The following is a 115,343-nucleotide window of genomic DNA, read 5'->3' on the forward strand; positions in this document are numbered from 1 at the left end:
CCCAACACGCCGCGGCCACAGGTGACGAGCGGTGGCGGGCGGTGCTGCATCGGATGGGGGAGATCACCGCTGACCTGACCGGTCGATTCGGTGGTGTCGTGGTGAAGAGCACCGGTGACGGACACCTCGCCACATTCGACGGTCCGACACAGGCGATCCGCTGCGCCGAGGCGCTGCGCGATCAGACCGAAACCATGGGCATCGAGATCCGCGCGGGCATCCACACCGGCGAATGCGAGCTGCTGGACGGCGATATCGGGGGAATCGCCGTCCACATCGCGGCGCGCATCCTCGGGTTGGCCGACGCGGGGGAGATTCTGGTGTCGAGCACCGTCCGCGATCTGGTCGTGGGCTCGGGAACCGGCTTCGAGGATCGCGGCGACGTCGAGCTGCGTGGGGTGCCGGGCATCTGGCGGCTCCTGGCGGTCGATCGACACGGTGCGCGGGCCGGAACGCCCGAAGCGGAGCTGTCCTCGGTGCCGACGCCTGGTCCGAGGCCCACAATGCGCCGATCGGATCAGGCCATGGCGGTGATGGCACGGCGGATGCCTCGGATCGTGCGGGGGATCGCCCGGGTCACCCCGGGCACCCGCGTCACGGGACCGCCGGTCAGGCGTTGATCAGATCGAGCGTGCCGAGGTCGCGGATGGCCTGGCAACCGCGCTGCGCCATCACCACCATCATGTCGTCCCCGCGCTCGGTGGAGCTGGCGAAGGCGGTGCCGAGCACGGTGATCAGCGGCGCCTGCAGCATGCCCAGACGGTAATCCTGCCAACAGGTTTCGCGATCATAGCCGGTGACCCCGTGTGACAGCAGCCGGTCGTGGTAGGCCGTGACCAGATCGGCTTCGGTGGCGGCCCGGACGGTGGGGTCCAGGCTGGTCGCGGTGAAATACGACAGGTCTCGCGCCGGAAGGCCCGACCCGAGCGTCTGCCAGTCCACCACGGTGATCCGGGTGCGGTCGGGGTCGAACAGCATGTTGTCCAGGCGGTAGTCGCCGTGCAGGACGGCGAACCGGTCCGGTTCGGCCAGCAGCCACGGGGTGACGACCGACATCGCCGCGCGCATGGTGTCCTGGTCCTCGGTGCTCAGTCGTGCGCCGATTTTGTCCAGAGTGATGTCGGCGGCCATCTTGGCGACGTCTCCGAATCCCTTGGCGGAGTCGGGTTCCGGCTTGGGCATGGCGATACCGGGGAAGTTCGCCCATTGCGGGTCGGCCCAGGTCGGCCCGTGCAGATCCGCGAGTGCCCGGACTGCCAGGGTGGCCTCGGCCGGGGTGCACCCGGCGATCTGATCACCTTGCTCGGCCGGTGCCATATCGGCCAGGAGCAACACGAAATCGGCTCCCTCGCCGGCGATTTCGCAGTGGTGACACTGCGGGACCGGGATCCGCACGTGGCGGGCCACATTGGTGTAGAAGGCGTGCTCGGAGCGGTATCCGATGGTGACGCGGTCACGCACGGTGTCGTCCTGCGACGGCAGCTTGACCGCGAAAGTGCCCGGGAGGGCGGCGTCGTCGCGGTAGGTGACGGTGACCCGGTAGGTGGCACCGGTCTGGCCCGTGCCGATCGGTGCGGTCCGCACCGAATCCACCTCGATACCCAGGATTTGCGACAGCCATCCGGCGGTCACCTCGGCGGGCTTGCCCGGAATGGACCTGGGGATCGACCCGGCCGCGGTCACTGCACTGTTCCGTAGATCGAGCCCATCCACATCGCCTCTGCGCCCTCCAGTAGTTGTTGTCGCGACAGCGGCCCACCCAGGATGAACCGTTCCAGCAGTCGATCGTTGAACTCCATCAGCAGGCTCGCGAGTACCACCGGGTCGGCGCCCTCGGGGGCGCGGCCCGCGGCGCGCTCGGCACCGATCACCGTCGAGACGGTGGGGACGAAGGACTCCCGCGCGCCGTCCCACAGGTCGCGGACGGCGCCGCTGGATCCACGCGCCTCCAACATGGCCTGCACCAGATAGCGGTGATCCTCGGCGGTCCGCAGGACGGCCTCGATGGTGTCGTGGACACGGTCGCGGGGTGGCCGGGTGGTGTCGGCCAGGATGTTGTTGGCGGCGAACAACGCGTCGTACATGGGCTCGACCAGAGCTGCGACCGCCGCCGCCTTGTTCTCGAAGTAGAAGTAGAACGCCGAACGGCCCACGCCGGCCTGCCGCGCCACCTCGGCGATGTTCAGCGCGTCAAACCCGGTCTTCTGCAGGTGCTCGTTGAGCGCCGCCAAGATCGCGGTGCGCCGCTGGTCACTGCGCTGCGGTTGGCGTCGGTCTATCGGGGACCGTGCGGGTGCGCCCTGTGGTGCCGTCGGCATGCTGGCCGGCCCTCCCATTTTCAACGGGTGTGACGCCGGACACTATCGGTCATTTTGACAGCAGTCAATGAAACTCGACGCGAGTCAGTCGGTGGGTTCAGCCGGGGTAGTGGCGCGGAGTGAACACCCGGTCCTCGGTGGAGTCTCCGGCGGCCGAACCGGTGTACCACTGCGTCTGCGACGAGCCGATGATCAGCATGGTGCGCATGTCCACCTGGGCCGGATCCAGATCGGCCAGTCGCACTACGGTCACCCGCTCGCCGGGGCCGGGCTGCGCACCGGAGACGGCACGCGCCACGACCACCGGGGTGCTCGGATCGCGGTACTCCAACAGCAGTTCGCGCATGGCGCCGACCTGCCAGGTCCTGGTCTTGGAGGCCGGGTTGTAGATCGCCATCGCCAGGTCGGCCTTGGCCGCGGCAGTGAGACGCTGCGCGATCACGTCCCACGGCTTGAGCCGGTCGGACAGGGAGATCACCGCGTAGTCGTGGCCCAGCGGGGCACCCACGCGGCTGGCGACCGCCTGCGCCGCCGTCATCGCCGGAATCACCCGGACCTCGACGCCGGGCCACTGTTTGGCCTCTTCGAGCACTGCCGTGGCCATCGCGAACACCCCCGGATCACCGGAGGAAACGACCGCAACCGTCCGGCCCTCCTGGGCCAGCTTGCAGGCCAGCTGCGCGCGAGCGGGCTCGTCGGTGTTGTCGCTCGGGTGATGGTGCTGCCCGGCGCGGGCGCCGACGCGGTCGAGGTACGGGCCGTAGCCGATCAGGTCCGTGGCGGCGGAGAGCTCGCGGCGGCTCTGCGGGGTCATCCAGTCCGAGTCACCCGGCCCGAGGCCGACGACCACCACGCTGCCCTGCGGTGCGGTGGACCGGGACCGGCCGGGAACCATAGCCAGCGAGAAGTACGGCACCTTGACGTCGGCGCCGCCTTCGCTGCCCACCTCGCGGGCCGGGGACACCTGCTGCCGGTCGGTGCTGGCCCGCTCGACGTAATACGCCTCATCGAGCCGTCCGGTCGCTTCCAGGGCTTCACGCACCCGGCTGTAGGACCGGCCCAGCTTGAGTACGACGGCGGCGTCGGTATCGGCCAGGCGTCGCTCCAGCTCTGCGGTGGGCAGCGTGCCGGGCAGGATCGTCAGCACGTCGTCGCCCTGCACCAGCGGCGTGCCCGTGGCGGCCGAGGCCGCGCTCACCGAGGTGACGCCGGGAACGATGACGGCTTCGAACCGCTCGGTGAGCCGGGTGTGCATGTGCATGTAGGAGCTGTAGAACAGCGGATCGCCCTCGGCGAGCAGGGCCACATCGCGGCCCGCCTCCAGGTGGGCGGCGATCCGCTCGGCGGCGGCGGCATAGAAGTCTTCCATCGCGCCGACGTATCCGCCGGGATGCGTGGTGGTTTCCGTGGTGACGGGATAGACCAGGTGTTCCTCGAGCTGGCCGTCGCGCAGGTACGGCTCGGCGATGCCCCGGGCGATGCTGTGACCGTGCTTGGCGCTGTGATAGGCCACCACGTCCGCCGCACCGATCAGCCGGGCCGCCTTGACCGTCACGAGCTCGGGGTCGCCCGGGCCCAGCCCGACGCCATAAAGAGTCCCGCGGGTTCCACGTTCTGTCGCCGTTGTACTCACTCGTGCTCACTCGCAATCGAATTGACGGCGGCCGCGGCCATGGCGCTGCCACCGCGCCGGCCGGTCACCACCAGATAGGACATGCCACGCGGACGCTCGATCAGCTCCTGCTTGGACTGCGCCGACCCGACGAAACCGACAGGTCCGCCCAGCACCGCCGCCGGGACGGGCGCGCCCTCGTCGATCAGTTCCAGCAGCCGGAACAGCGCCGTCGGCGCGTTGCCGATCGCCACCACCGCGCCGCCGAGGCGGTCGGCCCACAGGTCGACGGCGGCCGCCGAGCGGGTGAATCCCAACTTCGCCGCCACCTCCGGGGCGCGGGGATCGGCCACCAGCGAGACGACCTCGTTGTCGGCGGGCAGCCGCGATCGGGTGATCCCGGCCGCGACCATCGATGAATCGCACAGCACCGGGGCGCCGGCGGCGAGCGCGGCATGCGCCCTGGTCACGACGTCGTCGGTGTAGGACACATGATCGGCGACATCCACCTGGCCACAGGTGTGGATCAGCCGGACGACCACCCGCGACACATCGTCGGGGAAGCGCGACAGGTTCGCCTCGGCGCGGATCGTCGCGAATGACTGCCGGTAGATCTCGGCGGCGTCACGGATGTAGTCGAGCACGCGCATACCCTACGGGGGCGCGATACGCAGCCGGTATCCGTCCTCGGTGGCGATCAGGACCTCGGCGGTGGGTGGGCTGCCGCAGGCCCGCTCGCAGCCCACGAAATGCCGGTGGATCTCTCGCCGGGGACCGGCGGAGTCGGCCTGGGCGGGCGCGTTGACCGCGTCGGCGGCATCGGCACGCACATCGGTGGCGGACTTGGCGCACCCGGGGCTGCCGGTGCAGGCGCTGACCCGCAGCCACGGCGAGTTCTCGTCGAACACCAGCCCCAGCGGTGCCAGCACGCGCAGGGACGCGTCCGCGACGCCCTCGGTGACGTCGCCCACCAGCACCGAACGCCACGGGGTGATCACCAGCGGAGCCTCGATCGCGGCGAGGAAGTGGGCGGTCCGGGCCTGCAGTACCCCCAGCGGCACGGCCGCTCCCAGCGCCACCCGTTTGTCGCGCTGCTCGATCCAGCCGACCGGCGGCGTCACCGTCGGTGGCCAGGTGGCGCCGGGCGGGGCGTCGGCGGTCAGGCCGTCCAACAGTGCCGAATGGTCATCGAGTTCGGTTATCCGCCAGGCTTTTCCGCGGATGTCGACGAAACGTCTGGCCACCGTGATCAGGGTGGCGACCGCTTCACCGGTGTCCAGGCGCACCCCGGTGTCGCGCCCGGCCAGCAGCAGCGCGCAGGTGCCGTCATCACGGGCATGCACACCGGCATCGGCGTCGATACCGGATACGTCGCCGCGCCCGTCGTCCAGGCTGAACCAGAACCTGCCGGGCAACCCGGCCAGGGCCGGGTCGGCCTGGATGGCGCGGTCGAGGTCGGTCACAAGGGGGCGGATATCGATGACGCCGCCGGAGCGTCCGGACAACGGCGAGGCCACGATGTTGCGGGCCCGCTCATGTGTCGGTGACGGCAGCAGGCCGGCGCCGGCCAGTGCCGCGGCGGCCGCGTCGGTGTCGCTCACCGCGCGGATCTGGATGTTGCCGCGGGAGGTCAGTTCCATTGCTGGAGAGCCGAACTGCTCGGCCACCTCGGCCAGTGCCGTCAATTGGGCCGCGGCGACCATCCCGCCGGGAAGCCGAATCCGCACCAGGGCACCGTCGGCGGCCTGGTGCACCGTCAGTGCACCTGGGCAGGCGTCCTGGTCGCGGGTCCGGGTCATGTCGCCCGCCATCTTACTTTCAGGGATTGTTGTGACATCGGTCACAGGTTCGGAAACCTGTTCGGTCGCTTACAGATCGGCGATTTTCGCGGCGTCGGAACGTACCGTTTATGAGGATTCCCGGGACCACCGGTACCGGGAAGTTGAAACACTTGACCAAGGCTCTGATGAAAGGAGCGATCCATGCTTGCATTTGGTGCATTCGCCGCATTCGTCCTGGTGCTCGTCGTGGCCGCAGGCTCGCCGTACCGGCAGTCGTGGCACGACCGCTTCGGCGAGACCCAGCCCTGACCGTTGCCGATCGCGCCGCACCGGCTGCCCCGACGAGGTAGCCGGTGCGGTACGAATGGGGGGTGTCCCACCCCTCTGAAGTGCCAGCGGTGACCCCTGCCACTGATGCCGCCGCTCCCACCGTCCTGTTGCTGTCGACCTCGGACACCGACCTGATCACTGCCCGCTCCAGCGGGGCCCGGTATCGCTGGGCCAACCCGTCGCGGCTGGTCACCGGTGAACTCGAGGAGCTTCTCGACGGCGCCGACATCGCGGTGATCCGCATTCTCGGCGGCTACCGGGCCTGGCAGGACGGCATCGACGCCGTGGTGGCCAGTGGCCTGCCGACGGTCGTGGTCAGCGGTGAGCAGGCACCCGACGCCGAATTGATGGGACATTCGACCGCCCCCCAGGGTGCGGCCCTGCAAACCCACATCTACCTCGCTCAGGGCGGTCTGGCGAACCTGGCGAACCTCCACTCGTTCCTGTCCGACACCCTGCTGATGACCGGCTTCGGCTTCGCGGCCCCGGTGACCACCCCGAGCTGGGGGGTCCTGGAGCGCGCCGGCGCCGCCGAGAATGAGGGTCCGACCGAGCCGGCACATGGACGGCCCGCCGTCGCCGTGCTCTACTACCGCGCCCAGCAGCTGGCAGGAAACACCGGCTACGTCGAGGCGCTGTGCGACGCCATCGAGCAGGCCGGCGGCCGCGCGTTGCCCGTGTTCTGCGCGTCTCTGCGTACTGCCGAACCCGAACTCCTCGAGCTGCTCGGCACCGCAGATGCGCTCGTGACCACGGTGCTCGCGGCCGGAGGCGCCACCCCGGCAGCGGTCGGCGCCGGAGGTAACGACGATTCGTGGAACGTCGCTCACCTTGCCGCGCTGGACATTCCGATCCTGCAGGGACTGTGCCTGACCAGTTCGAGATCGGACTGGTCCACCAATGACGACGGCATGTCGCCGCTGGACGTCGCCACCCAGGTCGCCGTTCCCGAGTTCGACGGCCGCATCATCACGGTGCCGTTCTCATTCAAGGAGATCGACTCCGAAGGGCTGATCTCGTATGTGGCCGATCCCGAGCGCTGCGCGCGGGTGGCCGGTCTGGCCGTCCGCCATGCCCGGTTGCGCGCCATTCCGGCTGCGGAAAAGCGTGTGGCCGTGGTGTTTTCGGCCTATCCCACCAAGCATGCCCGCATCGGCAATGCTGTCGGCCTGGACACCCCGGCCAGCGCGGTCGCACTGTTGCGCACCATGCGCGATGCCGGCTACGACATCGGTGAGGCCGCCGCGCCCGGTGATCTCGCCACCATCGTCGACTCAGGCGATGGGGACGCACTGATCCACTCTCTGATCGAACGCGGCGGGCAGGACCCGGACTGGCTCACCGACGAGTCGCTGGCCGCCAATCCGATTCGGGTCCCGGCCAAGGACTACCGGGCCTGGTTCGCCACCCTGCCCGCCGAACTGGCCGATGCCGTCGTCGAGCACTGGGGCCCGCCGCCGGGTGAGCTCTTCGTCGACCGCAGCCGCGATCCCGAGGGCGAGATCGTCATCGCGGCCATCCAGGCCGGCAATGTGGTGCTGATCGTTCAGCCACCCCGCGGCTTCGGGGAGAACCCGGTGGCGATCTACCACGACCCCGACCTGCCGCCCAGCCACCACTACCTGGCGGCCTACCGCTGGCTCGACTCTTCGTTCCCCGGTTCGTTCGGTGCCCACGCCGTGGTGCACCTGGGCAAGCACGGCAACCTGGAATGGCTGCCCGGCAAGACGCTCGGCATGAGCGCGTCATGTGGCACCGACGCCGCCCTCGGCGATCTGCCGCTCATCTATCCGTTCCTGGTCAACGATCCGGGGGAGGGCACCCAGGCCAAGCGCCGGGCGCACGCCACCCTGGTCGATCACCTCATCCCGCCGATGGCGCGCGCCGAAACCTACGGCGACATCGCCAAACTCGAGCAGCTGCTCGACGAGCACGCCAATGTCTCGGCGCTGGACCCCGGCAAGCTGCCTGCCATCCGGCAGCAGATCTGGACATTGATGCGCGCCGCCAAGATGGACCACGATCTGGGCCTGGAGGATCGCCCGGACGAGGATTCCTTCGACGACATGCTGCTGCACGTCGACGGCTGGCTGTGCGAGATCAAGGATGTCCAGATCCGCGACGGCCTGCATGTGTTGGGCCAGAAGCCGGCCGGCACAGGCGAACTCGACCTGGTGCTGGCTATCCTGCGGGCCCGGCAGCTGTTCGGCGGTGAGCAGACCGTGCCCGGGCTGCGTCAGGCGCTCGGCCTCACCGAGGACGGCAGTGACGACCGCGCGGCCGTCGACGCCGCCGAGGCCGGCGCCCGCGAGCTGGTGGCCGCGCTGCAGGAATCCGGTTGGGACGCATCTGCGGTGGAGAAGATCACCGACAACCCCGAGGTGGCTCGCATCCTGCGGTTCGCCGCCACCGAGGTGGTGCCCCGGCTGGCGGGCACCTCAGCCGAGATCGACCAGGTGCTGCGCGCCCTGGCCGGAGGCTTCATCGCCTCGGGACCGTCCGGATCACCGCTGCGCGGCCTGGTCAACGTGCTGCCCACCGGGCGCAACTTCTACTCGGTGGACCCCAAGGCGGTTCCGTCCCGGCTGGCCTGGGAAACCGGTGTGGCGATGGCCGATTCGCTGCTGGACCGCTACCGCACCGATTACGGCCGCTGGCCGCAGTCGGTGGGTCTGTCGGTGTGGGGCACCTCGGCCATGCGCACCGCCGGTGACGACATCGCCGAAGTGCTGGCCCTGCTGGGAGTGCGGCCGGTGTGGGATGACGCCTCGCGCCGGGTGGTGAACCTGGAACCGATCGACCTCGCCGAACTCGGCCGGCCGCGAATCGACGTCACGGTGCGCATCTCCGGGTTCTTCCGTGATGCCTTCCCGCACGTGGTCACCATGCTCGACGATGCGGTGGCATTGGTGGCCGGCCTCGATGAGTCGGCCGAGGACAACTATGTGCGAGCTCACTCCCAGGCCGACCTGGCCGAACACGGCGATCAAAGACGCGCCACCACTAGGATTTTCGGCTCCAAGCCGGGAACCTACGGAGCGGGTCTGCTGCAGCTGATCGACAGCCGCAACTGGCGCGACGACGCCGACCTGGCCGAGGTGTACACCGCATGGGGCGGATTCGCCTACGGCCGCGGACTTGACGGTGCGCCCGCTGCCGATGACATGAACCGGGCCTACCGGCGAATCGCGGTGGCGGCCAAGAACACCGACACCCGCGAACACGACATCGCTGACTCCGACGACTATTTCCAGTACCACGGCGGCATGGTCGCCACCGTGCGGGCGTTGACCGGGCAGGCCCCGGCCGCCTACATCGGTGACAACACCCGCCCCGACGCGGTGCGTACCCGCACTCTGTCGGAGGAGACCAATCGCGTCTTCCGGGCCCGGGTGGTCAACCCGCGCTGGATCAGCGCGATGCGCAGGCATGGCTACAAGGGCGCATTCGAGATGGCGGCCACCGTCGACTATCTGTTCGGCTACGACGCCACCGCACACGTGATGGCCGACTGGATGTACGAACGGCTCTCGGCCGAGTACGTGCTCGACGACGAGAACCGCAAGTTCATGTCCGAATCCAACCCGTGGGCGCTGCACGGGATGGCAGAGCGGCTGCTGGAGGCCGCGGGCCGCGGTATGTGGGCCGAGCCCGAGCAGGCCACCCTCGACGGGCTCCGGCAGGTGCTGCTGGAAACCGAAGGTGAGCTGGAAGGGTAGTCAAACAGTAGATTTGACCCATGGCTCTCACCTTCGCCGATGTCGCCAAGGCCAACTACGTTCTGCTGACCACGTTCACCAAGGACGGCAGGCCCAAGCCGACCGCGATCTGGGCTGCTCCGTCACCCGACGGGCTGGTGGTGATCACCCAGGAGTCGTCCTGGAAGGTCAAGCGGATCCGCAACACACCACGGGTCACGGTGGCGGCGTGTGACGTGCGCGGCAATCCGAAGAGCGAGGCGGTCGAGGCCGTCGCCGAGATCCTGCCCAAGTCGGCCAACGGTGCCACCTACGACGCGATCGGCAAGCGCTACGGCCTGCTGGGCAAGACGTTCAACGTGTTCTCCAAGCTGCGCGGCGGAATGCAGAACAATGTTTCGCTCCTGATCAAACCGGTGAATTGAGTCCCATGGCACCTACCTTCGAGGACGTTTACCGCGAGAAGTACCTGCTGCTGACCACCTTCACCAAGGACGGCAAGCCCAAGCCGACCGCGGTCTGGGGAGTACCCGACGGTGACAAGCTGCTCATCATCACCGACGACGGATCGTGGAAGACCAAGCGCATCAACAACACCCCAAGGGTCACCGTCCAGAAATGCGGTGTGCTCGGGGCTCCGAAGGGTGATCCGGTGGAGGCGGTGGCCCGCAACCTGCCGAAGTCCGAAACCCGGCGGGTGTTCAGCGCCATCATCAAGCGGTACTGGAACCACGTCTGGTACTTCGTGCCGCGGGCCCTGCTGCGTGGCGGCATCGACAAGGTGCACAGCGCCATCGAGGTGCGTGCAGTCGACGCCCCGGCAGCCGGTCAGGAACCGAACCGCCCGCCCAACCGTTGACCCAGCATGGCTAAACGGCTGTTTCTGATCTATCTCCTCGTAGAGATGGCGGTGATGGTCGCCCTGGTGGCGACCATCGGGTTCGGCTACACCGTGCTGTTGCTGTTGGCCTCGTTCGTGATCGGGCTGGCACTGGCGGGTTCGCAGCTCAACCGGCACATCCGCCGGTTGCGCACGGGCCTGTCCGGTGGCCTGGCCAACCCGCAGAGCGCGGTCTCCGACAGCGTGCTGGTGGCGCTGGGCACCGTACTGGTGGTGATTCCCGGATTGGCCAGCTCGATCGCCGGCGCGCTGTTGTTGCTGCCGCCCACGCGGGCGGCGGCCCGGCCGGTGCTCACGGGGCTGGTCGCCCGTCGGATGCCGCTCATCGTCGCGGCGCCAGCCGGTTTCGGTGCACCCACCGGTACCGCTGGTTATCGACACGGGGCAGGCGACTACATTGACGGCGAAGTAATCGACGTCAACGACGTCGATCCGTACCGCCTGCCTCCCAAGGCCTAACAGCCAGTCGAAACAGCTTGACGACACTTCTGATCAACGGGCGCATCCACAGCCCCAGCTACCCCGACGCGACCGCATTCGCCGTGCGCGACGGCGTAGTGGCGTGGCTGGGTACCGACGACGTCGGCCGGTCGCAGTTTCCCGAAGCCGAGATCGTCGACCTCGACGGCGGCTTCGTCGCCCCCGCATTCGTCGACAGCCACGTCCACCTGACCGCCACCGGGCTCAATCTGGACGGCCTGGACCTCCGCGGGGCCACCTCGCTGCGGCACTGTCTGCGCCTGGTGGACGAGTACGCGCGCCGGCATCCGGACGGCCCGGTGTGGGGACACGGCTGGGACGAATCGGGCTGGCCGGAACGCAGCGGCCCGAGCACCGGGGACCTCGACGCGGTGCTGGGGGATCGGCCCGCCTATCTGGCCCGGGTGGACGTGCATTCGGCCTCCGCAACCACCGCACTGCGCCGGTCGGTGCCCGGGCTGGCCGAGGCCGCGGGGTTCGACCCGCAGCGCCCGCTGAGCGCTGAGGCGCATCACCTCGTGCGCGCGGCCGCGCGTGAGCAACTGACCCCGCAGCAACGGCACGCCGCCCGCGTCGCGGCACTCGATCACGCCGCCGGGATGGGCATCGCCGCGGTCCATGAGTGCGCGGGCCCGCAGATCGGCGGTCTGCTCGACTGGCAGGAGCTGCGCGCTCTGGAGCACGGCGTGGAGGTCGTCGGTTACTGGGGTGAGCCGGCCCGCGACGCCGAGCATGCCCGACACCTGATCGCCGAGACCGGGGCCCGGGGGCTGGCCGGAGACCTGTTCGTCGACGGTGCCCTCGGCTCGCACACCGCGTGGCTGCACGCGCCGTACCACGACGCACCCGACACCTGCGGCAACTGCTACCTCGACGTCGAGGCCATCACCAGGCACGTTCAGGCCTGCACCGAGGCCGGAATCCCGGCCGGGTTCCATGTGATCGGCGACGCCGCCGTCGCCGCCGTCGTCGAGGGCTTCGCCACTGTGGCCCAGCGACTGAGCGGCCCGGCTGTGGCCCGGTGCGGCCACCGTCTGGAACATCTGGAGATGGTCGACACCGCGCAGGCCGCCCAACTGGGGGCGTGGGGTGTGATGGCCAGCATGCAGCCCAACTTCGACGCCCTCTGGGGCGGGGAGGACGGCATGTATGCCCAGCGTCTCGGGCTTGATCGAGTTCACGGGCTCAACCCGTTCGCGCTGTTAGCATCCGAAGGCGTGCCCCTCGCCTTCGGCTCCGACACCCCGGTCACCAGCATGAACCCCTGGCAAACCGTGCGTGCCGCGGTGTCGCATCAGAGTGCGGGCAGTGCCATTTCGGCTCGTGCCGCGTTCGCTGCGGCCACCCGCGGCGGCTGGCGCGCCGGTGGGGTGCGCGACGGCGTCACCGGAACGCTCACTCCTGGGGCCCCGGCCAGCTACGCGGTGTGGGAGGCCGACGACCTGGAGGTCAGCGCGCCGGCCAACGCCGTCCAGCGATGGTCCACCGACCCGCGCTCACGGGTGCCCGCGCTGCCGCGGCTGGCCGCTGATGCGGAGCTGCCGCGTTGTCGTCAGACCGTTCACCGGGGTGTCGTCATCCATGGGCAGTGACCGTCCCAGAGACAAATCGGGCCGCCCGCGGCCGGTGCGCGCAGATCGTTTCGGCCGCCTGCGGCCGGCACCGAACGAGACCACCGAAGTGATCCCCGCCATCGTGGAAGACGAGCTCGCTGAACTCGACGCACTCGACGATGAGGCCTTCGAGGAACTGGATGAGGACGTCACCGGCGATCCTGTTGCCGACATCGATCCCGACGAGGAACCCGAGGAGCGTGGGTATCGCCTGACCGCGGCGGGCACACCCGACCGCTGGTCTGTGGTGGCGGTCAGGGCGTCGCGGTTCGGCCGGGCTGTCGCTGCGCGGTGGGCGCAGTTGAGCGCGTCGGTCGGCGGCGGGCTCGCGTTGTGCCTGAGCTATCCACCGACCGGCTGGTGGTGGGCGGCGTTCGTCGGGTTGGCGTTGATCGGCTGGGTGCTGACGCTGCGCTCCACCACCCGTGCCGGCGGCTTCGGCTACGGATTCCTGTTCGGTCTGGCGTTCTATATTCCGTTGCTGCCGTGGATCAGCGGTCTGGTCGGGGCGGTGCCGTGGCTGGCCCTGGCCGCCATGGAAGCACTGTTCTGCGGGCTCTTCGGCCTCGCAGCGGTCGTGGTCGGGCGATTGCCCGGGTGGCCGCTGTGGTTCGCCGCGCTGTGGACCACCCAGGAATGGCTGAAATCCACTGTCCCCTTCGGCGGATTCCCTTGGGGTGTCCTCGGATTCGGCCAGACCAACGGACCGCTACTGGCCCTTGCGCGGTGGGGTGGCGCTCCGCTGGTGTCGCTCGCGGTGGCACTGGTCGGCTTCAGCGCCACACTGCTGACCCTGGAGATCGTTCAGTGGTGGCATCACGGACACAAGCCGGGCTTCCCTGCACCCGCGGTCATGCTGCCGGGCCTGAGCATCACGGTGGTGCTGCTGTCCACCGCGGTGCTGTGGCCACAGGTCCGTCATTCCGGCACCGGCGCGGGCGACGAACAGACCGTCACCGTGGCCGCCGTGCAGGGCAATGTGCCCAGGCTCGGTCTGGAGTTCAACGCCCAGCGCCGCGCGGTGCTCGACAACCACGTGAAAGAGACGCAGCGCCTGGCCGACGATGTGCGTGCCGGCCGGGCCCCGCAGCCCATGTTCGTGGTCTGGCCCGAGAACGCCTCCGACATCGATCCGTTGGCCAACGCCGACGCCGCCGCACAGATCACCGCGGCGGCCGACGCCATCGGGGCACCGATCCTGGTGGGAACCGTCACCAAGGCCGACGGTTACACCGCGGACAATCCGGTGGCCACCAACACCGTGATCGTCTGGGATCCCGAACACGGGCCGGGGGAGCGACACGACAAGAAGATCGTGCAGCCGTTCGGCGAGTACCTGCCGTGGCGCGGATTCTTCAAGCACCTGTCGTCGTACGCGGACCGGGCCGGCTACTTCGTGCCGGGCGAGGGCAACGGGGTCGTGCATGCGGCCGGCGTGCCGATCGGGGTGACCACCTGCTGGGAGGTCATCTTCGACCGGGCCGCGCGGGAATCGGTGCTCAGCGGCGCCCAGGTGCTGACGGTGCCCACCAACAACGCGACCTTCGACGAGAACATGAGCGCACAGCAGTTGGCGTTCGGCAAACTGCGGGCCGTCGAGCACGACCGTTACCTCGTGGTCGCCGGGACCACCGGCATCAGCGCGGTGATCGCCCCGGACGGGCGTGAGCTGGCCCGCACCGACTTCTTCCAGCCCGCCTATCTGGACAGTCAGATCAGGTTGAAGTCAGACCTGACACCGGCCACCCAATGGGGGCCGGCCCTGCAGGTGGCGCTGGTCACGCTTGGTATTGGGGCACTGGTTGCCGCAATAATGCACAATGGAGGGTTCGTGCAAAGAATGTTGAGGCGTCGCACCGGCGAAGGCCCGCGACGATGAAGGAGCCACATGACAGTCCCTGGTGACGGAGCGCAGCGGCAGGGGGAATCCAGCCCTCGCCAGGACGGTGAACGCCCGAGTCAGCGCACCCTGGTGATCATTCCGACCTACAACGAGCGGGAGAACCTGCCGCTGATCGTCGGGCGTGTCCACCACGCCAGCCCCGAGGTGCACATCCTGGTGGTCGACGACGGCAGCCCCGACGGCACCGGCCAGTTGGCCGATGAACTGGCCCTGGCCGACCCGGACCGGGTGCACGTGATGCACCGGACCAGCAAAGCGGGCCTCGGCGCCGCCTATCTGGCCGGCTTCGCCTGGGGCCTGGGCCGCGGGTACTCGGTTCTGGTCGAGATGGACGCCGACGGCAGTCACGCACCGGAGGAGCTGAACCGGCTCCTCGATGCGGTCGACGCCGGGGCGGATCTGGCCATCGGTTCGCGGTACGTCTCCGGCGGCACGGTGCGCAACTGGCCGGTGCGCCGCCTGGTGCTGTCGAAGACCGCCAACACCTACTCCCGGCTCCTGCTGGGCGTCGGCATCCACGACATCACCGCCGGGTACCGCGCCTACCGGCGCGAGGTGCTGGAGAAGATCGACCTGTCCGCGGTCGATTCCAAGGGTTACTGCTTCCAGATCGACCTGACCTGGCGTGCGATCAACAACGGGTTCAAGGTCGTCGAGGTGCCCATCACGTTCACCGAACGTGAACTCGGCGTCTCCAAGATGAGTGGTTCCAACATCCGCGAGGCGATGTTCAAGGTCGCGGAGTGGGGCATCCGTGGGCGCCTGGACCGCGCCCGGGGTGTGGTGCGCTAGCGCTCCGGACACAAAAAACCGCGATATGCCCACGAAGGGCATATCGCGGTTTTTTTGCGCGGTTCAGCTGCCGCGACGCTTGGTCTTGATCAGGTCGAGGCGCTCCTTGAGCAGTTCCTCGAGCTCCTCGACGGAACGACGCTCCAGCAGCATGTCCCAGTGGGTACGCGGCGGCTTGACCTTCTTGGGCTCCGGCACGTCACCCTCGATCAGGGTGCCCTCGAGCCCGTTACGGCACAGCCAGGTGCCGGGGATCTCGGCGTCGTCGGCGAACGGGACGTCGAACTCTTCCCCGTTGTCGGTGCGGTACCGGGCCACCTGACGCGGCGCCAGGTCATGGTTGCGGTCGGTCTCGTAGCTCACGGCTCCGAGGCGACTGCCTCTCAGGACACGATCAGCCATCGTCAACACTCCTTATTTGGCGTTTTAGTCCGGATGTATCAACGCTGCACGGCGTTGCCAAGTTCCCGACTCGACCATTGATGATACGCGGGTCGAGGCGTCGGGCAGTCTACAGTCGTGACCCATGGCGATCGGTAACCACAGACGCGACCGTCCGCAGCCGTGTCGGTGGTGCGGACGTGAGGTCGCCGATGCGCAGATGGGTCGCCGTCGCCAGTATTGCAGGCAGTCCTGCCGGCAGCGGGCCTACGAACAACGCGCCATGGTGAAAGGTACGTCGCTGGCCCCGGATTCGGTGGTGCTCACCGCCGACGAGGCGGCCCAGCTGTCCGATCGGGTGTACCAGGTCAGGTGTGCGGCCGAGGATGTGGCCATCGCGGTCGACGAGGGTGCCGGGACGGACGAACTGCGGCAGTTGTGTGAGGCCCTGATGGAGGCGGCCAAGGCGGCCGACGGCTGGCGCTAGTCGGGCGGGCAGCTGAGCTGACGGCCGATGCCCACCGGCGGCGGAACCGGCTTCAGGCAGCCCAGCGGTTCGACGCCGGAGGAGTTCAGCAGCACCGCGGACTGGTGCGCATAGTTGACGCACACCAAAGAGGTGTCATCGGCCCGGCACCGGTAGTCACCGAACGCCAGTGACTTGCCCTCGGTGAGTTCGGCACCGTCGCCGTAGCCGAATCGACCCGGATCTCCGTGCAGCGAGCCGATATCCACGGTTTCCCCGGTGAAATCCACCCAGCCGGGAATCCACTGGCCCTCGACGTCGGCGGGCTTGGACGGCAGATCGTCGGCCTTGATCAGGCAGGCCAGCTGCCCCTCGACGTTCTTGTCGGTGGCACAGCGGGCGGTGCCCGAGGGTGCGACGAACGCGACATCGTCGCCCAGGCTCGTGGATTGGCCGTCGCGCGTGGCGGTGTGGAAGCCGGACGGATCGACCGGGGTGCCCGCCTCGACCCACTTGATCACGCGGTTCATCGGGGTCCCCGCGGCCGGTGCCGTGGTGGGCAGCGGCGAGGTCGTCGTCGTGGTGGGCGTGGTGGTCTTGGTGTGTGGGGCGCCGGCCGGCATCGACATCCGGGGCTGCGAGTTCGGCTGCGACTCGTGTCCCCCTCCCGATGAGCAGGCCGCCACGAGGGCCGCCGAAAGCACAGCAGCCCCAACAGTCACAACGGTGCGCATACCCGCAAGGCTAGCGGTCGCGTGTCACGCCCACCGCGTGTCCGCCTACACCGGTGTAGTTCGATACGGTCGGTTCATGCACGAGCGGACTGTCCGGGCAAAGATCAGTACCGGCATCGTCGAGGGGTTCACTCGCGACGGCGTACATCGTTGGCGCTCCATCCCTTACGCCAAGCCGCCGGTGGGCCGGCTGCGTCTTCGGGCACCCGAGCCGGCCGAGCCGTGGCCCGGCGTGCGCTACTGCCACGGGTTCGGTTACTGCGCGCCCCAGCAAAATCGCTACACGCTCGTCGGCCTGGGCAAGCATCAGCCGATGAGCGAGGACTGCCTGACGCTCAACGTGGTGGCGCCGGAGAAACCACCGCGCACGCGAGGCGCGGAGAAGGATGACGCCGATGGTCCGCTGCCGGTGATGTTCTTCGTGCACGGCGGCGGCTACATCATGGGCAGCTCGGCCACGCCCATCTACGACGGTGCCGCGCTGGCCCGCCGCGGCTGTGTGTTCGTCTCGGTCAACTACCGGCTCGGCATGCTCGGGTGTGTCGAGCTGTCGTCGCTGTCGACACCGGAGCATCCGATCGAGGACAACCTGTTCCTGCGCGATCTGGTGTTGGCGCTGCGGTGGGTACGCGACAACATAGCGGTGTTCGGCGGGGACCCCGACAACGTGACGATCTTCGGCGAGAGTGCGGGTGCGCACGCGGTCGCGACCCTGCTCGCGGTGCCCGACGCCGAAGGGCTGTTCGCCCGGGTGATCTCGGAGAGCCCGGCCAGCGGGATGGTCAGCTCGGCGGAGGCCGCCGCGCGTATCGCAGGTCAGCTCGCCGAATTGGTCGGTCCCGGTGGGGGATCGGCGGCTGCCGCGCTGATGTCTGCTCGCCCGGCGGAGCTGGGCCGGGCGCTGGAAAAGCTCATCATGCGCGGGCAGACGGATATGCCGGGCGCGTTTCCGGTCGGTCCGACTTTCGGCACCGACTACCTGCCCGTCGATCCGGTGACGGCGATGGCCGAGGGCAGCGCGCACCGGGTGCCGTTGATCGTCGGCAACAACGCCGACGAGGGCAGGCTGTTCACCCGCTTCATGCCGCTGTTGCCGACCAATGAGCCGATGATCGAAAAGTTGTTCGCCCGTACCGATCCGGAGGAACGTCGCCGGATTGTGGCGGCGTACCCGGACTATCCGAGCAGTGCGGCCTGCGTGCGGCTGGGCGGCGATTTCGCGTTCGCTTCGGCCACCTGGCAGATCGCCGAGGCGCACAGCCGGCACGCGCCCACCTATGTGTACCGCTACGACTACGCGCCGCGCACCCTGCACTGGGCGGGACTGGGGGCGACGCACGCGATGGAACTGCTCGCGGTATTCGACACCTACCACACGAGTTACGGCGCGCTGCTGACGGCCGTGGGCGATCGCGCGTCGGCCCGGCGGGTCAGCCGGGACGTGCAGCGGCGATGGCGTGAGTTCAGCCGGACCGGTGAGCCGGGCGCGGGCTGGCCGGCCTATGACAGCGACGACCGCGCGGTGTTCGTGTTCGACCGCCGGCCCCGCGTCGAATACGACCCCCGGGCGGTGCGGCGCCAGGCCTGGGAAGGGTTCACGCTCGCCGAGCACTGAGTCGCCGGAGTACGGCTGATTCACTCTGAGCGATTTGCTGCACGGAATCCTCCGGTGTGGTTGCGTATTTGGTGTGGACTATCCCTTGGATCCGCTGTCCGCCGACGAGTTTCGCGCGGTGGCAGCGATATTGCGTGAGCACGGGGTCGGGGAGGGCTGGCGGGTCGCCTCGGTGGAACTCGTCGAACCGTCCAAGGCCGAGTTGGCCGCCTTCGATGGCGGCGGCGCGACACCGGCCCGCCGCGCGGCCGTCATCTGCCTGGACCGGTCGGCGAACGCCACCTACAAGGGCGTGGTGTCGCTGACCGACGACCGGGTCGAGAACTTCGACCACATGCCGGGCGTCCAGGCCAACTTCACCGTCGACGAGTTCATCGAATGCGACGAGGTGCTGCGCAGGCATCCTGACGTGATCGCCGCACTCGCCAAACGCGGTATCACCGATCTGGACAACGTGTTCATGGACACCTGGACCTACGGTGACGCGGTCGCGCCGCCCGAGTACCGCGACCGTCGGATCGGCTGGTCGGACACCTGGTACAAGCACGCCCCCGGTGCCAATCCCTACGCCCACCCGGTCAGTGGTCTGCACTGCGTGATCGACATCAACACCATGGAGGTGCTGCGCGTCGAGGATGACGGCAGTTCCGAAAAGCCCGATGTGATGGGCGAATACGTACCGCACCACATCCCCGAGCGGATCCGGTCTGCCTCGCGCCGCGAGCCGCTGAAGCCGCTGAACATCACCCAGCCCGATGGTCCGTCGTTCACGTTGGACGGCAACCTGCTGCAGTGGCAGAACTGGTCGTTGCGGGTCGGTTTCAACCACCGTGAGGGGATGACGCTGCACACCGTGCGGTACCGCGACGGCGAGGTGGATCGTTCGGTGGCCCACCGGATGTCGTTCGCCGAGATGGTGGTGCCGTATCGGGACTCCTCGGTCGACCACTACCGGCGGACCGCGTTCGACATCGGCGAGTGGGGCCTGGGATTCATGACCACCTCGCTGGAACTCGGCTGCGACTGCCTCGGTGAGATCCGCTATCTGGACGCGGTTCTGCACGACAGCACGGGCGAGCCGTACACCATCACGAACGCGATCTGCATCCACGAGGAAGACAACGCCGTGCTGTGGAAGCACGTCGACCACGACGCCGGTGCCGAGGTGCGCCGGATGCGCAGGCTCACACTGTCATTCCATGTCACCGTCGCCAACTACGAGTACCTGGTCTACTGGCGGCTGTACCAGGACGGCAACATCGAGTGCGAGGTCCGCGCCACCGGGATCATGGTCACCACGCCCGTTCCGGCGGGGCAGCCGCATCCCAACGGCACCCTGGTCGACGAGCGCACCTATGCGCCGTTCCACCAGCATTTCCTGATCGCCCGGTTGGACCTGGACGTCGACGGCCCCGACAACACGGTCTACATGACGGAGTCGTACGCCGAACCGATCAGTCCCGACAATCCGTACGGTCTGTCGCTGGTGGTGCGCAATCAGGCGCTGCGCACCGAGCAGGAGGGCAAACAGGACGTCAGCTTCGCCACTCAGCGGGCGTGGAAGGTGGTCAACACCAACGTCGTCAACGGCCTCGGCACGCACCCGTCCTACAAGCTGGTGCCCACCGGGGCGATCCCCGCGATGTTCGATCCCTCGTCACCGGTGGCGCAGCGCGCCAACGTCATCACCCACACGCTGTGGGTGACTCCGAACCGGCCGGACGAACGCTGGCCCGCGGGGGAGTTCGTCAACCAGTCGGTGGCCGATACCGGGCTGGGTGAATGGACGAAGGCCGACCGGTCGATCGACAACACCGACGTGGTGCTCTGGTACGTCTTCGGCATCCACCACATCACCCGTCCGGAGGACTGGCCCGTGATGCCGGTGGACGTGGTGTCGTTCTGGCTCAAGCCTTTCGGGTTCTTCGACCGCAACCCGGCGTTGGACGTGGCACCCACCCCGCCGGACGCCTGCGCCCACGGCCATGCCAAGGCGGCACATCATTAGTTGACACCTGTCATATGTGACGCGGAACACTGCTAGGTTGCCTGTGTGCAACCGACTCAGACAGCCGTACTCGACCGCCCCGAAGACCTGACCTGCGACTGGCTGACCGCCGCACTCGGCGCCGGACAGGTCGATGGGTTCAGTTTCGAGCGGATCGGAACGGGCCAGATGAGCGAGTGCTATCGCGTATCGCTGAGCTATGCCGCAGAGGAGGGCGGGCCGGCCTCGGTCGTGCTGAAGGTCGCCGCGACCGACCCCAGCAGTCGCCAGACCGGACTGGCGCTCGGGCTCTACGAACGCGAGGTGCGGTTCTATACCGACATCGCGCCCGCCCTGGTGCCCGGGCCCGTGGCGCCGTGCTACCACGCCGCGATCGACACTCAGACCGGTGCGTTCGACCTGTTGCTCGGCGATGCCGTCCCCGCCCTGGTGGGCGACGAGATCCGCGGCGCCACAGCCGAACAGGCCTCTGCGGCGCTCACCGAGCTGGGCCGCATGCACGGGTCGAAGCCCGGCGCCGAGGCGCTGAACCAGGCTGAATGGCTCAACCGTGAGGCGCCGGTCAACCAGGGGTTGATCGCCGGCCTGTATGCGGCCTTCGTCGACCGGTACGCGGGCCTGATCACGCCCGAGCAGCGCCACGTGTGCGAGCGGCTCGTCGAGAGTTTCGACGCCTACCTGGCAGCCGAAGGAGCGTCCGAGCGGCCTCAGGGTCTGGTACACGGTGACTACCGGCTCGACAACATGCTGTTCGGCGACTCCGGTGCCGACCGGGCCCTGACCGTGGTCGACTGGCAGACCGTCACCAAGGGGCCTGCGTTCACCGACGTCGCGTATTTCATCGGCTGCGCCCTGCCCGTCGAGCAGCGCCGCGCGCACTACGACGAGTTACTGACGGCGTATCACCGGGCGCTCGGACCGGACTCCGCGCTGACGCTCGATCAGGTGCGCGACGGTGTGCGCCGGCAGAGCTTCTTCGGCGTGATGATGGCCATCATCTCCTCGATGCTGGTGGAGCGCACCGAACGCGGTGACCAGATGTTCATGACGATGCTCGACCGGCACTGCAGCCATGTGCTGGACACCGAGGCCCTGGATATCCTTGCGCCACCGGCGATCCCGGAACCGCTGGTCCCCACGGACGAGGATGAGTTTGCGCATCCGCCGACCGGCGAGGAATTGTGGAACGAGAGCTGGTATCTCGACTTCGCCGATGCTGACGCGGGTTTCGGCGGTTGGGTCCGCCTGGGGCTGGTACCCAACCAGGACACCGCGTGGGTGAATGTGCTGTTCTGCGGTCCGGGGATGCCGACCGTGGCGCTCAACGACTTTCACGCCGCACCGGCCGAACCGGCACTGATCACGGGTGAGGGTGTCGAGCTGAGCCTGCAGCCGGGCGAGCCGCTCAAGACCTACCGGGTCACCGCAGCGGGTACCGGGCAGGCCCATGACGATCCGGCCGCGCTGCTGCGTGGTGAAACGGGCCGGCCGGTTCCGGTGACCATGGACCTGACCTGGACCACGGTGGGAACCCCGTACCAGTACCGGATCACGCCGCGCTACGAGATTCCGTGCACGGTCTCGGGCACGGTGACCGTCGGGGAGCAGACCTTCGACGTCAACGCCGTCGCGGGCCAGCGTGACCATTCGTGGGGCGTGCGCGATTGGTGGTCGATGAACTGGGTGTGGAGTGCGATCCATCTCGACGACGGCACCCATCTGCACGGCGTGGACATCCGGATCCCCGGGATGCCGCCGATCGGGATCGGCTATTCGCAGCGCGCGGGTGAGCCGCTCGTCGAATTGCAGTCGGTGACAGCGCAATACGCGCTCGGTGCCGATGATCTGCCGGTGTCGACGACGCTGAACCTGCAACCCGGCGACATCGAGGTCACCGTCGACATCCAGGGCCACGCGCCGGTGCTGCTGGTGGCTCCGGGAGACGACGGTGCCGGCCGGGTCAGTCAGTTCCCCCGCGCCTGGGCCAAGGTGCGCACCGCCGACGGACGCAGCGGGATCGGCTGGCTGGAGTGGAACCGCAACGTCAGCTCACCCGAAAACGCTTGAGCCGCGCAGTCGCTCCGGAGATCAACTCCACGCGGCTGCGCGGCACACCCAGATGCTGGGCAAGCAGCTTGGTGACGGCGTCGTTGGCCTTGCCGTCGACGGCACGTTCCTGAACGTAGATGGTGAGCGCGCCGTCGTCAGCGACCTCGACCAGCGGGCCTTTGCGGCTGCCGGGCTTGACGCGGACGACGACGGTTTCGCTCACACCGTCATTTTCTACCGCGCGACGATCACCGATGAGCCGTGGCCGAACAGGCCCTGGTTGGCGGTCACGCCGACCTTGGCGCCCTCGACCTGCCGGCCGATGGCCTGGCCCTTGAGCTGCCAGGTCAGCTCGCACACCTGCGCGATGGCCTGCGCCGGGATCGCCTCGCCGAAGCACGCCAGGCCGCCGGACGGGTTGACCGGGACACGGCCACCGATGGTCGTCGCGCCGGAACGCAGCAGCTGCTCACCCTCACCCTTGGCGCACAGGCCCAGGTGCTCGTACCAGTCCAGCTCGAGTGCGGTGGACAGGTCGTAGACCTCTGCCAGGCTGACGTCCTCGGGGCCGATCCCGGCCTCGGCGTATGCGGCGTCGAGGATCTGATCCTTGAACACGCGCTCCGGTGCCGGCACCACGGCGGTGGAATCCGTTGCGATGTCCGGCAATTCGGGCAGGTGCTGCGGGTATTGCGGGGTCACCGTCGAGATCGCGCGCACCGACGGGACGCCCTCCAGGGAGCCCAGGTGTTTCTCGGCGAACGATTTGCTCGCCACGATCAGCGCGGCGGCACCATCGGAGGTGGCGCAGATGTCGAGCTGGCGCAGTGGGTCGGACACCACCGGGCTGGCCAGCACGTCCTCGATCGAGGATTCCTTGTGGTAGCGGGCATTCGGGTTCTGCAGGCCGTGGCGGGAGTTCTTCACCTTGACCTGGGCGAAGTCCTCGGAGGTGGCCCCGTAGAGGTCCATCCGGCGCCGGGCCAGCAGGGCGAAGTACACCGGGTTCATCGCGCCGAGCAGGTGGAAGCGCTGCCAGTCCGGATCGTTCTTGCGCTCGCCGCCGACGGGCGCGAAGGCGCCCTTGGGTGTGGTGTCGGCGCCGATCACCAACGCGACATCGCAGAACCCGGCCAGGATCTGAGCGCGGGCGCTCTGCAGTGCCTGCGAGCCCGACGCGCAGGCCGCGTAGCTCGACGACACCGGCACACCGTTCCAGCCCAGCTTCTGGGCGAAGGTCGATCCGGCGATGAAGCCCGGGTAGCCGTTGCGGATGGTGTCGGCCCCGGCGACCAGCTGGATCTGGCGCCAGTCCAGGCCGGCCTCGGCCAGCGCGGCGCGGGCGGCGACGACGCCGTACTCGGTGAAGTCGCGGCCCCACTTGCCCCACGGGTGCATGCCCGCGCCGAGGATGTACAGCGGTTCGGGAGTGCTCACGGGATCCTCCAGGCGTGGGTGGTGCGCTCGATGCCCTCGTCGTCGGTGTAGAGCGTCATGGTGGTCAGCTCCATCTCCATGCCGACCTTGAGGTCGGCGGCGAGGGTGCCTTCGACGACCTTGCCGAGCACGATCAGACCTTCGTCGGCCAACTCCACCGCGGCGATCGCGAAGGGTTCGAACGGGTCGGTCTTCGGATACGGTGCGGGCGGGAGATACCGGTTCTCGGTGTAGCTCCACACCTTCCCGCGGCGGGACAGCGGAACCAGGTCAAGGGTGTCGCTGTCGCAGGCCGGGTTGGGGCAGTTGTTCTCGCGCGGCGGGAACACGAAAGTGGCGCACTGAGTGCACTTGCCGCCGATCAGGTGAGTGGCACCGGCGTCGTCGGTGGCGAACCACCCTTCGATCGCGGGTTGCGAAGATGCTGCTGGCACGCGGCCAGCCTAAACGATCAAGACCGCAGAACTGAAACGTGTTGCAGTTTTGCCCCGCGAACCAAGATAATGGCTTGAAGAGTACGAAACTGTTTCGTACTCTTCAAACATGGTTCGAGGTATGGAGCGTGAGCAGGCCGTGCTGGCCGCGACGGCCGAGCTGCTGGTGGAACGGGGATACCAGGCACTGACGACCGACGCGGTGGCCGCCCGGGCCGGCGCCAGCAAGGCCACCATCTACCGCCGGTGGCCGAACAAGGCCCAGCTTGTCCGCGCGACCCTGGACGCCGCGGATGTCGCACGCAATGCGTCGGTACCCGACACCGGGGAGCTGCGCAGTGATCTGTTCGCCGTGATGGACGCCGTCGCGGCGAACGTGGCCGACCCGTTGACCCGGGTCACCGCGGAACTCGCAACCCTCATGCGCCACGACGCGCAGCTGGCCGAGGCCATCCGCGAACATCTCGCCAAAGAGGAGCTCTCGCCGTTCCACGATGCGCTGCAGCGGGCCATCGCCCGCGGCGATATCGCCGCAGACACCCATGTCGAACTCATCCATGACGTGGCCGAGGCGATGATCCTCCGCCAGGTCCACCTCGACCTACCGGTCGACGCGGCGTTCAGCGCGCGGCTGATCGACGACGTCCTGTTGGTCCTGCTCGGAGGTGCCCGCGGATGACTGTCGTGATCGCGGGCGCCGGGCCCACCGGACTGACCCTGGCCATCGAGCTGGCCCGGCGCGGCGTGCCCTGCCGGGTGCTGGACAAAGCCGCGGCGTTGTTCCCCGGCTCCCGCGGCAAAGGGCTGCAGCCGCGCACCCTGGAGGTCTTCGACGACCTCGGCGTGATCGGCGCCGTGCTGGCCGCCGGGGAATCCTTTCCGCCCATGCGGCTCTACCGCGGCGAGGACGTGGTCTGGGAGAAGCCGATCTACGACCTGCTGGGGCTGCCCGAGCTGGAACCCACCCCGGCGGTGCCGTACCCGTACACGTGGCTGATCCCGCAGTGGCGCACCGACCAGATCCTGGCGGCGCGATTTGCCGAACTCGGCGGCACCATCGAGTTCGACACCGAGGTAACGGGTTTCACGCAGGGCGACGACGGTGTCACGGTGCATACCCGGCGAGGATCGATCCACGCCGACTACCTGGTCGGCGCCGACGGTGGCCGCAGCGCCGTCCGCAAGGCGTCCGGGGTCGACTTCCTCGGCGGTGCGCTCACCGAGGAACAGATCATCGTCGGCGACGTGCGGGCCCGCGGCCTCGACGGCCGGTGCTGTCACCTCCTGACCCGGGACGGCGACCAGTCCACACGGTTCTCGCTGTGGAACCTGCCGGATAGTGAGCACTACCAACTGGTGGTGACGATGGCGCCCGGCGTCGAAGTTCCCGCGCTGACCCTCGAGGGCATGCAGGAAGTGCTGCAGCACCGGTCGGGCCGCCGGGACGTGACACTCTCGGATCTGCGGTGGATCTCGCTGTACCGGGTGAATCTGCTGATGGCGCAAAACTTCCGGATGGGCCGGGTGTTCCTGGCCGGAGACGCCGCCCACGTCCATTCGCCCGCCGGAGGGCAAGGCGTCAACACCGGGGTGCAGGATGCCTACAACCTCGGCTGGAAACTGGCCGCTGTGTCGGCCGGAGCGCCTGACGCCCTGTTGGACAGCTATGAGGCGGAGCGTCTGCCCGTCGCCGCCGAGGTGCTGCACCTCAGCGGCCTGTTGCACCGCCAGGGGTTCGGTGCGACGGGGCCTGCGCCCGCGGCCATCCACCAGTTGGACATCAACTACCGGGGAAGCCCGCTCGCCGTCGACACCGATCCGACCGGTGCGCTACGGGCCGGCGACCGGGCACCCGACGGACTGCTGCCAGACGGCCGCAGACTGTTCGACGTGTTCCGCGGCCCCCACTGGACTGTGCTGCAATTCGGTGCCGAGCCAGTCGATTTCGGGATCCCGCAGGTGCGACTCGCCCCCGGCGACGGCTACGACGTATCTGTCGGCTCCTACGTCCTGGTCCGGCCCGACGGTTATGTCGGCGCGATCAGCACCCGGCCCGAAGTCATCCGCGACCAACTGCGGCAAGCGGGGGAGGAGGCCCCAGCCGCTACGTCAAGTGCCGGAGCAACTCGTCGCGGGACCACGGTGTCAGGCGAAACCGGCCGTCCCGGATGACCGCGACGGCCACGTCGTTCACATCGAGCCCGGAATGATCGGTGGAGGAGAAGCGGTACTCGCCTTCAGGCGTGAGACATGTCAGTGAATCCATCGCTTGCCGGACCGCTTGAGGAGCGTCGTCGCCGGCCGCGTCGACGGCTGCCGCAATCAGCTTCGCGGCGGTGTATCCATCCACCGCGAATTGAGACGGCGGTACACCGTGCCGACGCTCGAAGGGTTCGGTCAGCGCGGCGATGGCGCTCCGGGTCGCTGAAGGTGGCAGGTCTGCTTCCACGGCTACCAGGGACGTCGCGACGATGATGCCGTCGGCGCCCGGGCCGACCTCGTCCACGAACGTGGGACTCGCGGCGCCGAGTCCCACGACCATCGGAATGTTCAGACCGGCTGACCTGAATGCCAATGCCAACCCGGTCGCCGGTGGCCCGGTGACCCACGCCATCAAGGCTTGCGCGCCGCTCGCGGCGGCCTCAGCCACTGCGGGTCCGAAATCCTCGGTGTCGACCTTGACCGAAACGACCGTGACCGCCTCGATTCCGAACTGGCTCAGCATGGTTTCCTGCGTCGTCCACGCCTCACGGTTGAACACGCTGTCGGAATCGAGGGCCACCGCAATTCTGGTCAAGCCGCGATGGCGGAAGTATCTGAGCAGCTGCGCGGCGACCACACGCCCCGTCGGCGGCGTCATGAACACGTACGGACGGACGGGATCGACCTGGGTGTGCGCGGCTCCCGTCGACACGTACACAACTCGGCGTTCATCGGTATGCGACAGGACCGCCAGACTTGCGTTGGAGAATGATGTTCCGACGACGGCAACGACGCCCCGGTCGGCCATCCGGTGGTAGGCGGCCACCGCACCCTGGGGGAGACTCTCGTCGTCCTCGACCGCCAGCTCCACCGGGCGTCCGAGCACACCACCCGCGTCGTTGAGCTGCTGTACGGCGAGCTCTGCGCCGTCCCGGTTCTCCAGGCCCATGTAATTAGAGCCGGTCAGCGATGTCACCTGGCCGATCACGATCGGGCTTGGCGACGGCACGAGGGAAGGTTAGCGCGACCACCGCGACGTCGACGGGCTACCCGCCGGCGGCGCCCAGCAGGATGCGGACCAGATCACTGTGGTTGTCGCGCATGAGGTTGTGTGCCCCGTCGAGCACGTGTGTGCGCCAGGCGGGGTCGGTGCGAACCCGCTCGAAGGTCGCGGTGAAGGGCGATTCACCCTCCCACTTGGTGGCGTAGACATAGTCGAGCCGGAAGCGGGACAGGTCGTCGCGCAGCCGGATCGGCTGCATCAACGACGCGAGTGGATGCGCCGTGGCGCGGTCGTCGAAGAACGGCAGTGGCGGTACGCCGTAGCCCGTGGCATCGACGCCGGCGTACCACGTGTGTTGTCCGTCGTCGGTCAGAGTCCACACCGAGTCGCCGTCTCGCGGCACGAACGCGTCCAGGTACACCAGCGAATCGACCTGCAGTGGAATGCGATCCGCGACGGCGGTGATCACCATGCCGCCGTAGCTGTGCCCGGCCAGTACCGCATCGGTCACGTGCTGGGCCTGCATTTCCGCGATCACGTCGGCGATATGGGTTTCCAGGTTGACCCCGGCGTGGGCCAGGTGCGCGCGCTCGGCCACCCCGGTGAGGGTTGGTGTCAACACCCGGTGGCCCTCGGCGCGCAGTGCGGCGGCGAGATCGTCGAAGCACCAGCCGCCGTGGCACGCACCCGGTATCAGAACGTATGTGGTCATCGGGAACTCCTGTCTGCGAGTGTGTTTCGTCGATAGTCCGCGGTGACCCGGGCCAGCTCCTTGGGGTCGCCGGCATGCATCGTGCGATTGGCGTGCACCACTGCCGTGGTCTCCGGGACGCGGCGGGCCTCGTAGCCGGCGACGCCGCGGCCGGCGGCCAGCTCGTCGGCAAGGGCGCGGGCGTCGAGGACGGCCTGTGAACCGCCGTTGGCGCCGACGGGATACATCGGATGCGCGGCGTCACCCAGTAGTGTGACGCGTTGAGTACCCCAGTGGGACAACGGCTCCCGGTCGACCATCGGATACTCGAACACCGCATCGGATCTGCCCACCAGCTCGGCCGGGTCCAGCCAGTCCAGGTGCCAGCCCGACATGCGGGCCATGACCTCCGCGGGATCGACCTGGGCGTTCCAGTTCGCGTCCCCGGGAAGCGGACCGGGCGCGGCCTCGGCGACCTGCAGCACCCAGTTCACCTGATCGCCGCCGATCGGGTACGTGACCAGCTCGACCCCGTCCTCACCCTTGACGATGGCCATCGTGCGGCCGTCCAGAAACGGCCGAACATGGCTGGCGCCGCGGAACATCCGAACCCCCGACCAGACCAGTGGGTCGACGCCGCGATGCAACTGCCTGCGTACTTCCGAGTGCACCCCGTCGGCGCCGACGAACACGTCTGCGGTGAACTCGCCGACGCGGCTGGCCACGCGTACATGATCGTCGGATTCCTCGAAACCGGTGACGGCTGCGCCTGTGCGCACCGCGTCGGTACCCAGCCGGGACCGGACCGCGTCGAGCAACAGCATCTGCAGCCGGCCGCGGTGCACGGAACACTGCGGGTACCCGTATCCGCCTTCGATTCCGCGGGGCTCACGGAACAGCAGCGCGCCGTCGGAGCGGTAGAAATCGATGACGGCCGGGGTCGCCGAGATGGCCAGCAGGGCCTCGCCGAGACCGAGGTCGGTCAGTTCGCGTACCGCGTGCGGCAGCAGGTTGATGCCCACGCCGAGGGCGCGGAGCTCGTGGGCGCTCTCCAGGATCGTGACGTGAAAACCTCTGGCGTGCAGGGTGAGTGCGGTGGTGAGGCCACCGATACCGGCTCCGGCGATGACGATCTGTCGTGTGGACATGGCTCCAGCCTCGTCAGCGCCGAATGATAAGTCCAATACATAGTCTATCCATAAACTATTGTGATTACTTATGGAATTGCGGCAGCTCGAATACTTCGTGGCGGTGGCCGAAGAAGCCAACTTCACCCGCGCCGCCGAGCGGGTGCATGTCGCGCAACCGGCGGTCAGCGCCCAGATCCGGCACCTCGAGCGCGAACTCGGTCAGCAACTGTTCGATCGCAGCCGGCGTACGGTCCGGCTGACCGCCGCCGGCGAAGCCGTGTTGCCACACGCCCGGGCGGCGCTGGCCGCCGTCACCGCCGCCCGTACCGCGGTCGAGGAACTCGGCGAGTTGGTGCGGGGCTCGGTGGTGGTGGGCACCGTGACGGCCCACGACTTCGACATGGCGGGACTGCTCGCTCAGTTCCACGCGGCACACCCACTGGTCGACATCACGCTGACCACGGACGAGTCCGACGCCCTGCTGGACGGCTTGCACTCGGGGCGCCTCGATGCGGCCATCGTGTCGGTCGGTGCCGAACTGCCCGCCGGGTTGGCCGCCGAGGTGGTGACCGATCAGCGCATCGTCGCAGCGGTGGCGGGTGACCATCCGTGGCACCGGCGACGCACGGTCGCGCTGCGCGATCTCGCAGACCACCCGGTCATCGCGTTGCCGACCGGCGCCGGTATCCGCCACCAGTTCGACCAGGCCTGCCGCGGGGCCGGGGTGGCCGCACGGGTCGCGTTCGAGGCGAGCACCCCGCACGCGCTGGCCGAGCTTGCCGAGCGCGGGCTCGGAGTCGCGGTGTTGCCGGAATCGGTGGCCGTCGCCCGGACCGCCCTGCACCCCCTGCCCATCACACCCGAGTTGCGCGGCCGGTTGGTGTTCGCGTGGCGGGCGCGGGGACCGATGAGTCCGGCCGCCAGAGTCCTGATCGAGATGACTCGTCGCCGTCTGCGCGTCGGTGGCCCCGCATAGAGTGAGGGCCGTGAGCCCCGCGAAGACCGAGACGAAGAACGCACCGAACCCGACCGCTGACGACAAGCCCACACTGATGCTGCTCGACGGCAATTCGCTGGCTTTCCGGGCGTTTTACGCGTTGCCGGCCGAGAATTTCAAGACTCAGGGCGGGCTGACCACCAACGCGGTCTACGGGTTCACCTCGATGCTGATCAACCTGCTGCGTGACGAGCAGCCCAGCCACGTGGCCGCCGCGTTCGACGTATCGCGACAGACGTTCCGCAAGGACAAGTACCCGGAATACAAAGAGGGCCGCTCCGCGACGCCCGACGAGTTCCGCGGCCAGATCGACATCACCAAAGAGGTGCTCGGCGCACTGGGCATCACCGCGATGGCCGAACCCGGCTTCGAGGCCGACGACATCATCGCCACCCTGGCCACCCAGGCCGAGCAGGAGGGCTACCGGGTTCTGGTTGTCACCGGCGACCGTGACTCGCTGCAGTTGGTCACCGACAACGTCACCGTGCTCTACCCGCGCAAGGGGGTCAGCGAGCTGACCCGCTTCACGCCGGACGCGGTGGTGGAGAAGTACGGGCTGACGCCGACGCAGTATCCGGATTTCGCGGCCCTGCGCGGGGACCCGAGTGACAACCTGCCCGGCATTCCCGGGGTGGGAGAGAAGACCGCGACCAAGTGGATCGTCGAGTACGGCTCACTGCAGTCGCTGGTCGACAACGTCGAGAGGGTCAAGGGGAAGGTGGGGGACTCGCTGCGGGCCAACCTGTCCAGCGTGATCCTCAACCGTGAGCTCACCGACCTGGTGCGCGATGTGCCGCTGGCCCAGACGCCGGACACGCTGCGGATGCAACCCTGGAACCGCGACCAGATCCACCGGCTGTTCGACGACCTGGAATTCCGGGTGCTGCGCGACCGGCTGTTCGAGACGCTGGTCGCCTCCGAGCCCGAGGTCGAGCACGGGTTCGACGTGCGTGGCCGGGCATTGGAGCCCGGTGAGCTGGCCGCCTGGCTCGCCGAGCACAGCCTGGGTAACCGGTTCGGACTGGCCGTGGTCGGCACGCATCTGGCCTACGACGCCGACGCCACCGCACTGGCCATCGTGGCGGCCGACGGCGACGGGCGCTACATCGACACCGCCACGCTGACACCCGAGGACGAGGAAGCGCTGGCGCGCTGGCTGGGCGATCCCGGTCCGCCCAAGGCACTGCACGAGGCCAAGCTGGCCATGCATGACCTGGCCGGGCGCGGCTGGACATTGCGCGGGGTCACCTCCGACACCGCGCTCGCCGCCTACCTGGTGCGGCCGGGGCAGCGCAGCTTCGCCCTCGACGATCTGGCGGTGCGCTACCTGCGTCGCGAGCTGCGCGCCGAAACGCCTGAGCAGCAACAGCTTTCACTGCTGGATGACTCGGAGGGAGTCGACGAGCAGGCGGTGCAGACGCTGATCCTGCGGGCTTGCGCGGTCCTGGACCTCGCCGATGCGCTGGACGAGGAACTGGCCCGGATCGACTCGTCGTCCCTGCTGGGCCGGATGGAGCTGCCGGTGCAGCGGGCGCTGGCCGAGATGGAGTCGATCGGCATCGCCGTCGACCTGGGCAAACTGCAGGAACTGCAGAGCGAGTTCGCCGACCAGATCCGTGACGCCGCCGAGGCCGCGTACGCGGTGATCGGCAAGCAGATCAACCTCGGGTCGCCCAAGCAGTTGCAGGCTGTGTTGTTCGACGAGCTCGAGATGCCCAAGACCAAGCGCACCAAGACCGGCTACACCACCGATGCCGATGCGCTGCAGTCACTGTTCGACAAGACCGGTCATCCGTTCCTGCAGCATCTGCTGGCACATCGGGACGCGACGCGGCTCAAGGTCACCGTCGACGGCTTGCTCAACGCGGTGGCCTCCGACGGGCGGATTCACACCACGTTCAACCAGACCATCGCGGCGACCGGCCGGCTTTCGTCGACCGAGCCGAACCTGCAGAACATCCCGATCCGCACCGAGGCGGGCCGACGCATCCGCGACGCGTTCGTGGTTGGAGGTCGCCCTCCGGGCTCCGGCGGCGGTGCGGGCTCGGACGGGCCGTATGCCGAGCTGATGACCGCCGACTACAGCCAGATCGAGATGCGGATCATGGCGCACCTGTCGCGAGATGAGGGCCTGATCGAGGCCTTCAACACCGGTGAGGACCTGCACTCGTTCGTGGCGTCGCGGGCGTTCTCGGTGCCGATCGACGAGGTGACCCCGGAGCTGCGCCGACGGGTCAAGGCGATGTCGTACGGCCTGGCCTACGGGCTGAGCGCCTATGGGTTGGCCAGCCAGCTCAAGATCTCCACAGAAGAGGCCAAGGTGCAGATGGAGCAGTACTTCGACCGGTTCGGCGGAGTGCGTGACTATCTGCGTGACGTGGTCGACCAGGCGCGCAAGGACGGGTTCACCTCAACAGTGCTGGGCCGTCGTCGCTACCTGCCGGAACTCGACAGCAGCAACCGCAATGTGCGCGAGGCGGCCGAGCGGGCCGCTCTCAACGCGCCGATCCAGGGCAGTGCCGCCGACATCATCAAGGTGGCGATGATCAACGTCGACGAGGCGATCAAGGAAGCCGGGCTGAAGTCACGGATGATCCTGCAGGTGCACGACGAGCTGTTGTTCGAGGTGGCAGACGGCGAGCGGGAGGCCTTGGAGGCTTTGGTGCGCGAGCACATGGGCAACGCCTACCCGTTGGATGTGCCGTTGGAGGTGTCGGTCGGGTACGGCCGCAGCTGGGACGCCGCCGCGCATTAGCGGCGCGTCTGGCAGCGCCCGCTCACCAGTGGACGGGCGCCCGGTAGTGCGCCATCCAGTGCAGGATCGGAGCGGCTGACCGCGCGGCGGTCACCGCGTACACCTCTTCCTGCTGCAACGCGTACACCTGCGCGTTGCCGAAGCCACGGTCGATGCGGTCCCGGACGAAGGCCAGCTCGACAACGGCGGCGGCGAAGGCCGCGACGGCCTTGCCCGCGGGACGACCGCCGGCCAGCGTGGCCTGCTTGATCGCGCCGTGGCGGCTCTTCAACGACCCGAGCCAGGTGGCTTCGTTGGGGGTGATCAACCCGGCGGCGACCATGCCCGGCAGTTTGGCGGCCACCACATGCTGCTCGCGGCGACGGCTGATGACCGCCACCACGATCATCGTGACGAAGATCGGCACCATCCAGACCGCGTACACGATGAAGTAGGTCCCGGCGCCCACCAGCGACGAACCGTTCCACAGTCCGTGCATGAACACCGCACCCAGGTAGCCGGCCAGGACGCAGAGCACTTTGGCGCCGGTGCTGCGCCGTTGCAGCGCGAAGTACACCCCGATCGCGGTCATCGTGGTGAACAGCGAGTGGGCGAACGGCGCCATGATCAGGCGCATCGCCGCCGTCAGCAGCGATCCGGCCAGCGAATCGGCGCTGGAGATGTACATGATGTCTTCGAGCCAGGCGAAACCGAGACCGACGAGGCCGGCGTACACCAGGCAGTCGGTCAGGGAGTTGAGCTCGTTGCGGCGCCGCCCGGTCATCATGATCAGCAGGAACAGGCCCTTGGCGGCCTCTTCGATGAACGGCGCGCGGATCGCCACCGAGGCGAAACTGTGCGCCGATTCGGCCGAGTCGACACCGGGTGCCAGCAGCGCGTCGGTGAACAGGCTCAGCACCAGGGACAACACGATGGCGACTGCGGCGCCCCAGCCGAAGGCCAGCAGCAGCAGCCTGGGCGGTTCCGGTTCCCAGCGGTCCAGCCACAGGTAGGCGAACACCGCCCCGGTCATCACGATGCTGGACAGCGTGAACCCGATGATCGCGCCGGCCGGGTTGAGCGCGGTGAACAGCAGCACCAGCGCACCGATGACGACGCCGCAGGCGATGATCGCCGCCAGCGGGGCGCCGACTTTGCGGACCGGTCTGGGCATCGGCGGGGTGATCGGAAACCATGGCCGATGGACCGGGCCGGGGGTCGGGGAGTACGCCACCCGCAGAAGCGTAGCCGTGGGTAGGCTGCGTGCCCGGCACAAATTCGGACGACGGTCCGGCGCGCTGCTGACACCCCCGTCGCGGGGGCGGTTTGTCCTGCGTGTGCCTGGTCGAGTACCCTCGTTACGTATCTGTGTGCACAGCTTGACACCGTCTGGTCACTGCCACGGATCAATACGAACGCATTACAGCAATACCACTGTCCCTACTAGTAAACCTGTCCGGAGCAACCCACCACATGCCAAGTCCCTCCGTCACCTCGCCGCAAGTAGCCGTCAACGACATCGGCTCGGCTGAGGACTTTCTCGCCGCCATCGACAAAACCATCAAATACTTCAACGATGGCGACATCGTCGAGGGAACCATCGTCAAGGTTGACCGTGACGAGGTCCTGCTCGACATCGGTTACAAGACCGAAGGTGTCATTCCTTCCCGCGAACTCTCGATCAAGCACGATGTCGACCCCAACGAGGTCGTTTCCGTGGGCGACGAGGTCGAGGCCCTCGTTCTCACCAAGGAGGACAAGGAAGGCCGCCTGATCCTGTCCAAGAAGCGCGCTCAGTACGAGCGTGCTTGGGGCACCATCGAGGAGCTCAAGGAGAAGGACGAGGCCGTCAAGGGCACCGTCATCGAGGTCGTCAAGGGCGGCCTGATCCTCGACATCGGTCTGCGTGGCTTCCTGCCCGCATCGCTGGTCGAGATGCGTCGTGTCCGCGATCTGCAGCCGTACATCGGCAAGGAGATCGAGGCCAAGATCATCGAGCTGGACAAGAACCGCAACAACGTGGTGCTGAGCCGCCGCGCCTGGCTGGAGCAGACCCAGTCCGAGGTGCGCAGCGAGTTCCTCAACCAGCTGCAGAAGGGCGCCATCCGCAAGGGTGTCGTCTCGTCGATCGTCAACTTCGGCGCCTTCGTCGATCTCGGCGGCGTCGACGGCCTGGTGCACGTCTCCGAGCTGTCCTGGAAGCACATCGATCACCCGTCCGAGGTGGTTCAGGTGGGCGACGAGGTCACCGTCGAGGTGCTCGACGTCGACATGGATCGCGAGCGGGTTTCGCTGTCGCTCAAGGCGACTCAGGAAGACCCGTGGCGTCACTTCGCCCGCACCCACGCGATCGGTCAGATCGTGCCGGGCAAGGTCACCAAGCTGGTGCCGTTCGGCGCGTTCGTCCGCGTCGAGGAGGGCATCGAGGGCCTGGTGCACATCTCGGAGCTGTCCGAGCGCCACGTCGAGGTCCCGGACCAGGTGGTCCAGGTCGGCGACGACGCGATGGTCAAGGTCATCGACATCGACCTGGAGCGTCGCCGGATCTCGCTGAGCCTCAAGCAGGCCAACGAGGACTACACCGAGGAGTTCGACCCGTCGAAGTACGGCATGGCCGACAGCTACGACGAGCAGGGCAACTACATCTTCCCCGAGGGCTTCGACGCCGAGACCAACGAATGGCTCGAAGGCTTCGACAAGCAGCGGGAGGAGTGGGAGGCTCGCTACGCCGAGGCCGAGCGCCGGCACAAGATGCACACCACCCAGATGGAGAAGTTCGCCGCGGCCGAGGCCGAGGAAGCTGCCCGTCCGGTGTCCAACGGGTCCTCGCGGTCGGAGGAGTCCACTGGTGGCACGCTGGCCAGCGACGCACAGCTGGCTGCTCTGCGCGAGAAGCTCGCAGGCAACGCCTAAGAAGTAAGACAACGAACGCCCCGGCCCATTGGGTCGGGGCGTTCGTCGTTCCGGGGGCCTGACAGACTGTTGGGCGTGCTTCGCATCGGGTTAACCGGCGGTATCGGCGCCGGGAAGTCAACAGTGTCGGCCACATTCAGTGATCTGGGCGGCATCATCGTCGACGGTGATGTCATCGCACGTGAGGTGGTCGAGCCGGGTACCGAGGGGCTGGCCAAGCTGGTCGAGGCGTTCGGGGACGGGATCCTGCTGCCCGAGGGCGCGCTGAACCGTCCAGCCTTGGCGGCTGTCGCCTTCAGCGACGACGAGAAGCGTGCCACCCTGAACGGCATCGTGCATCCGCTGGTGGCGCACCGCCGATCGGAGCTCATCGCCGCGGCCCACGAAGATGCGGTGATCGTCGAGGACATCCCGCTGTTGGTGGAATCCCAGATGGCGCCGATGTTCCCGTTGGTCATCGTGGTCAACGCCGACCCGGAACTACGCGTCAAGCGGCTGATCGAGTACCGCGGATTCACCGAGGAGGACGCCCGCGCCCGCATCGCGGCGCAGGCCACCGAGGAGCAGCGCCGCGCCGTCGCCGATGTCTGGCTGGACAACTCGGGCAGCCCCGGCGCCGTCGTCGAACAGGCCCGCACCCTATGGCACGAGCGGATCCTGCCTTTCGCGCACAACCTGAAGATCGAGCAGCCGGCCCGTCGCGACGCCGCGGTGGTGCCCTATGACCCGACCTGGCCGGATCAGGCCCGCCGGATCGTGGCCCGGCTGAACACCGCATGCGGACACCGCGCCGTGCGCATCGACCACATCGGTTCGACCGCGGTGCCGGGGATGGATGCCAAGGACGTCATCGATGTGCAGGTGACGGTCAAGTCCCTCGCAGTCGCCGACGAATTGGCCGACGCGCTGTTGACGGCAGGTTATCCGGTGGTGCCGGGTGTCACCGCCGATACTCCGCACGATGATGATCCGGCGTTGTGGCGCAAGCGTTTCCACGCCTCGGCGGACCCGGGCCGGCCGACCAACGTGCACATCCGGGTGGACGGCAGGCCCAACCAGCGGTTCGCCCTGATGTTTGTCGACTGGCTGCGGGCCAACCCGAACGTGCAGGCCGACTATCTGGCCGCCAAGCGTGCCGCACTGACCGCACCCGACTACGTCGCGGCCAAGGAGCCGTGGTTCCTCGATGCCTACCACCGCGCCTGGAAGTGGGCGGACGCGACGGACTGGCGGCCCTAGCTCGGCCAGTCCGTCGCGTCCGCTGGTCAGGACAGCCGGACCGCGATGCGGCGTAGCAGTTTGGTGGCCATGATGTATGCGGTGGCCCCGAACGGCCATTGCGAGACGATCCGTCCGCTGCCGGCCTGGAAGTAGTTGTTCACCTGCGCCCACACCGTTTTCGACAGCCGGTCCTGGATCCACTCGTTGTAGAGGGCGAATGCGGAGCGGCGGACCTCGATGGTGCTGGCGCCGGTGCTGGCTGCCCGTGCGATCAGGCTGGCGGTGAAGGCGGCCTGCGCCTCGTAGAAGGACACCAGAGGGATCGAGTTGGTGTTGGGTCCGTACATGATGAAGAAGTTGGGGAACTTCGGCACCATCATGCCGAGGAAGGCCTCGGGCTCACCTTGCCACTGTTCGTGCAGCTCCGCACCGCCGCGGCCGTGGACACGGTAGTTGCCGAGGTAGTTCGCGGCATCGAATCCCGTTGCCAGCACGATGATGTCGAGGTCGTGCTCGTCGCCGTTGGCGTCGACCGCTCCGGTCTTGGTGAGTCCTTTGACGGCATGCGGGACGAGGGTGACTTTCGGGTTGCGCAGCGACGCGTAGTAGGTGTCGCTGACGACGGTGCGCCGGCCCTCGAACGGGAACTTCGGGGTGGCCAGCTCGAGTAGGTCCCGTCGGTCGCCGAGCTCTCTGTTGAGGAACTCCACCGCGGCCTTGTGTTTGCGGCGGTTGGTGCGGCCGGTGGACTTGGCATGGCTGGAGCCGTATTGCCGGACGTCGTAGCCGAGGTACAGCTTCAGCCGCCGCCAGGCGTAGACCGGCGCCAACCGGTTGAGTTGGCGCTGCAGCGGGGTGAAGTCGTGGCTGTTCTTCGGCAGCAGCCAGTTCGGCTCGATCTGGAAGATCTTGACCTCGGTTCCGACCCGTTCCGCCTCGGTGACGACCTGCACCGCCGACGATCCGGTGCCGACGACGCCGATCGCCTTGCCCGTCATGTCCAAGCCGTCGATCCAGCGCGACGTGTGGCAGATCGCACCGTCGAAATCGCCTTGTTCGCGGGCGAACGGCGGGATCAGGGGGATGTTGAGGAAGCCGACGGCGCTGATCACCGCGGTGAATATGCCGTGGTCCGTGCCGGAGTCGGTGCTGATCGTGTAGGTGTGGTCGGTATCGGACCAGGTGACGTCGTTGACCTTCTCGTTGAACCGGATGCGGCGGGGCAGGTCCCACTTGGTGGCGACGTGGTCGAGGTAGGCGCCGAGTTCACGCCAGCCCGCGTGCGTTCGGGTCCAGTCGTAGCGTTCGTAGGAGAACGAGTAGATGTGGGATTCCAGATCGACCTCGGCGCCGGGGTAGCGGTTGTGGAACCAGGTACCGCCGAGCGCCGGGGCCTGCTCGAAGATGACGAAATCCTCGATGCCCTTCTTGCGCAAGGCGATCGCCGCGGCGATGCCGCTGAAGCCGGATCCGATTATTGCGACGCGCGGTTTTGCTGGCCGGCCCATCGTGTCTCCCGTCTAAAGAACTATAGGTCCAGTATTTAGACCATTAATGAGGATGTCAATCCCCCAAGGTCAGTTGGGGAAGTGGGTTTGGTTACTTGATCTGTGCGGTCCATCCGCCGTCGACGACGAGGTCGGTGGCAGTGACGAACGATGCGTCCTCGGACAGCAGAAATGCTATGGCGCCGGCGATTTCGGCAGGCATGCCGAGCCGTCCCAACGGTGTCCGGCTCTCCATGTCGGCACGGCGGCCGGGATTGTCGACGTAGAGGTAGTCGATCATCGGGGTGAGGATCGCGCCGGGGCACACGGTGTTGGCCCGGATCCCTTCCGGGGCGAGCTGCAGCGCCAGGGCTCTGGTCAGCGAGACCACCGCCGCTTTGCTCACCTGATAGGCATCCAGCGGGGAGTCCATCCCCCGGATACCGGCGGTACTCGCGACGTTGACGATGCTCTTGCCGGAGCCGCGTCGCAGATGCTCGACGGCGGCCGTGGTGACCTTGCGCAGACCGTGCAGATTCACCCCGAGCGTGACGTCCCAGACGGACTCGTCGATGTCGAGTGTGGAGCCGTCCCGGTCGAACAAGGCCACTCCGGCGGCATTCACCAGATAGTCCAGCCCCTTGCCGCCCAGCCGATCGAACAGCTCGGCCGGATCGCCGCCCCGTAGGTCGAACGCGACGTAGTCGGCCTCGGGCGGCAGCGCAGCCGCCCGCTCACCGAGATCGGTGGCGATGACGTGGACACCGTCGGCGACCAGGCGGGCCACCGTGGCCGAGCCGATGCCGCCACCGGCGCCGGTGACCAGTGCGGTGCGTGTCATCGGGCCGGCTGCTCGGTCAGTGCCAGGGCATCGGCCAGCCGCCGGCCGGCGAAGGTCATGGCGTCAGTGGCGGTGGGGAACACCTCGTCGAGGCCGAAGAACCCGTGCACCATGCCCGGGGTCTGGTGGCTGCGCACCGTGACACCGGCCGCGCGCAGCGCAGTCTCGTAGAGCTCACCCTGCGGGCGGATCGGATCGCATTCGGCCAGGATGATCGTCGCCTCCGGCAGCCCGGCCAGGTTGGCGTCGAGGACGTTGACCCTCGGGTCCGACGCGACGTCGGGGCCGGGCAGGTAGTTGTCCTGATGCCATTGCAGCTCATCGCGTTCCAGCATCACGCCGTCGTACTCGGAGTCCATGCCGCGGACCAGGTCGGTGGTGGTGACGGGGTAGACCAGCAGTTGATGGCGCAGCACCGGGTCCCCAGCGTCGCGGTAGTGCAGCGCGACGGCCGCCGCGAGATTGCCACCGGCGCTGTCGCCGGCCACCGCGATCCGGCGGGCATCGACGCCGAGTCCGGATTGCGGGTTGCGGGCCCACTCGACGGCGTCGATCGCGTCGTTGACGGCGGTGGGGAAGCGGGCTTCGGGGCCGCGGCGGTATCCGACGGAGAGCACGGCACTGCCCGACGCGTTGGCCAGCAGCCGGGTGGCGGCATCGTGGGAGTCAACGCTGCCCAGCAGCCAGCCGCCGCCGTGGTAGTACACCGTCAGGGGCAGGTCGGCGGCATCTGTGGGCAGGTAGAGCCGGCCGGGGATGCCTTCGCCGTCACGGGTCCCGATGGTGAGATCCACGACGCGGTGCACCGCGGGTTTGGCCAGTGCGGCGAAGGTGTTCTCGAAGTTTTCCCGGGCGGTGGGCACCGGCAGCAGGTGGGCGTTGGGACGGTCCGAAGCCTTGGAGTCGTCGAGCATCTTCTTGGCGATGGGGTCGATCGGCATGGTTCTCCTGTGTGTCGGTGGGTTGGCGTGCTAGACGCGTTCGTAGTAGCGGCGGGACTCCCAGTCGGTCACGGTGTGGGAGTCGAAGGCCTCCAATTCGCTTTGGGCGGAGGCCAAGAGGTGGTCGAAGACCTCGTCGCCGAAGGCCGCGCGGGCCATCTTGCTCTCGGCGAACAGGTCGATGGAGCGGTGCAACGACGTGGGCACGGTGGTGATGTCATCGCCGGTCCAGGCATTCCCGCTGAAGATCTCGGGGATCGCCATCTCGTGATCCAGCCCGTCGAGGCCCGCCGCGATGGTGGCGGCGTAGGCGTAGTAGGGGTTGACGTCGGCGCCGGGGATCCGGTTCTCCACCCGGTACGACGGACCGGAGCCGACCAACCGGAACGCGCACGAACGATTGTCTTCGCCGAGGGCGATGGCGGTGCCGGCGAACTGGTCGGGCTGGAATCGCTTGTAGGAGTTGATGGTCGGCGCGAACATCAAACTGATCTCGGCGGCGTGATGCAACTGGCCCGCGACGAACGAGCCGAACCGTCGAGACATCCCGTGCCGGTCGTCGGCCCAGCACAGCGGCTCTGCACCGTCGGCCGACCACAGGCTGACGTGCAGGTGACACGACGATCCGACCTCGTCGATCTTGGGCTTGGCCATGAAGGTGACCGTCAGATCCGCCGCGTGGGCCAGTTGCTTGACGCCGTACTTGAACAGCACGTGGCGATCGGCCATCGCCAACGAATCGCAGTAGTCCAGGGTGACCTCCTGCTGACCCAAACCCCACTCGGGTTTCGAGGACTCCACGGACACACCGAATTCGGGCATCTGGTTGCGGATCCGCTCGATGAACCAGTCGTCGCGCGCGGACTGGATCATCTGATAGTCCGAGCGGTAGTCCGACATCATCTTCAGGTTCTGGTAGCCCAGTTCCCAGGCCTGCCGTGGTGGTGTCGCGGCCAGATAGAACTCGAGCTCGGAGGCGAACTTGAACGACAGTCCCCGTTCCCGGGCCCGGGCCAATTGGGTGCGCAGGATGGTGCGGGGCGCCACGGCCAGCAGCTCGTCGGAGTCCATGGGATAGGCGTCGCAGATCACCAGTGCGGCCGACGGCTCCCACGGAACTCTGCGCAGCGTCGCCAGATCCGGAACGAGCCGGATGTCCACCCAGCCGTTGTCGGCATTGGACACCGGGAGGTCCAGCGGATTCATCTCCAGATCGACCCCGAAGATGAAGCTGCTGGCATTGACCCCGGAGCCCTGCAGGCCCAGGCTGCGGAAGGCCGGAATCGTCAACCGTTTACCGACCAGGCGCCCGTAGGGATCGGGCGCGGCGCAGATCACGGTGGTGATCTCGCCCGCGGCGGCCAGCTCCTCGAATCGGTCGAGGTTCAGCACAGGTGGCGTGGTGCTCATTGGTGCTCCAGGTGTCGATGCAGTTCCCAGGTGGTGATCGTGGTGCGCAACCACTGGTCATAGCGTTCCATTTCGGCTCGCCGGGTGGCGGCGAAGGAGGTGCAGAAGGTCTTGCCCAGCAGGTCGGCGGTCCAGGCCGAGTTCTCGAACCGCGCCAGTGCGCTACCGAGGTCGCCCGGCAGCTCGGCGGGTTCTGCGTCGCGGGCCGGCACCGGGAGCTCATCGAGCAGGCCGTGCAGACCGGCGGCCAGCAGGGCCGCCCCGACGATGTAGGGGTTGGCGTCGGCTCCGGGTCTGCGATGCTCGACCCGGGCCGATCTTCGGTTGGGCAGCAGAACGCGGGCCGCGGTGCTGCGGTCGTCGTAGCCCCAGGTCGCGGCGGTGGGGGTGAACATCTCCGGGTCGATGCGCTTGTAGGAGTTGATGTTCGGGTTGAGCATCAGCACGGTGTCGGCCATTCCGTCCAGCAGCCCGGCGAGGTAGTGGCTGCCTTCGGTGGACAGCGCCCCCGACGCGTCGGCGAAGACGTTGACCCCGTCCCGGTTCAGGCTGGAATGCACGTGTCCGCCGGCCCCTGACTTGTCGGCGAAGGGCTTGGCCATGAAGCTCGCGTGCATGCCCCGCTCTGCGCACAGGTCACGGAGATACTGCCGGGCCCGGACCGCGTTGTCGGCGGCCCGGACGGCGGGCGCCGGGGCCAGGGTGAACTCGAAGAACCCGGGACCGAGTTCGGTGTGGAACATCTCGACCTCGATGCCGACCTGGTCCATCCGATTGATGAACTCGGTTGCCAGGCTGTGTATCTCGGCACCTCGGGTGAGGCTGTAGGCGTTCTCGGTACGGCCCCGGGGCGTGAACCCGGGCAGCACTGCCGCCGGGGAGGCGCCGGCCTCGAAGATCCACATCTCATACTCGAAGCCCAGCACCGGGTCCAGGTCCAGGTCGCCGTACCGGTCGACGAGACCACCCAGCACGGCTCGTGGCGACAGTTCCAGCGGTTTTCGGTCGGCATCGACCAGCTCGGCGATGACGGCGTCGGTCCCGGGCCGCCAGGGCAGTGCGATGCGGGTGGATTCATCAGGAATCAGCAGGGCATCTGGGTAGCCGTTGGCCGCGCTGCTGAACGGAGTGTCGGTGACGTCGTCGGTGAGGGACAGACCGTAGACGATGGTGCAGAACGCCAGGTCCGACGACCCGTGGGTCTTGCTCGAGCGGATCAGCTTGCCGCGTAGGCCCAGGTCGTAGTCGGCGACCTCGAGCTGCGTCGTTGCCACGGTGTCAGTCATGCTGCGTACTCCTGATACTCGTTGTCGGGCTCGGTCGCACCGCCGGGTCGCGGCCGACCCGGCGGTAGACGTGGTCGGGTACGTCGGCGGGGTCGTGGTAGACCCACCACGTGCACGAGGTCGCCGGGCTGTCGGGCGTCCAGGTGGGCGGGTCGATCACCCGGGTCGGATAGCCCAGCCGGTCGATCGGCATGACCTCGTTGAGCTGGCAGCAGTGCACGCAGTACGAGCAGATGCCGACCGTGTTCCAGGCCCAGTCGTGCGCCTCGGTGGTGACAGCGAACTCGAACGGGGCGCCGGACCGCGGGGCGTCGTCGGTGACCCGGGCGTCCAGGGACCGGCCTCCCGATCCGCAGGGGGCGAAGCGGAAACCGGTCCGGCCGGGTTCCTCGATCAGCTCGATGTCCCCTTGACGGCCGATTCCGGTCAGGTGCGCGTGGAACCCGTCGACGATCGCCACCATCAGCTGGTGGGCCGATTCGGTCCACGGCTGATTGTCCAATGAGTAACGGCGGGTGTGGATTTCGTACCAGTCGCTCATCAGGAAGTCCCACAGCTCGCCGAGCGAGGATTCACCCACCAGCTTGACCGCGATGTCGACCATGCCGGCCACCCGGTCGACCGCTCGGTCGTGGATCTGCTGCCATACCTGTCGCGCGGACTCGATCAGTTCGGCCGCCGCGGGATCCTGATCCCGGCAGCCGCGCGCGGCCTGGGCGACTGCGTCGGTGTAGTCCGGCCACTCGGCCCCGATCCCGGCCATTGCCCGACCGCCGACCAGCCCGGTGAGCCGGGCCACCGCGGCGTCGAGATCGGCCTCGGCGACCTGGTGGTCGAGGATCCACCGCGACGTGGCTTCGGGCCACCGGTCGTAGACGTCGCGCAGTTCGTCGGCTTCGGTAACCGATATCTCGACGAGTTGCGCTGCGGCCTCCCAATCCCGGCGCCGCACATGCTCGATCGCGGTGCGGAAGGTGCAGCGGGCCAATTCGGCCCAGCTTCCGGCGCGCGCATTGCGATGAAGGGAGGGTTCGTAGACTACGACCGCCGGTTTCGGGGATGGGGCGCTCATGTCAGTTCGAATCCGCCGTCGACCCGCAGGTCGGACCCGGTGATGTAGGCGGCCTGGTCGCTGAGCAGAAACGCTGCGGCCGAGGCGATCTCGTCCGGCCTCGCGAATCGGCCGGCCGGTACCCGTGGTGCCAGTGTGGGCGGCAGGCTGTTCGTGTCGCCGTGGGTGGCGGCCATCGGCGTCGCCACGAAACCGGGGGAGATGCTGTTGACCCGGACTCCGTCGGCGGCCAGGGCGCGGGCACTGGTCTGGGTGAGCATGCGCAATCCGGCCTTGGACGCGGCGTACTGCGGGGTGGGGTCCGGATCGGACAGCGCGATTACCCGGTGTGCTTCGATCGAGGTGATGTTGACGATGGCACCGGCCTTCGCGGCCCGCAGTGACGGGGTCAGGGCGTCGATCAGGTTGTAGGCACCGATCAGGTTGATCTCCAGGCAGCGGGCCCACTGCTCGCGGCTCACCCCGGCGAAGCCGGTGTTGTCGATGATGCCCGCGCAGTTGACCAGGTAGCTGATGGTGCCGACGTTCGCCCCGTGCGCCTGCAGCACCGCCACCAGGTTGGTATCGCGGACGTCGGCCGCACAGCACACCTGTAGCTCGGGTCCATAGTTCGGATCCGGGTCGGGTTGGCGGATGTCCAGCCGGATGGTCCGGATCCCGGCGGACATGAGGGTGGCCGCGGTGGCGGCGCCGATGCCTGATGCGGCACCCGTCACCACCGCGTCACCGCCGCTGAACGACAGCGCGAAAGATCTTCCGGCCGTCACCGGTCGCCGAACCTACGTGTGTGCTCGGCCATGGCGTTGGCGAAGCACTCCCGTGGTGCCCGGATCACCCCGGCGCCGATCTGGCCGCCGTCGCGCCCGGCCAGCCCGACGTCCATGACCGGCAGTACCCCGGTATCGAGCACCTTGCGCGCGTCGATCCCGGTCGGGGTGCCCCGGAAGGAGAAGAGCGGTATCCGGTAGGTGCTGTTCTCGCCGTGGGTGATGGCGTACATCTCTTGGTTGCGCTCGATCATCACCTCGGGTGCGCCGCCCTGGTACTCCTGCAGTGACAGTGCACAGGCCTGGGCGAAGCCGCCGAGTCCGACGGTCTCGGTGATCGGTGATTCCCCGCCCATCCAGGTGATCTCGTCTTCGGTGTGGCCGTCGAACAACTTGCCCTGGTGGATCGGCGGCGGGCCCTCGAACCAGGTGTCGCCCAGCCCGGCCAGCTTGATCGCGAAACCGCGGCAGGAAAAGGCCATCGCCGAGACCAGGGTGGAGCCGGCAACGGTCATGGCGTCGGCGGAAGCCTTGGCTGCCGCCATGGACAACCGCAGGAAGAAGTAGTCGTTCTCGGCCAGGTGCAGCATGGTCTCGCGCACCCCGGCGATGTTCTGGCCGGCCATGTCCAGCACCGCGGGCAGGATTTCCCGGTTGAACAGGATCGAGGCGGCCGCATTGCGGCTGTGCACCTCATCGCCCATCCGCAATGCGCGGGCGATCAGTGGCTTGAGAGCGACGCCGCCCTGGCGGCGGATCGCGTCACCGACCACGGGGGCCAGCACCTCGTTGACATGACGCAGTCGGTCGCGCACTCCGTCGTCGTAGCAGCCGTAGTTGAGCCGTCTCGGCTCCTTGCCCTCGTAGAAGTTGCAGAATCCGAGATTGCCGTGGGCCCGGTTCACCACGACGAACACCGGCATGGATGCGGTGTAGATGCCGGCCAGCGAGCCCACCGCGGCGTAGTCGTGGCAGCCGCCCACCTCGATCACGCCGCTGTCGAACTTGGCGATGGCGTCGTCGCGGTCGGTGGCCAGCCCTTCGAACAGGGCGCCACCGATGAGGGCTTCACGCTGACCGCCGCTGTATGCCGGCCAGGGCATGGGTGCACCCGAGGTCAGCACCAGGTTGTCACGGAAGCCGGGCAGTACCTCGCGCGCGGGCGCCACGTCTATCACCCAGGGATCGGCAGCATCCAGACGGGCGAAGGCCTCGGCATTGGCCGCGTCGATATCGATCGTGGCCGCATCGGTGTCGGTGCTGATCTGGGTGCTCACCAGGCCACCACGCCGCCGTCGACCAGCAGGGTCTGTGCGGTGATGAAGGAAGCTCGCGGGGACAGCATGAACTCCACCGCCTCTGCCACCTCCTCAGGTTCCCCGATGCGCTTGAGCATCGCGTATCCGGCGCTGACCTCTTCACCGCCGGACACCCGGGCCATCGACGGGCTCATGGGGGCGCGGATGACCCCGGGCGCGATGTTGTTGACCCGGATTCCTCTCGGCGCCAATTCCTCGGCCAGGTAGCGGGTATAGGACGCGATACCGGCTTTGGTGGCGCCGTACACCGAAGCGCCGCGGAACCGGCCGAAATGGCCGGTCAAGCTGCCGATGTTGACGATCGCGCTGCCCTGGGTCAGCAGCGGGGCCACCACGTCGGTCACCCGGGCCATACCGGCGATGTTCACCTGGAACATCAACTCCAGCTTTGCCTCGTCAAGTTCACCGAGGAACGAATCACGCAGGACACCAGCACAATTCACCAGACCGGCTACCGTCTCGCCGTCGGCGACGGCCAACCCCACCGCCTCGGCGATGCTGCCGCGGTCGGAGACATCCATCGCCACGGTGAGCGCACCCTGCAGGCCGTCCCGTTCCAGGTCGAGTTCGTCGACGGCAGGCTTGAGATCGGCTGCCACAGGTACGTAGTCGCTCTGCAGCAGGCGGCGGCAGATGGCCTGTCCGATCACGCCGGCACCGCCCGTCACGATCACTTTGTTAGTCAATCCACGATCCCTTCGAATGGTCAGCTTCCCTGGACTGCACCAAGTTTCGTGCGATAAGGGCTAAAGGTCAAGTTTTTAGGACTTTAAACTTCTATGGCCGATTGGGCAACGCAAACGCATTCCTCTGCCAGGCGGTGCGGTAGCGTTGGGGCCATCCGAAGGGGGGTAGTATGTCGACAGCCAAGCCGGCATTGGTTCCGGTCCGCCAGATTCCCGCCCATGAGCTGGTCGTTGACCAGATGCGCAGGGCCCTGGAACTCGGCCAGTTCCGTCCCGGCGACAGGTTGCCCACCGAACGCGAACTCTCCGACATGCTCGACGTGTCTCGCACCACCGTGCGCACCGCCGTCGGATTCCTGGAACGGGAGGGGCTGATCGCGGTGCGGCGCGGCCGTGGCGGTGGATTCACCGTCCAGGCGCCGGAGTACGACCCGGTCGAGATGCGCCGGGAGATGCGCCGCAACAAACGCGAGGTCCGAGACGCATTCGACTACCGCATCATCGTCGAGACGGGTGCCACCCGCCTGGCTGCCGAGCGTCGCCGTGCCATCGATCTGACCGGCCTGCACAAGCTGCTCAACGGTATGGACACCGCGTTGCAGACCGCTATGGAAGACCAGTCGGCTCAGCACACCACCGACTTTCAGACCCTGGACTCCGCGTTTCACCTCGGTATCGCCCAGGCCGCGCAGAATGACCGCCTGCTGGACGCGGTCGCGGACGCTCGCCGGAGGATGTGGCTGCCGGTCGGTGCGATCTTCGGACGCCTGGAGCCCAACGCCAACGACTACCACGAGTCGATCCTCGAAGCGATCGAGAACCGGGACCCCGAGTTGGCCGCCGCGCGGATGGAGGCCCACATCAACGACACCCGGCATACCGTCGAGTCGTGGCTCAAGCGCTGACGCACCCCTGAGGAAATGGGTGCGCTCGGTGCGACCCCGGTGGGGGTGGTGGGATCGCACCGAGCGCTCGTCCGCCTCACCGGCCTGCGGGGGATTCCGGTTCGGGGACGGGTTCGTGATCATCGAAGATCGTGCTGCCGATGCGCTCGTACAATTCTGGACGGGCTTTGCGCAGGTACAGGGCCACGGTCATCGACCCGGCGAACAGCCCCACCACGAGATACGGAATGGCCTTGAAGAACAAGGTATCCGAGGCCGCGCCCGCAGCGGCTTGCATGTTCGACGCCATCAGGTAGATCACGTAGACCATGCCGAGGCCGCCGATGATCGGGGCCAGCAGCGTCCGCCACCAGCTCGCGGTCTCGGGGTGCTGCTTCTTGACGTGGAAGTAGATCACGGTCGCCACGGAGCACATGGTCTGCACAATCAGGAGCAGCAACGTGGCCAGGATCGCCACCAGTACGAAAAGGTCCGCATAGGGGTCTGATCCGGTGAGCGAACAGATGGCGACCAGCGCCGCGGCGAATACGCTCTGGGTCAGCGAGGCCACCCACGGGGAGGCATGTTTGGGATGCGCCTCGCCGAGCCGACGCCAGAACAGGCCGTCGCGACCGAATGCGAACAGGTAGCGGGCGGCGGAGTTGTGGATAGCCAAGGCGCAGGCGAACGATCCGCCCACCACGAGCCATTCGAAGACCGTTACCGCCCAAGGGCCGAGGTACTGGGCGGTGGGTACGTAGAGAAGATCGAACGGGGTTGGCCCGGATGCGAGTTCGACCGCTTTGGCCGGGCCGTTGCCGACCACGACGCCCCAGGAGATGAACGTGTAGAACACCCCGATACCGATCACGGCGATCATGGTGGCCCTCGGGACGATGCGCTTCGGGTCCTTGGACTCTTCTCCGTAGATCGCGGTCGATTCGAATCCGACCCACGACCAGAATGCCATCAGCAGACCGAGCCCGACCACACCGCCGGCCACTCCGTTGGTATTCAGCGCGGTCAGCGGGCTGAGCGAGGTGAAGCTCATGCCGTCGGGATGGTGGGCCAGGCCGGCGACCGCGGTGAGGCTCAGCATGCCGATCTCGCACACCAGCACGACGCCGAGAACCTTTGCGGCTACTGAGATGTCAAAATGTGACAGGGCTGCGATGGCGACCAGGCCGACTACGGCGTAGATCTCCCACGGCAGGTCGAGTCCGAACTGGGTGGTGAAGGCCTGATCGGCGAAAGCCGAGAAGATTCCGACCAGCCCGGCTTCCATCGTCATGTAGGTGACCATCGGCATGACGCCGGCGGCGAGCCCGGGAACCTTGGACCAGGCCCTGGACACAAAGGTATAGAACGCGCCGGCCGCGGTGATGTGGCGGGCCAGGGCGACGAACCCGACGCTGAAGATCGACAGGACGATCGTAGCGATGACAAACCCGCCCGGTGCGCCCAGTCCGTTACCGAAACCCACTGCGACAGGAAGGTTTCCGGTCATCGCGGTGATCGGTGCCGAGAATGCGACCACCATGAACACCACACCGGCCAGTCCGATCGCTCCACGTTTCAGCGTGGCCGGCCCTTGCCCGGGCGCCGAATCTGATGCTCCGGTTCCCTGGTCGTAGCTGACTGCCATCACCACCTGCCTTTCGATTGGTTGTCGGGAGCCTATGAGCGTAAAGGTCTAAAGACAAGACCCATAGACCTAAAGTGTTGACGCGTGACATAACGTTTACGCGAGCATATTTCGGCGCGGGCCGTTTTGGTCTAAAAAGTAGTGATTTAACTGATCGTCATCCGGCAGGTCCGGGACAGGAGGTGGTAGATGCCCGCGACGCGTTTGTTCCAGACTTCAGAACAGTCGTTGCGTGAGTACCTGCGTGCGGCCCAGGTGCGGGCGTGTCGCGCCGCGGCGGCCGGAAAGGTCAGCGCTCAGGTGCCGGCCCTGGCCGAGGTTGACCCGACGAGGTTCGCGATGGCCGTCGCCACCGTCGATGGTGCCGAGGCCCATATCGGCGAATCCGATGCCCGGTTCTCCATTCAGAGCCTGTCCAAGCTGTTCGCTTTGTGCGCACTGCTGCGGCATGAACCGGACGCCTGGTCGGCGGTGGGTTGGGGTCCGTCGGATGCGGGCTACGGCTCGGTGGCCGATCTCGAGCACAACCAGTGGCGGCCGCGAAACCCTTTCGTGAACTCCGGGGCGCTGGTGGTCACCGACCGGCTGCTGATGCACAGCGGCGACACGGTCGCCGCGACGGTTGAGCTGCTGGGCGGTCGAACTGTTGCGGCGTCGGACGCCCGGGTCGCGCAGTCCGAGACCGCGACCGACCACCGAAATTCGGCGATCGCCCATGTCCTGGCCGAGCACGGCCGATTGATCAACCCGATCGACGTGTTGCTGCCGCAGTATTTCGCACAATGCGCGATCACCGCGTCGGTGCGGACGCTGGCCCGTGCCGCACTGTTCCTCGCCGACAAGGACGGAGACCGGGCGGTGCTGGATCCGGAGACTGTTCGTCGCGTGAACGCGGTGCTGCTGATGTCCGGGATGTATGGGGCGGCAGGAGATATCGCCTACCGAATCGGACTGCCGGCCAAGAGCGGCATCGGCGGCGGGGTGCTGGCCGTCATGCCTGGCCGTGGCACGGTATGCGTGTGGAGCCCACCGCTGGACAGCGCCGGAAACTCGGCGGGCGGGGTCGCCGCGATCGAGGAATTCGCCCGCCGCGCGGGCTGGTCGGTCTTCTAGGTGGCCGGTGGCGCGGGTGCCGCGGGTGGCGGGACTGCCGGGTCGGCCGCCGGCGGCATCGCGGCATCGGTTCCGGCCGGGGCAGTGTCGATGACATTGCCCGGCACCGCGTTGTTCAGCGGGGCGCCACAAGGCAGGCTGCCGTAGTTCGGATCATCCTTGGGCCGGGTCAGCCGGGGGCCGACAAAGGTGTCGGCCTGGGCGACGACCTGGTCGTCCACCAGGATCTCGCAGTGCAGGTTCGCCGAGTACGGCCAGTCGATGCGCACCGCCATCCCGGCGGTCTCCGGATTGGTCACCACACCGGTGGCTTCGAAGACCCGGCCCGGCAGCATGGACGGGTCGGCGGTGTTGATGTTGGCGTCGTCGATCTTGTAGGCGATGGTCGCGTTGCGCGACACCCCGTCGATCCTGGCGCGGTAGGTGACGTTGTGTAGCTGCTGGTCGGGCAGCGGTTCCACCTGAGGCGGCGCTTCTGGGTCGGCCTGTGCCGCAGCGGGGATCAACAGCGCGCCGGTGAGGAGTCCTGCCAGCGCGGGGAGGACTCCCCAGGCGTACTTAGCTGAGCTCATGAATCCCGACCTTACGCTCCCCGCCACGTCAGGGCCATTCCGTTGCCGGACAGCCACTGATCAAGCTGATAGCCGCAGCTCGCCAGGCCCTCGATGGCGGTGGCCGCGGTTTGCACCGCCTGCTCGCCTACCTCTGGGCTCAGTAGACCGTGCCGAACAGCGGTCAGCAACTCGTCGACATCGCACAGTTCGACGCCGCGCCCGGAGCGGATCACCAGATCGAGGTAATGGTCCTCGGAATGCCAGGCGGTCGGGCCGGCGGTATAGCTGCCGACGTCGAGGTAGAAGTCCTGGTCCCGCTCGTGGCCGGGGCTGAAATGGAACACGCTGGCCCGCAGTCCGAGCGACGGGAGCAGCCACGATTCCAGGTAATGGAACTGGGCGCGGCCGGGCGTCGGGCGGGCCATGTAGAGGCCCCACGGCTCGACCGTGTAGACGTCGACGGCCCGCACGATGCCCTTTGGGTCGGTGTTCGTGCGGGCCACCAGGTCGAATGTCTCGTGCTTGGGCGGGTGGATGGGCCAAGCCTACGCGGGGAGCGAACGCAGGCGGAAGTTGTCGGTGCACAGTTCTACGCTGGTGAGCATGGCCTTTGCGACCGAACACCCCGTGCTCGCGCATTCGGAGTACCGGGCTGTCGATGAGATCGTCCGCACCGGTGCCCGGTTCGAGGTGGTCAGTGAGTACGACCCTGCCGGTGACCAGCCGGCCGCCATCGACGAGCTGGAGCGCCGGATCAAGGCGGGCGAGCGTGACGTCGTGCTGCTCGGTGCGACGGGTACCGGAAAGTCGGCCACCACGGCGTGGCTGATCGAGCGGCTGCAGCGGCCCACCCTGGTGATGGCGCCGAACAAGACGCTGGCTGCGCAGCTGGCCAATGAACTGCGGGAGATGTTGCCGCACAACGCTGTCGAGTACTTCGTCTCGTACTACGACTACTACCAGCCCGAGGCGTACATCGCCCAGACCGACACCTACATCGAGAAGGACAGCTCGATCAACGACGATGTCGAGCGGTTGCGGCACTCGGCGACCTCGAGCCTGCTGTCGCGGCGCGATGTGGTGGTGGTGGCATCGGTGTCGTGCATCTATGGCCTGGGCACGCCGCAGTCCTACCTCGACCGTTCGGTGGAGCTGGAGGTCGGTCAGGAGGTGCCGCGCGACGGGCTGCTGCGGTTGTTGGTGGATGTCCAGTACAACCGCAACGACATGGCGTTCACGCGGGGCACGTTCCGGGTCCGCGGCGACACCGTCGAGATCATCCCGTCCTACGAGGAACTGGCGGTGCGCATCGAGTTCTTCGGCGACGAGATCGAGGCGCTGTACTACCTGCACCCGCTGACCGGTGACATCGTCCGTCAGGTCGACTCGCTGCGGATCTTCCCGGCCACCCACTATGTGGCGGGGCCGGAGCGGATGGAGCACGCGATCTCGACCATCGAGGCCGAGCTCGAGGCGCGGCTCGCCGAGTTGGAGGGGCAGGGCAAGTTGCTGGAGGCTCAGCGGCTGCGGATGCGCACCAATTACGACGTCGAGATGATGAAGCAGGTCGGGTTCTGCTCGGGCATCGAGAACTACTCGCGCCACATCGACGGTCGTCCGGCCGGTTCGGCCCCCGCCACGCTGCTGGACTATTTCCCCGAGGACTTCCTGCTCGTCATCGACGAATCCCACGTCACGGTGCCGCAGATCGGCGGCATGTACGAGGGGGACATGTCGCGCAAGCGCAACCTGGTGGACTTCGGTTTCCGGCTGCCCTCGGCGGTCGACAACCGGCCGCTGACCTGGGAGGAGTTCGCCGACCGGATCGGCCAGACGGTGTACCTGTCGGCGACTCCGGGCGCGTACGAGATCAGCCAGGCCGGCGGCGAGTTCGTCGAACAGGTGATCCGCCCGACCGGTCTGGTCGACCCCCAGGTGGTGGTGAAGCCGACGAAGGGCCAGATCGACGATCTGATCGGCGAGATCCGGGCCCGCACCGAGCGCGACGAGCGCGTACTGGTCACCACGCTCACCAAGAAGATGGCCGAGGACCTCACCGACTACCTGCTGGAGCTCGGCATCAAGGTCCGGTACCTGCACTCCGAGGTCGACACCCTGCGGCGGGTCGAGCTGCTGCGGCAGCTGCGCCTCGGCGAGTACGACGTGCTGGTCGGCATCAACCTGCTGCGTGAGGGTCTGGATCTTCCCGAGGTGTCGTTGGTGGCGATTCTCGACGCCGACAAGGAGGGCTTCCTGCGTTCCACGCGCAGCCTGATCCAGACCATCGGTCGTGCGGCGCGCAACGTGTCCGGCGAAGTACACATGTACGCCGACAAGATCACCGACTCGATGCGGGAGGCGATCGACGAGACCGAACGCCGCCGCGCCAAGCAGGTCGCCTACAACGAGGCCAACGGGATCGACCCGCAGCCGCTGCGCAAGAAGATCGCCGACATCCTCGATCAGGTGTACCGCGAGGCCGACGATACAGAGTCGGTCGAGATCGGTGGCTCGGGACGCAACGCCTCGCGGGGCCGGCGTGCCCAGGGCGAACCCGGGCGGTCGGTCAGTGCCGGCATCGTGGAGGGCCGCGACACCACCAACATGCCGCGCGCCGAATTGGCCGATCTGATCAAGGATCTGACCGAGCAGATGATGACCGCCGCACGGGATCTGCAATTCGAGCTCGCGGCGCGGATCCGGGACGAGATCCAGGACCTGAAGAAGGAGTTGCGGGGGATGGACGCGGCCGGCCTGAAATGAGCCGGTGTTGACCTCAACGGCGGTTCAGCTTCTAGCGTCATCGATGTGACCGATACCGTGACGCCCGACATTGGCACCTGGCGGCAGTTGTTGGGCGCCAGGCATCTGGGCGCGTCCACCGTTTTGGCCGGCGGCGTACTGCTGTATGCCACCAACGAGTTCCTCACCATCAGCCTGCTTCCCAGTGCGGTGGTCGACATCGGCGGGCAGCGGTTCTACGCCTGGGTGACGACGGTGTACCTGGTTGCCTCGGTGATCGCTGCCACCACGGTCCATTCGACGCTGATGCGGTTGGGCCCGCGGCGGGCATATCTGTTGGGGCTCACGGTGTTCGGTGCCGGAAGCCTGGGCTGCGCGCTGGCGCCGAGCATGGAGGTGCTGCTCGCCGGGCGTACCGTGCAGGGCTTCGCCGGCGGACTGCTTGCCGGGCTCGGGTACGCGGTGATCAACACCGCGCTGCCGAATACGTTGTGGACCAAGGCCTCTGCGCTGGTGTCGGCGATGTGGGGGGTCGGCACCGTGATCGGCCCGGCGGCGGGTGGGCTGTTCGCGCAGTTCGGGCACTGGCGGTGGGCCTTCGGCGTGCTCGTTGTGCTGACGGTCGCGATGGCCGTGCTGGTGCCGGTCGCACTGCCCGGCCGCACTGGCGGTGCATCGGCTCCTACACCCGGCATCCCGGTGCGGTCGCTGACCGTGCTGGGCGCGGCGGCCATGGCGGTGAGCGTTGCCGGTATTCCCCATGATTGGCGGGCCACCGCAGCACTGCTCGCCCTCGGGGTGGCGCTGGTGGCCGTGTTCCTGTTCGTCGACCGTCGCGCCGGGGCATCGGTCCTGCCGCCCAGCGCATTCGGTCCGGGTCCGCTCAAATGGATCTACCTGAGCCTCGGCGTGCTGATGGCCGCCACCATGGTCGACATGTATGTGCCGCTGTTCGGGCAACGGCTGGCGCATCTGACGCCCGTGATGGCCGGATTCTTCGCTGCTGTGTTGTCGGTGGGGTGGACCGCGGGGGAGATCGTCAGTGCATCGCTGCAGAACCGGCGGGTGATCGTACGCACGGTGGCGTTCGCCCCCGTCGTGATGGCGGTCGGCCTGGCGGCCGGGGCGGTGTTGATCCGGGACGGCATGGCACCGTGGCTGGTGCTCATGTGGGCGGTGGCGCTCGCGGTCACCGGCGCCGGGATCGGTATCGCCTGGCCCCACCTGTCCGCCTGGGCGATGAGCGGCGTGGACGATCCGGCTGAGGGGCCCGCCGCCGCGGCGGCGATCAATACGGTGCAGCTGATCTGCGGTGCGTTCGGAGCGGGCCTGGCCGGCGTGGTCGTCAACCTCCGCGACACCGGAGATGCGGCCGCGGCGCGCTGGCTGTTCGCCACATTCGCGGTCCTCGCCGCGTTCGGCGCGGTCGCCTCGTTCCGGTCCGGTCGCCGGGTCGACTAGGCCCCGCAAGTTGCCCCGCGAGGCGTCGCAGCGCACCTGGTCGCCCCGCACCTAGCCCCGCGAGCGACCGTGTCTGTACCGCGACACGCCGTGAATCGGCGACCATTTGCGGTCGCTCGTGCTCCCTACCCAGCGATGAGTTTTGCCGGCGGCGTGAGTCTCACTCGTATAGGACCGACACGAGGAGTGATTCGATGCCGCTGACACTCAATGCCTACCCAGATGTCGCCACTCGGGACGAGTGGCTCGAGGCACGCAAGAAACTGCTGGCCGCCGAACGCGAGGTGACGCACCTGCGCGACGCGGTCAACGCCCAACGGCGCCGCCTGCCGATGGTGAAAGTGGACAAGGACTACACGTTCGAGGGGCCGAACGGCGAAGTGCGACTGGTGGACTTGTTCGAGGGTCGCAGCCAGCTCTACATCCACCACTTCATGTGGATCGACGCGATCGATCGGGGTTGCCCGAGTTGCACGGCTGCGGCCGATCTGACCTTCACCGAACAGGATCGAGACCTGTTGTACGGCAAGGATGTCACGTTCGCCTGTGTGTCTCGGGCTCCGTACGCCAGCATCGCGGCGTACCGGGACGCGCACGGTTGGACGTTCCCGTGGTACTCGTCGCGCGACGGCGACTTCACCTACGACTACCACGTGACGCTCGATCCGGCCCGTGCCCCAATCGAATACAACTACAAGTCCGCCGACGAGCTGAGAGCCGACGGCTTCAGCGATGACGACCTCCGGGGCGACTGGCCGGGGGCCAGCGTCTTCCTGCGTCGCGGCGACGACGTCTTCCACACCTACTCGACCTTCGCCCGCGGCCTCGATCACACCGCGGTGGGGTACCCGTTCCTCGACCTCACCCCGTACGGGCGGCAGGAACCGTGGGAGGACTCGCCGGCCGGGTGGCCGCAGGGCGGACCAGTGGTCGGCAGGCCGGTAGGGGACTGCGACGGTTAGTGATCATTGAGATCGAAACCATTGGCGGGCGCCGGAGTGGCTGGCAGAGTAGCCAACCGATGCGGGTGTGTCTGAGTGGCTAGGAACCGGCCTGCAAAGCCGTTTACACGGGTTCGAATCCCGTCACTCGCTCGGATGAGAGCCCCCGCCCGCTAACGGGCGGGGGCTGCATCGAATAATGCTGCGGTGCCCATGCTGCCTCTTGCCGACATCCTGTCCACGCTCGACCTGGTGGAGTCGGGCGACGGCATTTTCGTCGCAGAGCAGCGGGACAACCCCAGCCATCACATCGTGGGCGGGCATATCGCTGCCCAGGCGCTGATGGCGGCCAGCCGCACCGTCCCCGGCCGACTGCCGCATAGCCTGCACGTTTACCTGCTGCGGGCCGGGGACGCCCGGTATCCGGTGCAGATGGAAGTGAACAACCTGCGAGACGGCGGCTCGCTGTCCACCCGTCGGGTCATCGGCCGCCAAGGCGACGAGGTGTTGCTGGAAGCGCTCGTCTCGTTCAGCGTCCCCATGGACGCCGCGGATTACCAGCAACCCCGGCCCGCGGTGCCCGATCCCGAAACCCTGCCCCCGGTCGAGGAGCAGCTGCAGGCGTTCGCCGATGAGGCCGACGGGTTCTGGGTGCGCCCGCAGTGGATCGAGCGGCGCTACATCGACCCGCCACCACGGCTGGCGATCGATCTGCCGGAACCGCCGGAACGCACCCGGATGTGGTGGCGCGTGGGCGAGCCGGTCACCGACGATCCGATCGTCAACAGCTGCCTGCTGACATACTTCTCGGGCACCGCGGTGCTGGATTCCACCCTGTCGATGCGGCGCGGCACCCACGTGACCACGTTCTCTGCACTGATCGACCTCGCCGTCTGGTTCCACCGCGCCGCCGATCTGACCGATTGGCTGTTGTCCGACCAGGTTTCACCTAGCGGCATCAACGGGCGTGGCCTGGCCAGCGCTACCGTCTACAACCGGGCCGGCCAACTCGTGTGCTCGTCAACCCAGGAGATGTACTTCGGCCGTCGCCGCGACTGACTCAGCGGGTGGACTTGACCACCTGGGCGAAGTTGAACTGCCAGCGTTCGACGATGTGGAAACCCATGCTTTCGGGTACCTGATAGGCCGGGGCGCGGTCCAGTCGGGGTCCGGGCTGAAGCCGTTGTCCGCTCTGTCGGCTGGGCACCGAAGGGTCGCGTTCGGACACGGTCCACAAGACCGTGCACCGGCGCACCTCGTCGGCGACGCCCCAGATCCCGAGATGGGCATCCCACAACCGATTTCGTTGCCAGGCCGGCTTACCCCGACCCGGGTCGACGAGGTTGGCGTACGCAGCCGGCCGGGCCGCGGTGATGGGCCGGATCGGCCCCGGCTTCCATGATGTGGTGTTGTCGAAGATCACGCAGTCGCCGGGGGATGAGTTCGCCGCGATGACGTCGGCGACCTGGCTGAAATCCATGCCCTCTTTGGCGTACGGGCCGCGTTGCCCGGTGATGTAGTTCGGCGTCGCGGCCAGCGCGAACACCGCCAGGATCGCGGTGATCCATTCCCTGCTGCGGGCCACCGCCACCACACACACGGCGAGCAGCAGAGCCATCGCCGGTGTCGTGAAACACAGATAGCGCGGGTAGTAAAGCGGTTGGGCAGCAGCCGAATAGACCAGGAGCGCCGCGGTCGGGGCGATCACCCACACGGCTGCGATGGCGACCAGTCGCCGGGTATCGTCATCGGTGGGCCGCAGCCGTGGGACCAGCAGTGGCGCGCTCAGCGCGGCGGCAGCGAGCAGCGCGAAAGCCACGCTGTGGTCGAAATACTGCTCCAAGACGACTTCAGTGACCGTGCGCAGACCCGGCGGTGAGATCCAGCCGACCTGGAAGCTCTGCGAACGGCACCACACGAAGAAGGGGGCCACGACCAACACCCCAGCCGTGGTGACCGCTGCCCACCTGGCTCGGGCCCGGCGGTCGCCGAGCATGATCACGGCAACTGCGTGCGGAACCACCATCAGCACCGCGAAGATGTTCAGTACCGTCGAAACCGCCAGCAGCGCAACGTATGACACCCACAGCGCAGCGCGGTCACGCCGGATGGCGGAGATGAGCAGAACCGTCAGCCATACCGCCGCCAGCGTCGACCACGAATAGGAACGGGCCTCGATACCAGCCCAGGTGATCCTGGGCAGCATCGCGAAAAGCACTCCCGCACAGACCGATAGCGTCCGGTTGCCGAACTGCCGGCCGAGAACCACCACTCCGGCCGTGGCGCCACCGACGGCCAGGCAGCTGGAGAACCGGGACCAGAACTCGGTTGCCGGGAAAACGGTGAACCAGCCGTGCATGCCCAGGTAATAGAGCCCGTGCACGGCATCGATGTGGCCGATCAGCTCCCACAGCTGCGACACCGATCGGGTGGCCGCCGATATGGTGGCGGCCTCGTCGAACCACAGCGAGGGCCGGGCTGCCCCCGCCGCCGACAGCACGATGGCGAATGCGGCCACCGCCAGGGCGTCGAATCGGGCTTCTCGATCGACCCGCCGGTCCGCGCCATCGGCACGCTCATTCAGCGATAGATCCACGTCAGCGACCGTGTCACCCCCTCAACCGATGGCAAAGGTTAACCTGAGGCACCCGACTCGCTCTCTCCGACAGTGCTATTGCCGACCATGGTGACCGGTTGCAGGCGGATGAGCTGGATCACTACCGCGGTGAATCGTCCTGGCGACAACCCGGATTCGAACGACGTCGACTACGTCACGGTCAGCACCGATTTTTCGGTTCCGAGGGTTAACATCAGTGCCGATTCGCCGTTCCGGGACCGAATAGTGGGTCCAGTTGTCGGTTGGCCGTGTGGGTGTCGTGATTCGCACCCCTGGTCAGTGGGCAACGGGTTACTGTCTCGGGTGGCGTTGCAACTGACAGTGGGAGGGTATTGATGAGCGCGTATCGAACCGTGGTGGTCGGCACGGACGGATCTGATTCGTCGTTGCGTGCTGTCGACCGCGCCGGTCAGATTGCCGCCGGCTCGAATGCCAAGCTGATCGTGGCAACCGCCTACTTCCCGCAGAGCGAAGACCAGCGTGCCGCCGATGTGCTCAAGGACGAGGGTTACAAGATGGCCGGCAATGCGCCGATCTACGCCATCCTCCGCGAGGCGACCGACCGTGCGAAGGCTGCCGGCGCCACCGACATCGAGGAGCGGCCGGTCGTCGGCGCTCCCGTCGATGCGCTCGTCGAGCTGGCTGAGGACGTCCAGGCGGATCTGCTTGTGGTCGGCAACGTCGGCCTGAGCACCATCGCAGGCCGTCTGCTGGGCTCTGTGCCCGCGAACGTGGCACGCCGGTCCAAGACCGACGTGCTCATCGTCCACACCAGTTGACCCGTACGGGCTGACCGACTACCAACCGCGCTCGCGCCACTCCCCGAGGTGGGGACGTTCGGCGCCGAGCGTGGTGTCGTCTCCATGGCCGGGGTACACCACGGTCCGGTCGTCGTAGACGTCGAACACCTTGGCGCTCACATCGCCCAGTAGCCGCTCGAAGTCACCGGGCTGCCACGTCTTGCCGACACCGCCGGGAAACAGGCAGTCTCCGGTGAACAGGTGCGTGACACCGTCGGGTGACTTGAGCGCCAGCGCGACCGAACCCTCGGTGTGCCCCTGCAGGTGGATCACGTCGAACGTCAGGTCGCCGATCGCGATGGTGTCGCCGTCGGCCAGGATCCGGTCCGGGGTCACCGGCAAGGGTTCGGCGTCGAGTGCATGCGCGGCCGTGGGTGCCCCGGTGACCTCTGCCACAGTCGCCAGGGCCTGCCAGTGGTCGAAGTGCTGATGGCTGGTGACGATCAGGGACAGTTTCGGCACGTGCTGCTTGATCACGTCCAGGAGCACCTCGGCGTCGTTCGCGGCGTCGATCAGCAGTGTCTCTCCGGTGGAATTGCTGGTCACCAGGTAGGCGTTGTTGTCCATGGGCCCGACCGACACCTTGATGATCGAGGCGTTGGGCAGGGTGCGCCGGGCGGCTGTTCCCGGCTCCTGGTGACCGGTGTAGGTATCGGCAACCGCGATGTGAGGGCTGGTCATAGCGCCACCGTATCGGGCTTGTCGGTGGGCGCACATAGCATGGGCGTGAAGTCTGTCGTGGGAAAGGAAACGCGTGGCTGACCGCCTGATCGTGAAGGGTGCCCGCGAGCACAATCTGCGAGGTGTCGACCTCGATCTGCCGCGTGATGCGCTGATCGTGTTCACCGGCCTGTCCGGGTCCGGCAAATCCTCGTTGGCCTTCGACACCATCTTCGCCGAGGGCCAGCGCCGCTATGTCGAGTCGCTGTCGGCCTACGCCCGGCAGTTCCTCGGACAGATGGACAAACCCGATGTGGACTTCATCGAGGGCCTGTCGCCTGCGGTGTCGATCGATCAGAAGTCGACCAACCGCAACCCCCGCTCGACCGTGGGCACCATCACCGAGGTCTACGACTACCTGCGTCTGCTGTACGCCCGCGCGGGCACGCCGCACTGCCCGGTCTGTGGTGAACGGATCGCCCGCCAGACCCCGCAGCAGATCGTGGACCAGGTCCTGGCCATGGACGAGGGCCTGCGCTTCCAGGTGCTGGCCCCGGTGGTCCGCACCCGCAAGGGCGAGTTCGTCGACCTGTTCGAGAAGCTCAACAGCCAGGGCTACAGCCGGGTGCGGGTGGACGGCGTGGTGCATTCGCTCACCGATCCGCCCAAGCTCAAGAAGCAGGAAAAGCACGACATCGAGGTGGTCGTCGACCGGCTGACGGTCAAGGCCAGCTCCAAGCAGCGGCTCACCGACTCGGTGGAGACCGCGCTGAACCTGGCAGACGGCATCGTGGTGCTCGAGTTCGTCGACCGCGAGGACGACCATCCGCACCGTGAGCAGCGCTTCTCCGAGAAGCTGGCCTGCCCGAACGGTCACCCGCTGGCCGTCGACGATCTCGAACCCCGGTCGTTCTCGTTCAACTCGCCCTACGGCGCCTGCCCGGAGTGCACGGGCCTGGGCATCCGCAAGGAGGTCGACCCCGAACTGGTCGTGCCCGACCCGGACCTGACGCTGGCCGGCGGCGCCATCGCGCCGTGGGCTGTCGGGCAGAGTGCCGAGTACTTCACCCGGATGCTGTCCGGGCTGGGTGATCAGCTCGGGTTCGACATCGACACCCCGTGGAGGAAGCTGCCGGCCAAGGCGCGCAAGGCGATTCTGGAAGGCTCCGACCACCAGGTCCACGTCCGCTACAAGAACCGCTACGGCCGCACCCGGTCCTATTACGCCGATTTCGAGGGCGTGATGGCGTTCCTGCAGCGCCGGATGGAGCAGACCGACTCGGAGCAGATGAAGGAACGCTACGAGGGCTTCATGCGCGACATCCCGTGCCCGGAGTGCAACGGCACGCGGCTCAAGCCCGAGATCCTGGCGGTGACGATGTCCGCGGGGGACCACGGCGCGAAGTCCATCGCCGAGGTGGCCGAGCTGTCGATCGCCGACTGCGCTGATTTCCTGAACGACCTGACTCTGGGCACCCGTGAGCAGGCCATCGCCGGGCAGGTGCTCAAGGAGATCCAGTCGCGGCTCGGGTTCCTGCTCGACGTCGGGCTGGACTACCTGTCGCTGTCGCGGGCCGCCGCCACGCTGTCCGGTGGTGAGGCCCAGCGCATCCGGTTGGCCACCCAGATCGGCTCGGGGCTGGTCGGCGTGCTGTACGTGCTCGACGAGCCGTCCATCGGCCTGCACCAGCGGGACAACCGCAGGCTGATCGACACCCTCGTGCGGTTGCGCGACCTGGGCAACACTCTGATCGTCGTCGAACACGACCTGGACACCATCGCGCATGCCGACTGGGTCGTCGACATCGGCCCGGCGGCCGGAGAGCACGGCGGCCAGATCGTGCACAGCGGTACCTATCAGGATCTGCTGACCAATCCCGAATCCATCACCGGCGCTTACCTTTCCGGTAAGGAGAGCATCGAGGTCCCCGCCATCCGGCGGCCCACCGACAAGCGTCGTCAGGTCACCGTGGTCGGCGCGCGGGAGAACAACCTCAAGGAGATCGACGTCGCGTTCCCGCTGGGCGTGCTGACGTCGGTCACCGGGGTGTCCGGTTCGGGCAAGTCGACGCTGGTCAACGACATCCTGGCTTCGGTGATGGCCAACAAGCTCAACGGTGCCCGGCAGGTGCCCGGCCGGCACACCAGGGTCAACGGACTCGACCAGCTGGACAAGCTGGTTCGCGTCGACCAGTCGCCGATCGGCCGCACACCGCGGTCGAACCCGGCCACCTACACCGGGGTGTTCGACAAGATCCGGTCACTGTTCGCCGCCACCACCGAGGCCAAGGTCCGCGGTTACCAGCCCGGCCGGTTCTCGTTCAACGTCAAGGGCGGCCGGTGTGAGGCCTGCTCGGGTGACGGCACCATCAAGATCGAGATGAACTTCCTGCCCGACGTCTATGTGCCGTGCGAGGTCTGCCAGGGCGCCCGGTACAACCGGGAGACCCTTGAGGTGCATTACAAGGGCAAGACCATCGCCGAGGTGCTGGACCTGTCGATCGAGGAGGCCGCCGAGTTCTTCGAGCCGATCAGCTCGATCCACCGCTACCTCAAGACCCTCGTCGACGTCGGGCTGGGGTACGTGCGGTTGGGGCAGCCGGCGCCGACGCTGTCCGGCGGCGAGGCCCAACGCGTCAAGCTGGCCGCCGAACTGCAGAAGCGCTCCACCGGGCGCACCGTCTACATTCTCGACGAGCCCACCACCGGTCTGCACTTCGAGGACATCCGCAAGCTGCTCAAGGTGATCAACGGCCTTGTCGACAAAGGCAATACGGTGATCGTCATCGAGCACAACCTCGACGTGATCAAGACCTCGGACTGGATCGTGGACATGGGTCCCGAGGGCGGGGCCGGCGGTGGGACGGTCGTCGCGCAGGGCACGCCCGAGGATGTGGCGGCGAACCCGGACAGCTACACCGGCCAGTTCCTCGCCGAGCTGGTCGAGGTGCCCGCTCCGAAACCCAAGCGGCGCAAGGTCAGTGCCTGATCGACCCGGTGCGGACCGATAATCCGGTTGCACCGGGCCGGTGCGATTTTGGAGACTGGCACTTATGGGCCACGTTGAGGTCGCACACATCAGCCATACGCTGCCGGATGGTCGGCAGCTGCTCGACGATGTCTCGTTCCGGATCGCCGACGGAACGACGGCGGCACTTGTCGGTCCCAACGGCGCCGGTAAAACCACACTGCTGCGGCTGATCTCCAACGATCTGGTACCCCAGCAGGGCACGGTCGCGCACAGTGGTGGCCTGGGAGTGATGCGCCAATTCATCGGAGGTATCCGCGATTCGACGTCGGTCCACGAACTGCTGTTGTCGGTGGCACCGCCTCGCTTGCGTGCCGCCGCGGTCGACGTGGATGCGGCCGAGCTCGTCCTGATGGAGCGTGACGACGAATCCAGCCAGATGCGCTATGCCAACGCGCTCGCGGGCTGGGGCGATGCCGGGGGTTACGACGCCGAAATCCTCTGGGACGCCTGCTGCATCGCCGCGCTCGGAATGTCCTACGAGTCCTGTCGCTGGCGCCTGGTGAACACGCTGTCGGGTGGCGAACAGAAACGACTGGTGCTCGAGGCGCTGCTCCGCGGACCCGACGAGGTGTTGCTGCTGGACGAGCCGGACAACTATCTCGACGTGCCGGGCAAGCAGTGGCTGGAGCAGCGACTGGGGGAGACGACCAAGACGATCCTGATGGTCACACATGACCGGGAACTGCTCAACCGCACCGCGGAACGGATCGTCACGGTCGAATCGCGGCATGTCTGGATCCACGGCGGCGGGTTCGGCAGTTATGCGCAGGCCCGCCGGGACCGCAACGAACGCCTCGAAGAACTCCGACGACGATGGGATGAGGAGCACGCCAAGCTGAAGACGCTCGTCGTCGAGCTGCGGCAGAAGGCCGCGTACAACGACGGTATGGCGTCGCGATATCAGGCCGCGTTGACCCGGCTGCGCAAGTTCGAAGAGGCCGGACCTCCCGAGGTGCCGCCGCGTGACCAGGACATCAAGATGCGATTGCGGGGCGGCCGCACCGGTAGACGCGCGGTGATCTGCAATGACCTCGAACTCACTGGTCTGATGCAGCCGTTCGACCTGGAGATTTTTTACGGTGAGCGCGTTGCGGTGCTGGGTTCCAATGGTTCCGGCAAATCGCACTTCCTGCGACTGTTGACCGCGGTGGCCGACGAGTTGCCCCGTGGGGCAGTCGCCGCCGAGCCTGTGGCACACAGTGGTCTCGCGCGACTCGGTGCCAGGGTGTCGCCGGGACTGTTCGCTCAAACCCACGCACGCCCGGATCTCGCCGGTCGAACACCGTGCGAGATCGTGATGGTCGAACACGCCAGGCTGCGCACCGAAGCGATGAGCGCGTTGGCTCGCTACGAGCTGCAGGCCTGCGCGGAACAGCCTTTCGAAACACTTTCGGGAGGCCAGCAGGCCCGGTTGCAGATCCTGCTACTCGAACTCGGCGGCGCGACACTACTGCTGCTCGACGAACCGACAGACAACCTCGATCTCGCCAGCGCCGAAGCGCTACAGGACGGGCTTGCCGCCTATGCGGGTACGGTGGTCGCGGTCACCCATGACCGTTGGTTTGCCCGATCATTCGACCGCTTCCTGGTGTTCGGAGCCGATGGCTTCGTCTATGAATCGACCGACCCGGTATGGGACGAGTCGCGGGTGGTACGCACGCGGCGTTAGCTTTTCGTCAGCGGTGACTGAATCGGTCACCGCATCGTGTGGTAGCTCTGGAACGCAAACCAGTGCGGGCCAAGCCGTTTCGCCGAGGCGATGACATAGTCGCCGGACGGCTGGTGCACGGTCTGTGGTGCGTTGCCGTCGGCACTGTAGGCGAAGCCGTCCCAGCCGTTCTCGTCGTTGCGGTAGGTGAAGTCGACGAAGTTGTCGGTCCGGTGGGCGACGTGGTCGATCGGGTAGTCGGCGATGCGGTGGGGATGCGCGCCGACGCTCGCATCGTCGTTGAACTCCTGCAGGGCCCGCTCAAACGACGGTCGCACCGCCAGCCAATGCAGTTGCAGCGGAACGCTTGTGCAAATCAACACGATGCCCACGATCACCAGCACTGGACTTGCCAGCATCACCGCCCAGTCCCGGCGGCCGGCGCTGCGTCGCAGCGCGACACCGACGACACACCAGATCGCGAACAGCGGTATCAGCGCCAGTGTGGCGACATAGAACGCGCCGGAAGGCTCACCGGGAAAGCTTGCCCCGTAGAGCTGACCGAGGACGGCGCCACCGGCAAGGACCAACAGCGCCCAGCCCGCGATGCGCATCAGCGCTTGGAAAGCGGTGACGGGAACCTGGGTTTGGTGCGCACACCGGCCAGCCATTCGGTCAGCGCGTCGGCCCGCCGCCGCAACGCGCGGGTGCCGTCGCGGCCGATCTCCTCGAGCAGGTGCAACTCGATGCGACCGTCGGCATCCTGACCCCAGCCGCCCACGATCCGGCCGTTCCACCACGCTGTGGGCCCGCCGTTGCCGTTGGTGTCGAACACGTGGGGGCGATGCCCGCCGAGGTACCAGTCGCGGTCGAACCAGCCCATCGTGGTGACATCCAGACCGGGCAGCAGGGCTGCCCACGGCTCGGGCTCCGGTTCGACCTCGAGATCGTCGGGCAGGACGTACCCGGCTACTCCGTCCAAGTCCACCTCGACGGCGTCGATATCGCGCAGCGCGTGGCGGGCCCAGGTCAAGGTGTTGCCAAACCACCACTTGATGTCGGTGACCGTGGCCGGACCGAACGTCCGCAGCCAGGTCCGCACCAGTTCGGCACGGGCACGGTCGGGTTCGGCCGGGGGCGCCGAAGCCCCGAGCCACTCGGACGCGATGGCCCACCGTGGTCGCGAGGTGGTCCAGGTGCCGTCGTTGGGGCCCCGCACGATCTCGCCACGCACTCCGAGCACCGTCAAAACCCTTGGGGAAAGCGGAGTCTCACCGCCCCAGCGCTTTCCCGGCGCCGGGTCGAAGCTGCCGGCGAGTTCGGGCAGGGCGGCGCGCAGTTGTGCCGCAGGGGTAGGGCCGTGCTCCCGTAGATGGGCCAGCACCGCATGACACGCGGTGTCGAGCCACCGGCCCCCGTCAGCGGCCACACCAGCCTTCTCGACATCGCCGACGAGCTTCCGCTGTTCGTTGCCTGCCACCCGGTCACTGGCGCCGGCCTGGACCAGCGACAGGTCGCCGGCGCGCACGACCCACAGTGTGCGGCGCATCGCGAGGTGTTTGAGCACGGTGCGCCGCTCGTACAGTTCGCGGTCCAGATCATCGATGGTGAAGCCGGGCAGCCGCGCCCACAGGGAGAAATAGGGAGTGCAGGGATCGGTCGCATGCAGACCGACGAAGGAGCCCGCGGTGTCGGCGACCGACGAGGCCGGCCGGCTCAGGAAGTGACGCCGGGCCAGCCGAGCCCGGCGCTCGGCGAATGTGAACGTCCGCACGGATCAGGCGTCGTCCGTCTTGTGCATGGACTCGCGGATCTGCTGCAAGCGCTCGGCCGCCGCCTGCTGGCGCTTCTCGTACTGCTCCTCGATGGAGCGGCCCTCGGGGGTCTCGGCTGCCAGCTCCGACGCCCCGATCGCGGTGCCGTACCGGGTCTCGATCTTCTCCCGCACCGCGTCGAACGTCGGCACCCCGGCGGCGGTGTAGCCGGTGTCGGCCGGCTCAGAAACAGGCCCCGGGACAGGCCCGGGCAGCGGGCCCGCGGCCGGAGCTGCGGGAACGATCTCGCCCTCCAGCACAACGGGCTCCTCGGCTGTTGCGGCGTCCTCGGGTTGGTCCGGCTGCTCTGGGTCCTTCGTCACGAAACCCACGTTACCTGCGGGAACCGACATTTCTTGGGATCGGTAGCACTTGGGCCCGCCAAGACTTCAGGACACGACGGAGCCATCGGGGCAACGCGGAACAAAGGGGAAGACGCAATGACCATGAATCGAGTTATCGCAGGCGCCATGGGACTGCTCGCGACCGGTGCGGTGCTGGTGGGCTGCTCGAACGACAAGCCGGCCGACAAGCCCGCGGACAAGCCGGCCGCGTCGGCGACCGACACCAAGGTCAGCTCCGGGAGCAATGCCCAGGTCAAGGTCGATGGATCGGAACTGGCGGGGCTCGACCTGAACTCGGTCACCTGTGTCAAGCAGGGCGGCAAGATCAACGTGGCCAGCGCCGCGATCGGCGGCCAGCAGGGCCTGGGCGTGGTGATGACCGACGAGGCCACACCGAAGGTCGAGTCGCTCGGACTGGTCTACGACGGCAGCGCACTGGCCGTCAGCGAGGCGATGGGTGTCAAGGTCGGCTCGGCCGAGGTCAAGGTCGACGGGGACACCTACACCATCACCGGTGAAGCGTCGGGCGCCGACATGAAGAACCCGATGGCCGGGATGATCAACAAGCCGTTCACCATCACGGTGTCCTGCAGCTGATCTCCCGACATGGCGGGCGTGCCCGGCAGACCTTCTGCCGGGTACGCCCGCCGCTTTTATATGGTGCAGAGGTGACCATCGCCGGCGAACTCGACCGCGCCCGTCACCTGACGCTGTCTGCCGAAGAGGTTGCTGCCCGCGACCTGCTGGTGTCGCAGCTGCCCCTGATCGAGCAGGCCGACCGCGACGACTACGCGCTCGAGGTGTTCGCCCAACTCGGTGAGATCTACCTGGTACGCACCGCGTACGAGGGTGTGGTGGAAAGTATTTCCCGTATCCGCGATTGTCTGGCGATCTACGCCGCGATCCGTTCGGGACGGCGCCCCGACCTCGCCGCCGAGGTCACCATGTCCGACCACGACATCGATCACATGATCTGCCGATACACCCGGCGCGTCGAGTTCCTGGACGCCGGACTCGCCGCGGCTCGTGGTGATCACGACAGTGCCTCAGCACATCTGGAGGCGCTGATCGAAGCCCCTGGGGATTACCACGATTTGGCGCCCGAGCACCGTAACCTGATCTGTCACACCAGGATTCTTATCGCGAGCGGTTTGTGCGACGACGATCTCTATGCCGCTTCGGTGCCGGTGTGGGCCGAGGTGCTCGACGCCTTGCAGGATGCGGGGCCGGGGGCCGACGACGCCGAAATCGATCATCTTTTCGTCACGGGCGCCCTGGGCTACGGCCGGTTCTGCATCGAGTCCGGTCGACTCGACGAGGCCGAGCCGTGGTTACGCCGGGCCGGCGCCCGCGCCGAGGCCCGCGGGTGGAAACTCGCGACCGCCCGCGCTCAGCTCGAGCGAGGGGCCTCGGCCTGGTCGGCCGGTCGTTATGCGGAGACCCAGGACCTGGTCACCGCTGCCTATCCGGTGATCGCCGACCATGCCCGCGCCCACGACGTCTCCCGGAGCTGGCTGTATTTCGGGCTGATCCGGGTGGGACTCGGTCGCTTGAAGGAAGCCGATGAATGCTGGGAACACGCCGAGCGGCACTGGCGGGAGCTGGGCAAGCCGATCCACATTCACCGGATCCTGTTGCAGCGCAGCTGGATCGCCATCTTCCGCGGCGCTTTCGAGGAAGCGGTACAACTGGTGGAGCAGGCCCGGCAGTTCCTGGACGCATCGCCGCGACACAGCTGGCTGCAGTACGCCCGGCTCGATGCTCACCTCGGCAACATCTGGCGGGCCGATGCACTCGTCGAGATGGGTTTCGACGGCCTCGGCGAGCCCGGCCAGGACTGGAACCAGGTCGAGGCCCGGCACGCGGCGGGACTCGGCGTGGTCGACTGCGCCCCGGGCACGCCGGAGTACCGCCGTGCGATGGTCAAGCTCGACCGGGCCGCCGATCTGAAGGTTCCCGCCGCGCTGGCAGTCGATTCGGTGCGCTACACGATCACCGACGCCGGAGCCAGAGCCCGCTGGGCCAGCGGCGTCTCGGCTCCTCTGTTGGCCGGGGCGTTCGCGGTGGCCTGGGAGTCGGACAACACCGAGCTGACCTGTGAACTGGTCGAATATCACAGCGCGCGAGGGACTTTCAGTACAGATCCGGCAGCTGAGCCGGGTCCGGCCGCAGACTGGACCGGAACCGCGACGGCGGTGACTCCGGTCGAAGCCGAACTCGCGCCGCAACTCGCTGTCGCGGCCGCCGCAGCGCCGGTCGGCGGCGAAGGCACACTGACCAGGCTCGGACCGTTGCCGCCGCTACGGATGGACCCGAGTTCGGGCCCGATCATGAGCCGCTACCGGGAGCTGGCGCTGCAGCGGTATGGCCAGGATGTCACCGCGCCGGGCGGGGAATGGACGACGTGGCCATGACCGACACTCTGGTATTGCGGTTCGCCGATGTCGGCATCGCGACCTATGCGAGCCTGCGCGTGGTGGGGGAGCCGCAACGTTCGGTCACCTGGGTGATCGAGGAACCGCACATGCAGGCGGTGGAGGCCGTTCTCAACCCTGCGCTGCCGGACCCGATCGGTACCGAAACCCACGGCGACGCGATTGAACGGGCCGTGACCACAGGCGCGTTCGCCACCGCCGCCGCGGAGCGCGACCTGGCCCTGTTGCTGGGCTCGCACCTGATCGGGATCGCCGGCTGGCAGCTGCTGGCCGACTGCGTCGCCGACGTGCGGCCCGTGCTGTTCGTGACGCCGAGCCCGCGGTTGGGCCGGGTGCCCTGGGCGCAGCTAGCGATGCCGGGTCCCGACGGCTACCGGTTGATGGAGTTGGTGGACGTGCTGATGGCGGTGCCGCCCAACATCGTTCACGCACCGCGCACCCCGGTGCCTTGGCAGGACCGCCTTGGCCGCCCACCGGTGCTGGTGCTGGATCCGCGCATTCCCGGACAGCGGCCGGATTCGGCACTGGGCTCGGTGCTGGGTCGCCCGTCGCCGCAGACTCCGCTGTCGGAGCATTTCGGTGAGCTGGTGGCCGGCCACGCCGTCCTGCCGAAGGTCGCCGAGACCGTCGAGCTGTTCCGTCGCACCGATACCGACCGGCGCTGGTTGGCCGACGCGTGCGCCCAGGACCCGAGCCGGCTGCTCTACGTCGGGCACGCCAGTGCGGCTGACGGTGCCACCGGGCATGCCGACCGTGCGGCGCTGCATCTGGCCGAAGGCCGGCCGCTGACAGCGGGGGAGATGATCGCCGCGCGGCTGCGCATCCCTCCCCGAGTGGCCTTGCTGGCGTGCGCATCCGGGGGTGACTACCGGTTCGACGAGGCGGCCGGGTTGGTCGCCGCCATGATCCTGGGCGGCGCGCAGTTGGTCACCGCGACGCTGTGGTCGCTGCCGACCGCCGCCGGCTTCCGGCAGTTCGGCAATGCACCCGAGGCCGATCCGATGGCGGACACCATCGTCGGGGTGGATCTGGCACATCGCGACGAGAACGCGGGCCTGGCGGTGAACCGCTGGCAGCGCGCCATGATGCGCCGCTGGCGCGATGGTGACATCACCGCCACTCCGCTGCACTGGGCCGCGATGGCCACATTCACCGTCGACGGCGCCCGCTGAATCAGGCCGGGGCCACGCAGACAGCGACGGTGCTCTCGTCACCGGGCCGGTAGTAGGTGTCGATCACGTTGCCGGGTGACACCTTCGCCAGGGCTGTCGCCGGGACCATCGTCCGCTCACGAACCGGGAACTGACCGCCGCCGCAGCGGCTGACGATGAGGTCGAGTTCGATCTCGCGGTAGTCCTCCCGGGTCGCGCCGGTGGCGCGCATCCCGGTGATGATCCCGCGCGATCGGGTTCCGGTACGGATCAGTGCAAGTTGTGTCCCGGTCAGCAATCCCTTGCGGACCAGCATGTGGTCGAACTCGGCCACCAGTTCGCCCAGGGTGACCAGCCGCTCGTCGGCCTCGTCATTCGGGCGGACACACCGTGCCCGGCGGGTGGCGGTCAACACGGCGCCGGTGCACAACAGGCACAGGACGGTGATCAGCACGGCGTCGGTCATGAACCCAAGGTTCCGCCCGGGCCACTGCTACCGAACCCAACTTCGGCTCTATCCTGGTGCCGGTGAGCATCGGGTCCGACACGGCTGGGGCTGAGGCCGGCCCCAATTTGGGCATGACTTCGGCCCAGCCGCGCCGCGCCGTGATCGACCGGGCCTGGCGGGCACTCGGGCCGGGAGTTGAGGTGTTCAGCGGTGACGACGGCGGACCGCTGCGCCGGACCGTCAAACGGATCATCGACCCCCTGGTTCTCAGGCTGCGCAGCAACACCCACTATTCGGCACCGGTGCTTGCCCCGGACGTGGCCGCCGAACTGCACGAGCAGATGGTGCGGAGCGGGCCACATCTGCGCGCCGCCGCAGCCTGGTTCACCGAACTCAAGCAGCAACGCCGGCGCCTTCGCATCACCACGGGCAACGCCCAGGAGCTCTATTTCCCGGTGTGTTTCGAACTCGCGGTGAATCGGGGCGCACCGGCGGTCGACAGCGCGCAGGTGGCGGCCGAGGTGCTGGCCGGTCTGCACGAGGGCCGGGACCGCACGGCGATCGAGGCGCTCAACGGATATGTGGCCGATCCGCAGGTCGTCGACCGCTTGCGTCGCCAACTCGAGCGCAGCTGGGATGACGTGGTCCCGTCGGCCGCGATCACAGGTCCGTTCTTCGCCGGGCTGACCACCGTGCTCGGTCCGGCCGACAGTCACCGTGCCGAGGCGGCCCGGCAGCGGGTGTGGTCGGCGTTGGTGGCCGACGCGACGCCGTACAACCTGGGCGCGGGAGCGCGACGTGCCGAGGCCGGCCTGCCATGGTCGATTGTCGACATCGGACTGAGTTCGATTCAGCCGCAACGGCCGCCGTCGATCAGCGGCCAGGGGGAGGGGGAGCGTCCGCTGGACCGCAGCGTGGTGGACCGGGTGCGGGCGACATTGCGCCGGGCACTGGACCGCGACGAACTGCCCGATCTCCCGCTGCTGTGCGCAGAGGAGGTGGACAGGGCCTGCGCGCCGTGGGGGCTGCTCGCCGAGGACAAACAGGCCGCGCTTCTGACCGGCATCGAGGTGGCCACCGACCTGCACCCGCTCGACGCGTCGGCGTCGGGACGCTATCAACTGTCGGCACGCATCCAGGCCAAGCTGGCCAAGGAGGCCTATGTGCTGCATGCCCGCCGATACCTGGCGGCAGGCACCGCGGTACACCCGCGCCAGCAGCAGGTGATCGACGATCTCGGCGGGTTCGCCCGCCCCTATCTGAGCCGACTGTGGGCACGGCTGCACGGCCGCGACGTGTGGCAGGAGTCCTGCGCGGACATCGACGAACTGCGGTCACTGTTGGAGGGTGTGGCCAGATCGGTCAGCCTCGACCATCGGCAGCGGATCAAGGCGATGCTGGAAGTGCAGGTGGCACAGTGAAATTGGGTGCTGATACCGGCTTGTGGAGCACGGGCCCGCTGGGCCACGGTGCGCCTTTGGCCGCAGTGCTGGAGGTCGGCGGCGCCGTGCTGTCGTGGGTGGTGGATGGGGGCGCCGGCGAACCACCTTCCATCGCATTCACCGACCCTGAGCGTGCGGATTGGTTGTGGCGCGTGCTCGGGGAGCCCGGCCATGTCGCTGTTCTGGACGCACTGCGTCGCGGGGAACCGGGACAACCGCTCGACCTGCCCGGTGTGGAGGTGCTGCCCGGCTCGACGGATGCGTTGCGGCGCCTGGCAATCGGCCACTGGATTCGTCGGTGGTGGCCGGCCAGCGACCGGGACGGGATCGCGGCACTGGAACGCCCGGTGCTCGACGCGGAACTCGCTCTGCTGACGGTGGCCGCCGAGGACTTCTTCAGCGACGACACCCTGGATTCCGATGCGGTGGACCTGCTGGCGCCCCACATGGAGGCGCTGAACTTCCTTGCCGGTCAAGGCGATCCGAGGGTAGCCGAGCTGGTCGGGAAGTGTCGGGAGCTGGCCGCTGAGATCGGGCTGGACTGGCCCGGCACCGTCGTCTCGGCGGCGCGGCAGCAGGACTATGCCCTGGCGGCCGGCGCCGGCGCCGGATCCGATGATGGGGGCCTGATCGCCCGAGGGGTGTCGACCGTCGACTGGGCGGCGGTACCGCCCGGGGTGTTCGACGCCGCCGAGGACACCATCGAGTGGTCGGTGACCGCCGTCGGGGAGGCGACCGCCGTGGTGGTGCAGGTGGCGCTGTCGGGCCCGTATTCATCGGCGGGCATCGGCGTGGAGATGCGTGGCGGCGGCTGCGGCGGCTCCGGTGTCCTCGACGCCACAGGCCGCGCTGTACTGCCGCTGCACGCCCCAGATGGGCAGCCGCTCAGCGAGACCCGTGCGTGGAACCTGGATTGGTCACAGGCCACGGTGCGGGTCGGCGCGGACGGCGTCGACGAGTCGGCGGCGGACCGGGACCGGGTGCGCGCGTTCGCGCGGGCCCGGCTGGCAAGGGCAGTATCCGATTCGCGGCTCGCGGCGGCCGCCGATGCGTTCCTTGCCGAGATACGCGCGGCGGAATCCGATTACTGACCGCTACTTGGCGGCGGTCTGGATGAAGGCCGCCGAGGGCGAGGACTGAGGCAGTCCGATCGCGGGCACCTGCGGGGTGTCGAGGACGCCGGCCAGCCACGGCAGCGCCGCGGTGAACGCGTGACTGGCGAACGGCCAGTCGTGGGTGCCCTGGTGGGTCACCACCGCGCAGGAGATGCCGTGTTTCGAGCCGAGCGCACACAGTGCGTTGGCCGCCTTGGCCTGATCGTTGGCGCGGCCGGCGGGCTTGCCCGCCGTTGACGTGTCGTTGACGTCGAACCAGCCGGCCGTCTGGTCGTACTGGCCGTGCCGGTTGATCACCGTGCTCGGGTCAAAGGCGTCCCAGGCCGCGGAACTCCCGCCGAACAGCCGGTCGACGGTTTGTGCCTTGGTGCCCGAGTTCGGACCGATGTCGCCGGCGATGTCCACGAATGAACTGAACAACTCGGGGTGCATGACTGCCAGGTCCACCGCGCAGGTGCCGCCCATCGACCAGCCGACAATGCCCCAGTTGGCGGCGGCCGGTTTGACGCCGTAGTGGCTGTTCATATAGGGCACAACGTCTTTGGTGAGGTGGTCGGCGGAGTTCCCGCGCTTGCCGTTGACACATTCGGTGTCGTTGTTGAAGGTACCGCCCGGGTCGACGAACACCATCACCGGCGCGTACCCGTGGTGGGCCGCGGCGAAGTCGTCCATCGTCTTGATCACGTTGCCGGCCCGCATCCAGTCGGCCGGGGTGTTGAACTCGCCGCCGATCATCATGACCGTCGGCAGTTGCGGCGCGGGATTGGTGGCGAACCACGCCGGCGGCAGATAGACGTATTCACCGCGATGCCGGAAACCCGAAGCGGTGTTGGGGATCTCGACCGGAACGACGCTGCCCTTGGCCGGGATGGTGCCCTGCCGTTGCATCGCGGCCACCGTGACCTCATCGGTCTGATCGGGTAGCGGACCGGCGGTCAACTGGTTCCACGCGGTCTGTACCCACGGGAAGTAACCCACCCACAGGTTCAGCGCCAGTGCCGTGCACAGCAGAGTCAGCGGTACCGCCATCACCGCGGTGCCACGCTTCCACCACCGGCTGCCGCGCCACCCGGCGAGCATGACCACGACCGCGACGCCGGTGAGCGCGATCCACACCCACAGCGAGCGGGGCGCAGGGTTGCCCGCCAGCCCCTCGGAATCGATGTACCAGTTGGTGCCGGCGACCAAGATGCCGCCCACCACGGCGGCCAGCGGCAGCCAGATGAGCGCCCAGCGGCGGGTACGCCAGCCGATTGCGGCGATCAGTACCACGGCGGTGATGACTTGGATGCTGGTCGGAACCCAGCCGTGCATCAAGGACAGGTGGTGAGTGAACGTCACAACCACATCGTCGCCGCCGAATCTTGGGATCGGCTGTGAAGCGCCTGCTAACGGGGTTTGGCCAGCGGAAAGGGCAGTGTCTCGCGGATGCTGCGGCCGGTGATCAGCATGACCACGCGGTCCACACCCATGCCCAGCCCTCCCGTCGGCGGCATCGCGTACTCCATCGCCTGCAGGAAATCCTCGTCGAGTTCCATGGCTTCGGGGTCACCGCCTGAGGCCAGCAAAGACTGTTCCTGCAGCCGCCGGCGCTGTTCGACGGGGTCGGTCAGTTCGCTGTAGGCAGTGCCCAGCTCGACGCCCCAGGCCACCAGGTCCCAGCGCTCGGCAACCCCGGGAACGCTGCGGTGCGGCCGGGTGAGCGGCGACACCGACGTCGGGAAATCCTTGTAGAACGTGGGTTCTTCTGTGCGGTCCTCGACGAGGTGCTCGTACATCTCCAGCACCACGGCCCCGGTATCCCAGTGGGTCAGGTACGGGATGTGCGCCGCATCGCAGAGCCGGCGCAGCGTGGCCAGATCCGTCTCGACGGTGACCTGCTCGCCGAGGGCTTCCGACACCGCGTCGTGCACTGTCTTGACCGCCCACGGACCCGAGATGTCGACCGGTTCGAGAACTCCGTCGGCCCGCGGCCGCTGGAAGACCTGGGCGCCGTTGGCGGCCTGGGCGGCATTCTGGATCAGCTCGCGGCAGCCGTCGATCCACACGTTGTAGTCGGCGTGGGCCTGGTAGGCCTCGAGCAGGGTGAACTCCGGGTTGTGACTGAAATCCACCCCCTCGTTGCGGAAGGCCCGGCCGAGTTCGAAGACCCGCTCGACACCGCCGACACACAACCGCTTGAGGTAGAGCTCGGGTGCGATCCGCAGATACAGGTCCAGGTCGTAGGCGTTGATGTGGGTCAGGAACGGCCGGGCGTTGGCGCCGCCGTGGATCTGTTGCAGGATCGGGGTTTCCACTTCGAGGAAACCCTTGGCGTACAACGTCTCCCGGATGGCGTGCAGGGCGCCGCTGCGGGCCCGGATCAAGTCCCGCGCCTCGGTGTTGACGGCCAGGTCCACGTAGCGGGCCCGTACCCGGGCCTCCTGGTCGGTCAGGCCCTTCCACTTGTCCGGCAACGGCCGGAGGCATTTCCCGATCAATCGCCAACTGTCGACCAGCAGCGAGTGGGTGCCGTTGCGGCTCCGCCCCATCGAACCGCTGACCTCGATCAGATCGCCGAGGTCGATGGTCGCGGTGAAGTCGGCGGTGCCGGCCTGCGTCAGGCGGGCGTTGTCGAGCAACAGCTGGACTTCACCCGACCAATCGCGCAGTTGCGCGAACAACACGCCGCCGTAGTCCCGGACCCGCAGGATCCGCCCGGCCACGCTCACGCTGTCACCCTCGGCGGATTCGAGTGCGGCCGCGACGGTATGGCTGGGGGCCTGGCCCACGGGATAGGCGTCCACACCGTCGGCCTGCAGCTGGCGCAGCTTGGCCATCCGGACCCGGACCTGCTCGGGCAGCCGTTGTTGCTCGTCGTCGGTGAAATCGTCCCGCAGGCCATTGCGGTCCGGAGCACTGCCGTCATGGTGCAATCGGCCCGAATCCACCAGATCGGCCGGGGCCGCGACGTGTTCACCGGTGTGCTGCTTGTTTCGCCGGGAGAACGGCAGCACCAGGAAACCCTCGGCGATCACCGAGGCCACCCCGACCCGCGGGATCAACCGGGCATCCTCGTAGCAGGCGTACCGCGGGACCCACTCGGGCTGGTACTTCATGTTCGAGCGGTACAGCGTCTCCAGTTGCCACCACCGGGAGAAGAACACCAGCAGCGCCCGCCAGAGCCGGGCCACCGGACCCGCACCCAGCTGCGCGCCCTGCTGGAACGCCGACCGGAACATCGCGAAGTTCAATGAAATCCGGCTGACCCCAATGCCTTCGGACTGCATGCACAGTTCGCTGACCATCAGCTCGATGGTGCCGTTGGGGGATTGGGGGGAGCGGCGCATGACGTCGAGCGAGACGCCGTTGGCGCCCCACGGCACCAGCGACAGCAACGCGACCACCTCGGGCTCAGCGTTGTCCCCGCGCTGCTGCACCGCCTCGACGAGCAGGCAGTCACCGTCGGCCGGGTCGCCGAGCCTGCCCAGCGCCATCGAGAAGCCGCGTTCGGTCTCGGTGTCCCGCCAGGCATCGGCACGCTTGATCACGTCAGCCATCTCGGCCTGATCCAGCTCCCGGTGGCGCCGGATGCGCACCGAGGTCCCGGCCCGCCGGGCCCGGGTGACCGCCTGGCGCACCGCACGCATGTCAGGTCCGGACAGCCGGAAGTTGTCGGGATGCAGGATGGCCTCGTCGCCGAGTTGCAGTGCGTTGAGTCCGGCCGCCCGGAACGCCTCGGCCGCAGCCGAACTGGCGCCCATCACGCCCGGTGCCCAGCCGTAGGTCTGGCACAACTGCAGCCAGGCCGCGATCGCCTGCGGCCACGCCTTGGGGTCGCCGACCGGATCGCCGCCGGCAAGGCACACACCCACCTCCACGCGATAGGCGATCGCGGCGCGCCCGTTGGGGGCGAACACCACCGACTTGTCACGCCGGGTGGCGAAGTACCCCAACGAGTCGTTCTTGCCGTAGGCCTCCAACAACCCGCGAATCGCCGACTCGTCCTCACCGGTCAGCGCATTGGAGGCGCGTTGCGACTGGAACAGCACGACCGCGGCCGCCATCAGTGCCAGCGCGCCGAACAAGCCGAAGATCGCGTTGAGGAAGGGGTGCGAGTAGCCCTCGAAGACCTCGGTCGGGACGGTGGCGAAGCCGCTCACCCGGTTGACGGCGTACAGCAGCCGCCACTCCGGCGCCAGGGTGCCCGGGAACAGTTCCAGCAGTGCCCACGCGGCCAGGATGCCGATCGCCATGCCCGCGACCAGGACGACGGCGGATTTGAGCAGTGCGCCCCGGCGCACTTTGGCCCAGAACTGGTTGCGGGCCAACACCAGGCAGACGATGGCCACCACGTGGAACGCCAGGCCGATGACCTCGCCGACGTCCTCGGCCAGCGGGTCACCACCGGTGGCGAGATCCCCGAGGTTCCAGCCGATGGCGCCCACCATGTAGAGCACCAGGATCCACCAGGCGATCCGCTTGCGGGCGGCGAGTGCCGCGGCCAGCAAAGCCAGCACGAAGGCCCACGAGAAGCTCGTGTCGGGAAAGTTGAAGATGTAGGCGTTGACGAACTCTCGCGGCACCTGGATCAGCCAGCGCACCGTTTGAGACACGCTGGCGATCAGCGACAGGGTCGCGATGACCCCGACGGTCCAACCGGCTGCTGCGGGAACCCAGGAGAACCTCGACGCGGGCTGGACTCCGGTGCGGCGGCCGCGGCTGATAACGGTCATACGCCCGGAGAATAGGCGGTCAAACCGTCAATTGGGTCGATCGCGCGCACAGACACCGCCCAGGTGATTACCAGACCGGGCCGGTGTACTTCTCGCCTGGGCCTTTGCCCGGTTCTTCAGGAGCCGCGCTGGCTTCGCGGAACGCCAACTGCAGGCTCTTCAGACCGTCGCGGACGGGGCCCGCGTGCGGTCCCAGGTATTCGGCCGATGCCGTCACGAGCCCGGCAAGTGCGGTGATGAGCCGGCGGGCCTCGTCAAGATCACGGTGCGGGCTATCCTCGGGATCCTCGGATGACAGTCCGATCTTCTCGGCCGCGGCGCTCATCAACATGACCGCCGCCCGGGTGATCACTTCCACTGCGGGAATGTCTGCCAGTTCCCGTACCTGCGGCGTAGCGTCGTCGGGCGTTTCTGTCGGATCGGTCATGCCTGCTAGACTGTCATGCGCGACCGTCCCGGCTTATGTCAGGGACAGCAAGTGGAGTCCCACTCCCACCGTTGGCCACACTGGTACAACGGTCCGGTCGCCGGTGTCCTCGGACACCGGTTCTGTGCTCCAGCATTGGAGGTGCAGGCGGCGCAAGCCGTGATCGGTCGGCATTGGGCCCTGCTGTGAGCAGGGCTTTTCTGTTCTACAGGGCAGAAGTGCAGATGGGTGGGTCTCCTCAGCAGACCCAACATAGGAGGCCCCATCAGCACTGAGACCCGCGTCAACGAGCGCATTCGTGTACCAGAAGTCCGCCTGATCGGACCAGGTGGCGAGCAGGTAGGCATTGTGCGCATCGAAGACGCCCTCCGCGTCGCCGCGGATGCCGATCTCGACCTTGTCGAAGTAGCTCCTAACGCCAGACCTCCGGTCTGCAAGATCATGGACTACGGCAAGTTCAAGTACGAGACGGCTCTCAAGGAGCGCGAGTCTCGCAAGAACCAGCAGCAGACCGTCGTCAAGGAACAGAAGCTGCGTCCCAAGATCGACGATCACGACTACGAGACGAAGAAGGGCCATGTGGTCCGCTTCCTCGAAGCCGGGTCCAAGGTCAAGGTGACCATCATGTTCCGCGGACGCGAGCAGTCCCGGCCCGAACTCGGGTACCGGTTGTTGCAGCGGTTGGGCGCAGATGTGGCCGAGTACGGCTTCGTCGAGACCTCAGCCAAGCAGGATGGCCGCAACATGACGATGGTGCTGGCACCGCACCGCGGCGCGAAGACTCGCGCCAAGGCGGCGGAGCAGGCCGAGCGCCCCGGCGGGCAGCAGGCCGCACCAGAAGAACCAGACGTAACGCAGAACTAGTTTCAAGACAGAACTGAGGATTCATGCCCAAGGCGAAGACCCACAGCGGAGCATCGAAGCGCTTCCGCAAGACCGGGACCGGCAAGATCGTGCGCCAGAAGGCTGGCCGCCGCCACCTGCTGGAGCACAAGGCCACCAAGCGCACCCGCCGGCTTGACGGCCGCACCGTGGTTGCTGCCAATGACACCAAGCGTGTCAACAAGTTGCTCAACGGCTAGATCTGCCGCTCCCCGTACCGAACGAGAATAGGAACATCCCATGGCACGCGTGAAGCGCGCACTCAACGCCCAGAAGAAGCGGCGTACCGTACTCAAGGCCTCGAAGGGCTACCGGGGCCAGCGGTCCCGCCTGTACCGCAAGGCCAAGGAACAGCAGCTGCATTCGCTGACCTACGCCTACCGGGACCGCCGGGCTCGCAAGGGTGAGTTCCGCAAGCTGTGGATCTCGCGTATCAACGCCGCGGCCCGCGCCAACGACATCACCTACAACCGCCTGATCCAGGGCCTCAAGGCCGCAGGCGTCGAGGTCGACCGCAAGAACCTGGCCGAGATCGCCGTCAGCGATGCCGCCGCGTTCACCGCGCTGGTCGAGGTCGCCAAGGCCGCCCTGCCCGAGGACGTCAACGCGCCCTCCGGAGAGGCCGCCTGACGCTCACCGAGCGTTCTGCCCGGGTGGCAGCTGCGGTCAAACTGCAGCGCCACATCGGGCGCCGCCGCGCCGCACGCTTCCTTGCCGAGGGTCCCAACCTCGTCGAGGCCGCGTTGCGGCGCGGACTTGTTTCCGAGGTGTTCGCGACCGAGGCCGCACTCGACCGCTTCGGTGCGCTGCTCGCCGATGCGCCGGTGCAGCTGGTCACCGAGCGTGCGGCGAAAGCCCTGTCGGACACCGTGACCCCGGTCGGTCTGGTGGCGGTGTGCCGACTGCCGGAGGTCTCACTCGATGAGGTTCTGGCCACCGCGCCCCGGTTGATCGCGGTACCCGTGCAGATATCAGAGCCGGGCAACGCCGGTACGTTGATCCGCGCTGCCGACGCGATGGGCGCCGACGCCGTGGTGCTGGCCGGCAACAGCGTCGACCCGTACAACAGCAAGTGCCTGCGCGCGTCGGCCGGCAGCATCTTCTCGGTGCCGGTGATCAGCGAGCCCGACGAGGCCGCCACCGTTGCACGGTTGCAGGCCGCGGGGTTGCAGGTGCTGGCCACCACGATCGACGGCGAGGCCAACCTCGACCACATCGATCTGACGCCGCCCACGGCCTGGCTGTTCGGCCCCGAAGCCCACGGCCTGCCAACCGAATTGGCCGCGGCCGCCGATCACCGGGTGCACATTCCGATGCCCGGGCATTCCGAAAGTCTCAACATCGCCTCGGCGGCGTCGATCTGCCTGTATCAGAGCGCTCGCGCCCACCGCGCCGGCTAGGTCCGGCCGCGTTCTCCGCCACAGCGCTTCACACGTGGAGCCGGACGGTTCGCGGTGATACACCGTGACGAGATCTACGCCGAGCACATCGACCCGTTGGTGGCCGAACACCGTGCGGGTCAGACCACCAGCCAGATCAGCCCCGCCATGGCGAACCCGACCACCGACAAGATGGTCTCCAGCACTGTCCATGTCTTGAGGGTGTCCTTCACCGACATGTTGAAATACCGTGACACGATCCAGAATCCGCCGTCGTTGACGTGGCTGGCGACGATGGAGCCGGCGGACACCGCGACCACGATCAGGGCGATCTGAGCCGGGCTGTAGTTCCCGGCGGCGATGGACGATTCGATGATGCCAGCCGTCGTCACGATCGCCACCGTCGCCGAGCCCTGCGCGATCCGTAGCGCACAGCTGATCAGGTAGGCCGACAGGATCACCGGCAGGCCGATGGCGGTCATGGAGTCGGCGAGCGCGGTGCCGATTCCGGTGGCGCGCAACACCGCACCGAAGAACGCACCGGCGCCGACCACCAGCAGGATCATGCCGACCGGCCGCAGGGACGCCGCGCTGATCTTGCCGAGCTCCGTGGCGGAGATGCCCCGGCGGATTCCCAAGAGGTAGAGCGCGAGCAGCACCGCGATGGTCAATGCGACGGCCGGGGTACCGACGAGGGTCAGGATCGACAGCAGGCGGCCGCCGTCGAGCATGACGTCGGCGATGGTGGCGGCGAGGATCAGTGCCATGGGGGCCAGGATGATGAACGCGATGAGCCCGATCGACGGGGGATTGGCGGTGTCGGCCTCGTCCTCCTCCGGGATGAACTCGTCGGGCACTTCGACCTGGACCCGTTTCCCGATCCACGAGCCCCACGCCACGCCGCTGACGAACCAGGCGGGGATACCGCAGGCCAGGCCCATGATGATGAGCCAGCCCAGGCTGACGTGCAGCAGGCCGGCGGCAGCGACCGGACCAGGGTGCGGCGGGAGGAAGGCGTGCGTCATCGACAGGCCGGCAAGCATCGGCATCGCATACATCACCAGCGATTTACCGCCGCGCTTGGCCGCCACGTACACCAACGGAGCCAGGATGAAGATGCCGATGTCGAAGAAGATCGGGATACCGAGCACGACGCCGGTGATGCCCATGGCGAGCGGAGCGCCCTTGGGGCCGAACAGGTTCAGCAACCGGGTGGTCAGCGCGTCGGCACCGCCGGACCTCTCGAGCATCGCTCCGAGTACGGTGCCGAGCCCGATGATCACGGTGATGTGACCGAGGATGCTGCCGAAACCCTTCTCCAACAACGAATCCGATGCTTTCGCCGGGGTCCCGACCAGGTCGGTGACGGGGATCCCCGCGATCAGTGCGACCGCGATGCCGACCACGATCAGTGCGATGAACGGTTCGAGTTTGAGCTTGATGATCAACAACAGGAGCATCGCGATGGACACCGCGGCCAGCGTCAACAGGCCGGCCGTGTCATGTTGCAGCCAGTGCACGAACGAGGTCATGGATCCTCCGGGACGGGGACTCGGGTGGTGGGGCCGGCTTCAGTGGGACAGCGCGGCGACGAAACTGCGTGCCCGGCCGGTGATTTCGTCCCAGTTTCCGGCGGCGACATGGGCCGGTGAGACCACGCCGGTTCCCGCGCACACAGCGAGGGCGCCCGCGTCCAGATAGGACCGGGCATTGCCCTCGTTGATCCCGCCGGACGGTAGCAACTCGACGTCCGGGTACGGCCCGCGCAGGTCGGACAGGTACTTGGGGCCCACGCTGCCGGCCGGGAAGATCTTCACGGCCGCGGATCCGAGATCGACCGCCTGTGCGACCTCGGTGGGGGTGAGGGCACCGAGGAACACCGGCACCGAATTGGCGGTCGCGACCTCGGCGACCTCGGGGCGCAGGCCGGGGGTGACCAGGAACCGTGCGCCGGCGTCGATGGCGGCGCGGGCCTGATCGGCGGTCATCACGGTGCCGACGCCCAGCATGATCCCTGCCTCGGACACCGATTCGGCGCAGGACCTCAGGTGGTCCAGTACCCCGGGGGTGGTGAAGGTCAGCTCGACCGTGCGGATACCGCCCTCCGCGATCGCGTGGCACAGATCAGCCGCGTCGGGAATGGTCTCGGCGCGGACCACGCTGAGCACGCGATCCGACCGCAACACGTCGAGCGCTGTCATTGCACACCTCCATCCATGCCGCGTCGCAGCGACCGTCCAGCTGTCACCCCGGTGAGCTCGCCGTCATCGAGTGCGAACTGTCCGCGCACCAGGACATGGGTGAATCCCGTTGCAGCCGTGCGGGGTCGGTCGTATGTGGCGGTATCGGCCACCGTATCCGGATCGAACAGCACCAGATCGGCCGCGAAACCGGGACGGATGAATCCACGGTCGGTCAGCCGCAGCCGGGTCGCCGCCCGTCCGCTGAGGTGGCCCACGCATTCCTCCAGCGAGAACAATCCGAGGTCGCGGCAGTAGTGCCCCAGGTACCGCGCGAAGGTTCCCCAGCCGCGGGGGTGCGGCTTCGACCCGATCAGCAACCCGTCACTGCCCCCGGTGTGCCGCGGGTGCCGCATGATCGCCTGCACGTTCTCCTCGTGCCCGACATGCTGCAGGATCCCGCTCCCGAGTTCGTCGCGTAGCAGGATGTCGATGCAGACATCGAACGCATCGCGGTCCTCTGCCGCGGCGATCTGTGCGATGGTGCGGCCCACGTAGTGATCCAGCTCGTCATGGTTGACTCCGCTGATCTCGATGGTGTCCCACTCGGCGATCACGCCGTGACAGCCGTCGGAGCCACTGACCTCCAGATGTTCGCGGATACGGGCCAGCGCGGCGGGATCGGTCAGCCGGGCGATCGTCTCTTCGGTGCTGCCCGCCGACGCCCAGCTGGGCAGGATCGCCGACAGCGTGGTTGCTCCGGGCAGGTAGGGGTACGTGTCGAGGCTGATGTCGGCACCGGCGGCGGTGGCCGCCTCGAGCAGGGTCAGAAGTTCGGGCGCCCTTCCCTTGTTCGGGCCGAAGTTGAGCGTGGCGTGAGCCAGGTGCAGTGCGCACCCGGATCTTTCGGCAAGCTCGACCATCTCGGCGTAGGCCTCCATCGCGCCGGCACCGTAGGACCGGTGGTGTGGGGAGAAGTAGCCGCCGTAGGACGCCACCGTCCGGCACAGCGCGAGAAGTTCGTCGTTGTCGGCGTACATGCCCGGCGTGTAGGTCAATCCGGCCGACAATCCGACGGCGCCTTCGGTCATGGCCTGGGCCACGATGGTCTGCATCTGCGCGATCTGTTCGGCAGTGGCGGGAATGTCATCCCAGCCGACGACCAGTGCGCGCACCACGCCGTGTGGGATGAGATAGGCCACGTTGGTGGCGATTCCGCGATCGAGACGGTCCAGATACTCCGCCACCGACCGCCAGTCGAAGTCGAAGTCGATCGGGTCGGTGTTCCAACCGGCGATCTTGCGGCGGAGGACGGCGAGCACCTCGGAGGTCACCGGTGCATACGACAGCCCGTCCTGCCCGAGTACCTCGGTGGTGACGCCCTGGGTGATACGTGACGGATGCACCGGGTTGAGCAGGATCTGCAGATCCGAATGTGCGTGCATGTCGATGAACCCGGGCGCGAGTACCAGTCCGGCGGCGTCGATCACGCGGTCGGCGGCCGGTGAATCACCGGGATCGGTGATGATGGCGGCGATGCGCTCATCATCGATCAGCACATCGGCGGCATACCGAGCGGACTCGGTGCCGTCGATGACGGTGGCGGAGCGGATCAACGTGCGCATCACAGGCTCAGAAGTAGGTGCGGATCAGGTCGACGACGACGGGATCCGTCTCGTTCTGCGCCACGACGGGGATCCATCGCCACTTGTCGAAAGCGGTACAGGGGTGGGAAAGTCCCAGTCGCACAACGTCGCCCACGCGGATATCGGAGTCGGTCGGGATGGTGAGGAAGGCGTGCTGGTCGTTGACGGCCACGATCTCCGCATTCGTGAGCGGACGTGCGGGTGCGCCGAGCTGGGAGGCGACCAGTTGGGGCGTGGGCAACCCCTCGTCGAATGGGACATCCCGCTTCCCGGCGTCCAGCAGTGCCAGCCGGGGTTCGGGGCGTGACACCACCCGCGCCCAGGTGTGCATGGCCGAGCGCAGCCGGTAGTTCTCACCGCCGCGGCCGAACGGCGTGATCCCGGTGTAGAAGCCGTCGTCGTGGATGATGTAGGCCCCGGCACGGACCACGACGTGTGTGCGGCCGCCGGCCAGCGGGGCCAGGACTTCTGCCACGAGATCGAAATAGGCACTGCCACCGGCGGTTACGTACACATCGGCCTCGGCAGGGTAGTGGCCCTCGGTTTCGATGAGCCGGTGCAGCCGAGCCATTTCCTCCAGGTAGTGCCGAACGCGGGACAGTGACGCCTCGGACGCGTCGTGCGCCAGCGATCCCTCGTAGCCGCACACCCCGGCAAGGCGCAGATTGGCGGAGGCCGCTATCCGTGCGGCCACCGCCGCAGCCTCGTCGACCGAGCGGGCTCCGGTCCGCCCACCGACCTCGCCGAGTTCGACCAGTACCGCAATCGGCCGGGCCACCCGGGTGTCGGACAGTGCCGCGTCCATCGCATCGACCGTGGCTGCCGAGTCCGCCCAGGTGAGTACCTCAAGATCGGGCCGGGCGGCCATCTCGCCGGCCAGCCAGCGCAGCGCGGCCGGGTCGACCAGTGCATTGGCGAGCAGGATGCGCCGAACGCCGAAGTTCACCGCGACGCGGACCTGGCTCGGCGTGGCAAGGGTGATACCCCATGCGCCGCTGCGCAATTGACGGTCCCACAGCACCGGCGACATGGTGGTCTTCCCGTGCGGTGCCAGTTCGACCCCGTGAGCTGTGCACCAGGCCGCCATGGCGGCCACATTGTCTTCGATGGCCGAATCGTCCAGTGTCATCACCGGTGTGGTGAAAGCCGACAGGCGGGGCCGGGTGGCCAGGAACTCCGCGGTGGTGAGGCCGTCGGCCTCGACCGGAAGGGCCTTGTCCAATTCCGACAGGCGCTCGGCGCGGAGGGCGTCCCACGCCCGACTGTCCGGCGTGGGCTCGCCTCGCGTCGTCATGCCGATCGTGTCCTCCATGGTGATTCGGGTGCGTCGAGAGCATCAGAACGGTGTGAGCTGCTGCGTTGCACCTGTTGCAATCAGGGTTGCATTTTATGGTGTGACCTGTTTAACATGACACACAACACCGCGTCAATCGTCTCGATCCCGAAGGACAGCAGTGCCCGAATTGCCCACAGACCCCGTCGGCGGAGTCGCCTGCCTCGGCGAACCGCTGGTCCTGGCTGGTGCGGACACCGAACTGCACCTGGCCGGTGCTCAGGCTGAACTGCACCTGGCCGGTGCTCAGGCTGAACTGCACCTGGCCGGTGCGGAAGCCAACGTCGCGGCCGGACTCGTCGCCTGGGGCATCCCCGCCTCCTTCGTCGGCCGGCTGGGCGACGACGAGCACGGCGCACTGATCAGATCCGAACTGATCGAACGCGGCGTCGACATCTCCGCGGTCGAGATCGACCCGACCCGGCCCACCGGGTACTACTCGAAAGTGACCGCACCCGACGAGGTGGGGGAGCCGCGCAGTGTCAGCAGATACAGCAGGGCAGGCTCGGCGGCCTCCGCGATGGAACCCGGATTCCTGGACTCGGAGGCGGTCCTATCCGCATTCGGGCGCGCATCGGTCGTGCACTGCAGCGGCATCACACCCGCCCTGTCCGATACCTGCCGGTCCATGATGCGCCGGTTGCTGACGGACCGGCCGGGCATCACCGGGCTGGTGAGCTTCGATGTCAACTGGCGCGAACAGCTCTGGCCCGACGGTGATCCGGCCGAGGTGATCGCCCTGGCCAACCTGGCCGACATCGTGCTGGTGGGCGCCGACGAGGCGATCCGGGTCGCGGGCACCGACGATCCGGTTGCGTTGCGTCGCATCCTGCCGAATCCGGAGACATTGGTCATCAAGGATGGTGCGGAGCAGGCGATCGCGGTGGATCGGACCGGCGAGGTGATCGTCGTCCCGGCGCTGCGCGTCGATGTGGTCGAGCCGGTGGGCGCGGGCGATGCCTTCGCGGCGGGATTCCTCAGCGGCGTTGTGCTGGATGAGGATCCGGAATCATGCCTGCGGCGCGGCCACATCGGAGCCGCCGTCACCCTGACCGTCGTAGCGGATTCGGCGCCGCCACCGCCCGACGCGTCGATCGAACATCTGCTCATCTGCACGGACGGAGAGTGGGCCGCGACGAGGGTCAGCGAGGTCGGATTCTTCGTGTGCGGGAGCAGGCGGTGAGCCAGAGCGTCGCACGGGCGTTGCATCTGTTGATTCAGCTGGGCAACGGTCCGGCCAGCCTGGACGAGCTCGCAGCCGCCACCGATGTGCACAAGACCACCGTGATGAGGCTGCTGCGCACATTGTCCGACGAGCGGTTCACGTTCCGCGACAACAACAATCGCTATCACCTCGGATCAAGGGTCTTCGAACTCGCCGCCCACGGCACCGATCAGCGGGAGATCCGTCAGATCGCCTCGCGTCATCTCGTCGAGTTCAACCGCGAATACGGCCGCACCACCCACCTCGCCGCCATGGAAGGCGGCGACATCGTGTATATCGACAAGCTCGAATCACACGATCAGATCCGGATGTACTCGCGCATCGGCCTGACCGCCAACCTCAACTCCACGGCCGTCGCCAAGGTGATCCTCGCCGACCTGCCCGATGCCGAACTGCGGCGGATCGTCGCGACCATGGACTTCACCCGGCGCACGGCCAACACCATCACGACGCCCGAGGCGTACCTGCGAGAGATCGAGACCGTGCGGGTTCAGGGCTGGGCGCACGACCGCGAAGAGAACGAGCCGTCGATCAATTGCGTGGGCTCACCGATCCGCGGTGCGAGCGGCCGTGTCGTCGCGGCGGTTTCGGTGTCGGTGCCCGACGTCGTGCTCCCGTTCGAACAGGTCCTTGAACTTCTGCCGCCGTTGCAGGCGGTGTGTGAACGCATCTCTGCCGAATGCGGCTATCGGCCCTCGTAACTCGACCGGAAATCATCGAAAAACACCGAAAGCAGAGGAGATTCCACCGTGTCCGATTCCCAGGTCATCCGTACCGATGACGCACCGGCGCCGGCCCACACCTTCAGCCAGGGCATCCGTAAGGGCGGACTCCTGCAGGTGTCGGGCCAGGGTCCGATGGACCCCGCCACCAACACCTACATCGGTGAGGGTGATGTGCGGACGCAGACCCGTCGCACGCTGGAGAACGTCAAGGCGATCCTGGCGGCGGGCGGCGCCGGTGTCGACGATGTCCTGATGTTCCGGGTCTACCTCACCAAGCGCGAAGACTTCGCGGCCATGAATGACGTGTACGGCGAGTTCATCGCCGAGAACGTCAAGTCCGACCAGCTTCCATGCCGGACAACGGTATTCGTCGACCTCCCGCACGAGGTCATGCTGGTGGAGATCGACGCGCTGGCCGCCGTGGGCTAACTGAGCAGACCGCGTGCCACGTGGGTGATCTGCACCTCGTTGCTGCCGGCGTAGATCATCAACGACTTGGCATCGCGGGCCAACTGCTCCACCCGGTACTCGGTCATGTAGCCGTTGCCGCCGAACAGCTGCACTGCCTCCATGGCGACGTCGGTGGCGGCCTGCGAGCAGTACCACTTGATCGCAGAGGCCTCGGCGAGGGAGATCGGCACCCCCTTCTCGCCGGATTCGATGACCCGGAACAGCATGTTGCGCACATTCATCCGGGCCACTTCCATGTTGGCCAGTTTGAGCTGGATCAGCTGGAACTGGCTGATCTCCTGGCCCCACAGGGTGCGTGTCTTGGCGTAGTCGACGCTCAACCGCAGGCATTCCTCGATCACGCCGAGTGCCATCGCGGCCACCCCGATGCGTTCGGCCGAGAAGTTGGACCGGGCGCTGGCCCGGCCTTCGTCTGGCCCGTCGGTTCCTTCGGTCTCGCCGAGCAGCCGATCGCGGCCCAGTCGGACGTTGTTGAAGAACAGTTCACCGGTGCGCGAGGAGTGGATGCCCATCTTGCGGAACGGCTTCGACTGCTCGAAGCCCTCCATGCCGCGATCGAGCACAAAGGTCAGCACCTTGCGATTGCGCTTGTCCGCACCATCACCCTCATCGAGCTTGGCGTAGACCACCACGACGTCGGCGTCGGGCCCGTTGGTGATGAAGGTCTTCTGTCCGTTGAGGATGTAGTCGTCCCCGTCACGGGTGACATAGGACTTCATGCCGCCGAACGCGTCCGATCCCGAATCGGGCTCGGTGATCGCCCACGCACCGATCTTCTCGTAGGTCACCAACCCGGGCAGCCAGCGTTCCTGCTGGGCCAGCGTGCCGCGGCTCTGGATGGTCGACACGGTCAGGCCCAGGCTGACGCCCAGCCCGGTGACCAGACCCATCGATACCCGGCACAGCTCGCTGATCACGACGAAACCCATGCCCGGCGACCCGCCGCCGAACATCCCGCTGCGGGCGCCGGACGACTTGCTCTCACCGCTGCGCAGCTTCGCCAGCCGCTTGTCCAGCGACTCCTTGGCGAGGGCATCAATGCCGAACGTGGCGAACAGCTTTCGCACGATCGGATACGGCTCCATGTCGCCGCTCTCGAGCTCATCGAGGTGGGGCCGGATTTCCTTGTCCACGAACTCGCGTACGGCGTCCCGGACAGCTATGTCGACATCAGACCAATCAAGCATCTCGACAGCTTAGACACGTGTCAAAAGTCAGGCCGCGGGGCGTCGGGCCGGGCGTAGCGCCGGTAGTGAGAATGTGGTGTGTACCAGGGCTCCGGCGCGGTCCAGCAGTGTTTTGCGCCGCGACACGTAATGCATGGGAAGCCCTCGCCGGTCGCGGGGCGGGTCCATGAAGCTCGGTGCTTCCACCAGCGGGCCGTCGACCGGCAGCTTGCCGGCCGCGCGGCGGTAGGCCGACAGGGCGCGCGGGTGCAGCCTGATCTCGTCGGGGACCGCGACGAATGCCAGTTCGACCATCTTGCCGAATACCCGCAGCAGAACTTCGTCACCGGGGGTCCAGCGCATTCCGGCCTTCTCCCGCACCGCCGGGTCGAACAGACCGGCTGCGATCCAGCGCTGCGCCCCGACGAGGGGTCTGAACAGCTGGTCCCACACCGGCGTCGGCATCAACACGAACCACGGCTTGGGGATCCGGATGGTGAAGATGTCGAGGGTGGCCCGGTTGATCTCGAGCTCGTCGCGGCACTTGGCGTCCCAGTACTCCTGAAACTCCTCCCAGTCCTTGGGGACTGGCCTCATGCTCATGCCGTACATGCGATACCACTGCACGTGCTCGTCGAACAGTTGACGCTTCTCGGCCTCGGTGAGGCCGCCGCAGAAATACTCCGCGGTCTTGATGATCAGCATGAAGAAGGTGGCGTGTGCCCAGTAGAACGTCTCCGGGTTCAGCGCGTGATAGCGCCGGCCCTGGCCGTCGACACCCTTGATGGTGGTGTGGAACCCCTTGATCTGCGCGCCGGTGTCCGGCGCGCGGTCGCCGTCGTAGACCACGCCCATGATCGGGTACACCGACCGTGCCACGCGCTGCAGCGGCTCTCGCAACAGGATCGAATGTTCCTCGACACCGGCGCCGAGTTCGGGATACATGTTCTGGATCGCGCCGATCCAGACGCCCAGCATCCCGGTGCGCAGGTCGCCGAAGTACTTCCAGGTGAGCGAATCCGGGCCGAGGGGATCGTGCTCGCCGGCGATGGTGGTTCGTGTGGTCATTGCGTCCTCGTTGACTCGTCATGACGTGAATCACAGCTGGACTCAACGATAGTATTGACAACGCACGTTGTCTACGACGCCGCGGCGCGTCGCCGCGCACTGTTATTCGGTGGGTATCGTGGCGCCACAGCGCTGTGACCAGCCGGGTTTGCCGGCGCCGGAGAAGTGTGGGCAAACCCGCTCGTGGCGTGATTGCCGCCCGGTCCGCGCGCCACCTACTCTTGCGCTGTGGATGGCGAGCCGTTCGATGACCCGTCCGGCCGAGTCGGGGATGTCGAGCAGGCGCCGCAGCAGCGCGCGGTTCGGGCACCCGGGTTGCCGGGTCCGCTGGGGTGGGTGCAGCGCACCAACCGCAGCCCGGCCGTCATCGATCTGGTCCGGCGGGTCCGTCGGGCGCTGCCCGGGGATCCGGATTTCGGTGACCGCCTCTCGGTTTCGGGAGAAGGCGGTCCCCGGGCGGCCGCGCGGGTGGCTGACCGCCTGCTGGACCGTGACGCCGCCTCGCGTGAGGTCAGTTTGGGGGCATTGCAGGTCTGGCAGGCGCTGACCGAACGTGTCTCGGGAACTCCGGCCAATCCCGAGGTGACCCTGGTGTTCACCGACCTGGTCGGTTTCAGTTCGTGGTCTCTGCGCTCCGGTGACGACGCCACATTGCGGTTGCTGCGGCGGGTGGCGCAGGTGATCGAGCCCCCGGTGCTGGAAGCCGGCGGTCACATCGTCAAACGCATGGGCGACGGCATGATGGCGGTGTTCTCCGATCCGGGTACCGCCCTGAGGGCGATGCTCGTCGCGCTCGACGGTGTGAAGGGCATCGACATGGACGGCTACGCGCCGCGCATGCGGGTCGGTATCCACACCGGGCGTCCACAGCGCATCGGGTCGGACTGGCTCGGGGTCGACGTCAACATCACGGCCCGGGTGATGGAGCGAGCCGCCAACGGCGGGCTCGTTGTGTCCCACACCACGCTGGAGGGCATCTCCGAAGAGGAGCTGGCCGAACTCGGGGTCAGTGTCAAACGTCAACGACGGCAGATGTTCTCGACCAAGCCGGAAGGCGTGCCCGACGATCTGGTGATGTACCGGGTGAAGACGTCAGGGCCGTTGCCGGCTCCCTGAGCGCTGCCGGAGTGCCCGATCAGCGTGGCCGGTGAGGTAGCTGAGGGTAAAGGCGTTCGAGGTGTGACTCGCCGATCGCCTATGATCGCCGGGTGGCTGAGCAGCCCAGTGATCTCTCAGAAGAAGCCCTGACCAAAGCCGTCAGTGCGGCCCGGCATGCCTTTGAGCTGGCCGGTGACCTTGATGCGTTGGCGCGCGCCAAGACCGAGCATCTCGGTGATCGTGCACCGATCGCCCTGGCCCGCCAGGCGTTGGCGACGCTGCCGAAGGCCGACCGCGCCGACGCCGGCAAACGTGTCAACGTCGCCCGCGGCGAGGCCCAGCGTGCGTATGACGAGCGGTTGGCGGCGCTGCGCGCCGAGCGCGACGCCGCGGTGCTGGTCGCCGAACGCATCGACGTGACGCTGCCCTCGACGCGCCAGCCGCTGGGCGCCCGGCACCCGATCACGATCCTGGCCGAGAACGTCGCCGACACCTTCGTCGCGATGGGCTGGGAGCTGGCCGAGGGGCCTGAGGTCGAGACCGAGCAGTTCAACTTCGACGCCCTGAACTTCCCGCCCGATCACCCGGCCCGCAGCGAGCAGGACACCTTCCAGATCGCCCCCGATGGGTCGCGGCAGGTGCTGCGCACCCATACCTCGCCGGTGCAGATCCGGGCGCTGCTGGAACGCGAGCTGCCGGTCTACGTCGTCTCGATCGGGCGGACCTTCCGTACCGATGAACTCGATTCCACCCACACCCCGGTGTTCCACCAGGTGGAGGGGCTGGCGGTGGACAAGGGCCTGACGATGGCGAACCTTCGGGGCACGCTGGATGCGTTCGCGCGGTCCCAGTTCGGGCCGGAGGGACGCACCCGGTTCCGTCCGCACTTCTTCCCGTTCACCGAGCCGTCGGCCGAGGTGGACATCTGGTTCCCCGGTAAGAAGGGCGGCCCCGGCTGGGTCGAATGGGGCGGCTGCGGCATGGTCAACCCGAATGTGTTGCGCGCCTGCGGTATCGACCCCGACGTCTACTCCGGATTTGCCTTCGGCATGGGATTGGAGCGAACCCTGCAGTTCCGCAACGGAATTCCTGACATGCGCGACATGGTCGAGGGTGATGTCCGGTTCTCGCTGCCGTTCGGAGTCGGTGCCTGATGCGGATTCCGTTCAGCTGGCTGCGTGAGGCCGTTCGTGCCGGCGCGCCCGATTGGGATGCGTCGGTCGAGGAACTCGAGCAGACGTTCATCCGCATCGGACACGAGGTCGAGGAGATCATCCCGATCGGACCGGTGAGCGGACCGTTGACCGTCGGCCGGGTCGCCGAGATCGAGGAACTCACCGAGTTCAAGAAACCGATCCGGGCCTGCAAGGTCGATGTCGGTGTCCAGAATGTCGACGGCGAGCCTCGCGACATCGTGTGCGGGGCGACGAATTTCGCGGTCGGCGACTTGGTCGTGGTGGCGCTGCCGGGAACCGTGCTGCCGGGCGACTTCACCATCGCCACGCGCAAGACCTACGGCCGGGTTTCCGACGGCATGATCTGCTCGGCATCGGAAATGAACCTCGGTGTCGACCAGTCGGGCATCCTCGTGCTGCCCGCGGGCACCGCCGAACCGGGTACCCCGGCCGCCGAGCTCCTCGGCCTGGATGACGTGGTGTTCCACCTGGCGATCACGCCGGATCGCGGTTACTGCCTGTCGGTGCGCGGCCTGGCCCGCGAGATCGCGTGTGCCCACGATCTGGACTTCGTCGATCCGGCCGACGTGGCGCCGCTGCCCGCCGAAGGCGAGGCCTGGCCGCTGACCGTGGAGCCCGGAACAGGCGTGCAGCGCTTCGGGTTACGCCCCGTCACGGGCATCGATCCGGCTGCCGTGTCACCGTGGTGGATGCAGCGACGGCTGATGCTCAGCGGCATCCGCGCCATCTCTCCGGCCGTCGATGTGACCAACTACGTGATGCTCGAACTCGGCCACCCGATGCATGCCCACGACAGCAGCCTGATCACCGGCGGCCTCGCGGTGCGTTTCGCCCGTGACGGCGAAAAGGTGGTCACGCTCGACGATGTCGAGCGCACGTTGAACTCCGCCGACGTACTGATCGTCGACGACGTCGCGACCGCCGCGATCGGCGGGGTGATGGGCGCGGGCACCACCGAGGTGCGCGATACCACCACCGACGTGCTGCTGGAAGCCGCGGTGTGGGATCCGGCAGCGGTATCGCGTACCCAGCGCCGTCTGCACCTGGCCAGTGAGGCGGGGCGCCGTTACGAGCGGTCGGTAGACCCGGCCATTTCGGTTGCCGCACTGGATCGTTGCGCGACCCTGCTGGCCGAGATCGCCGGCGGTACCGTCGCGCCGACGCTCACCGACTGGCGCGCGGACGGGCGCACCGACTGGTCCCAACCGGCCATCGAGATCCCGGCCGACCTGCCCGACCGCACCGCGGGCGTCGAATATGCCGCGGGCACCACGGCACGCCGGCTCACCCAGATCGGCGCCGTTGTAGCTGAAGCCGCTGGTTCCGCTTCGTTGACCGTCATTCCGCCGAGCTGGCGGCCCGACATGCGTCAGCGCGCCGACCTCGTGGAGGAAGTGCTGCGGCTGGAGGGGCTGGAGTCGATCCCGTCGGTTCTGCCCACGGCACCGGCCGGACGTGGCCTGACCGCGGTCCAGAAGCGTCGCCGCGCGATCGGAAAGTCGCTGGCGCTGGCTGGATTCGTCGAGGTCCTGCCCACGCCGTTCCTGCCCGCCGGGGTGTTCGATGCGTGGGGTCTGGCCGCCGACGACCCGCGCCGCAACGCCATCAAGGTGCTCAACCCGCTGGAAGCCGACCGTCCGCAGCTGGCCACCACGCTGCTGCCCGGATTGCTGGAAGCATTGGGCCGCAACGTATCCCGTGGCGCCGCCGATGTCGCACTGTTCGCGATCCAGCAGGTGGTGCATCCCACGGCCGAGACCCGCTCCGTCGAGCGCATCCCGAACGACCGCAGGCCCACCGACGAGGAGATCGCCGGGCTGGACGCTTCGTTGCCGCATCAGCCGCAGCACGTCGCGGCGGTACTCGCCGGGCTGCGCGAGCCTGCCGGGCCGTGGGGTCCGGGTCGGCCGGTCGAGGCCGCCGATGCGTTCGAGGCGGTACGGGTGATCGGCCGGGCTGCCGGAGTGGAGTTCACCCTGCGCGCCGCCCAGGAGTTGCCGTGGCATCCGGGGCGCTGTGCCGAGGTAGTGATCGGCGACCCCGGAAAAGAGATAGTGGTGGGCTACGCAGGCCAGCTGCATCCGGCGGTCGTCGAGCGGACCGGCCTGCCCAAGGGCTCCTGCGCCGTCGAGCTCGACCTCGATGCCGTGCCGATCGTCGAGGTGTTGCCCGCGCCGTCGGTGTCACCGTTCCCGGCGGTGTTCCAGGACATCAGCGTGGTGGTGGACACTGAGGTCGCTTCGGCTGCAGTTGTTGCTGCCGTCCGCGACGGGGCCGGCGAGCTGCTGGAGGACGTCCGGCTGTTCGACGTCTACACCGGTCCGCAGATCGGGGAGGGCCGCAAGTCCCTGACCCTGGCATTGCGGTTCCGGGCTGCTGACCGGACCCTCACCGAGGGCGAGGCCAGTGCCGCCCGCGACGCCGCTGTCGCGGTGGCCGGCGAGCGTGTCGGAGCTGTCCTGCGCGGCTGAGTTTTGAGCGTGAACGTGGGGGCTGTGCACGCATTTGTGGGGTTTTGCGTGCACAGCCCCCACGCTCGACTTTCGCGCCGATTAATGAATTTGCATCTGCATGCATAACAATGCAGAATTGCCGCATGACTTCGATAGCGGTAGCCGGTGCCAGCGGCTACGCCGGCGGAGAGATCCTGCGGTTGCTGCTCGGGCATCCGGCCTACTCTGACGGCCGGTTGACCATCGGGGCGTTGACCGCGGCCTCCAGTGCCGGGACGACGATGGCCGAGCATCATCCGCACCTGTTGCCGTTGGCCTCGCGTGTTCTGGAGCCCACCGACGCCGAGGTGCTGGCCGGCCATGACGTGGTGTTCCTCGGGCTGCCGCACGGTCATTCCGCGGCGCTGGCCGAGCAGCTCGGTCCCGACACTCTGATCATCGATTGCGGTGCCGACTTCCGGCTGACCGACGCCGCCGATTGGGAGAAGTTCTACGGTTCGGCGCACGCCGGCAGCTGGCCCTACGGGCTGCCCGAGCTGCCGGGCGCCCGGGACCGGCTCAAAGGCACCAAGCGCATCGCGGTGCCGGGCTGTTATCCGACCGCCGCGCTGCTGGCTCTGCTGCCCGCGGTGGCCGCCGACCTCGTCGAACCGGCCGTCACGGTCGTCGCCGTCAGCGGCACCTCGGGTGCGGGCAAGTCCGCCAAGGTGGACCTGCTGGGCTCCGAGGTGATCGGCTCGGCTCGCGCCTACAACATCGCCGGTAAGCACCGGCACACCCCGGAGATCGCCCAGGGCCTGCGGTCGGTGACCGACAAGGACGTCACCGTCTCGTTCACCCCGGTGCTGATCCCCACCTCCCGGGGGATCCTGGCCACCTGCACCGCCCGCACCGAGGCATCGGAGGCCGAGGTCCGGGCCGCCTACGAAAAGGCTTACGGCGCGGAGCCGTTCATCCACCTGCTGCCCGAGGGGCAGCTGCCCAAGACCGGGTCGGTGATCGGCAGCAATGCCGCGCAGCTCGCGGTCGCCGTCGATGAGCAGGCGAAGACACTGGTGGCCATCGCCGCCATCGACAACCTCACCAAGGGCACCGGGGGCGCCGCGGTGCAGTCGATGAACCTGGCGCTGGGCTGGCCCGAAACCGAAGGACTTTCGATCGTGGGAGTGGCACCTTGACCGAGTCGACGCAAACCGGGACCGCGCAGACCGCCAAGCTGGTCCGCACCCAGGGTGTCACCGCTCCGGCCGGCTTCCGGGCCGCCGGAATCGCCGCCGGTATCAAGGCATCCGGCGCGCCGGACCTGGCCCTGGTCTTCAACGAGGGGCCGGACTACGCCGCGGCGGGGGTATTCACCCGCAACAAGATCAAGGCCGCCCCGGTGCAGTGGTCGCAGCAGGTGCTGACCACCGGTCGGCTGCGTGCGGTGGTGCTGAACTCGGGAGGCGCCAACGCGTGCACCGGCCCGCTGGGTTTCCAGGACACCCACGCCACCGCCGAGGCCGTGGCCACCGCGCTGAGCGACTGGGGCACCGAGACCGGTGCCATCGAGGTCGCGGTGTGCTCGACGGGCCTGATCGGTGACCGGTTGCCGATGGACAAGGTGCTGGCCGGGGTCACCGAGATCGTGCACGAGATCGCAGGCGGGCTGACCGGCGGAGACGACGCCGCGCGGGCCATCATGACCACCGACACCGTGCCGAAACAGGTTGCGCTGCACCATTCGGCGGAGTCGGGGGAGAACTGGACCCTCGGCGGGATGGCCAAGGGTGCCGGCATGCTGGCACCGTCCCTGGCCACCATGCTGGTGGTGTTGACCACCGACGCCGTCGCGGACGCTGCGGCGCTGGACACCGCGCTCAAGCGGGCCGCGGCACTGACCTTCGACCGGCTCGATGTCGACGGCAGCTGCTCGACCAACGACACCGTGCTGCTGCTGGCATCGGGCGCCAGCGAGATCGCCCCGAGCCAGGACGATCTCAACGAGGCCGTGCTGCGGGTCTGCGACGACCTGTGCGCCCAGCTGCAGGCCGACGCCGAAGGTGTCACCAAGCGCGTCGTCATCACCGTGACCGGCGCCGACACCGAGGACGACGCGCTGGTCGCGGCACGTGTCATCGCCCGCGACAGCCTGGTCAAGACCGCACTGTTCGGCTCCGACCCCAACTGGGGCCGGGTCCTGGCCGCGGTCGGGATCGCCCCGGTCAAGCTGGATCCGGAACGGATCAGCGTGTCGTTCAACGGTTCTCCGGTGTGCATCGACGGTGCCGGTGCTCCGGGTGCCCGCGAGGTCGACCTGTCCGGTGAAGACATCATCGTCGTCGTGGACCTGGGAGTGGGAGGCAACAGTGCTTCCATCAGGACCACCGATCTGTCGCACGCCTACGTCGAAGAGAACTCGGCCTACAGCTCATGAGCCAAGCCATCGAGCGCGGCGTCAAGGCCCAGGTGCTCGCCTCGGCGCTGCCGTGGCTCAAGCAACTGCACGGCAAGATCGTCGTCGTCAAGTACGGCGGCAACGCGATGACCGACGACACCCTCAAGGCGGCCTTCGCCGCCGACATGGTGTTTCTGCGCAACTGCGGCATCCATCCGGTGGTGGTGCACGGCGGCGGGCCGCAGATCAGCGCGATGCTCAAGAAGCTCGGCATCCCAGGCGATTTCAAGGGCGGCTTCCGGGTGACCACCCCGGAGGTCCTCGATGTGGCGCGCATGGTGCTGTTCGGTCAGGTGGGCCGCGAGCTGGTCAACCTGATCAACGCCCACGGCCCCTACGCGGTGGGCCTCACCGGTGAGGACGCGCACCTGTTCACCGCGGTGCGGCGCAGCGTCACCGTGGACGGCGTGGCAACCGACATCGGGCTGGTCGGCGACGTCGAACATGTCAACGCCGATTCGTTGCTGGATCTCATTGCCGCGGGCCGGATTCCGGTGGTCTCCACCATCGGGCCCGATGCCGACGGCGTGGTGCACAACATCAATGCCGACACCGCGGCCGCGGCCCTGGCCGAGGCTTTGGGCGCCGAGAAGCTGGTCATGCTCACCGATGTGGAGGGCCTCTACACCGATTGGCCCGACCGCTCGTCGCTGGTCACCGAGATCGACACGGCTGCACTGACGCAACTGCTGCCGACACTCGAGTCGGGCATGGTGCCCAAGATCGAAGCATGCCTGCGGGCGGTGGCCGGCGGGGTGCCGAGCGCGCACGTGATCGACGGCCGCGTCGAACACTGCGTGCTGGTCGAGCTTTTCACCGATGAAGGAACTGGAACCAAGGTGGTATCGGCATGACCCTCCAGGACCGCTGGGAAGCGGTGATGATGAACAACTACGGCACCCCGCCGTTGGCACTGGCCAGCGGTGACGGCGTCGTGGTGACCGACACCGACGGCAAGTCCTATCTGGACCTGCTCGGCGGTATCGCGGTCAACCTGCTCGGCCACCGCCACCCGGCCGTGATCGAGGCCGTCACCACCCAGCTCAACACGCTGGGACACACGTCGAACCTGTACGCCACCGAGCCGGGCATAGCACTGGCCGAGGCGCTGGTGGGGCATCTGGGAACCCAGGCGCGGGTGTTCTTCTGCAACTCGGGCACCGAGGCCAACGAGGTCGCCTTCAAGATCACCCGGCTCACCGGCAAGACGAACATCGTCGCCGCCCAAGGCGCCTTCCACGGCCGCACGATGGGGTCGCTGGCACTGACCGGCCAGCCGACCAAGCAGGCACCGTTCGAGCCGTTGCCGGGCAACGTCACCCATGTGCCCTACGGCGACGTGGAAGCCCTTGCCGCGGCGGTCGATTCGGACACCGCCGCGGTATTCCTCGAACCGATCATGGGGGAGGGCGGCGTCGTCGTCCCGCCCGCCGGATACTTGGCTGCCGCCCGGGACATCACCACAAAGAACGGCGCGCTACTCGTTCTCGACGAGGTGCAGACCGGAGTGGGGCGTACCGGTGCGTTCTACGCCCATCAGCACGACGGCATCACCCCCGACGTGGTGACCCTGGCCAAGGGGCTCGGCGGCGGACTGCCGATCGGTGCCTGCCTGGCCATCGGGGCGGCCGGTGATCTGCTCACCCCGGGCCTGCACGGCAGCACCTTCGGTGGCAACCCGGTGTGTACCGCGGCCGCGCTGGGCGTGCTCAAGGCGCTGGCCGACGGGGACCTGATCGCACGGGCAGGGGTGCTCGGCAAGACCCTGAGCCACGGCATCGAGGAGCTGGGCCATCCGCTCGTCGATCACGTACGCGGCAAGGGTCTGCTGCAAGGTGTGGTGCTGACCGCACCGAGCGCCAAGGCCGTCGAGGCCGCGGCGCGTGACGCCGGCTTCCTGGTCAACGCCGCGGCTGCCGACGTCGTCCGGCTGGCGCCGCCCCTGATCATCACCGAACCGCAGATCGAGACCTTCCTGTCCGCTCTGCCCGCCGTTCTCGATACCGCTGTGGAGGCTGACTCATGACCCGGCATTTCCTGCGCGACGACGATCTGTCGCCCGATGAGCAGGCCGAGGTGCTCGCCCTGGCGGCCGAGCTGAAGAAGGCGCCGTTCTCGCGGCGCCCGCTCGAGGGTCCGCGCGGCGTCGCGGTGATCTTCGAGAAGAACTCGACTCGCACGCGGTTCTCGTTCGAGATGGGCATCGCCCAGCTCGGCGGCCATGCCGTGGTGGTCGACGGACGCAGCACCCAGCTGGGCCGCGAGGAAACCCTCGAGGACACCGGCGCGGTGCTGTCCCGCTACGTCGATGCCATCGTGTGGCGGACCTTCGCCCAGGAGCGGCTGACGGCCATGGCAAGTGGTGCCTCCGTCCCGATTGTCAATGCGCTGTCCGACGAGTTCCACCCCTGCCAGGTGCTGGCCGATCTGCAGACGCTGGCCGAGCGCCGGGGAGGCGCGGAGGGCCTCAAAGGGTTGAAGTTGACGTACCTGGGCGACGGTGCCAACAACATGGCGCACTCGCTGATGCTGGGCGGGGTCACCGCGGGCATCCACGTCACGATCGCCGCGCCTGCCGGTTTCGAACCGGATCCGCATTTCGTCGACGCCGCCAAGCGCCGTGCGGCCGAGACCGGGGCGACGGTCTCACTCACCGACGACGCGAGGGCCGGGTCCGACGGAGCCGACGTGCTCGTCACCGACACCTGGACCTCGATGGGGCAGGAGAACGACGGCCTCGACCGGGTGCGGCCATTCCGTCCGTTCCAGGTCAACGCCGAGCTTCTCAAGCTCGCCGACCCGGCAGCCATTGTGCTGCACTGCCTTCCGGCGCACCGTGGGCACGAGATCACCGACGAGGTGATCGACGGCCCGCAGAGCGCGGTGTTCGACGAGGCCGAGAACCGGCTGCACGCCCAGAAGGCTCTGCTGGTCTGGTTGCTGGAGAACAGGTGAGTGCACCGACGCGCGCCGGCCGTCAGGCCCGCATCATCGCCCTGCTGTCGTCCAGGCAGGTGAGCAGCCAGACCGAACTGGCGGCACTGCTGGGCCAGGAGGGCATCGAGGTCACCCAGGCGACGTTGTCGCGGGACCTGGAGGAACTCGGCGCGGTGAAACTGCGCGGCGCCGACGGCGGTGTCGGCGTCTATGTGGTGCCCGAGGACGGCAGCCCGGTGCGGGGTGTGTCCGGTGGCACCGAGCGGTTGACCCGCTTGTTGGGGGAGTTGCTGGTATCGACCGATGCCAGCGCTAACCTTGCCGTGCTGCGCACCCCGCCCGGGGCCGCGCATTACCTGGCCAGCGCGATCGATCGCGCCGCCCTGCCGTATGTGGTCGGCACCATCGCCGGTGACGACACCATCCTGATGGTGGCGCGCGAACCGATGACCGGGGCCGAACTTGCCAACACCATCGAAAACTTGAAGTAGAGCTCAGAACAAGGAGATTGCTCATGTCCGAACGCGTCATCCTGGCGTATTCCGGAGGTCTGGACACCTCGGTCGCGATCAGCTGGATCGGCAAGGAGACCGGTAAAGAGGTCGTCGCCGTCGCCATCGATCTCGGTCAGGGCGGCGAGGACATGGACGTCATACGCCAGCGTGCCCTGGACTGCGGTGCGGTCGAGGCGGTCGTGGTCGACGCCCGTGACGAGTTCGCCGACGAATACTGCCTGCCGACCATCAAGGCGAACGCGCTCTACATGGATCGCTACCCGCTGGTGTCGGCCATCAGCCGTCCCCTGATCGTCAAGCACCTGGTGGATGCGGCGCGCAGCCACGGTGGCACCGTCGTCGCGCACGGCTGCACCGGCAAGGGCAACGACCAGGTGCGGTTCGAGGTCGGGTTCGCCTCGCTGGCACCGGAACTGGACGTCATCGCACCGGTCCGCGACTACGCCTGGACCCGCGAGAAGGCCATCGCGTTCGCCGAGGAGAATGCGATCCCGATCAACGTCACCAAGCGCTCGCCGTTCTCTATCGACCAGAACGTGTGGGGCCGCGCGGTGGAGACCGGGTTCCTCGAGGATCTGTGGAACGCGCCGACCAAGGACGTCTACGACTACACCCAGGACCCGACGGTCAACTTCAACGCCCCCGATGAGCTGATCATCAGCTTCGACAAGGGCCGCCCCGTGGCGATCGACGGCCGTCCGCTCAGCGTGCTGGAGATCATCCAGGAGCTCAACACCCGGGCCGGCGCCCAGGGCGTGGGCCGCCTCGACGTGGTCGAGGACCGGCTGGTCGGCATCAAGAGCCGCGAGATCTACGAGGCACCGGGCGCGATGGTGCTGATCACCGCGCACACCGAGCTCGAGCACGTGACGCTTGAGCGCGAGCTGGGCCGGTACAAGCGCGGCGTCGACCAGAAGTGGGGCGAGCTCACTTACGACGGCCTGTGGTTCAGCCCGCTGAAGCGCTCGTTGGAGGCGTTCGTCGAGCACACACAGCAGCACGTGTCCGGCGACATCCGGCTGGTTCTGCACGCCGGGGCCATCATCGTCAATGGCCGCCGTTCCGGTGAATCGCTGTACGACTTCAACCTCGCCACCTACGACGAGGGCGACAGCTTCGACCAGAGCGCGGCCAAGGGCTTCGTGCAGCTGCACGGCTTGAGCTCCAAGATCTCGGCCAAGCGCGACCTGGGCCTCTAACTTCGCACCGCGAGTAACTTCGCACCGCGAGCGACCGTGTCTGTACGGCGACACGCCGCATTGGATGTACACCCACGGTCGCTCGCGCGGCAGGAAGCTGGATGAGATGAGCAGCAACGACGGAACCACCAACGAGGGCTCGCTGTGGGGCGGCCGGTTCGCCGACGGTCCCTCGGCCGCCCTTGCGGCCCTGAGCAAGTCGACCCACTTCGACTGGGTGCTGGCGCCGTATGACGTCACGGCGTCCAAGGCCCATGCCCGGGTCCTGCACCGGGCCGGTCTGCTCACCGATGAGCAGCGCGACGGGTTGCTCGCGGGCCTGGACAGCCTGGGTTCCGATGTCGCCGACGGCAGTTTCGAGCCGCTGGTCACCGACGAGGATGTGCACGGAGCGCTGGAGCGCGGCCTGATCGACCGGGTCGGGCCCGATCTGGGTGGCCGGCTGCGGGCCGGACGCTCCCGCAACGACCAGGTCGCCACGCTGTTCCGGATGTGGCTGCGCGACGCCGTCCGCCGCGTCGCCGACGGCGTGCTCGAGGTGGTCAACGCGCTGGCGGTGCAGGCCGCGGCGCATCCGACGGCGATCATGCCCGGCAAGACCCATCTGCAGGCCGCCCAGCCGATCCTGCTCGCGCACCATCTTCTGGCGCATGCCCATCCGCTGTTGCGCAACGTCGACCGGCTCGCCGATTTCGACGACCGCACCGCGGTCTCGCCCTACGGCTCGGGGGCGCTGGCCGGCTCGTCACTCGGTCTGGATCCCGACGCGATCGCCGCGGATCTCGGATTCGCTTCGGCGGCAGACAATTCCGTCGACGCCACCGCGGCGCGGGACTTCGCCGCCGAGGCGGCGTTCATCTTCGCCCAGATCGGGGTGGATCTGTCCCGGCTCGCCGAGGACATCATCCTGTGGAGCACAACCGAATTCGGCTACGTCACGCTTCACGACTCCTGGTCGACCGGCAGCTCGATCATGCCGCAGAAGAAGAATCCGGACATCGCCGAGCTGGCCCGCGGCAAGTCCGGGCGGCTGATCGGCAACCTCACCGGTCTGCTGGCCACGCTCAAGGCGCAGCCCCTGGCCTACAACCGGGACCTGCAGGAGGACAAGGAACCGGTCTTCGATTCGGTGGCGCAGCTGGAGCTGCTCCTGCCTGCGATGGCCGGACTGGTCGGCACGCTGACCTTCGACGAGGCCCGGATGGCCGCGCTGGCGCCGGCTGGTTACACGCTGGCCACCGACATCGCCGAATGGCTGGTGCGCCAGGGTGTTCCGTTCCGCGTCGCCCATGAGGCCGCGGGCGCCGCGGTGCAGACCGCCGAGGGTCGCGGTGTCGGGCTCGACGAGCTCACCGATGACGAGTTCGCCGCGATCAACCCCGCGCTCACCGCCCAGGTGCGTGAGGTGCTGACCGTCGAGGGTTCGGTGAACGCGCGCAGCGCACGCGGCGGCACCGCGCCGGTGCAGGTCGCCAAGCAGCTCGGGACGGTGCGGAACACCATGGAAGAGTTGCGGATCCGGCTGCGCCCTTAGCCGATCTGCTCGCCGAGTTCGAACCAGCGTTCCTCGACCTCGGTGACTTCGTCCTCAAGCGCGCGGATGGCGGCCACCTTGGCCGCGAGTCCCTCGAAATCTGACTGGTCGTGGTCCGCCATCGCCGTTCGGGAGCGGTCGATCTGTTGCTGCAGTTTCTCCAGCCGGCGTTCGAGGGCGGACACTTCCTTCTGCGCTGCCCGTAAGTCGGCGCCGGACAGTCCCTCCGCTGCAGTGCCGGCGGCCGGTGCCGCGCCGGTCGCCGACGCATGCGCGGCGCGCAACCGCAGGTACTCGTCCACCCCGCCCGGCAGATGCCGCAGACGTCCGCCGAGGATGCCGTACTGCTGGTCGGTGACGCGCTCCAGAAAATACCGGTCGTGGCTCACCACGATCAGCGTGCCGGGCCACGAATCGAGCAGATCCTCCATGGCTGAGAGCATGTCGGTGTCCAGGTCGTTGGTCGGCTCGTCGAGGATCAGCACGTTGGGCTGCGCGAGCAGGATCAACAGCAGTTGCAGGCGACGTTGCTGCCCGCCGGAGAGGTCCTTGACCGGTGTCGACAACTGGGCGCTGGAGAACCCGAGGCGCTCCAGCAACTGTCCGGGCGTGAGTTCCTGGGCCTTTGATCCGGTGCCGAACACATACGTGGTGCGCAGATTGGCGAGTACCACCCGCACGGGGTCGCCGAGGTGGGGCGCAAGCTCGTCCACGCTCTGTCTGAGGGTCGCCACCTGCAGCGTCTTACCGTGTTTGACCCGGCCGGCGGTCGGTTGCACCGAACCGTCGATGAGACCCAGCAGCGTCGATTTTCCGGCGCCGTTGACGCCGAGGATCCCGGTGCGCTCGCCTGGGGCGATCCGCCACTCGACCTCGTGCAGCACCTCGCGGTCGCCGTAGCTCACCGACACATCCAGCAGGTCGACGACCTGCTTGCCCAGCCGTGACACCGCGAGGGACTGCAGTGCGACCTTGTCCCTGATCTCCGGTACGTCGGCGATCAGGGCGTTGGCCGCGTCGATGCGGAATTTGGGTTTGGACGTGCGAGCCGGGGCGCCGCGGCGCAGCCAGGCCAGTTCCTTGCGGGCCAGGTTCTGCCTGCGTGCCTCGATCGTGGCCGCCTGCCGGTCGCGTTCCACGCGCTGCAGGATGTAGGCGGCGTAGCCGCCGTCGAACGGTTCGACGATGCGGTCGTGCACTTCCCATGTGGTCGTACAGACCTCGTCGAGAAACCAGCGGTCGTGCGTCACCACCAGGAGCCCACCGGACGACGCGGACCAGCGCTTCTTGAGGTGCTCGGCGAGCCAGGTGATGGCCTCCACGTCGAGGTGGTTGGTCGGCTCGTCAAGCGCCAGCACGTCGTGATCCCCGGCCAGCAGCTTGGCCAGAGCGACCCGGCGCCGCTGTCCGCCCGACAGCGTGCGGAGCTCTGCGTCCCAAGGCAAGTCGCCGAGCAGGCCGGAAATGACGTCGCGCCCCCGGGGGTCGCCGGCCCATTCGTGTTCGGGCACATCGCCGACCACGGCGTGGCCGACGGTGTCGGCGTCGTCGAGGGTGTCGGCCTGATCGAGTACGCCGACCCGCACGCCACCGCGCACGGTGACCCGTCCGGAATCGGGTTCGAGGCGACCGGCCAGCATGGCCAGCAGGCTGGATTTGCCGTCACCGTTGCGGCCGACGATGCCGATCCGGTCGCCTTCGCTGACGCCGACGGTGACCGAGTCGAACACCACCCCGGCGGGGTATTCCAGATGCAGGGTTTCGCCCCCGAGCAGGTGTGCCATCGCCGCCGACCCTATCTGCCGGTGGCCGTGACAGTGGCATCGCATGGGGCCACTGTCGACGTCCGGGTGATCAAGTCGGTGATCGGTTGCTGTTGTGCCATGATGACCTCGTCAATCGGGGGTCGGGGTGAGTTGCGATGTGGGGAGCAAGCTGGTGGATTTCTCGGCAGTGACCAGACCCGTCGAGCGGTTGCTGGCGACCGCGCAGAACGGTCTGGAGGTGCTGCGCTACGGGGGACTGGAGACCGGCTCCGTCCCGTCGCCGTTCCAGATCATCCAGAGCGTGCCGATGTACCGGCTCCGGCGGTACTTCCCGCCGGACGTCCGCCCCGGTGTCCAGGATCCGCGCCCCCCGGTACTGATGGTGCACCCGATGATGATGTCGGCCGACATGTGGGACGTGACGCGCGACGATGGCGCGGTCGGCATCCTGCATGCTGCGGGCATCGACCCGTGGGTGATCGACTTCGGCTCACCGGACAAGGTCGAGGGCGGTATGCAGCGCAACCTCGCCGACCACGTGGTGGCGCTGTCGGAAGCCATCGACATCGTCAAAGAGGTCAGCGGTCGCGACGTGCACCTGGCCGGCTACTCGCAGGGCGGGATGTTCGCCTACCAGGCCGCGGCCTATCGGCGGTCCAAGGACCTGGCCAGCATCATCGCCTTCGGTTCCCCGGTGGACACCCTCGCCGCGCTGCCGATGAACCTTCCGGCCGGCGTGGCCGCGGGTGCAGCCGATTTCATGGCCGACCACGTGTTCAGCCGCATCGACATCCCGGGCTGGTTGGCCCGCACCGGTTTTCAGATGCTCGACCCGATCAAGACCGCGCAGTCGCGCCTGGAGTTCCTGCGCCAATTGCATGATCGCGAAGCCCTGCTGCCACGTGAGCAGCAGCGCCGCTTCCTGTCGTCGGAAGGCTGGATCGCCTGGTCCGGGCCGGCGATCGCCGAACTACTCAAGCAGTTCATCGCCCACAACCGGATGATGACGGGAGGCTTTTCCGTCCACGGCGACCTGGTCACCCTGTCCGACATCGACTGCCCGATCCTCGCGGTGGTCGGTGAGGTCGACGACATCGGCCAACCGGCCGCGGTCCGGGGTATCAAGCGGGCCGCGCCCGATGCGGATGTTTACGAATACCTGATCAGGGCAGGACATTTCGGTTTGGTCGTGGGTTCCAAGGCCTCCACCCAGACCTGGCCGACGGTGGCCCAGTGGGTGAAATGGCTTGGCGGAGAACAGATGCCCGAAGGTGTGGTCCCGATGGGGTTGCAGCCTGCCGATCATCCCGAGGGCGGGGTGTCGTTCTCCACCCGTGTCACCCACAGTGCCACCGCGGCCACCGAGATGGCGTTCGGGGTGGCGCGCTCGGCCGCCGAAGCGCTGGTGACGGCCAACAAGAACGCCCGGACCCTGGTCATCGAGACGGCCCGCACGCTGCCACGTCTGGCCCGGTTGGGTCAGGTCAACGATCACACCCGGATCTCGCTCGGCCGGATCATGAGCGAACAGGCGCGCAGCGCCCCCAACGGCGAAGCGCTGCTCTTCGACGGGCGGGTGCACACGTACGAGGCGGTGGACCGCCGGATCAACAACGTGGTGCGCGGCCTGATCGACGTCGGGGTACGCCAGGGCGCCCGGGTCGGCGTCCTGATGGACACCCGGCCGAGCGCGTTGGTCGCGATCGCGGCGCTGTCCCGGTTGGGGGCGGTGGCGGTGCTGCTGCCCGAGGCGGATCTGGCCGAGGCGGCGCGCCTCGGCGGCATGGCCGAGATCATCGCGGATCCGAGCCACCTCGAGGTGGCCCGCGAACTCGATATGCGGGTGCTGGTTCTCGGCGGCGGTGAGAGCCGTGATCTGCATCTGGACAAGTACGAAGCCGATGGCGCGTCCATCGTCGACATGGAGAAGATCGACCCCGATGTCGTCGAGCTGCCCGGCTGGTACCGCCCGAACCCCGGTCTGGCCCGCGACCTGGCCTTCGTCGCCTTCAGCGAGGTCGGCGGCGAGCTCGTGGCCCGCCAGATCACCAACTTCCGGTGGGCTCTGTCGGCGTTCGGCACCGCGTCGGCGGCCAATCTCGGCCGCGGCGACACGGTCTACTGCCTGACCCCGTTGCACCACCAGTCCGGGCTGCTGGTCAGCCTGGGTGGTGCGGTGGTCGGCGGCTCGCGCATCGCGTTGTCGCGCGGGCTGCAGCCCGACCGGTTCCTGCAGGAGATCCGGCAGTACGGCGTCACGGTGGTGTCCTACACCTGGGCAATGCTGCGCGAGGTCATCGACGATCCGTCGTTCTCGCTCACCGGCAGCCACCCGGTCCGGTTGTTCATCGGCTCGGGCATGCCCGCCGGGCTGTGGAAGCGGGTGGTCGACGTGTTCGAGCCGGCCCAGGTCGTGGAGTTCTTCGCCACCACCGACGGACAGGCCGTGCTGGCCAACGTCTCCGGCGCCAAGATCGGCAGCAAGGGACGTCCGTTGCCGGGCAGCGGCACCGTCGAACTGGCCGCCTATGACGCCGACGATGACCTGATCCTGGAGGACGAGCAGGGTTTCGTACGGAAGGCCGAGGCCAACGAGGTCGGTGTGCTCCTGGCACACCCGCGCGGCCCGGTCGATCCGACCGCTGTGGTCAAGAGGGGCGTGTTCGCGCCCGCCGACACCTGGGTGTCGACCGAGTTCCTGTTCCGTCGTGACGAGGACGGCGACTACTGGCTGGTCGACAACCGTGGCGCGGTGATCCGGACCGAACGGGGTCCGGTGTTCGCGACGAGCGTCAACGACGCGGTCGGCCGCCTGGATGCGGTCGACATGTCGGTGACCTACGGCGTGGAGGAGGCGGGTCGGCAACTGGCGGTGACAGCTCTGGCGCTGCGCCCGGGCGGCAGCGTCCCGACGGCCGACCTCACCCACGCGCTCGACGATCTGGCCGCGGGTAACCCGCCCGACGTGGTGCACGTGGTGGCCGACATGAAGCTCGGCGCGTCGTACCGCCCGCTCATCGGTCCGTTGCGGGCGGCGGGCATCCCGAAAGCGGGCCGGCGTAACTGCTGGTACTTCGATGCCGATACAGGTACGTACAAGAAATTGACGGCGGCCAGCCGGGCCGAACTCGTCGCACGAGCCGCCGACGACGAGCCGAGACCGACTAGCTGACGGGGTGCCGGGGCAGTAATGCGCTGTTAGGCTCCGGCGGACGGCCGAACGACTGGAGGATCGATGACATCGGGATCGGGTGCGAACAGCTGGCGTCGGGTCGTCACCGGATGGGTGACGGGCGGTGCGCTGGTCCTGGGGGCGTTGGCAGGCGCGGGTGCGCCGACGGCGGCCGCCGATCCCGCTGAGCCGACGCCGGTGGCCGGTGCGTCGGGGTCTGATGCGCCTGCGCCGACGCAGATGACCGCGGACGAAGCGCTGTCCATCATCGCCAAGGATTACGACACCGGTGAGGGCGGTGGCCAGATCTCGACGCTGATCCACGACATCCTGAAGCTGCGTCAACAGGGATACAAGCCGTCGAACGCCAACCGGGAAGCCATCACGAAGGCGCTCGACAAGCGGCCCAACCAGGTGCCGTTGATCGACGCCCTCAAGAGCACGCTGTCCTATCAGCGCAAGTTGCAGGCACAGTCCCAGGCGCAGATTCCGAAGCAGAGTGGTCTCAACCCCGGCATCGCTCCCATTCCGGGCGGGGGCGGCGGTCAGCCCAGTGGCGGCATCTCGATCCCGCTGGGCTAGCTTCACTTCGTGGTCGACGAGAAGCTTTTGAGCATCCTGGTGTGCCCGCAGGACCGCGGGCCGCTGCTGCTGGCCGGTAAGGACTGGCTCTATAACCCCCGGTTGCGGCGGGCCTACCGGATCGAGGACGGCATCCCGGTGCTGCTCGTCGACGAGGCTGTGGCCATCGAGGACGACGCCGAGCACCGCCGGCTGCTGGAGTTGGCGGGATCAGGGGAATCCGGGTAGGTCGCCCGTCAGGTAGCGCTGCAGGGTGGGCGCGATCGTCTCGGCGATCTGATCCGCCGGGAGCGTGGCGAAGGGATCCAACTCCAGGATGTAGCGCGCCATCGCTACTCCGACCAGTTGCGAGGCGACGAACTGGATACGCACTCGGGAACTGCCGGGCGGGTTGTCCACCCGGGGCCCGATCTCGCCGATGATGATCTCCTGGAGGAACGACCGCACCAGGGATACGTCGTTGCCGGCCAGGATGGAGCGCAGCGTCGCGACGAAGCCCTTGCCGATGTCGGAATCCCACAGTGGCAACAGGATTGACGGCAGGGTGTGCCCGATCTGCTCGACCGGGACCTCTTTGAGCCTTCCGATCACGGTCATCGGATCGATGGGTATGTGGATCGCCGCCGCGAAGAGCTGGGTCTTGGTGCCGAAGTAGTGATGCACCAGGGCGGCGTCCACCCCGGCGTCGGCCGCGATGGCACGGATCGAGGTCTTGTCGATGCCGTTGCGGGAGAACAACTCCCGCGCACTGGCCAGGATGCGCTCGCGCCTGTCCGACGGACCGGCGGGGCGGCCGGGGCGTTTGCGTTCTCGTTCGGAATCGATGTCGGTACTCACGGCTTCCTAGGGTGTTCGGCGGCGCAGGGTGGCCGCGGCCAGACAGAGCGCCAATACAGCAAATCCCACCACGATCGCGATGTCACGGGCCGCGACGGCGGTCAGCTCGGGATGTGCGCCGACCTGCTGCAATGCTTCCAGGGCATAGCTGGCCGGCAGCACGTTGCTGATCCATTGCAGCCATTCCGGCAGAGCGGCGCGCGGCACGATGATGCCGCACAACAGCAGCTGCGGTGCGATCACCACGGGCATGAACTGGACGGCCTGGAACTCGGTGCGGGCGAACGCGCTGCACAACAGGCCGAGCCCGACGCCCAGGACGGCGTTGATGATCGCGATCAGGAACACCAGGATGGGGCTGCCGGCGGTGTCGAGGCCGAGGAACCAGAACGAGACGATGCAGGCCAGGGTGGCCTGGGCCGCGGCGGCGATCGAGAACGCGGTGCCGTAGGCCGCCAGCAGGTCGAAGCGGCGCAGGGGTGTGGTCAGGATGCGCTCGAGGGTTCCCGAGACGCGTTCGCGCTGCATGGTGATCGAGGTGATCAGGAACATCACGATCAGCGGGAAGACGCCGAGCATGATCAGGCACGCGTTGTTGAACGGCGTCGGGTGTCCCGGCTGGTGCGGCGCATTCTGGAACATGAAGTACATCAGCGTGATGATCAGGCTGGGTACCACCAGGATCATCGCGACGCTGCGGTGGTCGGCGGCCAGTTGCCGCAGGATCCGGCCGGTTGTGGCCAGGTAGGCCGCCGGGCTCAGTCGGCTCGGTTGATCGCGCCCGAGTCGCTGCGCCGGATGACGGTGAGAAACGCTTCCTCCAGGGACGTACATTCCGTGTCCTTCCGTAGCTGGTCCGGGGTGGTGTGGGCAAGCAGTAGGCCTTCACGCATGAGCAGCAGGTCTCCGCAGTGGTCGGCTTCGTCCATCACGTGGCTGGAGACCAGCAGCGTGGTGCCGCGTCGCGACAGCTCGTTGAACTGTTCCCACAGGTCGACGCGCAGCACCGGGTCGAGGCCGACGGTGGGTTCGTCGAGCACCAGGAGTTCGGGCTCGGACACCAGGGCGCAGGCCAGCGAGACCCGGGTGCGCTGTCCACCCGAGAGATTGCCGCAGTAGGCGGTGCGGTGATCGTCGAGACCGACCGACCGGATGGCATCTGCCGCCGAGTCCGCCGACGTTCCGTACAGCGCGGCGAAGTACCGCACGTTGTCGATCACCCGCAGGTCGTCGTAGATCGTCGGATCCTGGGTCACGTACCCGACCCGGTGCCGCAGCGGTGCGGAACCGGCAGGGTGTCCGAGCACCGTGACGGTTCCGGCCGCGACGATCTGAGTCCCGACGATGCTGCGCATCAAGGTGGACTTGCCGCAACCCGATGGGCCGAGCAGACCGGTGATGCTACCGCCGCCGATCTGCACGGTGAGGTCGCGGATCGCAGGCCGCCCACCGCGGTTGACCTGCAGTCCGGCGATGTCGATGGCCGGGGGAGCAGCCCCGGCGGGGAATCCTGTAGAGAATTCATCGATCGATGAAGTCATCATGTGATGAATACTGCGCTCAAGCGTGGCCGGTGTCAACGGTGGATCTTGCGAAGTGCAGAATCGCTCGGGTGGGCTTGCAGATGGGCACCGAGCTGTTGACTGGTGCCCCCCTGGTCGCGGCCCGCCGACTGTTGGGAGCCGAGCTGACCGGCCGCGGTGTCAGCGCCGTCATCGTCGAGGTGGAGGCCTACGGCGGCCCGCCCGATGGACCCTGGCCCGACGCCGCCTCACACTCGTTTCGCGGTGCGGGCGGCCGGAATCTCGTGATGTTCGGCCCGCCGGGGTATCTGTACACCTACCGCAGCCACGGCATCCACGTCTGCGCGAATGTGGTCTGCGGGCACGACGGTGTCGCGGGCGCGGTACTGCTGCGAGCGGCGTCGGTGTGCGTCGGGGCCGAGGTGGCCGGCGCCCGTCGTGGACCGGCGATTCGCCCGGCGGCGCTGGCGCGGGGACCGGGCAACCTCTGTTCGGCACTGGGAATCACCATGGAGGACAACGGAATTGACCTCTTCGATGCCGACAGCCCGGTCCGCTTGACGTTGGGTGATCCGCTTCCGGCGGTCGACGGCCCACGGGTCGGTGTGAGCAAGGCTGCCGACCGTAGATGGCGGTTGTGGCTGGCGGACAGGGGAGAGGTGTCGGCATACCGGCGCAGCCCGCGGGCCCCCGCGCCCGGTGCCAGTGATTGATGTCGGCGATGCGGCATGATCGTCGTCATGAGCATGGGAATCCTCGATGAGCTGGACTGGCGTGGCCTGATCGCGCAGTCGACCGACCGCGACGCGCTGGCCGATGACCTGGCCAAGGGGCCCATGACCGTCTACTCGGGCTTCGACCCGACCGCGCCGAGCCTGCACGCGGGCCACCTGGTGCCATTGCTGACTCTGCGCCGGTTTCAGCGTGCCGGCCACCGGCCCATCGTGCTCGCCGGCGGGGCCACCGGGATGATCGGCGACCCTCGCGATACCGGGGAACGCACACTGAACACCGCCGACACGGTCGCCGACTGGGCCGGTCGCATCCGCGGCCAGCTGGAACGGTTCGTCGAATTCGACGACACCCCGACCGGCGCCATCGTCGAGAACAACCTGAACTGGACGGGCCAGCTCTCGGCCATCGAATTCCTCCGTGACCTGGGTAAATACTTCTCGGTGAACGTGATGCTCGACCGGGAGACGGTGCGCCGCAGGCTGGAGGGCGACGGCATCTCCTACACCGAGTTCAGCTACATGCTTCTTCAGGCCAACGACTTCGTGGAGCTGCACCAGCGCCACGGCTGCGCATTGCAGATCGGTGGTTCCGACCAGTGGGGCAACATCGTGGCCGGCGCCCGACTGGTCCGCCAGAAGCTGGGTGCCACCGTGCACGCCATGACAACTCCGCTGGTCACCGACTCGGAGGGCAAGAAGTTCGGCAAGTCCACCGGTGGCGGCAACCTGTGGCTCGATCCGGAGATGACCAGCCCATACGCCTGGTACCAGTACTTCGTGAACACCGCCGATGCCGACGTGATCGGGTACCTGCGCTGGTTCACCTTCCTGTCCTCGGATGAGATCGCCGAGCTGGAGGATGCCACCCAGAACCGCGCCCATGAACGCGCCGCGCAGAAGCGGTTGGCGCGTGAACTCACCACGTTGGTGCATGGGGAAGGCGCGACCACGGGGGTCGAGCTGGCCAGTCAGGCGCTGTTCGGCCGGGCCGAGTTGACCGATCTCGACCAGTCCACCCTCGGCGCCGCGTTGCGTGAGGCCAGTAATGGACAGGTCGCCGAGCTGAAGCCGGGCGGTCCGGATTCGATCATCGATTTGTTGGTCGGCACGGGGTTGGCGGCGAGTAAGGGAGCGGCACGCCGCAACGTCGCGGAGGGCGGCGTCTATGTGAACAACATTCGTATTGAAAGCGACGAGTGGATACCACAGCATTCAGATTTTCTGCATGAGCGTTGGCTCGTGTTGCGACGTGGCAAGCGGCACATTGCCGGGGTCGAGCGCGTGGGCGCCTAGGCCAGCCGGCGGCCGGGTTCTGAACTGGGAAAACGTCGGAGCGACCAGGCGATTTGACTCGCTGTTAGCGCTCACGTAACTTATTCCAGGTCAGAGCGACACGGACAAGCGCCGGAGAGCGAGGACGAAATCCGAGAGAGACACCCATTACGGTGGGTATTCTCACTGCCCGCAGTAAAGTTCAGCGGCTTTTAGCCGCGGGATTTCTGCGCGACAAACTCGGGCGTGTTGTTTGAGAACTCAATAGTGTGTTTGGTGGTTTTTGTTTGTTGTTTTTTGCCACTCATTAATCGCCCCCCACGTTTTACGTGGGGGGCGATTCGCTTTTATTTCTCAATTTTGATCATCGAATTCCATTGATATTCGAGTGATTACCCGCTGCGTCGGCGCTCACATAATTATGTCGGCCGTGGCTGCTGCCAGTATCCTTTGCGGGAAGGGCGGGTAGAAAGGCACACGTGGTCGGAGACAGACAAGGCGACGGAGAGCGGCGCCCGCGGCGTGCATCCAACGACCGCACATCGAGCAACAATTCGGGTCCTCGGCGGCACTACGACCAGCGTGGGCGGGATCAACGTGCCGGCGCGCCCCGGACATCCGGGCCGGGCCGGGCGCGTGCGGCGCAGCCGGCCGCTGACGGCGATCCCAGGCACGAGGGCCCGCGATTGCCGGCCGACGTGGAGGCCAAAGAACTGGCTCCCGATGTGCGTCGGGAACTGGTCACTCTGGACAAGACGACCGCCGATTTCGTCG

Annotated in this window: 101 protein-coding genes and 1 tRNA gene (2 of these 102 running past the window's edge); 57 read left to right on the plus strand and 45 right to left on the minus strand. The window is 67.6% G+C overall.

All coding sequences use genetic code 11. From position 1 onward, the window contains the following. Positions 1–620: the final stretch of an adenylate/guanylate cyclase domain-containing protein gene (locus tag EH231_RS06815; RefSeq protein WP_124712132.1), read on the plus strand. 940 nt of this gene lie to the left of the window's left edge; the window shows 620 of its 1,560 coding nt (coding positions 941–1,560); its start codon lies off the left edge, out of view; it ends in the stop codon at positions 618–620. Here EH231_RS06815 and EH231_RS06820 read toward each other — a convergent pair. The 5 genes from EH231_RS06820 to cobG all read right to left on the minus strand — a co-directional run bounded on the left by EH231_RS06820 (position 610) and on the right by cobG (position 5,729). After that, a complete protein-coding gene (locus EH231_RS06820; RefSeq protein ID WP_124714208.1) occupies positions 610–1,665 on the minus strand; it encodes a phosphotransferase family protein in 1,056 nt (351 codons plus the stop codon). The two genes, EH231_RS06815 and EH231_RS06820, sit on opposite strands and share 11 nt — an antisense overlap. Positions 1,666–1,679: 14 nt before the next feature. Beyond that, positions 1,680–2,318, minus strand: a complete 639-nt coding sequence (locus EH231_RS06825) for a TetR/AcrR family transcriptional regulator (protein WP_124712133.1) — start codon at positions 2,316–2,318, stop codon at positions 1,680–1,682. Between the two features lie 97 nt (positions 2,319–2,415). Beyond that, positions 2,416–3,951 carry a precorrin-2 C(20)-methyltransferase gene (locus tag EH231_RS06830; protein ID WP_090431024.1) on the minus strand — a complete coding sequence of 512 codons (1,536 nt, stop codon included), beginning with the start codon at positions 3,949–3,951 and terminating at the stop codon, positions 2,416–2,418. Then, a complete protein-coding gene (locus tag EH231_RS06835) occupies positions 3,948–4,574 on the minus strand; it encodes a precorrin-8X methylmutase (protein ID WP_124712134.1) in 627 nt (208 codons plus the stop codon). The genes EH231_RS06830 and EH231_RS06835 overlap by 4 nt, the downstream gene beginning before the upstream one ends. Positions 4,575–4,583: 9 nt before the next feature. Next, a complete protein-coding gene (gene cobG / locus EH231_RS06840) occupies positions 4,584–5,729 on the minus strand; it encodes a precorrin-3B synthase (protein WP_090432060.1) in 1,146 nt (381 codons plus the stop codon). 380 nt (positions 5,730–6,109) lie between these two features. On the opposite strand from cobG, the gene cobN reads away from it, so the two are divergent. The 7 genes from cobN to EH231_RS06875 are packed head-to-tail and all read left to right on the plus strand — an operon-like array spanning position 6,110 to position 15,428. Continuing rightward, positions 6,110–9,760, plus strand: coding sequence for a cobaltochelatase subunit CobN (gene cobN, locus EH231_RS06845; RefSeq protein ID WP_090431022.1), 3,651 nt, complete (start codon positions 6,110–6,112; stop codon positions 9,758–9,760). 20 nt (positions 9,761–9,780) lie between these two features. Further along, positions 9,781–10,164: a PPOX class F420-dependent oxidoreductase gene (locus tag EH231_RS06850; RefSeq protein WP_090431020.1), complete on the plus strand. Its 384-nt coding sequence runs from the start codon at positions 9,781–9,783 to the stop codon at positions 10,162–10,164. 5 nt (positions 10,165–10,169) lie between these two features. Then, positions 10,170–10,598 carry a PPOX class F420-dependent oxidoreductase gene (locus EH231_RS06855; protein WP_090431018.1) on the plus strand — a complete coding sequence of 143 codons (429 nt, stop codon included), beginning with the start codon at positions 10,170–10,172 and terminating at the stop codon, positions 10,596–10,598. Positions 10,599–10,604: 6 nt separating this feature from the next. Further along, positions 10,605–11,099: an FxsA family protein gene (locus EH231_RS06860; RefSeq protein WP_090431016.1), complete on the plus strand. Its 495-nt coding sequence runs from the start codon at positions 10,605–10,607 to the stop codon at positions 11,097–11,099. Between the two features lie 17 nt (positions 11,100–11,116). Next, positions 11,117–12,712 carry an amidohydrolase gene (locus EH231_RS06865; protein WP_090431014.1) on the plus strand — a complete coding sequence of 532 codons (1,596 nt, stop codon included), beginning with the start codon at positions 11,117–11,119 and terminating at the stop codon, positions 12,710–12,712. Beyond that, positions 12,702–14,612: an apolipoprotein N-acyltransferase gene (gene lnt / locus EH231_RS06870; protein ID WP_090431012.1), complete on the plus strand. Its 1,911-nt coding sequence runs from the start codon at positions 12,702–12,704 to the stop codon at positions 14,610–14,612. The genes EH231_RS06865 and lnt overlap by 11 nt, the downstream gene beginning before the upstream one ends. Before the next feature lie 9 nt (positions 14,613–14,621). Beyond that, entirely contained in the window at positions 14,622–15,428 is an 807-nt protein-coding gene (locus EH231_RS06875; RefSeq protein ID WP_075919998.1) for a polyprenol monophosphomannose synthase, read from the plus strand. A gap of 63 nt (positions 15,429–15,491) precedes the next feature. On the opposite strand, the gene rbpA is transcribed toward EH231_RS06875, so the two are convergent. Beyond that, positions 15,492–15,830: an RNA polymerase-binding protein RbpA gene (rbpA, locus tag EH231_RS06880; RefSeq protein ID WP_011559900.1), complete on the minus strand. Its 339-nt coding sequence runs from the start codon at positions 15,828–15,830 to the stop codon at positions 15,492–15,494. Between the two features lie 124 nt (positions 15,831–15,954). Between rbpA and EH231_RS06885 the strand changes: the two genes are divergently transcribed. Next, positions 15,955–16,296 carry a hypothetical protein gene (locus EH231_RS06885; protein ID WP_044523993.1) on the plus strand — a complete coding sequence of 114 codons (342 nt, stop codon included), beginning with the start codon at positions 15,955–15,957 and terminating at the stop codon, positions 16,294–16,296. Here the strand turns inward: EH231_RS06885 and EH231_RS06890 are convergent. Next, positions 16,293–17,009, minus strand: a complete 717-nt coding sequence (locus tag EH231_RS06890; RefSeq protein WP_164480796.1) for a hypothetical protein — start codon at positions 17,007–17,009, stop codon at positions 16,293–16,295. The genes EH231_RS06885 and EH231_RS06890 overlap by 4 nt on opposite strands. 76 nt (positions 17,010–17,085) lie before the next feature. On the opposite strand from EH231_RS06890, the gene EH231_RS06895 reads away from it, so the two are divergent. The 3 genes from EH231_RS06895 (at position 17,086) to EH231_RS06905 (ending at position 22,699) form a co-directional block, all read left to right on the plus strand. Then, entirely contained in the window at positions 17,086–18,624 is a 1,539-nt protein-coding gene (locus EH231_RS06895; RefSeq protein ID WP_124712135.1) for a carboxylesterase/lipase family protein, read from the plus strand. Positions 18,625–18,697: 73 nt separating this feature from the next. After that, on the plus strand, positions 18,698–20,632 hold the full coding sequence (locus tag EH231_RS06900) for a primary-amine oxidase (RefSeq protein WP_124712136.1): 1,935 nt from the start codon (positions 18,698–18,700) through the stop codon (positions 20,630–20,632). A 45-nt stretch (positions 20,633–20,677) separates the two neighbouring features. Then, positions 20,678–22,699, plus strand: coding sequence for a DUF7064 domain-containing protein (locus tag EH231_RS06905; RefSeq protein WP_124712137.1), 2,022 nt, complete (start codon positions 20,678–20,680; stop codon positions 22,697–22,699). On the opposite strand, the gene EH231_RS06910 is transcribed toward EH231_RS06905, so the two are convergent. The 3 genes from EH231_RS06910 to EH231_RS06920 are packed head-to-tail and all read right to left on the minus strand — an operon-like array spanning position 22,677 to position 24,552. Next, entirely contained in the window at positions 22,677–22,904 is a 228-nt protein-coding gene (locus EH231_RS06910) for a DUF167 domain-containing protein (protein WP_044524007.1), read from the minus strand. The genes EH231_RS06905 and EH231_RS06910 overlap by 23 nt on opposite strands. An 11-nt stretch (positions 22,905–22,915) precedes the next feature. Continuing rightward, positions 22,916–24,118: a lipid-transfer protein gene (locus EH231_RS06915; protein WP_090431001.1), complete on the minus strand. Its 1,203-nt coding sequence runs from the start codon at positions 24,116–24,118 to the stop codon at positions 22,916–22,918. After that, positions 24,115–24,552 carry a Zn-ribbon domain-containing OB-fold protein gene (locus tag EH231_RS06920; RefSeq protein WP_044524009.1) on the minus strand — a complete coding sequence of 146 codons (438 nt, stop codon included), beginning with the start codon at positions 24,550–24,552 and terminating at the stop codon, positions 24,115–24,117. The genes EH231_RS06915 and EH231_RS06920 overlap by 4 nt, the downstream gene beginning before the upstream one ends. Positions 24,553–24,661: 109 nt before the next feature. Here EH231_RS06920 and EH231_RS06925 point away from each other — a divergent pair, with 109 nt between their 5' ends. Next, a complete protein-coding gene (locus tag EH231_RS06925) occupies positions 24,662–25,231 on the plus strand; it encodes a TetR/AcrR family transcriptional regulator (RefSeq protein WP_124712138.1) in 570 nt (189 codons plus the stop codon). Next, complete coding sequence (locus tag EH231_RS06930) at positions 25,228–26,724, plus strand: FAD-dependent monooxygenase (protein WP_124712139.1); 1,497 nt, start codon at positions 25,228–25,230, stop codon at positions 26,722–26,724. The genes EH231_RS06925 and EH231_RS06930 overlap by 4 nt, the downstream gene beginning before the upstream one ends. On the opposite strand, the gene EH231_RS06935 is transcribed toward EH231_RS06930, so the two are convergent. Genes EH231_RS06935 through EH231_RS06945 form a run of 3 tightly spaced genes read right to left on the minus strand, consistent with a single transcriptional unit; the run spans position 26,657 to position 29,596 of the window. Further along, on the minus strand, positions 26,657–27,763 hold the full coding sequence (locus EH231_RS06935; protein WP_124712140.1) for an ABC transporter substrate-binding protein: 1,107 nt from the start codon (positions 27,761–27,763) through the stop codon (positions 26,657–26,659). The genes EH231_RS06930 and EH231_RS06935 overlap by 68 nt on opposite strands. Positions 27,764–27,800: 37 nt before the next feature. Further along, entirely contained in the window at positions 27,801–28,469 is a 669-nt protein-coding gene (locus tag EH231_RS06940; RefSeq protein WP_090430993.1) for an alpha/beta fold hydrolase, read from the minus strand. After that, complete coding sequence (locus tag EH231_RS06945) at positions 28,466–29,596, minus strand: FAD-dependent monooxygenase (RefSeq protein WP_124712141.1); 1,131 nt, start codon at positions 29,594–29,596, stop codon at positions 28,466–28,468. The genes EH231_RS06940 and EH231_RS06945 overlap by 4 nt, the downstream gene beginning before the upstream one ends. Positions 29,597–29,666: 70 nt before the next feature. Here EH231_RS06945 and EH231_RS06950 point away from each other — a divergent pair, with 70 nt between their 5' ends. Next, positions 29,667–30,554, plus strand: a complete 888-nt coding sequence (locus EH231_RS06950) for a LysR family transcriptional regulator (RefSeq protein ID WP_124712142.1) — start codon at positions 29,667–29,669, stop codon at positions 30,552–30,554. 10 nt (positions 30,555–30,564) lie between these two features. Further along, positions 30,565–33,330, plus strand: coding sequence for a DNA polymerase I (gene polA, locus EH231_RS06955; RefSeq protein ID WP_124712143.1), 2,766 nt, complete (start codon positions 30,565–30,567; stop codon positions 33,328–33,330). 22 nt (positions 33,331–33,352) lie between these two features. On the opposite strand, the gene EH231_RS06960 is transcribed toward polA, so the two are convergent. Then, the gene (locus tag EH231_RS06960) at positions 33,353–34,543 is read right to left on the minus strand and encodes a PrsW family intramembrane metalloprotease (protein ID WP_241177902.1); all 1,191 of its coding nucleotides are present in this window, start codon (positions 34,541–34,543) and stop codon (positions 33,353–33,355) included. Between the two features lie 239 nt (positions 34,544–34,782). On the opposite strand from EH231_RS06960, the gene rpsA reads away from it, so the two are divergent. Together rpsA and coaE are read left to right on the plus strand one after the other, a co-directional pair. After that, complete coding sequence (rpsA, locus tag EH231_RS06965) at positions 34,783–36,222, plus strand: 30S ribosomal protein S1 (RefSeq protein WP_003884756.1); 1,440 nt, start codon at positions 34,783–34,785, stop codon at positions 36,220–36,222. Between the two features lie 75 nt (positions 36,223–36,297). Then, a complete protein-coding gene (gene coaE / locus EH231_RS06970) occupies positions 36,298–37,461 on the plus strand; it encodes a dephospho-CoA kinase (protein ID WP_090430985.1) in 1,164 nt (387 codons plus the stop codon). A gap of 26 nt (positions 37,462–37,487) precedes the next feature. On the opposite strand, the gene EH231_RS06975 is transcribed toward coaE, so the two are convergent. The 9 genes from EH231_RS06975 to EH231_RS07015 all read right to left on the minus strand — a co-directional run bounded on the left by EH231_RS06975 (position 37,488) and on the right by EH231_RS07015 (position 47,252). Next, positions 37,488–38,951, minus strand: a complete 1,464-nt coding sequence (locus EH231_RS06975) for a flavin-containing monooxygenase (protein ID WP_124712144.1) — start codon at positions 38,949–38,951, stop codon at positions 37,488–37,490. Positions 38,952–39,042: 91 nt separating this feature from the next. After that, entirely contained in the window at positions 39,043–39,771 is a 729-nt protein-coding gene (locus EH231_RS06980) for an SDR family NAD(P)-dependent oxidoreductase (RefSeq protein WP_090430982.1), read from the minus strand. Then, positions 39,768–40,712, minus strand: coding sequence for an alpha/beta hydrolase (locus tag EH231_RS06985; protein WP_124712145.1), 945 nt, complete (start codon positions 40,710–40,712; stop codon positions 39,768–39,770). The genes EH231_RS06980 and EH231_RS06985 overlap by 4 nt, the downstream gene beginning before the upstream one ends. 30 nt (positions 40,713–40,742) lie before the next feature. Further along, on the minus strand, positions 40,743–42,122 hold the full coding sequence (locus EH231_RS06990; protein ID WP_090430978.1) for a glutamine synthetase family protein: 1,380 nt from the start codon (positions 42,120–42,122) through the stop codon (positions 40,743–40,745). Then, positions 42,119–43,408 (minus strand): type I glutamate--ammonia ligase, encoded by a 1,290-nt coding sequence (locus EH231_RS06995; protein WP_090430977.1) that lies wholly within the window; start codon positions 43,406–43,408, stop codon positions 42,119–42,121. The genes EH231_RS06990 and EH231_RS06995 overlap by 4 nt, the downstream gene beginning before the upstream one ends. After that, the gene (locus EH231_RS07000) at positions 43,401–44,480 is read right to left on the minus strand and encodes a hypothetical protein (RefSeq protein ID WP_124712146.1); all 1,080 of its coding nucleotides are present in this window, start codon (positions 44,478–44,480) and stop codon (positions 43,401–43,403) included. The genes EH231_RS06995 and EH231_RS07000 overlap by 8 nt, the downstream gene beginning before the upstream one ends. After that, a complete protein-coding gene (locus tag EH231_RS07005; RefSeq protein WP_090430973.1) occupies positions 44,477–45,247 on the minus strand; it encodes an SDR family NAD(P)-dependent oxidoreductase in 771 nt (256 codons plus the stop codon). Before EH231_RS07005 ends, EH231_RS07000 begins: the two co-directional genes overlap by 4 nt. Next, positions 45,244–46,524 (minus strand): YlbE family protein, encoded by a 1,281-nt coding sequence (locus EH231_RS07010; RefSeq protein WP_124712147.1) that lies wholly within the window; start codon positions 46,522–46,524, stop codon positions 45,244–45,246. The genes EH231_RS07005 and EH231_RS07010 overlap by 4 nt, the downstream gene beginning before the upstream one ends. After that, entirely contained in the window at positions 46,521–47,252 is a 732-nt protein-coding gene (locus EH231_RS07015) for an SDR family NAD(P)-dependent oxidoreductase (RefSeq protein ID WP_206429636.1), read from the minus strand. The genes EH231_RS07010 and EH231_RS07015 overlap by 4 nt, the downstream gene beginning before the upstream one ends. A 170-nt stretch (positions 47,253–47,422) precedes the next feature. On the opposite strand from EH231_RS07015, the gene EH231_RS07020 reads away from it, so the two are divergent. Beyond that, positions 47,423–48,157, plus strand: coding sequence for a FadR/GntR family transcriptional regulator (locus EH231_RS07020; RefSeq protein WP_090430967.1), 735 nt, complete (start codon positions 47,423–47,425; stop codon positions 48,155–48,157). A gap of 76 nt (positions 48,158–48,233) precedes the next feature. Here EH231_RS07020 and EH231_RS07025 read toward each other — a convergent pair whose 3' ends face one another. Beyond that, complete coding sequence (locus EH231_RS07025) at positions 48,234–49,781, minus strand: APC family permease (protein WP_206429637.1); 1,548 nt, start codon at positions 49,779–49,781, stop codon at positions 48,234–48,236. Positions 49,782–49,970: 189 nt separating this feature from the next. Here EH231_RS07025 and glsA point away from each other — a divergent pair, with 189 nt between their 5' ends. Then, positions 49,971–50,894, plus strand: coding sequence for a glutaminase A (gene glsA / locus EH231_RS07030; protein WP_205263894.1), 924 nt, complete (start codon positions 49,971–49,973; stop codon positions 50,892–50,894). Here the strand turns inward: glsA and EH231_RS07035 are convergent. Beyond that, complete coding sequence (locus EH231_RS07035; RefSeq protein WP_124712149.1) at positions 50,891–51,466, minus strand: hypothetical protein; 576 nt, start codon at positions 51,464–51,466, stop codon at positions 50,891–50,893. The two genes, glsA and EH231_RS07035, sit on opposite strands and share 4 nt — an antisense overlap. An 11-nt stretch (positions 51,467–51,477) precedes the next feature. Further along, complete coding sequence (locus tag EH231_RS07040) at positions 51,478–51,984, minus strand: ribonuclease FAU-1 family protein (protein WP_170856435.1); 507 nt, start codon at positions 51,982–51,984, stop codon at positions 51,478–51,480. Positions 51,985–52,051: 67 nt separating this feature from the next. On the opposite strand from EH231_RS07040, the gene uvrB reads away from it, so the two are divergent. From uvrB to EH231_RS07065, 5 genes are all read left to right on the plus strand, one after another. Beyond that, complete coding sequence (gene uvrB / locus EH231_RS07045) at positions 52,052–54,211, plus strand: excinuclease ABC subunit UvrB (RefSeq protein ID WP_090430961.1); 2,160 nt, start codon at positions 52,052–52,054, stop codon at positions 54,209–54,211. Between the two features lie 45 nt (positions 54,212–54,256). Continuing rightward, positions 54,257–55,651 (plus strand): MFS transporter, encoded by a 1,395-nt coding sequence (locus EH231_RS07050; protein ID WP_124712150.1) that lies wholly within the window; start codon positions 54,257–54,259, stop codon positions 55,649–55,651. A gap of 194 nt (positions 55,652–55,845) precedes the next feature. Continuing rightward, entirely contained in the window at positions 55,846–56,613 is a 768-nt protein-coding gene (locus tag EH231_RS07055; protein WP_124712151.1) for a DUF899 domain-containing protein, read from the plus strand. Positions 56,614–56,674: 61 nt separating this feature from the next. After that, positions 56,675–56,745: transfer RNA gene (locus tag EH231_RS07060), tRNA-Cys, on the plus strand. A 60-nt stretch (positions 56,746–56,805) separates the two neighbouring features. Further along, positions 56,806–57,651 carry an acyl-CoA thioesterase gene (locus EH231_RS07065; RefSeq protein ID WP_090430955.1) on the plus strand — a complete coding sequence of 282 codons (846 nt, stop codon included), beginning with the start codon at positions 56,806–56,808 and terminating at the stop codon, positions 57,649–57,651. 1 nt (position 57,652) lies between these two features. Here EH231_RS07065 and EH231_RS07070 read toward each other — a convergent pair whose 3' ends face one another. Further along, a complete protein-coding gene (locus tag EH231_RS07070) occupies positions 57,653–59,188 on the minus strand; it encodes a glycosyltransferase family 39 protein (RefSeq protein WP_090430952.1) in 1,536 nt (511 codons plus the stop codon). Between the two features lie 356 nt (positions 59,189–59,544). Here EH231_RS07070 and EH231_RS07075 point away from each other — a divergent pair, with 356 nt between their 5' ends. Further along, on the plus strand, positions 59,545–59,988 hold the full coding sequence (locus EH231_RS07075) for a universal stress protein (RefSeq protein WP_044524035.1): 444 nt from the start codon (positions 59,545–59,547) through the stop codon (positions 59,986–59,988). An 18-nt stretch (positions 59,989–60,006) separates the two neighbouring features. Here EH231_RS07075 and EH231_RS07080 read toward each other — a convergent pair whose 3' ends face one another. Continuing rightward, a complete protein-coding gene (locus tag EH231_RS07080; RefSeq protein WP_090430950.1) occupies positions 60,007–60,690 on the minus strand; it encodes an MBL fold metallo-hydrolase in 684 nt (227 codons plus the stop codon). A 73-nt stretch (positions 60,691–60,763) separates the two neighbouring features. Between EH231_RS07080 and uvrA the strand changes: the two genes are divergently transcribed. After that, positions 60,764–63,658, plus strand: a complete 2,895-nt coding sequence (gene uvrA, locus EH231_RS07085) for an excinuclease ABC subunit UvrA (RefSeq protein WP_090430948.1) — start codon at positions 60,764–60,766, stop codon at positions 63,656–63,658. Positions 63,659–63,722: 64 nt separating this feature from the next. Continuing rightward, entirely contained in the window at positions 63,723–65,369 is a 1,647-nt protein-coding gene (locus EH231_RS07090) for an ATP-binding cassette domain-containing protein (protein ID WP_090430946.1), read from the plus strand. 26 nt (positions 65,370–65,395) lie between these two features. Here the strand turns inward: EH231_RS07090 and EH231_RS07095 are convergent, their stop codons facing one another. The 3 genes from EH231_RS07095 to EH231_RS07105 are packed head-to-tail and all read right to left on the minus strand — an operon-like array spanning position 65,396 to position 67,377. Then, positions 65,396–65,962 (minus strand): hypothetical protein, encoded by a 567-nt coding sequence (locus tag EH231_RS07095; RefSeq protein ID WP_090430944.1) that lies wholly within the window; start codon positions 65,960–65,962, stop codon positions 65,396–65,398. Then, positions 65,962–67,122 carry a winged helix DNA-binding domain-containing protein gene (locus EH231_RS07100; protein ID WP_090430942.1) on the minus strand — a complete coding sequence of 387 codons (1,161 nt, stop codon included), beginning with the start codon at positions 67,120–67,122 and terminating at the stop codon, positions 65,962–65,964. The genes EH231_RS07095 and EH231_RS07100 overlap by 1 nt, the downstream gene beginning before the upstream one ends. 3 nt (positions 67,123–67,125) lie before the next feature. Continuing rightward, positions 67,126–67,377 carry a hypothetical protein gene (locus tag EH231_RS07105; RefSeq protein ID WP_164481164.1) on the minus strand — a complete coding sequence of 84 codons (252 nt, stop codon included), beginning with the start codon at positions 67,375–67,377 and terminating at the stop codon, positions 67,126–67,128. Positions 67,378–67,608: 231 nt separating this feature from the next. Here EH231_RS07105 and EH231_RS07110 point away from each other — a divergent pair, with 231 nt between their 5' ends. From EH231_RS07110 to EH231_RS07120, 3 genes are all read left to right on the plus strand, one after another. Further along, positions 67,609–68,103: a lipoprotein LpqH gene (locus tag EH231_RS07110; protein WP_090432050.1), complete on the plus strand. Its 495-nt coding sequence runs from the start codon at positions 67,609–67,611 to the stop codon at positions 68,101–68,103. Positions 68,104–68,174: 71 nt separating this feature from the next. Further along, a complete protein-coding gene (locus tag EH231_RS07115; RefSeq protein ID WP_090430940.1) occupies positions 68,175–69,920 on the plus strand; it encodes a hypothetical protein in 1,746 nt (581 codons plus the stop codon). After that, entirely contained in the window at positions 69,917–71,113 is a 1,197-nt protein-coding gene (locus tag EH231_RS07120) for a CHAT domain-containing protein (RefSeq protein ID WP_170856390.1), read from the plus strand. The genes EH231_RS07115 and EH231_RS07120 overlap by 4 nt, the downstream gene beginning before the upstream one ends. Before the next feature lies 1 nt (position 71,114). Here the strand turns inward: EH231_RS07120 and EH231_RS07125 are convergent, their stop codons facing one another. After that, positions 71,115–71,558: a hypothetical protein gene (locus EH231_RS07125; protein ID WP_090430936.1), complete on the minus strand. Its 444-nt coding sequence runs from the start codon at positions 71,556–71,558 to the stop codon at positions 71,115–71,117. Positions 71,559–71,620: 62 nt separating this feature from the next. Between EH231_RS07125 and EH231_RS07130 the strand changes: the two genes are divergently transcribed. Next, on the plus strand, positions 71,621–72,961 hold the full coding sequence (locus EH231_RS07130; RefSeq protein WP_409544763.1) for a hypothetical protein: 1,341 nt from the start codon (positions 71,621–71,623) through the stop codon (positions 72,959–72,961). Continuing rightward, entirely contained in the window at positions 72,958–74,073 is a 1,116-nt protein-coding gene (locus EH231_RS07135; RefSeq protein ID WP_124712152.1) for a hypothetical protein, read from the plus strand. The genes EH231_RS07130 and EH231_RS07135 overlap by 4 nt, the downstream gene beginning before the upstream one ends. Before the next feature lie 3 nt (positions 74,074–74,076). On the opposite strand, the gene EH231_RS07140 is transcribed toward EH231_RS07135, so the two are convergent. The 3 genes from EH231_RS07140 to EH231_RS07150 form a co-directional block, all read right to left on the minus strand. Then, positions 74,077–75,411, minus strand: a complete 1,335-nt coding sequence (locus tag EH231_RS07140) for an alpha/beta hydrolase (protein WP_234940417.1) — start codon at positions 75,409–75,411, stop codon at positions 74,077–74,079. Between the two features lie 74 nt (positions 75,412–75,485). Beyond that, on the minus strand, positions 75,486–78,812 hold the full coding sequence (gene lysX, locus EH231_RS07145) for a bifunctional lysylphosphatidylglycerol synthetase/lysine--tRNA ligase LysX (protein ID WP_090430930.1): 3,327 nt from the start codon (positions 78,810–78,812) through the stop codon (positions 75,486–75,488). 67 nt (positions 78,813–78,879) lie between these two features. Continuing rightward, positions 78,880–79,239: a DUF1844 domain-containing protein gene (locus EH231_RS07150; RefSeq protein WP_090430928.1), complete on the minus strand. Its 360-nt coding sequence runs from the start codon at positions 79,237–79,239 to the stop codon at positions 78,880–78,882. 228 nt (positions 79,240–79,467) lie between these two features. On the opposite strand from EH231_RS07150, the gene infC reads away from it, so the two are divergent. From infC to EH231_RS07170, 4 genes are read left to right on the plus strand one after another with little or no spacing between them, the layout of a single operon-like run. Then, positions 79,468–80,103, plus strand: coding sequence for a translation initiation factor IF-3 (gene infC / locus EH231_RS07155; protein ID WP_090430925.1), 636 nt, complete (start codon positions 79,468–79,470; stop codon positions 80,101–80,103). A 23-nt stretch (positions 80,104–80,126) separates the two neighbouring features. Further along, positions 80,127–80,321: a 50S ribosomal protein L35 gene (gene rpmI / locus EH231_RS07160; RefSeq protein ID WP_036449598.1), complete on the plus strand. Its 195-nt coding sequence runs from the start codon at positions 80,127–80,129 to the stop codon at positions 80,319–80,321. A 40-nt stretch (positions 80,322–80,361) separates the two neighbouring features. Then, complete coding sequence (gene rplT / locus EH231_RS07165; RefSeq protein WP_003885175.1) at positions 80,362–80,751, plus strand: 50S ribosomal protein L20; 390 nt, start codon at positions 80,362–80,364, stop codon at positions 80,749–80,751. Between the two features lie 23 nt (positions 80,752–80,774). Continuing rightward, positions 80,775–81,521 (plus strand): TrmH family RNA methyltransferase, encoded by a 747-nt coding sequence (locus tag EH231_RS07170; RefSeq protein ID WP_090430923.1) that lies wholly within the window; start codon positions 80,775–80,777, stop codon positions 81,519–81,521. 119 nt (positions 81,522–81,640) lie between these two features. Here EH231_RS07170 and EH231_RS07175 read toward each other — a convergent pair whose 3' ends face one another. The 4 genes from EH231_RS07175 to EH231_RS07190 are packed head-to-tail and all read right to left on the minus strand — an operon-like array spanning position 81,641 to position 86,620. Next, entirely contained in the window at positions 81,641–83,032 is a 1,392-nt protein-coding gene (locus EH231_RS07175; protein ID WP_090430921.1) for a GntP family permease, read from the minus strand. A 39-nt stretch (positions 83,033–83,071) separates the two neighbouring features. Next, positions 83,072–83,701 (minus strand): bifunctional 4-hydroxy-2-oxoglutarate aldolase/2-dehydro-3-deoxy-phosphogluconate aldolase, encoded by a 630-nt coding sequence (locus tag EH231_RS07180; RefSeq protein ID WP_090430919.1) that lies wholly within the window; start codon positions 83,699–83,701, stop codon positions 83,072–83,074. Next, positions 83,698–85,305: an N-acyl-D-amino-acid deacylase family protein gene (locus EH231_RS07185; protein ID WP_090430917.1), complete on the minus strand. Its 1,608-nt coding sequence runs from the start codon at positions 85,303–85,305 to the stop codon at positions 83,698–83,700. The genes EH231_RS07180 and EH231_RS07185 overlap by 4 nt, the downstream gene beginning before the upstream one ends. 7 nt (positions 85,306–85,312) lie before the next feature. After that, positions 85,313–86,620, minus strand: a complete 1,308-nt coding sequence (locus EH231_RS07190; protein ID WP_090432046.1) for an amino acid deaminase — start codon at positions 86,618–86,620, stop codon at positions 85,313–85,315. A gap of 160 nt (positions 86,621–86,780) precedes the next feature. Here EH231_RS07190 and EH231_RS07195 point away from each other — a divergent pair, with 160 nt between their 5' ends. Genes EH231_RS07195 through EH231_RS07205 form a run of 3 tightly spaced genes read left to right on the plus strand, consistent with a single transcriptional unit; the run spans position 86,781 to position 89,038 of the window. Continuing rightward, positions 86,781–87,842 carry a sugar kinase gene (locus tag EH231_RS07195; RefSeq protein WP_241177903.1) on the plus strand — a complete coding sequence of 354 codons (1,062 nt, stop codon included), beginning with the start codon at positions 86,781–86,783 and terminating at the stop codon, positions 87,840–87,842. Continuing rightward, complete coding sequence (locus EH231_RS07200; protein WP_124712153.1) at positions 87,839–88,585, plus strand: IclR family transcriptional regulator; 747 nt, start codon at positions 87,839–87,841, stop codon at positions 88,583–88,585. Before EH231_RS07195 ends, EH231_RS07200 begins: the two co-directional genes overlap by 4 nt. 48 nt (positions 88,586–88,633) lie before the next feature. Beyond that, complete coding sequence (locus EH231_RS07205; RefSeq protein ID WP_090430915.1) at positions 88,634–89,038, plus strand: RidA family protein; 405 nt, start codon at positions 88,634–88,636, stop codon at positions 89,036–89,038. Here the strand turns inward: EH231_RS07205 and EH231_RS07210 are convergent. Together EH231_RS07210 and EH231_RS07215 are read right to left on the minus strand one after the other, a co-directional pair. Beyond that, positions 89,035–90,267, minus strand: a complete 1,233-nt coding sequence (locus tag EH231_RS07210; RefSeq protein ID WP_124712154.1) for an acyl-CoA dehydrogenase family protein — start codon at positions 90,265–90,267, stop codon at positions 89,035–89,037. The two genes, EH231_RS07205 and EH231_RS07210, sit on opposite strands and share 4 nt — an antisense overlap. Positions 90,268–90,294: 27 nt before the next feature. Next, positions 90,295–91,314, minus strand: a complete 1,020-nt coding sequence (locus tag EH231_RS07215) for an oxygenase MpaB family protein (RefSeq protein WP_090430911.1) — start codon at positions 91,312–91,314, stop codon at positions 90,295–90,297. Between the two features lie 228 nt (positions 91,315–91,542). On the opposite strand from EH231_RS07215, the gene EH231_RS07220 reads away from it, so the two are divergent. The 11 genes from EH231_RS07220 (at position 91,543) to argH (ending at position 104,683) form a co-directional block, all read left to right on the plus strand. Then, entirely contained in the window at positions 91,543–92,430 is an 888-nt protein-coding gene (locus EH231_RS07220) for an adenylate/guanylate cyclase domain-containing protein (RefSeq protein WP_164480798.1), read from the plus strand. 92 nt (positions 92,431–92,522) lie between these two features. Then, on the plus strand, positions 92,523–93,566 hold the full coding sequence (gene pheS, locus EH231_RS07225; RefSeq protein ID WP_090430909.1) for a phenylalanine--tRNA ligase subunit alpha: 1,044 nt from the start codon (positions 92,523–92,525) through the stop codon (positions 93,564–93,566). Continuing rightward, a complete protein-coding gene (gene pheT / locus EH231_RS07230; RefSeq protein WP_124712155.1) occupies positions 93,566–96,079 on the plus strand; it encodes a phenylalanine--tRNA ligase subunit beta in 2,514 nt (837 codons plus the stop codon). The genes pheS and pheT overlap by 1 nt, the downstream gene beginning before the upstream one ends. A 125-nt stretch (positions 96,080–96,204) precedes the next feature. After that, entirely contained in the window at positions 96,205–97,239 is a 1,035-nt protein-coding gene (gene argC, locus EH231_RS07235) for an N-acetyl-gamma-glutamyl-phosphate reductase (protein WP_090430906.1), read from the plus strand. Further along, positions 97,236–98,477 (plus strand): bifunctional glutamate N-acetyltransferase/amino-acid acetyltransferase ArgJ, encoded by a 1,242-nt coding sequence (gene argJ / locus EH231_RS07240; protein WP_090430904.1) that lies wholly within the window; start codon positions 97,236–97,238, stop codon positions 98,475–98,477. Before argC ends, argJ begins: the two co-directional genes overlap by 4 nt. After that, positions 98,474–99,352 (plus strand): acetylglutamate kinase, encoded by an 879-nt coding sequence (gene argB / locus EH231_RS07245; protein ID WP_090430902.1) that lies wholly within the window; start codon positions 98,474–98,476, stop codon positions 99,350–99,352. The genes argJ and argB overlap by 4 nt, the downstream gene beginning before the upstream one ends. Continuing rightward, positions 99,349–100,524 (plus strand): acetylornithine transaminase, encoded by a 1,176-nt coding sequence (locus EH231_RS07250; protein ID WP_090430901.1) that lies wholly within the window; start codon positions 99,349–99,351, stop codon positions 100,522–100,524. Before argB ends, EH231_RS07250 begins: the two co-directional genes overlap by 4 nt. Next, positions 100,521–101,453, plus strand: coding sequence for an ornithine carbamoyltransferase (argF, locus tag EH231_RS07255; RefSeq protein ID WP_124712156.1), 933 nt, complete (start codon positions 100,521–100,523; stop codon positions 101,451–101,453). The genes EH231_RS07250 and argF overlap by 4 nt, the downstream gene beginning before the upstream one ends. Further along, entirely contained in the window at positions 101,450–101,926 is a 477-nt protein-coding gene (locus tag EH231_RS07260) for an arginine repressor (RefSeq protein WP_044524087.1), read from the plus strand. Before argF ends, EH231_RS07260 begins: the two co-directional genes overlap by 4 nt. Positions 101,927–101,949: 23 nt before the next feature. Next, entirely contained in the window at positions 101,950–103,149 is a 1,200-nt protein-coding gene (locus EH231_RS07265) for an argininosuccinate synthase (RefSeq protein WP_090430898.1), read from the plus strand. 106 nt (positions 103,150–103,255) lie between these two features. Beyond that, positions 103,256–104,683: an argininosuccinate lyase gene (gene argH / locus EH231_RS07270; protein ID WP_090432038.1), complete on the plus strand. Its 1,428-nt coding sequence runs from the start codon at positions 103,256–103,258 to the stop codon at positions 104,681–104,683. Here argH and EH231_RS07275 read toward each other — a convergent pair. Beyond that, the gene (locus EH231_RS07275) at positions 104,680–106,467 is read right to left on the minus strand and encodes an ABC-F family ATP-binding cassette domain-containing protein (protein ID WP_124712157.1); all 1,788 of its coding nucleotides are present in this window, start codon (positions 106,465–106,467) and stop codon (positions 104,680–104,682) included. The genes argH and EH231_RS07275 overlap by 4 nt on opposite strands. 151 nt (positions 106,468–106,618) lie before the next feature. Between EH231_RS07275 and EH231_RS07280 the strand changes: the two genes are divergently transcribed. From EH231_RS07280 to EH231_RS07290, 3 genes are all read left to right on the plus strand, one after another. After that, the gene (locus EH231_RS07280; protein WP_205868057.1) at positions 106,619–109,621 is read left to right on the plus strand and encodes an acyl-CoA synthetase; all 3,003 of its coding nucleotides are present in this window, start codon (positions 106,619–106,621) and stop codon (positions 109,619–109,621) included. Positions 109,622–109,684: 63 nt separating this feature from the next. After that, positions 109,685–110,203 carry a hypothetical protein gene (locus EH231_RS07285; RefSeq protein ID WP_090430896.1) on the plus strand — a complete coding sequence of 173 codons (519 nt, stop codon included), beginning with the start codon at positions 109,685–109,687 and terminating at the stop codon, positions 110,201–110,203. A gap of 9 nt (positions 110,204–110,212) precedes the next feature. Then, complete coding sequence (locus EH231_RS07290; protein ID WP_090430894.1) at positions 110,213–110,431, plus strand: Trm112 family protein; 219 nt, start codon at positions 110,213–110,215, stop codon at positions 110,429–110,431. Here the strand turns inward: EH231_RS07290 and EH231_RS07295 are convergent. Genes EH231_RS07295 through EH231_RS07305 form a run of 3 tightly spaced genes read right to left on the minus strand, consistent with a single transcriptional unit; the run spans position 110,414 to position 112,584 of the window. Beyond that, positions 110,414–111,040 (minus strand): TetR/AcrR family transcriptional regulator, encoded by a 627-nt coding sequence (locus EH231_RS07295; RefSeq protein ID WP_090430892.1) that lies wholly within the window; start codon positions 111,038–111,040, stop codon positions 110,414–110,416. The two genes, EH231_RS07290 and EH231_RS07295, sit on opposite strands and share 18 nt — an antisense overlap. 6 nt (positions 111,041–111,046) lie before the next feature. Beyond that, positions 111,047–111,874, minus strand: coding sequence for an ABC transporter permease (locus EH231_RS07300; RefSeq protein WP_164480799.1), 828 nt, complete (start codon positions 111,872–111,874; stop codon positions 111,047–111,049). Continuing rightward, entirely contained in the window at positions 111,799–112,584 is a 786-nt protein-coding gene (locus EH231_RS07305; RefSeq protein ID WP_124712159.1) for an ABC transporter ATP-binding protein, read from the minus strand. Before EH231_RS07305 ends, EH231_RS07300 begins: the two co-directional genes overlap by 76 nt. An 80-nt stretch (positions 112,585–112,664) precedes the next feature. Here EH231_RS07305 and EH231_RS07310 point away from each other — a divergent pair, with 80 nt between their 5' ends. The 3 genes from EH231_RS07310 to EH231_RS07320 all read left to right on the plus strand — a co-directional run. Further along, a complete protein-coding gene (locus tag EH231_RS07310) occupies positions 112,665–113,276 on the plus strand; it encodes a DNA-3-methyladenine glycosylase (RefSeq protein ID WP_090432035.1) in 612 nt (203 codons plus the stop codon). A gap of 27 nt (positions 113,277–113,303) precedes the next feature. After that, positions 113,304–114,590, plus strand: coding sequence for a tyrosine--tRNA ligase (tyrS, locus tag EH231_RS07315; RefSeq protein WP_164480800.1), 1,287 nt, complete (start codon positions 113,304–113,306; stop codon positions 114,588–114,590). Positions 114,591–115,048: 458 nt separating this feature from the next. After that, positions 115,049–115,343, plus strand: the start of a protein-coding gene (locus EH231_RS07320) for a tetratricopeptide repeat protein (protein ID WP_090432970.1). The gene runs 560 nt beyond the window's last position; 295 of the gene's 855 nt are visible here — the first part of the coding sequence; its start codon is at positions 115,049–115,051; its stop codon lies off the right edge, out of view.

It is taken from the genome of Mycolicibacterium nivoides (genome assembly GCF_003855255.1).
In the GTDB taxonomy this organism is placed as follows: domain Bacteria; phylum Actinomycetota; class Actinomycetes; order Mycobacteriales; family Mycobacteriaceae; genus Mycobacterium; species Mycobacterium nivoides.

Coding starts and splice junctions, on each gene's coding strand:
- EH231_RS06825 (WP_124712133.1), bottom strand. CDS start 2,318: ATGCCGACGGCACCACAGGGCGCACCCGCACGGTCCCCGATAGACCGA.
- cobG (WP_090432060.1), bottom strand. CDS start 5,729: ATGACCCGGACCCGCGACCAGGACGCCTGCCCAGGTGCACTGACGGTG.
- EH231_RS06850 (WP_090431020.1), top strand. CDS start 9,781: ATGGCTCTCACCTTCGCCGATGTCGCCAAGGCCAACTACGTTCTGCTG.
- EH231_RS06855 (WP_090431018.1), top strand. CDS start 10,170: ATGGCACCTACCTTCGAGGACGTTTACCGCGAGAAGTACCTGCTGCTG.
- EH231_RS06860 (WP_090431016.1), top strand. CDS start 10,605: ATGGCTAAACGGCTGTTTCTGATCTATCTCCTCGTAGAGATGGCGGTG.
- lnt (WP_090431012.1), top strand. CDS start 12,702: ATGGGCAGTGACCGTCCCAGAGACAAATCGGGCCGCCCGCGGCCGGTG.
- EH231_RS06875 (WP_075919998.1), top strand. CDS start 14,622: ATGACAGTCCCTGGTGACGGAGCGCAGCGGCAGGGGGAATCCAGCCCT.
- rbpA (WP_011559900.1), bottom strand. CDS start 15,830: ATGGCTGATCGTGTCCTGAGAGGCAGTCGCCTCGGAGCCGTGAGCTAC.
- EH231_RS06885 (WP_044523993.1), top strand. CDS start 15,955: ATGGCGATCGGTAACCACAGACGCGACCGTCCGCAGCCGTGTCGGTGG.
- EH231_RS06890 (WP_164480796.1), bottom strand. CDS start 17,009: ATGCGCACCGTTGTGACTGTTGGGGCTGCTGTGCTTTCGGCGGCCCTC.
- EH231_RS06895 (WP_124712135.1), top strand. CDS start 17,086: ATGCACGAGCGGACTGTCCGGGCAAAGATCAGTACCGGCATCGTCGAG.
- EH231_RS06925 (WP_124712138.1), top strand. CDS start 24,662: ATGGTTCGAGGTATGGAGCGTGAGCAGGCCGTGCTGGCCGCGACGGCC.
- EH231_RS06930 (WP_124712139.1), top strand. CDS start 25,228: ATGACTGTCGTGATCGCGGGCGCCGGGCCCACCGGACTGACCCTGGCC.
- EH231_RS06940 (WP_090430993.1), bottom strand. CDS start 28,469: ATGACCACATACGTTCTGATACCGGGTGCGTGCCACGGCGGCTGGTGC.
- EH231_RS06945 (WP_124712141.1), bottom strand. CDS start 29,596: ATGTCCACACGACAGATCGTCATCGCCGGAGCCGGTATCGGTGGCCTC.
- EH231_RS06950 (WP_124712142.1), top strand. CDS start 29,667: ATGGAATTGCGGCAGCTCGAATACTTCGTGGCGGTGGCCGAAGAAGCC.
- rpsA (WP_003884756.1), top strand. CDS start 34,783: ATGCCAAGTCCCTCCGTCACCTCGCCGCAAGTAGCCGTCAACGACATC.
- EH231_RS06975 (WP_124712144.1), bottom strand. CDS start 38,951: ATGGGCCGGCCAGCAAAACCGCGCGTCGCAATAATCGGATCCGGCTTC.
- EH231_RS06980 (WP_090430982.1), bottom strand. CDS start 39,771: ATGACACGCACCGCACTGGTCACCGGCGCCGGTGGCGGCATCGGCTCG.
- EH231_RS06985 (WP_124712145.1), bottom strand. CDS start 40,712: ATGCCGATCGACCCCATCGCCAAGAAGATGCTCGACGACTCCAAGGCT.
- EH231_RS06990 (WP_090430978.1), bottom strand. CDS start 42,122: ATGAGCACCACGCCACCTGTGCTGAACCTCGACCGATTCGAGGAGCTG.
- EH231_RS06995 (WP_090430977.1), bottom strand. CDS start 43,408: ATGACTGACACCGTGGCAACGACGCAGCTCGAGGTCGCCGACTACGAC.
- EH231_RS07000 (WP_124712146.1), bottom strand. CDS start 44,480: ATGAGCGCCCCATCCCCGAAACCGGCGGTCGTAGTCTACGAACCCTCC.
- EH231_RS07020 (WP_090430967.1), top strand. CDS start 47,423: ATGTCGACAGCCAAGCCGGCATTGGTTCCGGTCCGCCAGATTCCCGCC.
- EH231_RS07025 (WP_206429637.1), bottom strand. CDS start 49,781: ATGGCAGTCAGCTACGACCAGGGAACCGGAGCATCAGATTCGGCGCCC.
- glsA (WP_205263894.1), top strand. CDS start 49,971: ATGCCCGCGACGCGTTTGTTCCAGACTTCAGAACAGTCGTTGCGTGAG.
- EH231_RS07035 (WP_124712149.1), bottom strand. CDS start 51,466: ATGAGCTCAGCTAAGTACGCCTGGGGAGTCCTCCCCGCGCTGGCAGGA.
- uvrB (WP_090430961.1), top strand. CDS start 52,052: ATGGCCTTTGCGACCGAACACCCCGTGCTCGCGCATTCGGAGTACCGG.
- EH231_RS07055 (WP_124712151.1), top strand. CDS start 55,846: ATGCCGCTGACACTCAATGCCTACCCAGATGTCGCCACTCGGGACGAG.
- EH231_RS07065 (WP_090430955.1), top strand. CDS start 56,806: ATGCTGCCTCTTGCCGACATCCTGTCCACGCTCGACCTGGTGGAGTCG.
- EH231_RS07075 (WP_044524035.1), top strand. CDS start 59,545: ATGAGCGCGTATCGAACCGTGGTGGTCGGCACGGACGGATCTGATTCG.
- EH231_RS07080 (WP_090430950.1), bottom strand. CDS start 60,690: ATGACCAGCCCTCACATCGCGGTTGCCGATACCTACACCGGTCACCAG.
- EH231_RS07090 (WP_090430946.1), top strand. CDS start 63,723: ATGGGCCACGTTGAGGTCGCACACATCAGCCATACGCTGCCGGATGGT.
- EH231_RS07095 (WP_090430944.1), bottom strand. CDS start 65,962: ATGCGCATCGCGGGCTGGGCGCTGTTGGTCCTTGCCGGTGGCGCCGTC.
- EH231_RS07110 (WP_090432050.1), top strand. CDS start 67,609: ATGAATCGAGTTATCGCAGGCGCCATGGGACTGCTCGCGACCGGTGCG.
- EH231_RS07120 (WP_170856390.1), top strand. CDS start 69,917: ATGACCGACACTCTGGTATTGCGGTTCGCCGATGTCGGCATCGCGACC.
- EH231_RS07125 (WP_090430936.1), bottom strand. CDS start 71,558: ATGACCGACGCCGTGCTGATCACCGTCCTGTGCCTGTTGTGCACCGGC.
- EH231_RS07140 (WP_234940417.1), bottom strand. CDS start 75,411: ATGCACGGCTGGGTTCCGACCAGCATCCAAGTCATCACCGCCGTGGTA.
- lysX (WP_090430930.1), bottom strand. CDS start 78,812: ATGACCGTTATCAGCCGCGGCCGCCGCACCGGAGTCCAGCCCGCGTCG.
- EH231_RS07150 (WP_090430928.1), bottom strand. CDS start 79,239: ATGACCGATCCGACAGAAACGCCCGACGACGCTACGCCGCAGGTACGG.
- rpmI (WP_036449598.1), top strand. CDS start 80,127: ATGCCCAAGGCGAAGACCCACAGCGGAGCATCGAAGCGCTTCCGCAAG.
- rplT (WP_003885175.1), top strand. CDS start 80,362: ATGGCACGCGTGAAGCGCGCACTCAACGCCCAGAAGAAGCGGCGTACC.
- EH231_RS07175 (WP_090430921.1), bottom strand. CDS start 83,032: ATGACCTCGTTCGTGCACTGGCTGCAACATGACACGGCCGGCCTGTTG.
- EH231_RS07180 (WP_090430919.1), bottom strand. CDS start 83,701: ATGACAGCGCTCGACGTGTTGCGGTCGGATCGCGTGCTCAGCGTGGTC.
- EH231_RS07185 (WP_090430917.1), bottom strand. CDS start 85,305: ATGCGCACGTTGATCCGCTCCGCCACCGTCATCGACGGCACCGAGTCC.
- EH231_RS07190 (WP_090432046.1), bottom strand. CDS start 86,620: ATGACGACGCGAGGCGAGCCCACGCCGGACAGTCGGGCGTGGGACGCC.
- EH231_RS07210 (WP_124712154.1), bottom strand. CDS start 90,267: ATGCTTGATTGGTCTGATGTCGACATAGCTGTCCGGGACGCCGTACGC.
- EH231_RS07215 (WP_090430911.1), bottom strand. CDS start 91,314: ATGACCACACGAACCACCATCGCCGGCGAGCACGATCCCCTCGGCCCG.
- pheT (WP_124712155.1), top strand. CDS start 93,566: ATGCGGATTCCGTTCAGCTGGCTGCGTGAGGCCGTTCGTGCCGGCGCG.
- argC (WP_090430906.1), top strand. CDS start 96,205: ATGACTTCGATAGCGGTAGCCGGTGCCAGCGGCTACGCCGGCGGAGAG.
- argB (WP_090430902.1), top strand. CDS start 98,474: ATGAGCCAAGCCATCGAGCGCGGCGTCAAGGCCCAGGTGCTCGCCTCG.
- EH231_RS07250 (WP_090430901.1), top strand. CDS start 99,349: ATGACCCTCCAGGACCGCTGGGAAGCGGTGATGATGAACAACTACGGC.
- argF (WP_124712156.1), top strand. CDS start 100,521: ATGACCCGGCATTTCCTGCGCGACGACGATCTGTCGCCCGATGAGCAG.
- EH231_RS07265 (WP_090430898.1), top strand. CDS start 101,950: ATGTCCGAACGCGTCATCCTGGCGTATTCCGGAGGTCTGGACACCTCG.
- argH (WP_090432038.1), top strand. CDS start 103,256: ATGAGCAGCAACGACGGAACCACCAACGAGGGCTCGCTGTGGGGCGGC.
- EH231_RS07275 (WP_124712157.1), bottom strand. CDS start 106,467: ATGGCACACCTGCTCGGGGGCGAAACCCTGCATCTGGAATACCCCGCC.
- EH231_RS07285 (WP_090430896.1), top strand. CDS start 109,685: ATGACATCGGGATCGGGTGCGAACAGCTGGCGTCGGGTCGTCACCGGA.
- EH231_RS07300 (WP_164480799.1), bottom strand. CDS start 111,874: ATGTACGTCCCTGGAGGAAGCGTTTCTCACCGTCATCCGGCGCAGCGA.
- EH231_RS07305 (WP_124712159.1), bottom strand. CDS start 112,584: ATGATGACTTCATCGATCGATGAATTCTCTACAGGATTCCCCGCCGGG.
- EH231_RS07310 (WP_090432035.1), top strand. CDS start 112,665: ATGGGCACCGAGCTGTTGACTGGTGCCCCCCTGGTCGCGGCCCGCCGA.
- tyrS (WP_164480800.1), top strand. CDS start 113,304: ATGAGCATGGGAATCCTCGATGAGCTGGACTGGCGTGGCCTGATCGCG.